Source organism: Cytobacillus sp. GQ23 (genome assembly GCF_059758675.1).
Map to the genome: position 1 here is coordinate 1 of NZ_JCAXER010000007.1, position 115343 is coordinate 115343.

The window sequence follows — 115343 nt, forward strand, 5'->3', positions numbered from 1 at the left end:
TACCCCAAAACATTTCCTCCCCGGCCAAACGGGTTTTTCCTTTCATATTGGCAAAAAATCATATATTATAGAATCTAGATGAAAATTTAGGATAAGTTTAATAAAATTTTACATACAAAAAAAGTTCATTTATATATAAAATGCGCTTGTAAGCGCATCATGCAGGAGGAGGTTTTCCGGTGGAGAAAACAGAATGGTATTTGGAGTATGAAATCCAAAAAAATCGTCCCGGCTTGCTTGGTGACATTTCTTCCCTGCTGGGTATGCTATCCATTAACATTGTCACGATTAATGGCGTGGATGAAGGCCGCAGAGGCTTGCTGATTTTGGCTAAAGACCATGAACAGATTGAACGCCTAAAGTCCATTCTTAATACGATGGACACAATTAAAGTGATTAAGCTTAGGGAGCCTAAGCTGAGGGACCGGCTTGCAGTGCGTCATGGAAGATATATTCAAAGGGATGCCGACGATAAGAAAACCTTTAGGTTTGTCAGGGACGAGCTTGGGCTCTTAGTGGATTTCATGGCTGAATTATTTAAGCAGGAAGGGCACAAGTTAATAGGGATCAGAGGAATGCCAAGGGTTGGAAAAACAGAATCCATAGTCGCTTCAAGTGTCTGTGCGAACAAACGCTGGCTATTTGTATCATCCACACTGCTGAAGCAGACGATACGAAATCAGCTGATCGAGGATGAATATAATGAAAATAATTTGTTCATAATAGACGGAATTGTCTCAACCCGGCGTGCCAACGAACGGCACTGGCAGCTGGTCAGGGAAATTATGCGCCTCCCAGCAGTTAAAGTAGTGGAGCATCCGGATATTTTTGTGCAAAACACTGAGTACTCTCTTAATGATTTTGATTATATTATTGAGCTTCGCCACGACCCTGAGGAAGAGATAACCTATGATGTGGTTGAGAAGAACAACATGTTCTCTGAATCAGATTTTGGAGGCTTTGATTTTTAGTAAGTTGGAAGGTGTTGTAAATTGACAGAATTAGGCAATCGATTAAAAGAAGCACGGCTGGCTAAAGATATGAGCCTTGACGATCTGCAAAAGGTTACAAAAATACAAAAGCGCTATCTGGTTGGAATTGAAGAGGGCGATTATAGCATGATGCCCGGAAAGTTTTATGTCAGGGCATTTATAAAACAGTATGCTGAAGCAGTTGGAATAGAGCCGGAAGAAATTTTCGAACAGTATAAAAATGATATTCCAGCACAGATGAATGATGATATTCCGGAAAAGCTTTCGCGTGTTCAATCCAGGAAGGATCTTTCGGGAAGGACTTCAAAATTGTTCGATATTCTACCAAAGATTCTTATTGGAGTTTTCATTGTTGGTCTCATTGCGGTCCTATACAATTTTCTGGGGGCGAAAGATCAGGCGGATAAGGAAGAGAAGCCCTCAGATCTGACTGATGAACAGACAGTTATTGAAGAGTCAGAAAACCTGGCAGAAAATAAAAAAGATGAATCAGCAGAAAAGAAAGAAGAATCTGCCGATAAAGATGCTAATGATGTTAATGAAAAGGACAAGGACCAAGAAACCGAGGAAGCTCCAAAGCAGGAGGTTGCTGTGGTTCAATCCAGCGGAAATGAAACGGTTTATGAATTGAAAAATGCTGATAAGTTTGAACTGGAGGTTTTGTCTACAGGAGAAACTTGGGTGAATATCAAGAACGGCAAAGGGGATTCCCTCTTTCAGGGAATGCTGACAGCGGATGGCACGAAAAGCCAGAAGGTTGACTTTTCAAAGGAAACCGAAGCTTCAATTGTAGTTGGAAATTCGACGCAGACAGAAATTTATGTAAACGGCGAAAAAATTGAGTATAAGGTGCCGCCTTCAAAATCCGTCAGGCAGGATATTACCATTAAGTACGCGCCGAAGACCGAATAGTCATCTTTAGATGACTATTTTCGCTTTTTATGTAAAAATTATCAGTAAAAGGATTGCAGTAAATGTGTTAGACTTTTTCTGCAAGAAGCCTCATTTATCGCAGTCTAACGGGCAGTAGGACCACCGCTTCAAGGCTCAGTGGAATCAAAGGGGTATTAAATGGGGGGCAAACTGCCCGTAAAGGCCCGAAAGAAGGACAAAGACTAAAACGCCACATCCCGTGGCAACGTCTTTGAGGCCCACTTCCTGAGGGCCTCAACTAACAATCAGTGGGAAATAAAGCCCCCACTGATCGAAGTTTCACTTTATTATACTTGGAGGTAAAACATGAATCTGCCAAATAAAATTACAGTGTCCCGTATCTTGCTTATACCAATATTTCTGCTCGTCATGCTAGTCCCTCTTTCATGGGGAAATGTAGAGTTATTAGGGGCTAAAATGCCCGTTACCCATCTGATTGGAGCACTAATTTTTATTATTGCTTCGGTTACCGATTGGGTAGACGGCTATTTTGCCCGCAAGTACAATCTGGTTACAAACCTGGGCAAGTTTCTTGATCCGCTTGCTGATAAGCTCCTCGTCTCAGCAGCATTAATTGTACTGGTTGATCTTGGTCTGGCTCCATCATGGATTGTCATTATTATAATCAGCCGGGAATTTGCTGTAACAGGTTTAAGGCTTGTTCTGGCGGGGGAAGGAGAAGTAGTCGCAGCGAATCAGCTTGGCAAAATTAAAACTTGGGCTCAAATTGTAGCCATTTCTGCACTGCTTTTACATAACATTGTTTTTGAAATGGTTTCAATCCGGTTTGACCTGATAGCCCTATGGATTGCGATGTTCTTTACAATCTGGTCCGGCTGGGACTATTTTGCTAAAAACAAGCAAGCCTTCATTAACTCAAAATAATTACTCTACCCAGGAAGGGGGCTTTTGAATGAATGCTGAAATTATTGCTGTCGGGTCTGAGCTATTACTTGGACAAATCGTTAATACAAATGCCCGCTTTCTTTCCCGGCAGCTTGCTGAACTGGGCATTAACGTTTTTTACCATACAGTGGTTGGAGATAACCCTGAGCGCCTGAAATCAGTGATCAAAATTGCCGAAGGCCGTTCAGAGCTGATCATCTTCACGGGCGGACTTGGACCGACAAAGGATGACTTAACGAAAGAAACGATCGCCCGCCATCTTGGCAAAGAGCTCATCATGGACGAACAGGCTCTTGAATCAATACAGCTTTATTTTAAACGCACCAACAGAGAGATGACGGAGAATAACAAAAAGCAGGCTCTTGTTCTTGAGGATTCACAGGTGCTTCCTAATGAGCATGGTATGGCACCTGGAATGATGATCGATAGTAGCCGGCATGTTTTTATGCTTCTTCCGGGGCCGCCAAATGAGATGGAGCCCATGTTCCTCAAACATGCTTTTCCAGCCCTGCAATCAAAACTCGGCACAGATGGCGTGATTGTTTCCCGGGTGCTTCATTTCTTCGGGATTGGAGAAGCCATGCTTGAAACGGAAATTGAAGATATTATTGATGCGCAGAGTAATCCAACCATTGCTCCGCTTGCTTCTGATGGTGAAGTTACTCTGAGGCTCACAGCAAAGCACAGGCAGCCTGACACGGCTATGATGCTGATTGATGAAGCGGAGTCTAAAATCCTTGATCGTGTCGGTGAATACTTCTATGGCTATGATGATACTTCCCTTATGTATGAGCTTACCAAGCTGATTAAGGAGAGCAGCATGACAATTTCCGCTGCGGAGAGCTTAACCGGCGGCATGTTCCAGGAGAAGTTTACATCTATTCCGGGTGCCGGCAGCCTTTTAAAGGGCGGTGTGGTCTGCTATACAAACGAAGTTAAGGCGAAAGTATTAAATGTCCGCAAAGAGACGATTGATAACGATGGGGTCGTCAGTGCACAGTGTGCAGCCGAGCTTGCAGAGAATGTCGCGAGTCTGACAAATGCCGATATTGGAATCAGCTTCACAGGTGTCGCCGGTCCGGATGAATTGGAAGGCAACCCGGTCGGGACCGTATATTTAGGCATCTGGATTAAAGGAAGGCCGGTTCAGACTGAAAAGCTGAACCTTGGAGGAACCCGTGCAGCCAATCGGGTTCGTACAGTAAAATACGGCTGCCATTTTCTTATTAAGGCATTAAAAGAAACTCAGAACGCCTGAAAATGCGTTCTGAGTTTTTAGTAGCCGGAATAATAGTCAGACTACTTGCTTAAATGCGATTTCATATACTGATTGACCCCTGAAAAACCTCACTTTTCCCGGCAGTCTTGATATTTTCGGGCAAAATAACCCGGCAAAAAAATCGAATGGATGTTCGATTTTTTGCTCGACAAATGCAATGAAAAGGTTTATAGTAGAGTTAGGTTTTGAGATGAGACAAAACGAATCTAATCAAAAGATAGATTCGTCTATATAAAAGGAGGAACTATTAGTGAGTGATCGTCAAGCAGCTCTTGAAATGGCGTTAAAACAAATAGAAAAGCAATTTGGTAAAGGTTCTATCATGAAGCTCGGGGAACAGAGTGACCGCAAAATTTCCACTGTACCAAGCGGGTCTCTTGCTCTTGATGCAGCTCTAGGGGTAGGCGGCTATCCAAGAGGACGTATTATTGAAGTCTATGGACCGGAGAGCTCCGGTAAAACAACAGTTGCCCTGCATGCTATTGCAGAAGTCCAGGCAAGCGGAGGTCAAGCTGCGTTTATCGATGCTGAACACGCTTTAGACCCTGTTTATGCACAAAAGCTTGGTGTAAATATTGACGAGCTTCTTCTTTCCCAGCCGGATACCGGAGAGCAGGCGCTTGAAATTGCAGAAGCCCTTGTTCGAAGCGGTGCTATTGATATTCTCGTAGTTGACTCTGTGGCAGCCCTTGTTCCCAAGGCTGAAATTGAAGGAGAAATGGGTGACTCCCATGTGGGTCTGCAGGCCCGCCTAATGTCACAGGCACTTCGTAAGCTATCAGGCGCAATCAATAAATCAAAGACAATCGCGATTTTCATTAACCAAATCCGTGAAAAAATCGGAATTATGTTTGGAAACCCTGAGACGACTCCTGGGGGGCGCGCATTGAAGTTCTATTCTTCCATCCGACTTGAAGTGCGCCGCGCAGAAACTCTTAAACAAGGCAATGAAATGGTTGGTAATAAAACAAAGATTAAAATTGTTAAAAATAAAGTCGCTCCTCCATTCCGAGTGGCGGAAGTTGACATCATGTACGGTGAAGGAATCTCCAAGGAAGGTGAAATCATCGATCTTGGCTCTGAGCTCGATATTGTCCAAAAGAGCGGATCATGGTACTCATTCAATGAGGAACGCCTGGGACAAGGCCGTGAAAACGCCAAAGTATTCCTAAAAGAAAACCCTGAAATCCGCCTGACTATCCAAAAACAAATCCGTGAACACTACGGGCTTGATGAAGAAAAAGTAGCCAGCGGTGACGAAGAGCAGGAAGAATTCGAGCTGATCGATTAATACAAAGGAAAAGCAAAGTCCTGAGCGGCTTTGCTTTTTTTAAAGGCTGTTTTTTCGCAAAGATTGCTGCTAAGTATTATATATAGTGAGTTGATTGCAGCGGGAGGTGCGAGATCCTCGAAAATACATTCGCATTTTCTTCGTGCGGCAGTATCCTCAAGGAAGCTTATTCAACGTCGGGACAGGTGAGACCCCGCAGACGCTTAGAGTCGGGGGAGCTTAGGCGCCCGCCTCGCGGAAAAGCTTGAGCATCCCTTCGCTGCAATCAACGGACAACATTGATAAACGACAAACAACAATTTATAAGAAAAGAGCCTTTTCAGAAGTGTTCAAACCAATCGAAATATTAAGAAAAGCCTTTAAGACAAACCCTTGACAATAAAATTCCACAGCTTTACAATTAAAAATGTATATTTTACATTTTATATGTAAAGAAATTCTTATTGAGTCAGACATTGTCTGGCTTTAGGCTCCATTGGCTTTTCATACGTTAATTAACTAGCCAGCCGTCAAATGGATGCCCAGTGCTTTTTTAAGATTGAAACGTTTAAAAGCCTTAGTGCTGTATATTGAATTGGACAATGTACATGCCAACACTTTAAAAAACGTAACACAAACAAGTTCATAGCAAGAGGAGGTGAAATGATGGATCTAGTAACAGCAATCATCTCCATTTTGCTTGGCCTAATCGTCGGTGCTTTTGTTGGCTATTTTGTTCGCAAATCAATTGCCGAAGCTAAAATTGCAGGAGCTAAAGATGCTGCTGAGCAGATTTTGGAAGACGCAAAGCGAGAAGCTGAGGCTACTAAGAAGGAAGCCCTGCTTGAAGCGAAAGATGGAATTCACAAACTCCGCACTGAAGCGGAAGGTGAAGTTCGTGATCGAAGAAATGAACTGCAAAAACAAGAAAATCGCTTAATGCAAAAAGAAGAGAACCTTGATCGCAAAGATGAAACGTTAGATAAACGTGAAGCGCTTTTAGAAAAGAGGGACGATTCTCTTAGCAAAAGACAACAGCATATTGAAGAGATGGAAAGCAAAGTGGAAGAGATGATTAAAGAGCAGCAAGCTGAGCTGGAACGCATCTCAGGCTTGACTCGTGAAGAGGCAAAATCCATCATTTTAGAGCGCACGGAGCAGGAAGTGGCTCACGATGTCGCCATTATGGTAAAAGAGAGCGAGACTAGAGCGAAAGAAGACGCGGATAAAAAAGCAAAGGAAATCCTGTCACTGGCTATCCAAAGATGTGCAGCTGATCATGTAGCAGAAACTACTGTATCAGTTGTCAACCTGCCAAATGATGAGATGAAAGGGCGCATTATTGGCCGCGAAGGCCGTAATATCCGTACTCTGGAAACTCTTACCGGAATTGATCTGATTATTGATGATACACCGGAAGCGGTTATTTTATCCGGCTTTGATCCAATTCGCCGGGAGACTGCACGCTTAGCTTTAGACAAATTGGTACAGGACGGTCGCATCCATCCAGCCCGAATTGAGGAAATGGTTGATAAGGCCCGCCGTGAAGTGGATGAACACATCCGTGAAATCGGTGAACAAACCACTTTCGAGGTTGGTGTTCACGGCCTGCATCCAGATTTAATCAAAATTCTTGGCCGATTAAAATTCCGTACAAGTTATGGCCAGAATGTTTTAAAGCACTCAATGGAAGTCGCTCAGCTTTCAGGACTGCTGGCTGCCGAATTGGGACAAGACGAAACGTTGGCCCGCCGGGCAGGATTGCTTCATGATATCGGTAAAGCAATCGACCATGAGGTGGAAGGAAGCCATGTTGAAATCGGTGTGGAACTTGCCACTAAGTATAAGGAGCACCCTGTTGTTATAAACAGTATCGCTTCCCATCATGGTGACACAGAGCCAACATCAATCATTGCCGTACTTGTCGCTGCAGCTGATGCATTATCAGCTGCAAGACCTGGAGCAAGAAGAGAAACGCTTGAGAATTATATTCGCCGTCTGGAAAAGCTGGAAGAGATCTCCGAGTCCTATGATGGTGTTGAAAAATCATTCGCCATTCAAGCTGGACGCGAAATCCGCATTATGGTGAAGCCCGAGCAAATTGATGATCTTGAAGCTCATCGTCTGGCAAGGGATATCCGTAAAAAGATTGAAGAGGAACTTGATTATCCAGGCCATATCAAGGTCACGGTTATCCGTGAAACGAGGGCCGTTGAATATGCTAAATAAAGCGATGCGCATGCATCGCTTTATTTCTTTTCCAAGCTGTGCTTTAAGTTAAGGGGGGCAATTGTGTTACACTAATAAAAAGGATTGGAAAAGCATACATATATCTTTAAAAACAGAAAGGGATAGGACATGAATATATTGTTTGTCGGAGATGTAGTGGGATCCCAGGGCCGGGATATGATCACTGAATATGTACCGAAGCTTAAAGAAAAATACCGGCCGCATATTACGATTATTAATGGGGAAAATGCAGCAGGAGGAAAGGGGATTACGGAAAAGATTTATCGGGGTTTTCTGGAGGCTGGTGCTCAGGCGGTAACTCTCGGGAATCACACGTGGGATAACCGGGAAATTTTTGAATTTATTGACCGGGCAAAATACATGGTTCGTCCGGCCAATTTTCCTTCTAATAATCCTGGCAAAGGCATGGTGTTCTTAAAGTTTAATACAGAGGAAGTAGCAGTTATCAGCCTTCAGGGCAGAACATTTATGAATACAAGTGACTGTCCTTTCCAAAAGGCGGATGAACTGATAAAAGAAGCCCGTGAAAGAACTCCATTCATTTTCGTTGATTTTCATGCAGAAGCAACAAGTGAAAAGCAGGCCATGGGATGGTACCTGGATGGAAAAGTATCAGCAGTCGTAGGTACGCATACCCATGTCCAGACAGCTGATAACCGCATTTTGCCTGGCGGGACTGCCTTTATGTCTGATGTGGGTATGACAGGTCCTTATGACGGTATTCTTGGTGTTGAAAAAGAAGCTGTAATCAAAAGGTTTCTCTCCGGACTCCCGGTTCGATTTGAAGTTCCGAAAGAAGGCAGGACTCAGTTAAGCGCAGCTGTTATTGAACTAAACCCTAAAACAGGGTTGGCTAAAAAAATTGACCGGATCTTAATAAATGATGACCATCCTTTTTACTCTTAATTAGATAAAAACTGCATCCGAATGAGCCGGATGCAGTTTTTTTTATTAGGAGAAACCAGACTTCAGCTCAGATTTTCCTTGAACAAGCAGAACTCAGGAAGAAAATCAGCCAGGAAACCATGCTTTTTTTGTCCAAGCCGGAATATGTGAATTCCAAGCTGAATATAGTAGCAATGGAATGATATATAGACCTGGTGCTGAATTCCATCAAAGCGGCTTGTTTATGACCGGAAAGAAATTGCCTGTCTAAAGGCAAATGGTCTCTCCAGAAGGCTAATCAGCGCTTTGAGCAATGCATACAGGAGGGGTAAAACGAGGAGGAGCTAGGAATGGAAATATTAAAAGTTTCAGCAAAATCTAATCCTAATTCTGTAGCTGGTGCGCTTGCCGGAGTTCTTCGCGAAAGAGGAAATGCGGAAATCCAGGCAATTGGTGCGGGTGCATTGAACCAGGCTGTTAAGGCAGTAGCGATCGCAAGAGGATTCGTAGCGCCTAGCGGAGTGGATTTAATTTGTATCCCTGCATTCACGGATATCCTGATTGACGGCGAAGAACGGACTGCCATTAAGCTGATTGTGGAGCCGCGTTAGTTCAGAAGCTTCAGAATGGGAAATCATCCTTTGTCATATGCAGAAGTCAGTAAAATATAGATCTAACAAAAAATAATAAAACCTGTTTGCATTATAGGCAAACAGGTTCTTTTTTTAATAGGCTGTTTTCGTTATGTTTGCTGCATTAAGGAACCCTGTCTTCGCCTGCTGGGTCTCACATTTCACTCTCCTCGCGCAGGACATTGATGAAGCTTCCTCGAAAAACTACCTCACGAAGAAAATACGTCTGCAATTTGGGGATGAAGTGCCCAAAGCGCAGAGCAACTCAGCAAATTCCAGTAAGTTATGAGGAGTGCCTGCAGGGGAGAATTCAAAAAAAGACAGCCTTTTTTTAGAAAGAGCTTCTTAAAAAGAGAATGATATGAAAAAAGGAGGAAGGACGCTTGAAAATATTTGATGCACATTGTGATGTTTTATATAAAATGTTTATGGATAGAAAGATTAACTTTCAAAATTCAGGCAGTCTACAGGTAAATATGGATGCGATGCAGGCATCCGCCTTAAAGGTCCAGTGCTTTGCCATATATGTGCCGGAATCTGTCCATCCGGAAATGAAGTTCAACGCAGCCTTATATATGACCAATTTGTTTTTCGAGAAAGTGCTTAAACCCAACCCGCAATTAAAGCTCATTAGAAATGCCCGGGACATCGGCATGCTGAAGGATGATGAGGCAGGGGCTATACTGACCTTGGAAGGCTGCGACGCGGTTGGCTGCGATATGCTGAAATTGAAGACTCTTCTCAGGCTGGGAGTATCTTCAGTGGGGTTAACCTGGAATTATGCAAACTGTGCGGCTGATGGAGTGCTTGAAGAAAGGGGGGCAGGCCTGTCTTCGTTTGGCAAAGGGGTGGTTTTTGAACTAAATGCCAGCAAAGCATGGTGCGATGTGTCCCATCTTTCGGAACGGGGCTTCTGGGATGTGATGGAATGGGCCGACTATCCTATTGCCACTCATTCGAACTGCTATTCGCTGTGCCCGCATCCCCGCAATTTAAAGAATGAACAGATTGAAGCCCTGATAGACAGGGACAGTGTGATGGGCATTACATTTGTGACTGAATTTTTATCAGGCAGACAAACAGCGACAATTACCGATATTCTCAGGCACCTGGAGCATGTATGCTCACTTGGGGGAGAGAATCACGTGGGGTTTGGTTCGGATTTTGATGGTACAGAAGGAAAAATTGCAGATTTGGAGGATGCAAGAAAATACGACAGCCTGATAAATGAACTAATAAAATATTATTCTGATATACAAGTTGAACAATTTTTATTTCACAATTTTTATAGCAGGTTTCCAAAGTGAAAATGGTAAAAAAACTATATATCAAGGGATATGAGGAACTTCAAAAATCAAAAATGAAAACATCTTTTTAGCATTTTTCGAAAAATAAAAAAATATTCATCTTTTATCCGATAAATGCCCGGAAAGGGTTGCTTTTTTAGACACATAGGTCTAGAATTGAAAGCGTTTAGTACCCATCCAGCTTCCAGAATATAGCCATAAAAGCATGTTGATTTAGGGGATTGACTGGACAAGTACTACGCTGATATTTAATAAACGTTTTTACATAATTTCTTAACGTATCTAAAGGGGTGTAAGACATGATCAATCAACTTTCATGGAAAGTTGGAGGACAGCAAGGGGAAGGTATTGAAAGTACTGGTGAGATTTTTTCCATTGCACTAAATCGTTTAGGGTACTACCTGTACGGTTACCGCCACTTTTCATCACGTATTAAAGGCGGGCACACGAACAATAAGATTCGCGTAAGCACGTCACAAATTCGTTCTATCTCAGATGATTTAGATATTCTGGTAGCTTTCGACCAGGAAACAATTGATTTAAATTACAAAGAACTTCACGATAAAGGGATCATGATTGCAGATGCGAAATTTGATCCTAAACAGCCAGAAGATACGAATGCAGCTTTGTATGCTGTGCCTTTTACAGAGATTGCTACAGAGCTTGGTACATCCCTGATGAAAAACATGGTTGCTGTTGGTGCAACATGTGCAGTTCTAAATTTAGATATTAAAGTATTTGAAGAAGTAGTTCAAGAGATTTTTGGACGAAAAGGACAGCAGGTTGTCGATAAGAACATGGAAGCCATTCAGGCAGGCTTTGATTTCATGAAAGAAAAGCTCAGTGATGATGTGGAATTAATGGAGCTTGAAAAAGCTGACGGGCTGAAGCGTTTATTTATGATTGGCAACGATGCAATCGCTCTTGGTGCGCTTGCAGGAGGCTGCCGTTTTATGGCTGCTTACCCAATTACACCTGCATCCGAAATCATGGAATACCTGATTAAAAAGCTTCCTGCGCTTGGCGGATCTGTTATCCAGACTGAAGATGAAATTGCCGCTGTTACAATGGCAATCGGTGCTAACTACGCAGGTGTCCGATCGCTTACAGCATCTGCCGGTCCCGGACTTTCACTTAAGATGGAAGCGATCGGCCTTTCAGGGATAACTGAAACACCTTTAGTTATCGTGGATACACAGCGTGGAGGACCTTCCACAGGACTTCCGACAAAACAGGAGCAGTCTGATTTAATGGCAATGATTTACGGAACTCATGGCGAAATTCCAAAAATCGTTCTTGCTCCTAGTACTGTCCAGGAAGCATTCTATGACACTGCTGAAGCATTCAACCTTGCAGAAGAATACCAGTGTCCGGTTATTGTACTGTCAGATTTGCAGCTATCTCTTGGAAAACAGACAGTGGAGCCGCTTGATTTCAGTAAAGTTGAAATCCGCCGCGGAAAGCTTGTTACAGAAGAACTTCCTGAAATTGAAAACAAAGGCTACTTTAAGCGCTTTGAGGTTACAGAAGATGGGGTTTCTCCACGTGTAATTCCTGGCATGAAGAACGGCATTCACCATGTAACAGGTGTTGAGCATGATGAAACTGGAAAACCTTCAGAATCAGCTGCAAACCGCAACGCGCAAATGGATAAGCGTTTCCGCAAGATTGAAAACATTAAATTCAATACACCTGTTCACCAAAATGCTCCGCATGAAGAAGCGGACCTGCTGATCGTTGGCTTCAACTCAACAAGAGGGGCAATTGAGGAAGCTATGAGCAGACTTGAACAGGATGGCATTAAAGTAAACCATGCACAAGTTCGCCTGATTCATCCTTTCCCAACTGATGAATTATTGCCGCTTGTAAAAACAGCTAAGAAAATTGCTGTAGTTGAAAACAATGCTACAGGACAATTAGCGAACATTATGAAGATGAACGTCGGACATGCTGAGAAAGTATATAAGCTGTTAAAGTACGACGGAAATCCATTCTTGCCGCATGAAATCCACACAAAATGCAAGGAGTTGTTCTAAATGGCCACATTTAAAGATTTTCGAAATAATGTAAAACCAAACTGGTGCCCGGGCTGTGGCGACTTTTCCGTGCAGGCTGCGATTCAGCGTGCGGCAGCAAATGTTGGTTTAGAGCCTGAGAATCTAGCTGTCGTATCAGGCATCGGTTGTTCCGGACGTATTTCCGGCTATATCAATTCATATGGTTTCCACGGCATTCATGGACGTTCACTTCCGATTGCCCAGGGTGTTAAAATGGCTAACCGTGATTTAACTGTTATTGCATCCGGCGGTGATGGAGATGGATTCGCGATTGGTATGGGCCATACGATCCATGCGATCCGCCGTAATGTGAACATTACTTATATCGTAATGGATAACCAAATCTATGGTTTAACAAAAGGACAGACTTCACCTCGTTCTGCGGCTGGCTTCAAAACGAAGTCCACTCCGCAAGGTTCAATTGAACAGGCTATTTCTCCAATGGAAATGGCATTAACAGCTGGTGCGACTTTCGTGGCGCAGAGCTTCTCAACGGATCTTAAAGATCTGACTGCGTTAATCGAAGCGGGAATCAAGCATGATGGCTTCTCCTTAATTAACGTGTTCAGCCCATGTGTTACATACAACAAAGTAAACACATATGACTGGTTTAAAGAAAACCTGACTAAGCTTAGCGATGTGGAAGGCTATGATCATTCAAGCCGTGAAATGGCTATGCAGACTCTAATGAAGCACAGTGGTCTTGTAACTGGCTTAATCTATCAGGACACAGAGCGAAAGTCTTATCAGGAGCTGCTTTCAGGTTACTCTGAAACTCCATTATCACAAGCGGACCTTAAGCTTGATCAAGCTCACTTTGATAAACTTGCAGCTGAATTTATGTAATAGACTTGAAGCCCGGGGCATCCGGGCTTCTTTTATATAATCTGTTACGGCTAAATGTGACCTTGGGGAAATTATTGTATAAACCGGGGAAATACAAGACGGATTTTGAAGAAACCTACCAGAAAAATAGTGAAAAATTTAAAATTATCCGGGAAAAATATCTGCATACTGGGGAATGGCCTAAGCGAGAGAGTCTATAGGAGATTGTAAATGTATGTGACAGTTGTCACATACAAAATATTAAAGTTAGTCTAGTATAATTGATAGTGCAGGATTAGAAATGTCTCTGATCGTACATACAAGTAATAGCTGCAGATAAGTGCCGGAGTACGGTTTTCTATTGTTTTAACTATTAGAAAGCCTTATACTATAATAATGTGCACATATATTTTTGCACAACATGATCATAGCTAAAATGAGTTTAAATGATAGATGCTGCTCAGGAAAAAGAGAAAGGGGATAAATGATGAACGAAAAACAACGTTTAGAAAGCCAGCAAGTGCAAACAGCAAATCCTTCGGACAAAAAATCCGTAAAAGATTACAGCAAATACTTTGAAACTGTTTACACTGCACCTTCCTTAAAGGAAGCGAAAAAACGCGGTAAAGAAGAAGTAAAATATCATAAAGATTTTAACATTCCTGACGAATTTCACGGAATGGGAAATGGACGCAAATTCTATATCCGCACATACGGCTGCCAGATGAACGAGCATGATACCGAAGTAATGGCTGGCATTTTCCTTGGTCTTGGCTATGAGCCGACAGACTCAGTGGAAGATGCTAATGTTATTTTACTCAATACATGTGCCATCCGGGAAAATGCTGAGAATAAAGTGTTTGGAGAGCTTGGCCATCTTAAACACTTAAAAAAAGAAAAACCGGATCTTCTGATTGGAGTCTGCGGATGTATGTCACAGGAAGAATCGGTTGTTAACAAGATTCTTAAAACATATAACCAGGTAGATATGATTTTTGGAACACACAACATCCACCGTCTTCCTAATATTCTTCAAGAAGCCTATATGTCAAAGGAAATGGTTATTGAAGTATGGTCTAAAGAAGGTGACGTAATTGAAAACCTTCCAAAAGTGCGCCGCGGCAATATTAAAGCATGGGTTAATATTATGTACGGCTGTGATAAATTCTGCACTTACTGCATCGTTCCTTACACTCGCGGAAAAGAGCGGAGCAGACGTCCCGAGGACATCATTCAGGAAGTGCGGCAGTTAGCCGCACAGGGCTATCAGGAAATTACCCTTCTGGGGCAAAACGTAAACGCATATGGAAAAGATTTTGAGGATATGAAATATGGTCTTGGCGATTTAATGGATGAGATGCGCAAAATCGATATTCCGCGCGTACGCTTTACAACCAGTCACCCTCGCGACTTTGATGATCATCTGATTGAAGTGCTTGCCAAAGGCGGCAATCTGGTAGAGCACATTCATCTTCCGGTTCAATCCGGTTCTACGGATGTCCTGAAAATAATGGCACGTAAATATACGAGGGAACAATACTTGGAGCTGGTTCGCAAAATTAAAGCGGCTATTCCAGAGGCAACTTTTACAACTGACATCATTGTCGGCTATCCTAATGAGACGGAAGAGCAATTTGAAGAAACAATTTCCCTATACAGGGAGGTTGGCTTCGAAGCTGCTTATACATTCATTTATTCACCTCGTGAAGGTACACCTGCCGCCAAAATGGTGGATAACGTACCAATGGAAGTAAAGAAAGAGCGTCTTCAGCGCCTGAATGCAGTTGTGAATGAATTTTCGGCGGAGGCAATGAAAAAGTATAAAGGCCAGATTGTCGAAGTTCTTGTGGAAGGAGAAAGCAAGAACAACCCTGAAGTTCTTGCAGGATACACAAGAAAGAATAAGCTTGTAAACTTTAAAGGTCCAAAAACAGCGATTGGCAAAATTGTAAAAGTAAAAGTAACAGATGCAAAGACATGGTCCCTAAATGGAGAAATGGTTGTTGAAGAACTAGATGCGGTTGAGGTGAATCAGTAATGGCTAAATACACAAAGAGTGAGATTGTTGAACGTGCGAAGGATTTGGCACGCATGATTGCAGAAACTGAGGAAGTAGATTTCTTCAAACGTGCAGAAGCACAAATTAATGATAATGAAAAGGTTACTGCTACCATTACAGCCATCAAAGGTTTGCAAAAGCAGGCAGTCAATCTTCAGCATTATGGAAAAGCTGAAGCCTTAAAGAAAACGGAAGAAAAAATAGCCAAATTAGAACAGCAGCTGGACGAGATTCCTGTTGTACAGGAATTCAAGCAATCCCAGGTGGATGTCAATGAACTGCTTCAAATTGTGGCAAATACGATTTCCAACACAGTAACAGACGAAGTCATTACGGCTACAGGCGGAGATCTGCTGAGCGGCGAAACCGGATCAAAGATCAAGAACACCAGCTGTTCACATTAATTACACCAACCGAAACACCCTGCACCAGTTAGTGCAGGGTGTTTTTACGCTCTATATTTAAGGGAGGAATTGGTTTTGGCCATGGGTTGTGGGGGAGGCCATTTATTGGTTTCGCAATAGTTCTACTGCTTTTAAAAATTCTTTTCTATACTCCTGCTGTTCAATAAGCGCAGCATTTAACGTCGACAGCAAGGATTGATTGAGCATTTTCGTTCCTGAATCATCAGACTTTTTGTCCAAAAAGTTAAGAAGGAAAGTATATACAAGCAGCAATGTCGAGTAATTGTCCACATATGTCAGATTAATAGCCCGTCCGCCCTTTCCGCCGGCAGCATGGTTATTGATCGAGGGTATCCCGGCTTCTGCAGCCATATCAATAAACTCCTTTGGAATACCCAGCTGCTTAAGGACTTCCGGATCCAGATCGAGCTTTTGCATACTTTGACTTAGCATGGTACTCCCTCCCTTCTTTTTGGACATTTTAATACTCTGCATAGAAAATAATGCTTTATCTTTAATTAAGCTTTGTTGCTTTGCTGCTGAGTTGTGGTGTTAACAGAAATAGCTGTGGAGTCTCCTCCATTAGCAACATTATATTGAGCTGAAAGAATTGGAATGTTGATCAGTGCAGCGTTAACGGCAAATCCTCCACCAGAAATCGGCAATTGGCCGTTTAGGTTTGTTTGTGGAAGGTTTGCTTGTGCAGCGAAAGTAAAAGCTTCCGCTTCATTGCCGCTGTCTGCTCCATTTACAGCTCCTCCGCTTGGCAATACGCTATTGTCATTCTCGTTATTGTCATAGCATCTTGATAGCATAGTTTTCACCTCCTTCAATTGATTGAAGTGGCTTATCCAGATTATGAATCTTTCTTCATCATGTCGGAAAGATCTAAATCCAGAAGTTTTTTACCGTTTACAGATAGTTTTACCTGTTTATAATCCTCGGATGTTTCCACAACAGGCAGCAGATTTTTTAATGCAGGAATCATGTTCCCGATCCCGGAGGAATTTTTTGCGAAGAGTCCTTCTAAGTTTTTCAACGGCTTGAAAGCTTCCATTAGATCTCCTTTTAACTCTTCAGACTGAATTTTTTCTAATCCTTTTGTATAAAATCCGCCCAATGATTCAGTGAATTTGGCAACCATTTGTTCTGCATATTGTTTTGCCTCTTCCCCTGTCAGCTCTTTTCCATTGATAGAAACTTTATAGCTGGAGTTCTCCTTGTCTGCCATTCCTGTTCACCTCCTTATCGATAGTTTATTATATTGATTCATTAGCCAAGCTGTCTCCGCTGGTGTAATAGGACAAACGTGCATTTTTATATTAATTACCTAATTTTGAGTAAAGCCTTTTACTTAAGGAAGGCATCTATACTTATTTAATTCTCCCCCGGGATTTGTACTGATCGGAACATTCGCCCGCTTCCGGCATACTATAAATCATGCCAATACTTTTGCCTAACATTCATAAAAATTATCGCACACTAGTCTAATATCCCGCATAGGATGAATTGAAAATGAATGAGGAGGGTTCGCTCGCAATGGGAGATTACAGAGAGATTATAACGAAAGCGGTCGTTGCGAAAGGACGAAAATTCACACAGTCCAATCATACGATCTGCCCGTCACACCATCCGTCAAGCATACTTGGCTGCTGGATCATAAACCATACGTACGAGGCGAAAAAAGCTGGAAAAACAGTGGAAATCTGCGGCCATTATGACATTAACGTTTGGTACTCTTATAACAATAATACAAAAACCGAAGTTGTTACCGAACGGGTTGAGTATAAAGATGTCATTAAATTGAAGTACCGTGATCCGGACTGTTTGGATGACCATGATGTCATCGCCCGTGTTCTGCAGCAGCCGAGCTGCTGTGAAGCTGTTATTTCTCCAAACGGCAACAAAATCATCGTCACAGTGGAAAGGGAGTTCATGGTTGAGGTAATCGGCGAAACAAAAGTTTGTGTAGCTGTATACCCAGACAAGTGCGAATGTGATGATGACGATTGGGGACTTGATGTGGAAGATGAAGAGTTCGAGGATTTAAATCCTGACTTTCTGGTGGGAACTGAAGAAGAGTAATGACAAACTAGGAGGTTTTGCTTCCTAGTTTTTCTTTTGATAGTTCGGTGTTTTCGCAGGGGGCGGCTGGCTGCAGCGGGCCAACCCGGAAGACGCAGAGCCTCGAGGCTATTCAACGCCCGCCCTGCGGTTCGCTGAGCGGCCAGGAGGAGAAATCAGCCTGCAGCATTGCTGGGCCTGGTACAACAATTTATAGAAAGGGTTCTTATATTTTCGTACTATTAAAATCAAGCGAAATAACGACAGAAGCTTCCATCTTTAGTCTGAGCCTTTATAAAGAGCATTTCCTTAGAATGGAGCTATAAGATGTAAAGGGGAGAGGCTAAATGCAAATTTTTCAAGTGAATTTAAAATGCCATGATATTCACAGAATGAAAGATTTTTATACAAATGTTCTGGAGATGGAGCTGCTGACAGAAACTGAAAGTTATTTTACGATTATGGCGGGCACAACAAAACTGCTTTTTGAGAAAGGTGACTCGATTCCCATTTATCATGTATGCTTCCGGACAAATGCCGAATACTTTGATCACATGTTCCAGAAATTAGGAGCTGAAAGTGTACTGCTTCCAAACCAGAAAGGCGAATACAGTATGTTTTGGAAAGGCAAGCAGGCATATTTTGTCGATCCGGACGGGAATATTCTGGAGATGCTGGAGCGTCCTTTTGAGGGAACAAAAAAGGATTGGTTCCAATGGCATGACGTCGGAGAGGTTGGTTTTCCTGTTAAGGATGTCGCTGCAATGGAGCAGGAGTTAGATCAGTTCCTGAAAAATGAACAGATGGATTCCAGTGAGACGTTTGCCTTTTACGGGGACAGAAAAGGGGTTTTTGTCCTTGTGAAAGAGGGCCGGAATTGGTATCCAACTGAAAGGGCTGCCGTAATTTCTCCTATTAAAATATTTGCTTCAGGGCCAAGAGATGACAGATTTAAGCATAAGGATTATCCATACGAATTGATTGTGAGAAAAGAATGGGAAGGGGGCATCCCGGCAGTGCAGTTTCGTATTGCACGTCCGACAAATCAGCTTGATAAACTTATTGCCTTTTACGAAAAGGGACTGGGACTGAGAAGAGTCGGCGAGTTTTGGAATCATGAGGACTATGATGGGGTCATGATTGGTTTGCCTGACAGCCGGTATCATCTTGAATTTACACAATCCAAGGAAAAAATGGAGCTTCCGCAGCCGACAAAGGAGCATCTTTTAGTCTTTTATGTAGCAGATCGTTTTGAGCGTGATAAAATCGCCGAAAGGCTTGCTGCTTTAGGGTTTTTGGAAACAGAACCGGAAAATCCATATTGGGGCAGAGGAGGAATAACAATAGCAGATCCAGATGGATGGCCGATTGTATTGATGAATACCCCGGGTATATAAAGCTTCCGGCTCTTAAGGCTGTTTTTGCAAGGCTTGCTGCATTTTTCATAACTTAGTATAATTTCCTGCGAAAGGTGTGAGTCCTCTCAGGCCAAGCCGAGGAGGCTAGCTATTACTCTCCGCAGGTTCGCTGCGTGCCTGCAGCAAAAATCAACAGACTAAATTAAACAAGAAACAACAAACTTGGAAAAACGTAGAGCTATCGCTTTCCTGCATATGTTAAAATAGCAAAGTAATAAAATGAATGCAGAAAGGTTGAGAGTTTATGTTTAAAAAGGTTGCCTCTGATGTGCTGGGATTAAGCGATGTGGGGAGCGTTATCCAACCGGCTGACTATGACAAAGTTGATGCTGACGATTATGTCCTGCACGAAGATAATGAGAAAATTTACTTCCTAATAAAGTCCAAATCCGATGAGTACTGCTTTACGAATAAGGCGCTTATACATCTGGATGGCACAAGTGCTGTCAGTAAAAAACGAACTCTAAAGCGCTATAGCTACCGTGAATACAGCATTTCAAATGTGATGCTCGAAACAGCTGGTACAGTTGATTTAGATGTGGAAATCAAATTTGTGATCGGCTCTCAGGCATTCTCGATCGACGTACATAAAAAGCATATCGAAAAATTGAAAGATTTGTACAAAGCTCTGATCCGCATTTCCGAGATTTGCCGGGAGAATGAAGTTTCCATGGAATATGCTGAAAAAAGCCTAAATCTGGCATCAGGCACGATTGGACGTTCAGTATCCAATCAGGATGCCAATGTAGTGGACAATTTCCGTGTTTTAAACGAAACAGCCTTCAACTGGCTGATGAACAGCCGCAAGAAATACAATGTTAAAGACTTCGGCTATGTGTTTGAAAAATACATTAATAATTGAGAATCCTGGCAGCTCTCCATTGGGGAGCTGCTGTTTTTTAGGCTTAATAATCTATACGAATTAGCCAAGGCAAATATTGCACATCTGAGTCAGCTAATAATCTATGATATAATGATTAAGACGTTTTTTAGAGGAATCTTCTAAAAAAATGATAAAAATAATAGATTATGGATCGTTGGAGGAAGTTATGGCAGCAGCTTACACGCCTATGATACAGCAATATTTACGAGTAAAGGCAGAATATCAGGATGCCTTTTTATTTTTTCGCCTTGGCGACTTTTACGAAATGTTTTTTGATGATGCACTTAAAGCATCACAAGAGCTTGAAATCACATTAACCAGCCGCGAGGGAGGCACGGAAGAACGGATTCCCATGTGCGGAGTGCCATATCATTCTGCACCGGTTTATATTGAGCAATTAATTGAAAAAGGATACAAAGTTGCAATCTGCGAGCAAACGGAAGACCCAAGACAGGCAAAAGGGGTTGTGAAGCGGGAAGTCGTTCAGCTGATCACCCCTGGAACCATGATGGAAGGCAAAGGTCTTCAGGAAAAAGAAAACAACTACATTGCATCAATTTCTGCTTTTGAAGATGAAACCTTTGGATTTGCCACCAATGATTTAACTACAGGTGAGACGAAGGTAACGATGCTAAGCAGCGGTTTTGATGAAGTTTTGAATGAGCTGTCTATGTCAGGAGCTAAAGAGGTAGTCATCTCATCAGGCTTTGACGGGGAATGGCAGAGGAGAATGAAAGAACGCTCTGTTATGGCGATTTCATTTGAGGATGATTGCGGAGTGCGAGACTCATTTGAAGGACTTCTTGCTGATTTAAATCAGGACAAGCTAAGGAGAACATCATCCAGGCTGATTAATTACTTGTACCGCACGCAGAAAAGAAGTCTGGATCATCTGCAAAAAGTGGCAACTTATCAAGTAAATCAATACATGAAAATCGATTATTTTTCGAAAAAGAATCTGGAGCTCACAGAGACCATCCGCAGCAAAGGCAAGAAGGGCTCGCTATTGTGGCTTCTTGATGAAACAAAGACGGCCATGGGAGGGCGTCTATTAAAGCAATGGATCGACAGGCCGCTTATCGATGAACAGGAAATCAAGCGTCGCCATTCATTGGTTGAAACGCTGATAGGTTCTTTCTTTGAACGCGAAGAAATCCGGGAAAAGCTGAAGGAAGTTTATGATCTGGAACGGCTTGCAGGACGAGTTGCTTTTGGAAATGTGAATGCCCGTGACCTGGTGCAGCTTAAGAAGTCGCTTCAGCAGATACCCATTTTAAAAGAAATGGTTTCAAAGCTTCCAAATGATGAAGCATTAAGGCTAGCTGAGCGCCTGGATGCCTGTGAGGAAGTAACAGATACATTGGAAAGTGCCATAATGGAAAATCCGCCGCTGTCTTTGAAGGATGGAAACATTATTCAGGACGGCTATCATGAAGAGCTGGATAAATATCGTGATGCCAGCCGCAACGGCAAGACCTGGATTGCCCTGCTTGAGAAGCAGGAACGTGAAAAAACAGGCATTAAATCTTTGAAAATCGGTTTTAATCGTGTGTTTGGCTATTATATCGAAGTAACCCGAGCCAATCTGCACCTTCTTCAGGAAGGGCAATATGAGCGCAAGCAGACCCTTACGAATGCGGAACGATTTATTACACCGGAATTGAAGGAAAAAGAGGCACTCATACTGGAAGCACAGGAGAAGTGTGTGGAGCTTGAGTATGAATTATTTACTAATGTCCGCGAATACGTAAAAGAATATATACCCAGATTGCAAAAGCTGGCGAAAACGGTTAGTGAGCTGGATGTTCTTCAATGCTTCGCCGCTGTCAGCGAACAGAGACATTATACAAAACCAAGCTTTTCAAATGAAAGACGGGTTTATATTAAAGACGGCCGTCATCCAGTCGTTGAAAAGGTGCTGAACGCACAGGAATATGTGCCAAACGATTGTCATATGGATGCGGACAGGGAAATGCTGCTGATTACAGGACCGAATATGTCCGGTAAAAGTACGTATATGCGTCAAATTGCACTTACAGCAATTTTAGCCCAAATCGGATGCTATGTGCCCGCTGATGAAGCAGTGCTTCCTATTTTCGACCAGGTATTTACGAGAATTGGAGCTGCTGATGACCTTATTTCGGGGCAGAGTACCTTCATGGTAGAGATGCTCGAAGCGAGAAATGCAATTGTGAATGCCACTCAGAATAGCTTAATTTTATTTGATGAAATCGGGCGGGGAACATCCACTTATGATGGAATGGCATTGGCACAGGCAATCATTGAATATATACACAACCGGATTGGTGCGAAAACTTTGTTTTCCACTCACTACCATGAATTAACCGTGCTTGAAGAAGAACTCCAAAAAGTGAAAAATATCCATGTCAGCGCAGTCGAGCAAAATGGCCGGGTCGTGTTCCTTCATAAAATTAAGGAAGGAGCAGCAGATAAAAGTTATGGTATCCATGTGGCCCAGCTTGCAGAGCTGCCGAATGAACTGATTGTAAGGGCAAATGAAATTTTAACAGGGCTGGAATCAAACGACACTCATCCCGTGAAAAAAGAGGTTACTGCTGCAGAAAATATTGCAGAGCCACAAGCCCAATTATCCTTCTTTGAGGATTCTGAAGATCTAAAGAAACCTGTAACAAGCTCTAAAGAAAAGAAGTTCCTTGATAAAGTCAGAGCGCTGGATATCTTGGATATGACGCCAATGCAGGCATTAAATACATTATATGAGCTGCATAAGAAACTTAAGAATTAATAAATAGGGGGTGACGAGATGGGGAAAATCATTCAGCTTGATGATTCTCTTTCAAATAAGATTGCTGCCGGCGAGGTGGTGGAGCGGCCTGCATCAGTGGTAAAGGAACTGATGGAGAACTCAATTGATGCCGGAAGCACGATTATTGAAATTGAAGTGGAAGAAGCAGGGCTGGCTAAAATTCGTATTATTGATAATGGTGATGGCATTGAGGAAGATGATGTTCTGAGTGCCTTTCATCGCCATGCTACCAGCAAAATAAAAGACGAAAATGACCTTTTCCGCATCCGCACGCTCGGGTTCCGCGGCGAGGCATTGCCCAGTATTGCGTCGGTTTCCAGAATTGAGATGAAAACTTCCACAGGCGATGCCGGCACACGCGTAGTCATTGAAGGCGGAAAAGTGGACGTGATGGAAAAGGCACCCGGCAGAAAAGGGACAGACCTCACTGTAACAGATTTATTTTTCAATACACCGGCTCGGCTCAAGTATATGAAAACGATTCACACAGAGCTTGGCAATATTACAGATGTGGTTAACAGGCTGGCGCTTGCCCATCCGGAGGTGGCCATCCGCCTGATCCACAATGAGCGGAAGCTTCTGCAGACGAACGGAAACGGGGATGTCCGGCAGGTCCTGGCAGCTATTTATGGGATTAATATCGTGAAAAAGATGGTGCGGATTGAAGCAAGCTCACTGGATTTTAAGATCAGCGGGTATGCGGCACTGCCGGAGATTACAAGAGCGTCAAGAAACTACATTTCTACCATGATTAACGGCCGCTTTATCAAAAATTACTCATTGGCCAAAGCCATTCAAGATGGATATCATACCTTGCTGCCAATTGGACGCTACCCGATTGTCCTGCTGAATATAGAAATGGATCCGCTCCTTGTCGATGTTAACGTCCATCCTTCGAAAATGGAGGTACGCTTAAGCAAGGAGCATGAATTAAATGATTTGGTATCTGGTGCTTTAAAAAATGCATTTAAGAAAGAGGAACTGATTCCTTCCGGATTTACACAGCCGAAGAGCCTAAAGCCCAAATCGGAACAGACTGCTCTAGAACTGGATCATTTGCCGGAGCAGCAGGAAAATAAGCCTTCCTCCTTTGTCCGGGAAACGAGGGAGGAGGTTGTCCGGCAATATCCGATAGATGCAGTTCCCCAATTTAAACAAAGCCATTATGCTGAGCCGTCAGGAGAAGAAACAGCTGAAAAGCAGGGTGCTCCTTCTATTGGTTTAAGCAATTCAGCTGAAAAATCATCTGATGAAGATCAGCATTTATTCCAGCCGGAAGAGCCAAGAGCTGCCGGGCTGGGTCAATTTTTTGCAGAGACGCCCACAATTGAGGAGCCATCGCGGGTGCCCCCGCTTTATCCAATCGGACAAATGCATGGAACGTATATTTTTGCACAGAATGACCGGGGCCTTTATATCATTGACCAGCATGCTGCACAGGAGCGGATTAAGTACGAGTATTTCAGGGAGAAGGTCGGACAGGTTGAAAGCGAATTGCAAGAGATGCTCCTTCCGCTGACATTTGAATACTCAACTGATGATTATATAAAAATAGATGAATACAAAAGTGAACTTGAAAAAGTGGGAGTGTTTTTAGAGCCGTTCGGACATAACAGTTTTATCGTACGCTCCCACCCGCAATGGCTGCCTAAAGGCGAAGAACAGGAAATCATCGAGGATATGATTGAACAGCTCTTAGCTATGAAGAGAGTAGATATTAAAAAGCTGCGAGAGGAAGCTGCCATTATGATGAGCTGTAAGGCTTCCATTAAGGCGAATCATCATCTGCGCAATGATGAAATTCAGGCGCTGCTTGATGAATTGAGAAGGTCCTCTGATCCGTTCACATGCCCGCATGGACGGCCAATCATCATTCATTACTCTATTTATGAGATGGAGAAAATGTTTAAGAGGGTAATGTAGAAAATAGACGCTGAACCAGATTGGTTCGGCGTCTATTTAGTTATAAACGATAATTATATTATGTAAACTAGATGTCTTCAATCGCATAATTATTATCTTAAAAACCTGAATATCTCCGATTAAATTCGTTTTTACGTATAAATATCAAATTGCCGCTCTTAACTAATAAAAGAAAAGCATCCACTTTACAAAGTAGATGCTTTTTTACTGCTTATCTTACTGCCGTATGCAGCTTATCAATAAATTTAAGGGCTTTTCCTGTTCCAACTGCTACTGATTCAAGCGGGCTTGGGGCAAGGTGAACAGGCACCACAATTTCATGTGAAAGCCATTCCTGCATGCCATTTAAAAGGGCACCGCCTCCAGAAAGGATTACACCGCGGTCTACGATGTCTCCGCTAAGTTCAGCCGGGCTGTCCTCTAGGGTTGCACGGATTGCTTCGAGAATATGAAGCAATGATTCTTTAATAGCATCGCGGATTTCATAGGATGACAATGTAATAGTCTTAGGCAGGCCGGTAACGAGGTCGCGGCCGCGCACTTCCATTGTCAGTTCTTCATGATCAATCAGAGCGTAGCCGATTTCCATTTTAATATGCTCGGCTGTTCTTTCTCCTATAAGTACATTGTACTCTTTACGGACATATTGAATAATGTCATCGTCAAGTCTGTCTCCGCCAATCCGGATTGAATTGCAGGCAACAACACCGCCAAATGAAATGATTGCCACTTCAGTTGAACCCCCGCCAATATCAACAACCACGTTGGCAACAGGCTCATCAACAGGCATGCCTGAACCAATTGCTGCTGCTACAGGCTCTTCAATCAAATGGACTTTCTTCGCTCCAGCATTGCGTACAGCATCTTGGATGGCTCTTCTTTCAACACTGGTTGAACCAGATGGCGTACATACAACGACATTTGGCTTTCTGATGGCAAATCCAACTGATTTCGATGCTTTTCGCATAACCTGGCGAAGCATTTCAGTTGTTGTGTCATAGTCGGCAATAACCCCGTCTTTTAGCGGACGGATGGCAACGATGCGGCCTGGTGTTTTTCCGATCATCTCTTTTGCTTCTTTACCAACAGCTAACACTTTTTTCGTTTCTGTATCAATTGCTACTACTGAAGGTTCATTGAGGATAATGCCTTTTGTTTTGCTGTATACAAGAATATTAGCAGTTCCTAAGTCTATTCCAATTTCAGATGTATTTAACATGAATTCTTCACCTATTTTCAAATTTATATTGTCACAATATAACCTTCTAATAAATTAACATGATTTTGGGGGTTAGCCTTTATTTGTTATGGAATCGTTAATAAAATGTAATTTTATAAGAAAATTTTAGGAAAATTGTCGAATAGGAAAGAGAAAACTTGTTTATAATGCATAAATGTTCTGTTTTTATGAAAAGAATGGTAAGATGATACCTGAAAAATTTTCCTGCTATATGGTAGGATTAAATTAAGATGGCAGTAAAGGCAGTGAACAGATGAGTGAAAAAGAAAAGCTTGCGGTGCTGATTGGCCCTACAGCTGTTGGTAAAACAAAAATGAGCATTCTTCTGGCAAAAAGATTTAATGCGGAAGTCATTAGCGGAGATTCAATGCAGATATATAAAAGCATGGATATCGGCACGGCCAAAATTAAAGAAGAAGAAATGGCCGGGATTCCGCATCATCTCATCGATATCAAAAATCCTGAAGATCCATTTTCGGCAGCCGAATTTCAGGAACTGGTCCGAAGCAAAATCACAGAGATTACTTCTCGCGGCAAACTTCCAATGATTGTTGGGGGGACGGGATTGTATATTCAATCTGTTATTTATGATTACCAATTTTCTGATGCGCCTTCAAATGAGGAATTTAGGAAAACATTGGAGAAGCGCGCCGAAAGGGAAGGGAACACAGAACTTTATAAGGAGCTTTTGGACATAGACCCTGAAAGCGCGGAAAAAATTCACCCCAATAACATTCGCAGAGTGATCAGGGCGCTGGAAATTTACCATTGCACAGGAAAAAAGATGTCCCAGTATCAGGAGCAACAGGATCCGGCTCTTCTTTATGATGCGGCGCTGATTGGGTTAACGATGAATCGGGAAACTTTATATGACCGCATTAACCAGAGAGTCGAGATCATGATGCAGGAAGGCTTGCTGGAAGAGGTGAGAGCCCTGTATGATCAGGACTTAAAAGATTGCCAGTCCATACAGGCCATCGGGTATAAAGAGCTGTATGAATACTTTAATGGGCATGTCTCACTGGAGGATGCGGTTGAAAATCTTAAGCAAAATTCAAGAAGATATGCAAAAAGGCAGCTAACATGGTTTCGAAACAAGATGAATGTGGAATGGTTTGATATGTCCGATACAGCCGACCCTCATGAGTTTGAAAAAAAATTCGCTGAAATTTCTGCTCATATTGAAGGAAAGCTGAAAATAAAATCGAATACATAATGATAGAGATAAAAGAGGAGGATTATAATGAAATCAGCAATCAATATTCAAGACCAGGTACTCAATCAGCTTCGCAAGGATAATATTAATTGTACTGTATTTTTGTTGAATGGATTCCAGATTAGAGGCCAAATTAAAGGCTTTGATAATTTTACAGTATTATTCGAATCAGAAGGGAAACAGCAGCTTGTTTATAAGCATGCCATTTCTACCTTCGTTCCACAGCGCAATGTTCAGCTGGATATGGAAAACCAGCAATAATATAACTGCAAGAAAAGCCCGCTTCGACTGAAGCGGGCTATTTTCTTATGCAAAGACAAATATTTTTAATGAAATGGATGATGGCTGAATACATATAGATATGAGAATTTATGCGGATATGAGGGGAAGACAATTGGCGGGCTTGTTCCCCATGTACTGGCTGTAAATGCCTGTTCTCCGCATACTCCAAAAGCGGAGAAAAACCCGTTATTTCTCGGGAAACCGCATGAACTGACACTCCTGCATTGATTCTTGTTGAAAAGGGCGGGACTTTGTCGCATTTTAGCCTAATTACCGTATACTCGGGGATCATATAGGCTTTTGTCACAACAAATACTTCTGTGCGTATACTGTGCTAAGAATGTGAGGTGATAGCTTTTGGACCAGCCGATTCGCTTGAAAAATAACGGACAGATCAGCATCGTTCTCAATTCACAAAAGCGTAAAACATACACAAAAGAGCTTCCCGAATCCCAAGCGGCTCCAAAAGTCATTCCGGCTGAGCATACAGCTCTCAAAGAAATTGAAGAAGAACTTGGCGCTCTTGTGGGAATGGAAGAAATGAAGAAAATGATCAAGGAGATTTATGCCTGGATTTATGTGAATAAGAAGCGGGAAGAGGCCGGCCTCAAAGCTGGAAAGCAAGCATTGCATATGATGTTCAAAGGGAATCCCGGTACAGGTAAAACAACTGTTGCCCGTTTAATAGGCAAGCTTTTTCAAAAAATGAATGTGCTGTCAAAAGGACATTTGATTGAAGCGGAGCGGGCCGACCTTGTCGGTGAATACATTGGACATACAGCCCAAAAAACAAGGGATCTGGTTAAAAAAGCGATAGGCGGAATTCTGTTTATCGACGAAGCATACTCGTTAGGCAGAGGGGGAGAGAAAGATTTTGGAAAGGAAGCCATTGACACTCTCGTCAAGCATATGGAGGATCGGCAGCATGAATTTATACTGATTCTTGCAGGCTATTCCAGAGAAATGAATCATTTCCTGACCTTGAACCCGGGGCTTCATTCCCGTTTTCCCCTTGTTATTGACTTCCCTGATTACTCGATAGAGCAGCTGATGGAAATTGGTCAGAGGATGCTAAAGGAAAGGGAGTATACTTTAAGTCACGAATCCGAAAAGAAGCTGAGGGAGCACTTGCACTTTGTAAAAAACAATTTAAGCCCAAACAGCTTTTCGAACGGGCGTTATATCAGAAACATCCTTGAAAAATCTATCAGGGCACAGGCCATGCGCCTGTTACTGCAAAATAGCTATGACAAACATGATTTAATGACCATCAGGAGCAATGATTTGGTGTTTCAAGAAACCGATTAAGGGGATATTGTAATTAAAAGGCAGTGTCAAGACACATTGGCATTGTTTTTTACTGGAGGAGGAATGTAAAATGAATGAAATTACGGTTTATACTACGAATACTTGTCCGTACTGTACGATGGTTAAGAATTTCCTGGATCAGCAGGGGCTGGAGTATAAAGAGGTTAATGTCCAAAATGACCAGAGGGAGGCACAAAAACTGGTTGAAACCACCGGACAAATGGGAGTGCCTCAAGTTTATGTGAATGGAAAATGGGTCATTGGCTTTGATCCTAACACGATTATGGCGAATGTAAAGCAATAATAAGTGGCCTGCTCAGGATTGAGCAGGTCTTTTTAATTAAGAGATAGCCTTCTTCAATATGAAAAGCACCGGCTTACGCCGATGCCTTTGTCCCCAGTCTCTTAACGGGCAGCTTCCAATTATATGTGTAAGATAAAACCCGCAAAGCGGTAATGATAATAAACAAAGTATAAAGTTCAAACGGCTCTGAAGCGATGTCGAGTCCTACTGCGAAACCGCAAAGGATTGCCCAGACAGCATAAATTTCAGATCGCAATACCAGCGGTTTTCTTCTTGCAAGAAGATCGCGGACTATTCCCCCGCCGCTTCCGGTCAATACAGCTGCTACAATAACAGCGCTTAAAGGATGATTCATTTCCGTTGCGTAAAGGGCTCCTTGGATGGCAAACGCGGATAACCCGATTGCGTCAGTGAAATTGCCCCATTTTTGCCAGTGTTTGAGCAGGTTGTTAGGGAACAGCATTACTGCTGTGATGGATAGAAGGGCAATTTGGAAAAATAACCCCTGTTCCCAAAGGGCGGAGACAGGAACGCCTATTAGCAGGTTTCGGATGGCCCCGCCGCCAAAAGCAGTAACAATCCCGAGTATATAAACGCCCAGAATGTCATATTCTTCTTCCATGGCTACAATTGCACCGCTGACAGCAAAGGCAATAGTGCCAATCATACTTAAAACTTCCCATGTCATATGCCATTTCTCCTCATGATGCAAATCTCTAAATCTATTTTTGTCCAAATTAATTACAAACGTCAATTCTTTCCAAACAATATGATTTTAACATGGAAAAGAAGAATTACAACCTTTTTTTGCATTTTAATTGAAAGGTTCAAAGCCTTTGGCTAGCGGAGAAAATTAGTATTTGACCATGTTTTTTGATATGATCAATTAAAATAAGAATTTGAAAGAGGGATGCTGGTTGGAAAATAAGCCAGATTATGAAAAAGTCATTCTTGTCGGCTGTCATACTGAAGAAGATGATCAGCGGTTTGAATATTCAATGGAAGAATTGGAATCCTTAACCGAGACTGCCAATGGTAAAGTTTTAGCTATGGTTACGCAAAAAAGGGACCGGGTTCATCCATCTACATATATAGGAAAAGGAAAAGTGGAGGAACTGGCTGCTCTTCAGGAAGAAATGGAAGCAGATCTTATCATTTTTAACGATGAGCTTTCACCAAGCCAGGTTAGAAACCTATCTGCAGAGCTGGATGCACGGATCATTGACCGGACACAGCTGATATTAGATATTTTTGCTCAGAGGGCGCGCTCTAAAGAAGGGAAACTGCAGGTTGAATTAGCCCAATTGCAGTATTTGCTGCCCCGCCTTTCAGGTCAGGGTATCCAGCTTTCAAGACTTGGAGGGGGAATTGGAACAAGGGGACCGGGTGAGACCAAGCTGGAATCAGACCGCCGGCATATCCGCCGCCGTATTGATGATATTAAGACCCAGCTTTCCGTTATCGTGCAGCACCGGGATAGATACCGTGAACGGAGAAAGAAAAACAAAGCATTCCAAATTGCACTTGTCGGCTATACAAACGCTGGGAAGTCCACAATTTTCAACAGGTTGTCTGAAGCTGACTCTTATGAAGAGAATCAACTGTTTGCCACACTTGACCCAATGACCCGCAAGCTGATTTTGCCAAGCGGGTTCATTACACTTGTGACTGATACAGTCGGATTTATTCAGGATTTGCCGACTACATTGATTGCGGCTTTCCGGTCCACCCTGGAAGAAGTAAAGGAAGCAGATCTCCTTCTCCATGTAGTCGATATGTCCAATCCGGATTATTACCAGCATGAGCAGACAGTCAATAAACTAATAGAAGATTTGGAAAACGATAAAATACCGCAGCTGACGGTATATAATAAGAGAGATCTTAGGCATCCTGATTTTGTCCCGACCGCCAGGACAGAAACGATTCAGATCAGCGCTTTTGAAGAAAATGACCGAAATGAGCTGAAAAGGAAAATTGAGCAGATAATCCTGGGGATGATGAAGCCTTACCATGTTGAAGTGCCGTCGACAGAAGGAAAACTGCTGTCACAGCTTAAGAATGAAACCATCCTGAGGGAATTAACTTTTAATGAAGACAAAGAACTCTATATATGCAAGGGTTATTATCTCGAAGACCATCAAATTTCAGGGCCTTTAACGAAATATACTGTATAGTTAGGAGAACAACATGTTTCAACAGTTATCACAAGGAGAAAAGCTGCAGCCGATAGTAAAAGAAGTGGAGCAGCAAATTTCAGGGGTATTTAAGAACATTGAAGAGCGGATTGATGAGAACCAATTCCGGGTATTGAAGAGCTTTCAAAATTTCAAAGTCAGCGATTCTCATTTTATGCCATCAACCGGCTACGGTTATGATGACATCGGCAGGGATACATTGGAAAACATATATGCAGAAGTATTCGGCGGTGAGGCCGGATTAGTGCGCCCTCAGATTATATCAGGCACCCATGCCATTTCCATTGCACTCTTTGGCGTATTGCGGCCGGGTGATGAATTGCTGTACATAACAGGCAAGCCGTATGACACACTTGAAGAAATCGTGGGAATTCGGGGAACAGGCAACGGCTCGCTGAAAGAGTTCGGGATTGGATACAATAGCATCCCGCTGAATGAAGATGGGGGCATAAATTATCCTGCAATTGAAAAAGCCATCAAGCCCAGCACGAAAATGATCGGCATTCAGCGCTCTAAAGGATACGCAACAAGACCATCTTTCACAATTGAACAAATTGAAGAAATGATTAAGTTTGTAAAGGAAATTAAGCCGGATGCGGTTATTTTTGTTGACAATTGTTATGGGGAGTTTGTAGAGGACAGAGAGCCGTGCCATGTTGGGGCAGATTTGATGGCCGGGTCGCTGATTAAGAATCCTGGCGGCGGCATTGCAAAGACTGGCGGATATATTGTCGGAAGGAAAAAATGGGTGGAAGCCTGCTCTTACAGGATGACTTCCCCGGGAATTGGTGCAGAAGCGGGTGCGTCCCTATATAGCCTTCAGGAAATGTATCAGGGTTTTTTTCTTGCTCCGCACGTTGTCGGCCAGGCACTGAAAGGGGCGGTTTTTACAGCAGCTCTGCTTGAAAAGCTTGGAATGAACTCCAATCCAAAATGGGACCGTAAAAGAACTGATTTAATCCAATCTGTCCAATTCGATGATAAAGAAAAAATGGTTGCCTTTTGCCAGGCGATTCAGTTTGCATCACCGGTTAATTCCCATGTAACAGCCTACCCTGCATACATGCCGGGATATGAAGATGATGTCATCATGGCAGCCGGCACTTTTATCCAGGGTGCAAGCATTGAGCTGACTGCAGACGGTCCGATCAGGCCTCCCTACGTAGCCTATGTACAGGGCGGTCTTACTTATTCGCATGTAAAAATGGCTGTATGCATTGCGCTAAACCAATTGCTGGAAAAGGGTTTAGTTCAAATAAATTAGGTAAATATAAGAGGGACAGCTGCTTAGTCAGTTGTCCCTTTCTTTTGCTTAACTGAGAATTATATGAAAATATGAAAGGCAAAAATTTTTTGAAAAAATCATGTCATAAAACCTAACATATGATTGACATATTTTCTTACATTACATATAATAAGATCAAGAAGTAATTGAAAAGGGGGAGAAATAGTTGACTGGAAGCGAGATTCGACGTTCCATGCCGCTTTTCCCAATTGGTACTGTCATGCAGCTGACTGACCTGACTGCCAGGCAGATTCGCTACTATGAAGAACACCAATTGATTTCTCCAGCAAGAACTGACGGAAATAGAAGGCTTTTTTCCTTAAATGACATCGATGTCCTTTTGGAAATCAAAGATTTAATAGATCAAGGCGTAAATATGGCCGGGATCAAGCAGCTATTTTTCGTTAAAGAACAGCAAGCTCTAACTGAAACGATGAATAAGCAATCTGAAAAAGCGAGGCGCGATCTTTCGGATGAAGAAATCCGGAAACTTCTTCGCAAGGAAATTGTGCAGGCAGGACGTTTTAATCGTTCTTCATCCCGTCAGGGCAACATGCACCGCTTTTTCCATTAAAAATTCCGTTTTTAAGCTCGTTGATAATGTCTTGGATCTCTTGCAAGCACCAACAGAGCAAAAAATAAATCACTTATGTAAATTTAAGGGAGGAACTACCAGTGGCCAAGTTTACTAAAGAAGATATTAAACGTATTGCAGAAGAGGAGAATGTGAAATTTGTCCGTTTACAGTTTACGGATATCCTTGGAACAATTAAGAACGTGGAAATTCCAATTAGCCAGCTTGAAAAAGCGCTTGATAACAAAATGATGTTTGATGGATCTTCAATTGAAGGATTCGTCCGCATTGAAGAATCAGACATGAATCTATATCCAGACCTTGATACTTGGGTAGTATTCCCTTGGACTGCGGAAAAAGGTAAAGTAGCACGTCTAATCTGTGATATCTATAATCCGGATGGCACTCCATTCCTTGGCGATCCGCGAAGCAACCTAAAACGCATCCTTAAAGAAATGGAAGACCTTGGATATACTGATTTTAACTTAGGACCTGAACCGGAGTTCTTCCTTTTTAAGCTTGACCAAGCAGGAGAACCAACTCTTGAATTGAATGACAATGGCGGATACTTCGACCTTGCTCCAACTGATCTTGGGGAAAACTGCCGCCGTGATATCGTACTTGAGCTGGAAGAAATGGGCTTTGAAATTGAAGCTTCCCACCATGAAGTTGCGCCTGGGCAGCACGAAATTGACTTCAAATATGCTGATGCTTTAACAGCTTGTGACCAAATTCAAACATTCAAGCTTGTTGTAAAAACAATTGCCCGCAAGCACGGTTTACATGCGACATTCATGCCGAAGCCTTTATTCGGTGTCAGCGGATCCGGAATGCACTGCAATGTTTCACTATTCAAGGATGGCAAAAATGCATTCTTCAATGAAACCGGTGACCTTCAGCTAAGTGATGATGCCCGCCACTTTATTGCTGGAATTGTGAATCATGCAACTGCATTTACAGCAGTGACCAACCCTATCGTTAACTCATACAAGCGTCTGGTTCCAGGCTATGAAGCACCTTGCTATGTTGCCTGGTCTGCTCAAAACCGTTCACCTCTCATCCGTATTCCTGCTTCCCGCGGAGTAAGTACACGTGTTGAGGTGCGCAGCGTTGACCCAGCAGCGAACCCATACCTTGCGATGGCCGTATTATTAAAAGCTGGCCTGGACGGTATCAAAAATAAAATGACTCCTCCAGCTCCAGTGGATCGCAATATCTATGTGATGACAAAAGAAGAGCGCGAGGAAGAGGGAATCAAGGATCTGCCGCCTACATTGGCTGCAGCTCTTGAAGAACTAAAGAGAGATGAAGTAATTGTTTCTGCTCTTGGAGACCACATTTTCGAACACTTCATTGAAGCGAAAGAAATCGAATGGGATATGTTCCGTACGCAAGTGCATCCATGGGAGCGCGAGCAGTACTTGAGCATGTATTAATACTATCAACCCCAACCCTTGATACCATTGGTATCGAGGGTTTTCTTATGTTCGGACATAGTAAAGCCTACGAAAAAGACGTGAAGTAATTGTTGATATTAACAGATATAAGGTTTATATTTAATGTGTAATCGTTTACATATAAAATGTAAAATTTTGGAAAAAGGTAATCATTCTCCAACACATCATCAAATTCCCGCTAAATCGAGGGAGCAGAAAAGGGGGCAGCTAGTTTGAAAAAAATCGGAATACTAAAGCTAGGGACGATTCCACAAATCGTTAATGTAGCAATTGATCAAGTAGTTCATAGGTTCGAAAGGCAAAACGATTATGTTGTAACCGGAATTCAAGAAGATGCCCAAAAAGAAGCTAATATAGAACACCTGAGTTTTAACGGACAGGAACAAGCGAAAAGGCTTTGTTCAATCTCAAATTCTGCTTGGAAGAGGCACGGGGCCAGCATGGTAAACAATCTAGATATTTTGTTTGTATTTTATAATGAAAAGGAGTTAGCAGAATTCAATTTCGAGTTGCTGACAAAGAAATCTGTTTGCCGTGTACTTTTGATTCCCATAAACCTGTTTGATTCCCAGGAATCAAATCTTTATCAGTTAGGGTTTGATTCTGCTATAAATGAAGTAGTAAAAAGCATATATAAGGTCAAAGACACAGCCGGTTCCTTACTATTATCAAAAAAAAGGTTATTCCTTATTGAGATTCCTGGAGAAAAAGCTGGAGTATTTATAAAAGCTGCAGCAAAAGCGCTTGAATGTGAATATTTGGCCGATGAAAAAAAACGAATTCCACCGGATTACAAGGAACATAGCCGAGAAATATGAAGATGGATATAACTATGCGCTTTTGTTATTTAATGGGACAATTAAAGAAGAAAACATAAAGAATCATATATATGCAGAATTAAACGTAGATTTCCGTTCTGTTATGATTGAAGAAGGACAATGCATCGGGGGGAATCCGACTGTTATTGATCGGGTGTATGCAATTGAATTAGGGGAAAAAATGGCCAACTGGGCAGATTCTACAGGCCAACTTCATACTGTTCGTTTGGAAAAGATCGAACAAATTAAATTCGGACTCGCTCATTAGAATGCTCTTTAACAAGTTTACATATATTTATAGATTTTTTGCAAAAAGCAATTCTCCTAGAAAATAAATTGGAAGTGAGTTAGGTTGAATAATGCAACAATCAAGGATATCGCAAAAGAATTAAATATTTCGACGGCAACTGTATCCAGGGTACTAAATAATAGTGGTTATGCAAGCGATGAGGTTAAGAAAAAAGTACTGGAAACGGCCAAAAGATTAAATTATCGGCCTAATGCCATTGCAAGGAGCTTAAAGAAACATCAAACGAATACGATTGGCATTATTGTTCCTGATATTTCCAACCCCTTTTTTATGAAAGTATCCAGAGGGATTGAGGACATTGTTCATAAAAATGGCTATCATTTAATTTTTGCAAGTGCGGATGAAAATCCTAAAAAAGAAAGAGAAATGCTGCAAGTTTTATATGAAAAAAGGGTGGATGCCCTAGTACTTGCTACGTCTGGTGAAAATGAGGACTATATAAAAAAAATAAAAAGTGCGGGGATTCCCATTATCCTGGTAGATAGAAAAATAAATAACGAAACATTAGGCTTAGATTATGTGGTTGAAGATAACATTCAGGGGGCATATGAGTTAACCAGATATATAATTAAGCATGGACACACTCGAATTGGAGTCGTAAATGGTTCCTTAACCGTTAGTACAGGCTGGGAACGTTTTGAAGGATGTAAAATGGCTTTGAAGGAAAATGGGATTGATTTAAATTCAGCATATACTTTTAATGGAGATTTTACCAAAGAGGGGGGATTCAAGGCTGCGGATTATTTTTTGAATTTGCCAGAAGTACCCACTTCCATCCTTTCATTTAATAATACGATGACTTTTGGGATTCTGCTCAGGCTATCTCAAAATGGGATGTCCAATTATAAAAATCTGATTATCGCATCGTATGGTGAAAATGAAGCAGATCAATTAATCAAAATACCCAAGATTATTAGCATCAAACAATCACCATATGAAATGGGGCTACGAACGGGAGAAATATTGCTGAAAAGATTGCTCAACAATGTTGAAGCCCCAATTTTTGAGACGATCACCCCAGCTCTAAACAGCCCTGTCTAAAAAGGAAGCGAATTTTTCGCTTCCAGTCATCATGAAAAATTCAAAAAATTATAAAAATAGTATTGCATTTATTTGATTTTTTTTATAAACTCTATGTAAACGATTACACAGTTCTGTATATTTTTTTACATTAATGTTTTACCGGTAAAGTAATTTTTGATGATTACAGATGGTCTTATTGATTAGCTGAGGTAATTTTTATTTGTTAAATGTGTAAACGATTACACCTAATTTCCAGATGAAAAATTAATTTTTTAGCAATGTGTAAACGTTTACATATTGTAATGCAAGTGTTTTTAGAAAATAGCTTCAAGGGAAAGGGGTTAGTTTATGAATATATTGGAGCAAATTAAAAGGGTTATAGAAACAGAGGCTTCATCTATTTCAGCATTATCTGATCAAATAGGTCTGAATTTTGAAGAGGCAATAAATTTACTTAGCAGCTGTGAAGGAAAGGTGATTGTCAGCGGGGTGGGCAAATCCGGCCATATCGGCAAAAAGATTGCTGCTTCACTGGCTAGTACCGGAACACCGGCATTCTTTGTGCATAGTACAGAAGGGCTCCACGGTGACTTAGGAATGATTCAGCAAAAAGATGTTGTCATTTTAATTTCTAATAGCGGTGAAACTTCTGAAGTAATTAGTCTTATTCCTTCATTAATGAAGATTGGCTGCAGAACAATTGCGATTACATCCAAGCCTGGATCATCACTTGCACAATTCTGTGATGTTTCCCTAACCTACCAATACGCAGGCGAAGCTGATCATCTTGGATTAGCTCCGACTACAAGCTCTACTATTACATTAGTGATTGGTGATGCACTAGCTGTAGCATTATCAATGTCTAAAAGCTTTAAAAAGGAAGATTTTCATTTGTACCATCCTGGCGGCAGCTTAGGGAAGAAATTATCGAATAAATAACCTTAAAGGATGTAGATTGTATGGGGATTTTAGTGATTGGAAGTTTTATGATGGATTTAGTCGTAAGGACCGGCCGTTTTCCGCAAAATGGTGAAACTGTAATTGGTTCAAACTTTTCGAAATTTCCAGGTGGAAAAGGAGCCAATCAAGCTGTCGCAGCAGCAAGACTTGGAGCGGATGTTACCATGGCCGGGAAAGTGGGATCAGATCCATTTGGTGATGAATTTATTGTAACTTTAAAAAATGAAGGAATTAATACGGAAAACATCTTATGTGATTCTAAATATCCTACAGGAGTCGGTTCCATAACCCTGGAGGAAAGCGGAAACAATCGAATTGTTGTCGTTCCAGGAGCAAATTTACATTATGACTTACAAGAATTGAATCGTATAAAAGGACTTATTCAAAATGCTGAGCTATTAATAGTCCAGCTTGAAATGGACCTCAGCATGATTGAGCAAGCTGTTGCTTATGCCTCTGGGGTGCAAGTGCCTGTTATTCTCAATCCAGCCCCGGCCCAAAAACTAAGCGAGAGATTACTTGAAAAAGTAACTTATTTGACTCCGAATGAAACAGAGGTTGAAATTCTTACCGGCATTAAGATCTTGACTTTGGAAGATGCAGAGATTGCCGGGAAGGTTCTTTTGGATAAGGGTGTTCAAAACGTAGTGATTACACTTGCAGAAAAAGGGTCGTTAATTGTCAATAAAAATGACATTATTCATATTCCCAGCTATAAAGTTCAGCCCGTAGATACGGTTGCGGCAGGAGATGCATTTAATGGTGCGCTTGCAGTAGGGATTGTCAATAAGAAACCATTGCAGGAGGCGGTTGAATTCGCCAATGCTGTCGGTGCATTAGCTGTAACAAGAGAAGGTGCCATCCCATCTCTGCCAAATAAAGCTGAGGTCGAGAATTTTCTGATCCATCAAAATGGTAATCAGTGATTCATAAAGTCAATTAATTTAGCAGAAAGTGTTTAAGCAATTCTATGGAAAGGGGGAGGTCTTTACATAAAAAAATCATGTGTAATCGTTTTCAAAATATCTGTTAAAATACTAGTACAGAGGGGGCCAATTATATGAAATTCTGGAAGCCGTTATTGATTTTCAGTCTTGTGTTATTACTAGTTTTTCAAGCAGGATGCAGTACACAACCTTCTTCCGGAGATGGAAAATCCGATGGTGCGGTAACACTGGAATTTTGGGATTTTCACACAGAGGCTGAAAAGAAATTTTTTGAAGATCTAGTTAAAGAGTACAATGACTCACATAAAGAAAAAGTAAAAATTAAGTACACTGCCTTTAACCAGAGTGATTATACAACAACAAAGTTACCTGTAGCGTTTGCAAACGAAGAGGGGCCAGACATTTTCATGGTAAGCCCTGGAGACTTTACGAAGTATGCACAATCAGGAATTATGGCTGATTTAAATCCATATTTTCCGGATGGAGCAAAGGAAGATTTCCTTCCAGCTGCCATTGATGCAGTAACCTATGACAATAAAGTACTTGCATTGCCATATGAACTAGAATTACTTGGACTCTATTACAATAAAAAAATGCTGGCAGATGCAGGTGTACAAGTACCGAAAACGTGGGATGAATTACAAGCTGCAGCTAAAAAGTTAACAACCGATAAAGTTGCTGGCCTTGTACTGCCAACAGATAAAGGTCCTTACCTTAACTTCATTTGGTATCCTTTTTTATGGCAGCAGGGCGGTAATGTTTTAAATGAAGAGGGAATAAAATCTACTTTTAATTCACCTGAAACAGCAAAAGCATTGGACTATTGGGGATCTTTCTTCCAAGATGGTTCTGCACCGTCCAAATTACAATATGGTCCATGGGATGCTGCTAATATAGGGACAGGTTCAGCAGCTATGACTATTGCTGGCACATGGGCGGTTCCTGTATTGGAAAAGGAGTATAAAGATATAGAATTCGGTCTTGCGCCAATTCCAACTCCAGAAGGCGGAAAACCGGCAACGGCTGCAGGTGGCTGGAAAATGGCCGTAAATTCAAAAAGTGAGAATGTAGATGAAGCGGCTAAATTTATTATGTGGTGTTTTGCTGAAGATAAGTCCCGTCCGTTAAAATGGGCAACTGAAATTAAATTTGCATATCCACCTCGTCAATCCGTAGTTGAAGAGGGACAGCAAATTTATAATAAGGGGTTGCGTAAAGTTTTTACAGAAGAAATCTATGATTCTGCTATTCCAGAACCCCGTTATGGACCTGAAGTAGTAGATGCAGTGGGAGAAGCCATGCAGAAGGTCATGTTTGGAAATGCAAAAGGCAAGGATGCGGCTAAAGAGGCAGACAAGAAAATTGAAGAAGCACTGAAAAAATAATAATGGGAAGTTCGGAGGGCTTTCATAAAGCTTTCCGGACTTCTTATCCTAAACCTCGATTTTGCCGAGGAGGCATGAACATGAAATTGAAAGGCTTAACAAACAGGAGAAAAGAAGCATTAACAGCATATGGTTTTTTATTGCCCAATCTTCTAGGGCTGACTGTATTTATTTTTGTGCCAATGGTATATGCATTTTATGTAAGTCTGCATGAGTGGAATGCGCTAAGTCCAAAGGTGTTTATAGGATTTGAAAATTACGAAAAGTTAGCTTCGGACAAAGATTGGTGGAAGTCTGTTTACAGGACTCTTATTTTTACCATAATTTATGTTCCGTTATTGGTTGGCTTATCACTGTTTTTCGCAGTCATGATGAATACTATTAAGCGAAAATATGAAGGATTGGCAAGGACAATGTTTTTACTTCCATTCGCGATCACATCTGTCATATCTGCTGTTATCTGGATGTTCTTATATGATCCTCGCAGTGGATTCATTAACCAGCTTCTTGATCTTTTAGGGATTCCAAATCAGCAATTTTTGGGATCAACAAGCCAAGCAATGGTGTCCGTTATCGTGGTAATCCTGTGGATAAATCTCGGATATAATATGATGATTTTCCTTGCATCAATTAAGGAGATTCCAAATGATTACTATGAGGCTGCCCAGATTGATGGAGCTACGGGATGGAAGGCATTTAAGAGCATTACGCTGCCATTATTGAAACCTACCACGATATTTATACTTATAGTTACAACAATTGGATCCTTTCAGGTATTTGACCAAATCATGGTTATGACAAAGGGAGGGCCGGCAAATTCAACGATGGTTAGTGTGCTATATATTTATAAGCAAGCCTTTGAATTTTTAAATATGGGTTACGCTTCTGCATTGGCTGTTGTATTGTTCTTAATTATTTTCGTGCTTTCACTTGCTCAGTTAAGGGTCTATACCGATAAAGATTAGGAGGTGCAAATGGTCATGGGAAAAAATAAATGGCTTGTAACGATCTTTATAATTGCGTGCGGTATCTTAATCGTATTGCCAATTTTCCTCCTGGTTATTAGTTCGTTTAAAGCGCCACAAGATGTTTTTAAACCAAATATCAACATATTCGCTTTTACTATGGACAATTTTAAAGCTGTTCTGGAAACAAATATTCTAAGGGCCATCTGGAACTCATTAATTGTCTCAACAGCTGTTACTATCATTGCCTTGCTTTTTCATTCAATGAGCGGTTATGCGCTATCACGATTGAACTTTCCAGGTAAAAACCTTGTATTTGGATGGATGATTAGTACCTTAATGGTTCCGTTTACCGTCATTATGATTCCGCTTTATATGGTGACAAAGAATTTAGGTATGGCAAATTCTTATCTAGGATTAATTGTACCGATGATTTTTAATGCATATGGAATATTCTTATTTAAACAATTTTATCGTGATTTTCCAAAAGAATTAGAAGAAGCTGCCTATATGGAGGGGTTATCTATTGCGGGGACATTCTTCAGGATAGTCCTTCCACTATCAAAACCAATGATGATTCCGCTGACAATAGGATTCTTTACAGCAAACTGGAACAATTACTTATGGCCGCTGATTATTAATCAAAAGGAAGAGCTGTGGGTAGTACAGGTTGCTTTAGCTAATATAGTCGGAGGCGGTTACGAAACATCCTGGAGTATTGTACTGGCTGCTGCCTTATTGTGTGCAATACCAACCTTTATAGTATTCTTTTCAATGCAAAGATATTTGGTTGACGGGATTAAAATGTCCGGCGGAAAACTATAAGTCCATCTCATAAAAAGTACTAACAATGAATAGTGAAAAGGGGTATAAGTATGACATTCTTAGGCTCATCTTTAAGAGATCTATATAGAGTAAGAGACAGTAAAAGGAAACGGGCATCAAGCTATGATACAACGGGTGGCAACAGAGATTTTATTCGGATTTTTCCAGGAGATGTTCAAACGATTTGCGAACTTGAAGGATCAGGATGCATTACCCATATTTGGATGACCATGGCTCCTTTGGATGATTCTATTGAGGAATATCTTCATCGCAAAGTAGTGATCAGAATGTATTGGGATGGAGAAGAAAATCCGAGTGTACAAGCACCAATCGGTGATTTTTTCGGGATGGGGCATGGTATTACAAAGAACTATTCTTCTGAACCTCTGCAAATGAGTCCGGAAGATGGAAGAGCCCTGAATTGCTTTTTCCCGATGCCTTTTGGAAAAAAAGCAAAAATTGAAATCGAAAGCAATGCCAATGATCCGATTAAATTCTATTATTATGTAGATTATGAGCAATATGATAAAGAGATTGATAGTCCGCTCCGTTTCCATGCCCTATGGAAAAGGGAGTTAACCGATGGGATTGATGACAGCATTTCCAACGCCTTATACAGCTTTGGGGGCAAGAATACGACCGGGGACGGAAACTATGTGATTTTGGATGCCGTAGGGAAAGGCCATTATGTCGGATGTAACTTAAATATCCATAACCTTCGCTTTACACATGAATGGAACTGGTATGGCGAGGGGGACGATATGATTTTTATCGATGGAGAACCATGGCCTCCGTCCCTGCACGGAACAGGAATGGAAGACTACTTTAATACAGCCTGGTGTCCACAGCAGGAGGTCTGTGCGCCATACCATGGCATCATTCTTGGCGGCGGCCCGAACTGGTCTGGGAAAGTTTCGGCGTACCGTTATCATATCCAGGACCCCGTTATGTTCGACAAATCGATTAAAGTAACGATCGAGCACGGCCATAATAATAACCGCAGCGATGATTACTCCAGTACGGCATATTGGTACCAAACGGAGCCGCATCAGGCTGTTCAGCCAATTCTGCCAGTCAAAGAGCGTTTGCCATTACCAGACACGCTCCCGCAAAAGCCGGAAGACTTAAAAACGTGCTTTGATTATTAATAACTGACAATAGATTCTTTAAATGATCCCGAAAATAACGATTGAGGATTATTTAGAGAATCATTTTTTATGTCATTGCATGTATCTGTGAGTGGATTAAGAAGATTCCCGCCAGCATTTTTATTGGCGGGAATCTCGTGATCCATTATTTATAGTATACTTCTAACTCTCCAATCGATGTAAAGGCTGCTGTGCCTCCTGGAGCACCTATAATTCGTACACCATCTCCCCAAGTTTTATCAAAGGTAAAGGTGTAGGTTTGGTTTTTGCCGGCATCTTTGCTGTTTGGGTAAGCAGGTGCACCTTGCAGGTTGTTGACATCTACCCATTTGAAATTTTGGCGTACCTGAACTTTAATATCATTAAACCACCCGCCATCATTAAACATATTACCTGTAGTATATACAACTTTGTTCATGTTATAGGCTTGTGACCATGTATAGCCCCACCAGTCTTCCTGTTTTCTTTCCCCGTTCCAATCGTCTTCTGATTGATTTTTATTGCCGTCATTTAAATACCTTAGATTCGAATTATGTGCACTGTATTTGGAGACAGGTGTAACATTGCTGGAGTTAGCCGGAAGTGCTAAGTTATTATCGCTGCTTTCATTTGCTGGTTCAGTTGCTTTATAAGGAGTAGCTTTAAGTTTTCTAAAGGATAAACTGTATTTTTGTACTCCTCCCATAAAGGTATTGGAATTCAGCCACATTTCTGTACCATCATCACTGATATATTTTGACGGCATTACAACCCCATATCCTCCGTGGTGATGATTAAACCAAGGATAGACACCAAAGTCTTTTGATAAAAATTTCTTCCATGGTCCATAAGGGGTAGGAGATTCATAGAATTCAAAAGTGAATTCTGTCCATGAAGTATAAATGTATCGGTTTAATGGTTTGTTATATACAACACTTCCCTGTGATAGAACGGTGGAATTGTCAGGGTTGGTTGCATGAAGGGTGTTACTGTATACTCTTCTTTCGTCCTGCAGCACTGGCTTTCTCTGCTTAATATTTTTTTTCCATTTAGGATTTCCGTTTAAATCCCCTGCATAAAATTCCCAGGCGGAGCGATCCTGAATTTTTGTTTTAGGAACCCTGGCAAGGTAAAGATTGGTGGGATCTTCAACAGTGTCAATGAATGAATCTCGCCAATTATAATCTAATCCGTACGCATAAACATACCCATCCGAATTGTTCTCGCTATCTTTTCCATAGTCCAAAAACATGATGGTAGTGAAAACATAGTCATCAAACATTGGTTTTTCTTTATCCCAAGTCCATGTTTTTCCCTTATCAGCCGATTTTAGGATTGTTGCAGAAGGTGCATCATTGAATGCCCGCCAGCCTCCGCCCTTGTTCAGATCCTGAACAGCAAGATATAAATTTCCATCTACAGAAATCATGCCTGTCGGCTTGCGATTGTATTCATATGGGTCATTCCAGACAGTTCCTACCTGATCGCCGCTTGAAAGTCTTTTGCCGGTAATATTTTTGGTTGAAGGGTGTCCTGCTGTAATTTGGTTCACCACAATATCTGACCATGGAGCATTTAGGTCAAATCCCTTTCCATCACCATTGGCTGTATACAGCATATCGTCATCCGACCAGGCGGCCGGCCATAAATCCCCATCACTCGGAGTGTTATAAGAAGAGTTCTCTTCGATGGATACGGTTGAAAAAAAAGTACTCTCTTCAGGTGTTACAATGGTATCCTTTTGATCTTTTTTCTTTGCATTTGGAACAGATTTAACATTATTTTGATTCACTTTTCCGTAGCTTTGCCCGACTTTCCCTTCATCTTTCGCAATGGCACCCAGCGGAGAAAAATTGAGGAAAGAAGTACCTAATAGAACTGCACTAGTAAGTATTATAGATGCGCCTTTCAATTTAGTTTTCAACCAATCCACTCCTTTTTTTATATGACTGCGTTGGTTTTACCGGTAAAGTAGATTAACAAAAAATAAATAACGATTACTTTAACGGTAAAGTAACAATTTTAGTTTACCATAAATATATGTTATGCTCAATTAAATTCTGAATTTTTAAAAAACATAAGTGGTATTAACTTCAAATAAAATTGTCAAGCATTGCTAGATATAATACAATTATTCTTAAATGGCATCAATGGTCGGAGGGGAGTTCCATCAAGAAGCGTGTAAAATTAGAAGATATTGCAAAAATTGCTGGTGTGTCAAAAATGACCGTTTCCTTAGCCCTTAGAGGTGATAAATCGATCAGTGCCAGCACGGCTAATAAAATTAAAGATATAGCTGCTGAATTGGGATATATACCCAATCGTATGGCTCAGGGGCTAAATAGCGGCCGTTCACATATTATCGGCCTTCTAATAGGCGGTTATTTACATGATGATTACCAAAATCAGTTTCTTAAAGGGGCGATTCCCTATGCAATGGAAAGGGGCTATACAATCTCCATTGGCCCTGCAGAATGTGATAGCAAGGTAGAGAAGTCTCTTATTGAAAAATACAGGCATATGATGGTAGATGGATTTCTTGCTTTTCATTGCAATGAAGTGGAGACGTATAAACGCCTGCAAAAATCAAACATTCCATTTGTATTATATACAAAGTATTTCAAGGAATTAGAGGCTGATCATGTGGTTTGTGATGACCTTGCCGGCGGCTATAAAATGACCAAGCACTTAATTGAACTGGGGCATAAGAAAATTGCATTTGTATTCGATAAGCATTTAGAGTCGTCCTCAGAAGTTGTGAATAGAATGCAAGGTTATAAAAATGCTTTAAAAGAAAATGGATTGCCTATTGAAGAGCATTTATTCGTTCCTTTTAATTTAGCGAACTATAATCATACGGATTCCAAAACAGTTATGGCTGAGAATCCGCAGCTATTAGAGTGCTTAAAACAAACCAATCGTCCGACAGCATTATTTGTCTGTAATGATATTACGGCATCCTTTGTCTATGTGATTGTCAAAAAATTAGGTCTTTCTATCCCGCATGATATTTCCATAAGCGGCTATGAAGGTGTTTACTTAGGGTCCATAATAGATCCGCCGCTTACCACGATTTCTACTCCCATTATTGAAATGGGGAGAAAGGCATGTGAAATATTAATTGATAAGATTGAAGGGAAAGTTCCATTATCTGAGAGAAAGAAAATTCAGCTAGAACCAAGTTTGTTAGTAAGAGAATCGACAATGGCCAGATAAATAGCCTTCAACATTATTGAGTACCTTACAGTTGACCGAGCTTGCTGTGCTCTTCATTCAAGAAAACGTGACTTTTTTGAATGAAGAGTCTAAGCTTTTTTCATATTGTTATCCATACAAAAATGACTTTGAAAGTTAGGGAACTTAAGATTCCGCAAGTGAGCACATAAAAAACCCCGCTCAGCGATGAACGAGGTTTTTCTAGAAATATCGTCTGCATCTCTCTATTCTTTATGTCTTATTTTTAAGAAATCGAGACATGTCAGCAGTGCATCTCCTCCAAATCCTGCAATCACTGCCAGGAGAACTACCTTTAAGGCAGAGTCAGGATCTGAAGAAACGACCAAAAAAACAGCCGCTAAAGCCCCCATGATTACCTCTTCAAAGACCCCCAGATAGATGAATTTTTTTGTCCTTCTGGGTTTAACCATTTTGCCTTCTTTCCGAATATGTCCAACGACACCAACCAGCCCACCAATCAACAAAGCGAAGGTAATGTTCAAAAACATTTTTTCTTCACACTCCTAAAGTCGAGATTTTTTGAAAAGCGACCTTAGGTTGATTCTCGGTGTATTACCATTATATAGAAAATGAATATAAAATAATATGCATAAAAATACCGAATTTTCTGAATGATAAATTAGTCATACATGACTGTAACCTTATGCTAAAAGAAAAGTATCAGTTACTTTCGTACCGTTTTGCTGATAGTACCAGGTAATAGGAACTGATATCCTTCTTGAAATTGGAAAAAAACAAAAAGCAGGCTGAGGTGCCTGCTTTTTAACAATCTATCAATGCATATGACGGTATACGCCTATCACTTTCCCAAGAATAGAAACATTGCGGAGAATAATCGGTTCCATTGTGGAGTTTTCTGGCTGTAGACGAATAAAGTCTTTTTCTTTAAAGAATCTCTTAACAGTTGCTTCGTCTTCCTCTGTCATGGCAACTACGATATCTCCATTATTGGCAGTGCTCTGCTGTTTTACGATTACATAGTCTCCATCAAGGATCCCTGCTTCAATCATACTTTCTCCCATGATTTCAAGCATGAATACATGCTCGTCAGCAGGTGCCATTCTTTCCGGAAGCGGAAAATATTCTTCAACATTTTCAATTGCCGTTATCGGCTGCCCTGCGGTTACTTTACCAACGATCGGAACATTGACTGCACTGATCTTGGGGATATTTGAAGCTTCGTCCATATCTAAAATCTCAATGGCGCGCGGTTTAGTAGGGTCTCTGCGGATCAGCCCTTTGCTTTCAAGCCTGGCGAGATGACCGTGAACAGTTGAGCTTGAAGCCAGGCCGACTGCTTCCCCAATTTCCCTTACAGAAGGAGGATATCCTCTCAACTTAACTTCTTCTTTAATAAACTCCAATATATCTTGCTGCCTTTTTGATAGTTTCACCATCTTTACGCACCTCGTATGTGTTTTTGTTGTCTCAATTATAGCATCAATTACCATATGATACAAACATAAGTTCGAATTTTTATTGACACAAAACAAACGTTCGGTCTATAATAAAAACATCAAATGCGAACATATATTCTCTTGAGGGTGGTTAATTATGCTGAACAAATTGTGGAAATCATATTCTTATGCTATTATTCTCTTCGTTTTGAGCTTGGCGGCATCGCTTATAATGCTCATACAGATAGAAGCACCTGATACGGAAAAGTTTGTGAAAGTCACTGTTGCAGAAGGGGATTCATTATGGAAGATTGCTGAAAATTTTTCTGCCGAGCATTCAATGTCAACAGATCAATTTATTAATTGGGTTGAACAAAATAATGGGATAGCGGCAGGAAGGATTTTTCCGGGTGATGAAATTGTCATTCCAGTAAAAGCTCTGGATGACCAGCCATATAAAGAGCTTGCCAGCTCAGACCTTAACGAATAAGGAGAAGTTATGAAAGCAATTATTTACTGCAGAGTTAGTACAACAAAGGAAACTCAGGAAACGTCCCTTTCTAGGCAGGAAGAAGAGCTTTTGAACCTGGCGGGAAAAAATGGCTTTGAAGTAGTCAAGGTCATCCGCGAACAGGCAAGCGGATACGATCTTGAAAGGGACGGTATATTGGAGCTTTTAGACTTAATTAAAAACAAGGAGATAAAGGTGGTCCTCATCCAGGATGAAACCAGGCTGGGGAGGGGGAATGCCAAAATTGCGATCCTCCATTGTATTTTAAAAGAAGAAGTCCAGTTATACAGCATCTCGAATAATGGCAAACTGGAGCTTTCAGAATCAGATTCGATGGTCCTGAGCATAGTAGGAATGGTAGAGGAGTATCAGAGAAAGCTGCATAACATCAAAATTAGACGCGGCATGCAGCGGGCTGTTGATAAAGGGTACAGGCCCGAGAAAAACCTAAGTAATCAGGGAGCAAGTGGCGGCAGGGAAAGAATAGAGGTGCCGATAGAGGAAATTATCCGGCTGAGGAAAAACGAGTTAACATTTGCCGAGATTGCTGCGACATTAAGGGGATTCGGCTATAATATTTCCAAAGCAACTGTCCACAGAAGGTATAAAGAATATATTGATTCACTTTCAGAGTAGAGCACTTTTCTTGTCAAAAGTGCTCATTTTTAGTATGATGGCATTTGAGTTTCAGTATTGTTCCATAACTGAAGCTGCTGTATAATAAAAACTTCCATCAGATTATTCAAAGGTAAACTTTTGATATAAAGGAGTTTTAATAAATGCTGCCTAAACAAAAACTTGCCCGAATTAATGAATTGGCAAAGAAGGCCAAGGAATCCGGACTGACTGAAGCAGAAGCGAAAGAACAGACCTCGCTGCGCAAAGAGTATTTGGAGACTTTCCGCTCAGGCATGTTAAACACGCTGAAAGGCGTTACAATCGTTGATCCGAAAGGGAATGATGTAACACCGAAAAAGCTGAAGGAATTCCAAAATAAAAATCGCCTTCACTAATAATATAATTGCAAGGGATACACTGTGCTGTATTCCTTCTTTTAATAGAGGAGATGGTATTACTGCCTGTCTCCGCTTTTTTTACATATGCCGGGTGTTTTTGTGTCAATATAGTAACAAACCGGCTTTTTGTCCTTTACCTAACCCTATTGGTTGTGAAAATAAGGGACACCCGATAATATTATAAGAGTGAAGAATTTCTACTCGAAAGGATGTATTGAATGTTTAATCACACAGATGAACTATCCATCAGTTCCATTCGTACTTTATCAATTGACGCCATTGAAAAGGCAAATTCCGGCCATCCGGGCATGCCAATGGGAGCTGCTCCAATGGCTTATACTCTTTGGACGCGCTTTATGAACCACAATCCAAAAAATCCGGACTGGTTCAACCGTGATCGTTTTGTCCTTTCTGCAGGACATGGCTCTATGCTTTTATACAGCCTTCTTCATCTTTCCGGCTATGATGTATCCATGGATGATATTAAAGAGTTCAGACAGTGGGGAAGCAAGACTCCCGGTCACCCTGAATACGGCCATACTCCTGGTGTTGACGCAACTACAGGCCCATTAGGACAAGGTATTGCTATGGCTGTCGGTATGGCAATGGCTGAACGCCACCTTGCTGCTACATACAATAAAGACAACTTCAATGTTGTTGATCATTATACATACAGCATTTGCGGTGACGGAGATCTTATGGAAGGCGTTTCGGCTGAAGCTGCTTCCCTTGCTGGACACTTGAAGCTTGGCAGGCTGGTTGTTCTTTATGATTCCAATGATATCTCACTTGATGGAGACCTTGATAAATCTTTCTCTGAAAGTGTTGAACAGCGCTTTAAATCATACGGATGGCAGTATATCCGCGTAGAAGACGGAAATGACCTCCACGAAATAGCAAAAGCTATTGAAGAAGCAAAGCAGGACGAAAACCGTCCGACAATGATTGAAGTAAAAACAGTCATTGGCTACGGTTCTCCAAACAAATCAGGAAAATCTGATGTTCACGGCGCTCCTCTTGGTGCTGATGAATTGAAATTAACTAAAGAAGCTTACAAATGGACATTTGAAGAAGACTTCCATGTTCCACAGGAAGTATATGATCACTTTAATATGCAAGTTGTTGAAAACGGTGCGAAAAAGCAGCAGGAATGGGAAGACCTTTTTGCTCAATACAAAGAATCACATCCTGAGTTAGGAAAACAGCTGGAGCAGGCAATTAATGGTGAGCTTACTGAAGGCTGGGATAAAGACATCCCTGTTTATGAAGAAGGTAAGAGCCTTGCCAGCCGCGCTTCTTCCGGAGAAGTGCTAAATGCTATCGCTCAGAACCTGCCTTCTTTCTTCGGCGGATCTGCTGACCTTGCAGGATCAAATAAAACAATGATTAAAGGAACTGGTGACTTTACGGCTGAATCATTTGATGGCCGCAACATCTGGTTCGGAGTACGTGAATTTGCTATGGGAGCTGCCTTAAATGGAATGGCGCTTCACGGCGGATTAAAGGTATTCGGCGGAACATTCTTCGTGTTCTCTGATTACCTTCGCCCGGCAATTCGTCTGGCTGCTCTTATGAACCTGCCTGTAACATATGTATTTACCCATGACAGTATCGCTGTCGGTGAAGACGGCCCTACGCATGAGCCTGTAGAACAGCTTGCCGCATTGCGTGCAATGCCAAACCTTTCTGTTGTCCGTCCTGCTGATGGCAATGAAACAGCAGCAGCCTGGAAAACAGCAATTGAATCAACAAATAAGCCAACTGCATTAGTATTGACTCGTCAAAACCTGCCTACATTAAAAGGGACGGATTCAGCGGCATACGAAGGTGTTCAAAAAGGCGGATACGTTGTATCACCAGCTTCTAACAGCAATGCGGATGTATTATTGCTTGCTGCAGGATCTGAAGTCAGCCTCGCAGTTGAAGCTCAAAAAGTGCTTGAAGGCGAAGGCATCCATGCATCTGTAATAAGTATGCCTGCCTGGGATCGTTTTGAAGCTCAATCAAAAGAGTACAAAGAAAGCGTAATTCCTAAGACAGTCAAGAAACGTCTTGCCATTGAAATGGGATCTTCACTTGGCTGGCATCGTTATGCTGGAGACGAAGGCGATGTTCTTGCCATCGATACGTTCGGCGCGTCTGCACCAGGAGAAAGAATTATGGAAGAATACGGATTTACAGTAGATAACGTTGTAGCACGCGTGAAAGCATTGCTGCAGGGATAATAATAACAGTGAAGGGAGAGCTGATAGGCTCTCCTTTTTTTGATTGGATTTGATGAGTAGGCATGAAGAGAGAAACAAGAATTAGCCGCCATATAGGCTCAGAAGCCACCAGAAAGAGAAAAAGCCGCAGCTAAACAGTGAATATTCAAGCCGTCATTAAAATCAAGATTACAAGCAGTCAAATCTGGGAATATGCCATAGTGAATAGATTTTTGTAAAGAGCAAATCGGCAGATTTCAACCACCATGAATCCTCATAATCCACTGAACTCTTCGCTTTCGACAAAATTAGTGATAGTTTTTAACATCTTCAGACACATTCTTTAAAAGCGTTTACTTATAATTGAAAGAAATGGATTGTCCCGGAAGGAGGGGCCAGATGAGAGCTTATCAATTGTATTTAATAGAAGATGAATTTGCGTCCCATTATTTTGGCAGAGAGCGGATGTTTTTTCAGTTGTTTGAAGAGTATGAGCGTTCGTCAGGTGAAATGAAGTCGATTCTATCGAAGCAAATTGATTTTGTGACTAAGCCAATCCCGGGTTTGAAAGTGCATCAATATATCCATCAGCAGCTGCAGAGAAAAAAGGACTTTATCATAGAAAAAAGTGCATACTATATAGAGATGAGCAAAAGAAGCAGGGCGAAGCTTGAAGTATTTGAACGAAGCCTGGTATTAGAAGCGGCGGGCAGCTATGAGGCTGAGACAGTTTTTTTCGAGGTGCTGCGAAAAAGCGAGTCTTCCTTTTTGGCTGTTGACCTCCAGCATAAGCGCTATGGGTGGCTAAAACCGATTAAAGAAAGAAAATTCGTCTAAAATAAGAGAAAAACTGAAGCAAATATTGTATAATAACCTTTGGTCTAGTACACTGTATGATAGACAACATGAAGGAGGAAGTTAGTATGGGTATGTACATTCTAGTTGGTGTACTGGCGCTTCTTGCCGGTGTAGCACTAGGATTTTTCATTGCTCGAAAATATATGATGAGCTACCTTGAGAAAAATCCGCCAATTAATGAACAAATGCTTAAAATGATGATGATGCAAATGGGCATGAAGCCATCTCAAAAGAAGATCAACCAAATGATGAATGCCATGAACAAGCAGACTGGCAAGTAATCAGGGACAAGCGGCCCATTGGAAGCCATTTTTCTGTTATACTAACAGGAAGGTGGTTTTTTTATTTATAAATGAAACCTTCCTTTCAAGCAGACCGTATATAATACTATGACAAATCATGAAAGGAACGAGCAATTTTGAAGAAAGTAATCTTAATAGGGCTCCTTACCATTTCCATGTTATTAAGCGGCTGTTCCGTTCTGGGAGAAGTTAATAACTCCATTGGCTATGTTAATGAGGCGACTGAGCATATTAATACATTAAGCAACTTTGCCGAAGAGGCCCCGCAGCTGATTCAGGAAGCGGCAGCAGACCCGGCAGCAAAGCAGGAACTTGAAGACAGGTTGATGACTCTAAAGCAGGAAGTTGAAGAATTTATCGCCATTCAGGATATACCGAAGCTTGCAGAAGATGTTCATCAGGAGCTTGTGACCCAGAATGAAACGCTTTTGGCAGAGATCAATAAAATTATGGAAAATGGCAACCTTGCGCTGGATCAGCTGGAAAATTCAGAGCTGTTCTCAACAATTAATAAAGCAACAAGCCTGATAAATCGAATAGAAGCATTAGGGCAATAAAGCATCCATCCGGGTGCTTTTTTTTGTTGCGGGAAAAATCTTCCTTATTTTCTTAATATTTGATAAACTATTTAAGCTATGATGGATTTCGGAGGATGAATGGGGTATGAAGGTTTTTTTTGATTTAATGTGGTTTTTTAAACAGGAGAAAAAGGCTTATATAAACGGGATTATCCTGCTGCTTTTTGTGGCAATGCTTCAGCTGGTCCCTCCAAAGGTAGTGGGGATTGTTGTCGACTTGATTAAAAATGGCAAGCTGACTGCGCAAGCATTAATTATGTGGGTTGTAATTCTGATTGTGGTTGCCCTCATGATGTATGTGCTCCGCTATTATTGGCGCATTATGATTTTCGGTTCAGCCGTTAAGCTGTCCAAACTTCTGCGCAACAGGCTTTACAAGCATTTTACCAGTATGTCGCAGGCCTTTTATCAGAAAAAGCGGGTAGGGGATTTGATGGCGCATGCGACCAATGACCTGCAGGCTATCCAGCAGACGGCAGGGGCTGGAGTGCTAACTTTTGTCGACTCCCTTGCGACAGGCGGCTTCGTTATTATTGCAATGGCAGCAACAATCAGCTGGAAGCTGACACTGATCTGTCTGATACCGATGCCTCTTATGGCACTTTTGACAAGCTGGTATGGAACACTTCTTCATAAACGGTTTCACAAAGCTCAAGAGGCTTTTTCTTCACTGAATGACAAAACTCAGGAAAGTGTTTCAGGAATTAAGGTGATTAAAACATTCGGCCAGGAAAAAGAAGATATAGAAGATTTCCGCAGACAGTCTGAAGATGTAGTACAAAAGAACATTGCTGTTGCTAAGGTTGACTCTTTGTTTGATCCAACGATCAGCATTATTGTAGGGATCTCTTTCTTCTTGTCTATTGCATTTGGGTCAAGGTATGTTATTGCAGGAGAACTGACAATCGGACAGCTGGTTTCATTTACAACTTACTTGGGTCTCCTGATTTGGCCAATGCTTGCCTTTGGCTGGCTGTTTAACATCGTCGAAAGAGGCCGCGCATCATATGATCGAGTCTCTTCACTTCTTGCAGAAGAAATCGAAATTAAGGATGATGAATCAGGCATCAATGAAGTTCCATGCGGTAACATTGAGTACAACGTCGAGGAGTTCGCTTATCCGGGTGAACAGGATCGGCTGCTTAAGGATATTCATTTTAGATTGGAAAGAGGAGAGACGCTCGGCATTGCAGGTAAAACGGGTGCGGGAAAAACCACAATTCTAAAGCTTTTGTTTCGGGAATTTGAAGGCTATAAAGGAGAGATATTTTTTGCAGGACATCCTATCAGCCGCTATAAACTCGGTAAGCTGAGAGAGGCTGTTGGCTATGTCCCGCAGGAGCACTTCCTGTTCTCGGCCACTGTTGCTGAAAATATAGCTTTCACAAAGCCGGATGCAAACCCTGAAGATATTTATGCGGCAGCCAAACTGGCCAATATCCATGATGATATTCTCGAATTTACAGAAGGTTATCAGACTGTTGTCGGTGAAAGAGGGGTCTCTCTTTCCGGAGGGCAAAAGCAGCGAATTTCCATCGCAAGGGCACTATTGATGAATCCGGAAGTATTGATTTTAGATGACTCCCTTTCTGCTGTTGATGCCAAAACAGAGGAAGCAATTCTCAGTTCCTTGCGGGCTGAACGGTCTGGCAAGACAACAATTATTACAGCTCACCGGCTGAGCGCCATTCAGCATGCGAATCTCATATTGGTGATGGATGAAGGGGAAATTGTTCAGAGGGGAACACATGATGAACTAATGGCTGAAGAAGGCTGGTATAAGAATATGTATCTTCGCCAGCAGCTGGAAGAGCTAGTGGAGCATGGGGGATAAGACTATGGAAAAGACACCGATTATGAAGGGGAAAGAGCAGCGGAAGGTTCTTTTCCGGCTGCTTTCCTATACAAAACCGCATAAAAAAACAATCACACTTGCCTTCAGTCTTCTTCTTTTAACAACGATTGGAGACCTACTGGGGCCGATACTTGTTAAAATATTTATTGATGATTATTTAACACCGGGAAACCTGGTTTTTGAGCCGCTATTTGCCCTTGGTGCAGCCTATATGGGCATTCAGATCATGAATGTGCTGGTATCCTATTTTCAGCTGCTCAAATTTCAGGAAATCGCGCTGAAAATCATTCAGCAGCTTCGAGTGGATGTCTTTTCAAAAGTACAGTCACTGGGCTTAAAGTACTTTGATAAAACGCCAGCGGGAAGTATTGTTTCTCGCGTTACCAATGACACAGAGGCAATTAAAGATATGTTTGTCAGTGTACTGGTTACCTTCATTCAGGGTGCCTTCCTGCTGACAGGTATCTTTGTGGCGATGTTTATCCTGAATGTAAAGCTTGCCCTGTTTTGTCTCGTAATTCTCCCAATTCTTTTTCTGATCATCCGGACTTACCGTAAATACAGTTCGGTATTCTATAAGGACTTAAGAGAAAGGCTGAGTGAGCTGAATGCAAAACTGAGCGAATCACTGCAGGGAATGTCGATTATCCAGGTATTCAGGCAGGAAAAAAGACTGCGGAAGGAATTTGGTGATATAAATGAGGAGCATTATAAAGCCGGGATGCGCAATATCAAAATGGATGGGCTCCTGTTAAGGCCGGCTATTGACCTGGTTTATGTTCTGGCACTTGTCATTGTATTAAGCTTTTTTGGGATTTCTTCTTTTTACAATCCGATCGAAATCGGTGTGCTGTATGCATTTGTCAGCTATTTGGACCGCTTCTTTGAGCCTGTGAATCAAATTATGATGAGGCTTTCCATGTATCAGCAGGCCATCATTGCCGCTTCAAGAGCATTTGCTCTGCTGGATGAAAAAGAGGCTGCCCCAGCACAGGCGGAAAGCAAGTCAGCTGAGATTCAGGAAGGAGAGATTGAGTTCAGGAATATCAGCTTCTCCTATGACGGTAAACGAGATGTATTGAAAAACATTTCATTTACAGCCAAACCGGGTGAAACCGTTGCTCTAGTTGGTCATACCGGAAGCGGCAAAAGCTCCATCATTAACTTAATGATGCGATTCTATGAATTTGAACGCGGCGATATACTTATTGACGGAAAAAGCATTAAGTCCTACCCTGCAGAAGAACTGCGTACAAAAATGGGGCTTGTTCTACAGGATCCTTTCCTTTTTTACGGGACGATAGAGGATAATATCAGACTGCATAATGAAAGAATGACAAATGCTGAAATTGAAGCTGCTGCCCAGTTTGTTCAGGCTCATATATTCATAAACAAGCTGGAAGACGGATATGATCATCCGGTGGTGGAGCGGGGATCGACGTTTTCAAGCGGGCAAAGACAGCTTATTGCATTTGCAAGAACGATTGCTGCCAATCCTAAGATTCTTGTGCTGGATGAAGCAACAGCTAATATTGATACTGAAACAGAAGAAGCCATTCAGACAGCACTGGAAAAAATGAGAAAGGGCCGCACAACAATTGCAATTGCTCATCGATTGTCTACCATACAGGATGCTGAACAGATTCTCGTTCTTCATCAGGGGGAAATAGTAGAAAGAGGAACGCACCAGGAATTGCTGGCTAAGCGGGGATTGTATCATAAAATGTATCTGCTGCAGAATGGAAACGCTGAAAAAGTGGAGGATGCAGCAGGTTAATGGAGTTAACAAAAAACAGCCTGCAATTACTGCATGGCTGTTTCTTAATGTGTCTGCACTTTTTTAATGAAGCTTCGGTTATATTCATTTAATAGGGCATCCAATTCCTGACTGTATCGGATTGCTGCGGCAGAGCTTAAGCCGCTTTTCATGGCCACTTGAATTAACTCTGTTCTTTTTTGTTCGATCAATGTAAGCAGTTCCTGTTTACACATGGCCAATAGTTCCTCTCTGATCAATTCTTATATGTAGGCTATACTCTCCCAATTTGAAACCATGTCAAAAGCTGAAAGATAATAACAGAATTTGTTAAGTTCTATACTAGTATATCGAATTATGGTAATAAATTCAAAAGAAACTTGTTTTAAAATTTGGTAACATTTACATTAAAAATACATGTTTTAGGTTGAAAATTAAAATGCATTAATTTAGCAAAAGTTGATGAAACAAAATGTTCACATACTATCCATTATCTTTTCTATATAAGATTTGTTAGAATAAAATTGGATTGAATGAGTATCAGGAGTTGTGACTATGACAGATTTGAATGTTTTTATTGCACTAGGTGCAGGGTTTTTAAGTTTTGTTTCGCCTTGCTGCCTGCCATTATATCCGGCTTTTTTATCGTATATCACCGGAATGTCTGTAGGGGAGATTAAAGAAGAAAATGCGATGCTGCAGAGAAGGAGTATGCTTCATACATTATTCTTCCTGATCGGATTTTCAGCCATTTTTATCGCAATTGGGTTTGGAACAACCTTGCTTGGTCAATTCTTTCAGCAATACCAGGATTTAATCCGGCAAATTGGCGCTATCTTTGTATTTATTTTTGGATTATTAATTGTCGGTATTATAAGGCCAGAATTTCTTATGAAAGAAAGGCGGTTTGAGTTTAAGAACCGTCCATCAGGCCTTCTCGGATCTGTTCTGATTGGAATGGCATTCGCAGCAGGCTGGACTCCATGTACAGGTCCGATATTGGGGGCTGTGTGGTCATTAGCAGTTACAAATCCTAATTCTGCAATCGTTTATATGATCGCCTATATTCTTGGTTTTGCTATACCATTCTTTGTTCTTTCTTTCTTCATCGGAAAAATGCAATGGATCAGGCGAAACAGCGCCAAGATAATGAAAATCGGCGGTTTATTGATGATGATTATGGGTGTAGTTTTATTCTTTAACTGGATGACAAAAATTATTATTTTCCTTTCACCATTGTTTGGCGGATTTACTGGTTTCTAAAAAGCAGGGGCACATTCTATTTAGGAATGTGCCCTTTTCCTATTTATAAGGAAGAAAGGGCTATGACAAGCGGTCGAAATTTGTCATAGTCTTTCAATTGAAATTTATCTGATAGTTCGATATATTGAAATATGTGTTCTTTGGGAGTTGATTAATGTATCTCTCTAAAGGATCATTCCCTTTTGCAGATGTTTAATGAAATTTATTATGGGTAATTTTTACTATATATGTAGTATAATAGAGATATAGCTTCCAATGCACTACAAGGAGGAAACAGCGGTGGCGAGAATTTTAATAATAGATGATGCGAAATTTATGAGAGTTACCCTGAGCACGATTCTAAAAAAAGCCGGTCATGAAATAGTTGGAGAAGGGGAAGACGGGAAGGAAGCCGTGGATCTTTTCGAAAATTTGAACCCGGATCTGGTGATGATGGATATCACGATGCCTGAAATGAGCGGTCTTGAGGCTGTCCGGGAAATTAAGAGGGAAAACCCTAATGCAAAGGTCATCATGTGTTCAGCCATGGGACAGCAAAAGGTAGTGGTTGAATCCATTGAAGCCGGCGCGAAAGATTTTATCATAAAACCATTTGATGAAGGCCGTGTATTAGAAGCGGTTAATCGGGTATTAAGTTAAAAGCTGACTCAGGGTACCCTGGACATGCGGATGTGTCCGGGTATCAGCTGGAGTGGCTTTTTTAATGCACTTTTATTGTTCTGAGTACCTAAATCAAGCCTATTAAGATATAATATGGGTAGTAATCAAATGAGATAGAGGATGAAATCGAATGGACTTTGTACTAATTTCATCAATCGGTGCCGTTTTTATGGCGATCTTCGCGATGTTCATCCGCATGAAGGCTGCAAAAAAACCGGCTTCCGGCAAGAAAATTATCTTGCCGCCGATTTTTATGAGCACAGGTGCTCTTATGTTTACCGTTCCTTATTTTCGCGTTACACCAATGGAGATCCTGGAAGCAGCCACAGTCGGAGTGCTGTTTTCCATCCTTTTAATAAAGACATCTTCCTTTGAAATCAGGGACAGCGAAATTTATCTGAAGCGATCTAAAGCGTTTGCTTTTATATTAATAGGATTGCTTGTAATCCGCATTATTGGAAAAATAGTTCTAAGCTCCACTATCGACTATGGCCAGCTGAGCGGCATGTTCTGGATTCTAGCATTTTCAATGATTGTACCGTGGAGAGTTGCGATGTATATGAATTATCGGAAGCTCCATCAGGAACTGAATGGAACGAGGAATCCAAAAACAACTTAATAAATGAAGGCCGCCGGATATTGCTTTTGGCGGTTTTTAATTGTTATTTAATGGATCCCATTTTGGGCTCCCAGAATAATAAAAAAACCATTCCGGTAATCCGAAATGGTTTAAAATAAATGTTCATAAGGAGACATGCTTATCTGTTTTTCTGTCAATTTCTTGCGCAGGAATTTATGGTCCCGTTTTGGCGTGGCTAAAATATAGCCTCGAATCAGGAGATCCTGATCAATTCGATCTGCTTTTTCTTTTATAGCAAGCTCACCAATTTTACCGGCAATCTTCATTCTTGCTACATCCCTGAACAGCTCAGGCACCGGACTTACGAGATCTTCCAGCAGATCTTTTTCCCTTTGCTGCCATAAATGCCGTGTTTCATTGACATAATGCTCTTCCCAATCCAAATCTGATTTGCCATCTTCTTTCGGCATGCGCTTTAAAAATTTGCGGAACATGAAAAAGCCGCCAATCGCAAAGAACGAAATCAGAATAACAACCCAGAACAATATAAAATACATAAACCAGCCTTCTAGCATTTCCTTCACCTACACACATAATTTCCTGTTCTTATTATAAGCCTTGTCCCGCGAAACGACAAGAAAGGAGGCATAAGTCTTGAAAGCAGCACTATTTGCCCTTATAATAGTAAGAGTCTTTCTTTATGGGGCTGATTGGGGTGCTGGTGCCCTCCACGGTCTTCAAAACCGCTTGTGACCTGCGTGCCAGGTTAGCTGGGTTCGATTCCCAGGCAGTCCCGCCAACCTTTTTAGTTATCATCGATTTGACCAGTTTTTTTGATCTGAAAGGTGATTTTCCAATAAATTCACACTAGGATTCTTCTGAAAATTACATAATATACGGCAACTTTTTCAATATATCCGAAGCGTTAAATCCACCAATCTATTAAAGAAAGGTGGATTTTTTTATGGCTATTTTAACAAAGACAAAATGAAAAGATGCAAGGGGAAGTACAGCAGTGGTAGGTGAAAAGTCAGTTGAACACAAATTCTCGTTATATGAAATGTTTGAACTGTTCATGAATTAAATGGAATCTGAAGGGGGAGCAGCACCTGCTTTATACTGTTAATGCGAATACTACCTGGACATTTCAGCCGGAGACATAACAAATGATGAAGTGACCTTGAAATTGCTATTGGTACATTTAATTTATGCTTTAGGAATTTTAAGAAAGAAGTTTTCTTTTAAAATAAAATCAAATTTAGATATAAATTGTTCTGGAATAATAATTAGTTGAACAATTAAAAAATTCAGAAAATATTATTGACACAAATATAACAATTAGCTATTATTGGAAGCGGATAACTTAATTATAAAACTGAGTTTTACATTATAAAACAAATATCCTCTTGAAAGAAAAAATCCCGAGTATTTACCGTAAAAAAAGAGAACGTAGTTTTATAATATAAAACTTTTACTTCAACTAATTGATAGCTGTTAGAAAATAGTGGTGGAAACAGCAATTGAATTCTCTCTCTTTTGTAAAGATCCAGTGTGCTGAACTCGAGAGAGGCAATATGGTGGCTTATTTAATAGAAAGAAGGATGTCATGTAGGACTTGCTGCAAGGTTGGACACGACAGGGGAAAATACTCTCATAGCTCAAAAACACAATTCAGTGCTTGAGAACACAAAAGAGTAAAACACCTGTCACATTTTGAAACCACCATATAGGCAGCTTCAAAGATTTACAGCTTTTGCAGGTAGATGTTAGAAACAACTGGCGAAAGTCAGAGAAATAAAGGTTTTAGATCAAAATTCACTTATTATTTTGTCACAGCGTAAACCAGAAGGGGGGAACACATGTACTGATATGTGAGAGTTTGCTTGAGTACTCTAATTTAGATGGCCGCATGGTGTATTTGGTATGTGTAATTAACCATAGTATTCGTATGAAATGGAACTATCAAAATAAATGATTGTATCTATTAGTGAAGTACCATTAAAAAACCAAATTATCAAAAAGAGTAGATCAAAGTTATGAGAGGAATGATTTTTTTGAAAAAAGCTAGAAACCTACTGACATATTTATTAGCGCTGGTTTTTACCTTGAGTTCTTTTCCCGGTATCTCATTGCCGGTCATCAATGCTTCAGCAGCAGAGGGTGTCAATGGGAAGGCTTCTGACACTGAGGTTGTGTCGCTAAAAGAAGTCTATAAGGACCATTTTCTAATCGGAAATACTGTTAGCCCTTCCGATTTAACCGATGCAGCGAAGTATGATTTTATGAAGTTCCACTATAACGTGCTGACGCCCGAAAACGCTACGAAGCCGGACTCCATATGGTCCAGCCCAACCAGCGAACCGTCGTTCACATCAGCCGACAACATGTTAACTAAAGTTAAAGCCGACGGATTCTATACGATTGGACATGCGCTGGCGTGGCATAATCAGTCAGCTGGCTGGCCGCCGAGTGGTCAGAATTATACCGAGGCAAGGGCAAGCTTGCAAAGATATATTTCTACAATCGCCGGGCACTATAGTAAGGGTCCTTATAAGCTCGATGCCTGGGACGTGGTAAATGAAGCAATGAGGGATAATCCGGAAAATCCGACCGACTGGCGGAACGCACTTCGCTCCGGAATTAATCCAACGGAACGGCCGTCCAGATGGTTTGAAGCTTATGCTAACGGCGGAAACGGGTGGGATTATATCTATGATGCCTTCTTGTTTGCGCGTGAGGCTGCCCCGGACGCAGTTCTGTATTACAATGACTTTAACGACGAGGAACTTGCCAACAAAGCAATTGCAATTGCCTCTATGGTCAACGAGCTCAACGAAAGATACGCGAATGAACACCCTGAGGCAAAAGGCAGGAAACTGATCGAGGGCATCGGGATACAGGGGCACTACAACCTTCGACTCAATGTCGATAATTTAGAGGAAGTTTTAAAGATATATAGTGAAACCGGGTGTGAGATCAGCATAACCGAACTCGATGTACAATTCAATGGCACTTCAGCCCAAGTCCCCCCTACCGAGGCGCAATTGAAGAAGCAGGCGGAATTGTACGCCAAGCTGTTCATGCTATATAAGAAGTACTCCGATAATATAGAACGCGTTACATTCTGGGGCGTGGCTGATAATAACAGCTGGCGCAGGACGGGTTACCCGCTGCCATTCGACTCCAATCGTGCACCAAAAGAAGCATATTGGGCCATAATAAATCCGGAGGCCTATCTCGGGCTCGATGAATTATCGCCTAAGCTCACATCGTTTAACTTCGGCGGCGATAATTTCAATGTCGCGGGCAAGACCGAATTTGATGTTAACGTGCCAAAGGACGTATCAAACATCGACTTCTCAGCTGCGAACGTCGGACACGAATATCCCGACGATGATGTTGACGTAAGCGTTACACTCAACCCGGCAAGCGGCGCGGTGAGCGCAGGGAAACCAGCAGTGGCGACGGTGAAAATCGCCAGGAAGGAATCCCCGAATAGATCGACTACGTATACGGTAAACTTCGGGCATATGACCGCCGAATGGGAAAAAGACCAAAACTATAAGGATACGGGCTACCGCTCATCCGTCAATATACGCTTCAGCGACGGTGAAACCGAATTTAAACTGTTTCAGGAGTTTTATAATCTAGACGACGGTAAACTGGCAATGCTCAACAGTAAGGAATTCCAGCCATTTCCAAAACATACAGGTGGTAAGCTCACTATAAATACAGAAAAAAGTATAGACGATGATCAATTGAAAACATTGAAGTTAAAGAAATCTATGTGGGATCAGAACTGGGCTCCGATTAATCCCGCACTTGTTACAGACTTCAATGTTCCGGAAAATTTCTGGAGATTGGCTAAAACTATTGCATCCGGTAAGACTTATATCGTTGTCTCCGCCAGCTCAGGTTTGGCGCTAACCAATAGGAACGTTGCATCCGTCGAGCCGTCCAACAAACGAGGACTTGCGGGTACACCTGTCACCATAGATGACGACATTATTACAGCGCCTGAGGTGATCCAGGACAATACGAGATTAATTTTTAATGAGCAAACCAGCCCCGATCCGGGACCATACACAAAGGAGAACGGATACACCGGATACACAATGTTAAGTCTGGTTCATGGCGGCCTTGTCGCTCCCTCTATTATGTATCGGGATTCGAGCAGCGACGATACGGCTGCTTTACGCACAGACTCAACTATTGCAGATAGTGCATTAGATCGAGCGGTATGGTTTAACACGGGTATAGATCCCGTTACAGGGGAGACAACGATATTTTCACATACTGGTTCCAGCGGTCACACTTATGCGCTGCACGGAAATGAATCCGGTTTCATCACCCAAAGAGTCGATTCAATGGAGGACGATGCAGCCCATCGTGTTAAGCTATATGAGTACGTGTCCGACTATTCATACGAAGATATAACGAGTCTTGGCACAGAAGTTAGCCTCTCCCCGTTGGAGCGTATCGTGAGTGAGCGGGACACCAATATCCCCGTCACGGCGGATGTCCCAGACGGTTCCAAAGCGGTGTTGAAAAAGGACGGCGTTTCATTGGCTGCCGCGACATTTGCAAACGGCAAAGCAATGATCAGTGTTAAAGGCAGCGATGTTGATGCCGTCGCGAATTATGCCGTCGTATTGTATGATGGTTCCGAGATAATTGGCGCGGTAATTCTCCCGGTAGTCACTGGCGTAAGCGCAACGCCGTCGGCAACGGTAGAGAGACTCAAAGGTAATCAAAACAGACTGACAGTTACCGTAACGGAAGTTTACTCCGATGATTCGACGGAGGCTTTTACTGAAGAGATACTAATCAAAAATAACGCGGCAGACGTTTATAAGGTGGGACCATATAAGGTTTATGTTGACACCAAGGGCAACAACAAAATTAATAAATGCTATATTGTGAACGAGTAGCCCAAGAAATTGGACAGCAAACAAGCAGCCTATTGAAAGTTCACAATAAAATTGATTTCCTTTTATTGAGCAAAAAAAGTGGTGTTAAATAATCAAGCCAGAAGTTTATATTAATAAAAAAATAAAAGTAGTCCTAGTGGCTGCTTTTATTTTTTTTGGGTTCTTTCCGGCACGTTCTTATATGAATATCTTAAATATGCTGCAATCCTGACCGGAGGGAATATCTTACTTTTTTGGTAATGATTTATTCGCAAACGTGGGGAATAGTATTGGACGTCTGCTGGTGAAGAATTTACTGGTTATTGCAAGAAGCATTTTTAAATAATAGTTCGTTTAACACCTGAAAATTTCATGTAAATAGGGAATAATAGTTCGAGCGACAACCCTATTACACTGAATGGGCACCTATTTAAAACAACAGACTTAACTTCTACTTGGTGCTTATAAAACTTTAACCGATCCTATATAGGAAGAAAATATACTTTCCCTAACATCAAACCGCTTGTGAATTGCGAGCAAAGTCAGCTGGGTTGGATTCCGTGGCGGTCACGCCAAATATACATATTAGTGCTGCACAGTGAGATGCTGTACGGTTTTTTGTGTCATCTGTATACTCTCATTAGGTGCTAAAGCATATTAAATTAATTGTTTCCGTATTCTACTCAGTTATTAGGCTTCGGCTATGATAGACTTAAGATTGTTAACAGGGTACTGTTGTATTTAGAGCAGTGTATAAATAGGAGGAAGTAAGTTGATGGATAATAATGATATTTTAATTCGATTGAGATATGCCTTAGAAATCAAAAATAGTGAAATGGCAGAGATCTTTAAGCTGGGGGGAGAGGATGTGTCCGTACCAGAGGTAGTAAGGATCCTCAAGAAGTCTGATGATGAAGAAGAAAGTGACAGCCAATTAACATTGACAAATAGGATGTTAAATTCATTTTTGAATGGCTTTATCATCTATAAAAGAGGGAAACAGGAGCCTAAACCCGGTCAAGCTAATTCGCCGGACCCATCCATTGAAAATTATAATAACATAAACAATATCCTGTTAAAGAAAGTCAAAATCGCCTTGTCCCTAACAACAGAGGACATGTTAGATATATTCAAAAAAGCTGGATTAAACGTGTCAAAAGGAGAACTCGGAGCTTTTTTAAGAAAAGAAGGACATAAAAACTATAAAGTTTGCTTAGGCAATTTTGCGAGAAACTTCTTAAAAGGTCTAACGATAAAGTATAGAGGTTAGTTGAGGCAAGGCAGCAAGTGAATTTATAGCTAACCTGAAATAAGTGAACCCGTCAGAGAATTTGGTGTCTGACCCCCGTCTGTGTTTTGTGAGAATGCTTATGGGGCCAGGCACCTTTTTCATGTTATTAATTGCAAGATAGAATACTTGGTAAAACTTCCAAAATATAATACAAAAAAATTAGTTATTATCCTATGTGATAAGACATATATATTAGACAGGTTATTGTCAAAGGGTAGAGACGCGGAGATTCCCTGTGATCAATAAATTGCATGACACTTCTTTGTGATGCAGGTTATTGTTCATGGGTTTTTTTATGAAAAAATAAGGGGGAAGTGGCATGAAGGGTAAGTTTTTATCATTCGTTTTAGTTTTACTGGTTGTCCTTGCCGGATGCAGCAGTGACGCTGGAGTGGAAGAAAAGACTGAGATTGATTTCTGGTTCCCGGTTGCGGTTGGCGGGGATGTAGCGAACATTGTTGATGGTATTGTAGAAGACTTTGAGAAAGAGAATCCCAACATTAAGGTTAATGCGAAGTATGGAGGCAGTTATGCTGAAACGATGACACAGGTAATGGCGTCAGCGCAGGGAGGAAATCCGCCTGAACTTGCTGTTTTATTCTCAATCGATTTATTCACTTTACTTGAGAACGACCTGATTGAGGAACTGACCCCTTTGTTTGAGGATGATTACTTAAATGATTTCTACGATGGGTTTATGGCGAATTCATCTATAAGCGATAAGGTATACAGCCTGCCTTTTCAGCGCAGCACGATCGTCCTATACTACAACAAGGACGCCTTCAAAGAGGCTGGGCTGGATCCGGAAGCTCCACCTGAAAATTGGGATCAGCTGGTGGAATACGGGAAGAAGCTTACCAAAAATGACGGCAAGGACCAGTGGGGTCTGGAAATCCCGAGCACTGGGTACCAGTACTGGATGTTCCAGGCATTAGCACTTCAGACGGAAGACAACATCATGTCTGAGGATGGAAAAGAAGTATATTTCGACGCACCATACGCAAAAGAAGCGATGGACTTCTGGCTTTCTCTTGGAAAGGAGCATAGGGTCATGCCGGAGGGTGTTATTGAATGGGCGACAGTTCCTTCTGACTTCCTGAGCGGAAAAACCGCGATGATGTACCATACAACAGGTAATCTGACCAATGTCAAAAACAATGCGGACTTTGATTTCGGTGTATCATTCCTGCCTGCGAATAATCAATATGGTTCACCTACCGGTGGAGGGAACATCTACTTGTTCAAGGATCTTCCAAAAGCAAATAAGGAAGCGGCCATTAAGTTCATGAAGTTTCTTACTGAACCTGAGCGTGTCGCCCAGTGGTCTATTGATACGGGTTATGTAGCTACCAGAGAATCTGCTTATGAAACAGACTTGCTTAAAAAATATATAAAGGAATTCCCGGCAGCCCTGGTTGCCCGCGAACAATTGGAATATGCCGACAGTGAATTGGCGACTTACCAAAATGGTGAGGTGCAGAAAATCTTTAATGATCATATTCAATCGATATTGACTGGCCAAAGCCCGGTTGAAGAAGGATTGAAAAAAGCACAGGAGAAAGCTGAAGATGTACTGAAGCCTTTTCAGTAATTGAGCTGCAGCGTTGGACTGAATAGAGGGGTGCTCAAGTGAAAGTGTGCGGACTTGGGCTCTCTTTATTCACAAGAAAGGTGGGTTAGTTCTGATGACAATGAAGAGAAGAAAATTCGGTACCGGAACGAGGCGCAATCTGTTCGCCTACGGATTACTGTTTCCTTCATTCATCTTTTTAACAATGTTTACGTTTTATCCAACCCTTAAGTCAATTCAATTAAGCTTTTACAGTGGTCCAATGACCCGGCTGCAGTTTTCCGGATTGGATCAGTATAAGGAAGTATTTGGTGATGAGATATTCAGAAAGGTTATTCTGAATAACATTCTCTTCATGCTGGGTACTGTGCCAACGAGCTTGTTTCTGGCGATGTATCTTGCCATTTGGCTGAATAAAAAAATGGCTGGAAGCTCCCTGTTGAGGACATCATTTTTCTACCCGACGATCATTCCGCTCATTGCGGTAGCGAATATATGGCTTTTCGTTTATACCCCCCAGTATGGGCTGCTCGATAACTTCCTCCACTTGTTCGGTGCAGGGGACACGAACTGGCTCGGAAATCCGAGTACGGTCATGATCGCAATGATTGTCATGATCATTTGGAAAGACGCCGGTTTTTATATGATTTTTTATTTAGCTGGTTTGCAAAATTTACCGAGAGATGTTTATGAAGCGGCTGAGATTGAAGGGGCAAAGCCATTCCAGATGTTCCGCCATATTACGTTTCCGCTCCTGATGCCGACAACGCTGTTCGTAATGATCGTGGCAATTACAAACTCATTCAAAAACGTTGACCACTTGTACATTATGACTAAGGGGGGACCTGATAATGCCAGCAATCTGCTGCTCTATCATATCTATGAAGCGGCATTTACAAATTGGGATCTTGGAAAAGCGGCCGTTCTGACTGTGGTTTTGATTGTCATTATGCTGGGGATCACGGCATTCAACTATTTATATCTTGACCGGAAAATCCATTACTGAGAGGGGGGGAGAATTCAATTGAAAAAATTGAATTATGGCATCATTATTGTTCTTGGGATTATTTCGTTTATCCCGCTGCTTTGGGTTATCATCACTTCCTTCTCTCCGGGTAATCAAGTGATTAATGGAGGATTTCCGTTCTGGGTTTCAAACCCAACGGTTGAAAACTATGTGAAAGCGTGGGAGACGGCACCATTTGTCCAATATTACATTAATACATTCGTTATCGTTTTTGGCGTGCTGATTGTCCAGCTGTTCACGATTACACTAGCAGCTTTTGCTTTTGCCCGGGTGAACTTCAAAGGGAAAAATGTACTGTTTATCCTGTTCTTGCTTCAGCTGATGATTCAGCCTGAAATTCTGTTGTTCCCAAATTACCAGGTTATTAGCCAGCTTGGACTCGTCAATACGAAGCTGGCTGTCATGATGCCGTATTGGGCTTCCGCTTTCGGAGTATTTTTGCTCCGCCAGACATTCAAGCAGGTTCCGTATGATCTGGATGAAGCATCGAGAATAGACGGCTGTAAATGGTACCAAACGCTGTGGCATGTATACATTCCATCTGCGAAACCGACATATATTGCCTTTGCACTCGTCTCCGTCAGTCACCATTGGAGCAACTTCATGTGGCCGCTGATTATCACAGATTCTGTGGAGTCTCGACCGTTGACCGTTGGACTTGCCTTATTTGCGCAATCGTATGAAACGGGAGCGCAATGGGGAATGGTTGCTGCAGGTACAGTAATGGTCATCATGCCTTTAGTCATTGCTTTCTTCATTTTCCAAAAACAGTTTGTTTCAAGTTTTATGCATTCAGGTATCAAATAGGGCGGTGGTTGGATGGATATTCATTTTCTGGGAACGGGAAGTGCCTATCCCGGTACTGAACGGGATCATACCTCAATTTGTTTTTCGAATAAAGGTTATCATGTTCTGGTTGATGTCAGTGGGAACCCTTGCAGGAAACTGAAGCAGTTGGATGTGGATTTAGGGGAGCTCGATGCAGTGGTGCTCACCCATTTTCATATCGACCATATATATGGGCTGCCTTCCTTGCTATGGGGGATGTGGCTGGAAGGAAGGAAAAAGCCTTTGAGGATTTTCTGCGATTACCGTAATGAGAAAAAGCTTCGCGAATGGCTGGCAGCAATGGAGGCTGACAAGTGGCCAATTTCGTTTTCCATCAAGGTGGAAATATTTAATGGTGATCAGGAAGAGCAGCTGTTATCAGGCGGTGAGATGTCATTCACCTGTTTTAAAGCGCTTCATTCTGTTCCGGCTGTGGGACTTGAGGTGCAATGCGCAGGCCGAGTAGTCGTGTATTCATGTGATACAGAAATCAATGCACGAATCGGACAATATGGCCATATAGATATGTTAATTCATGAAGCGACATCCGCTCGTACTCTAACCGGCAACCACAGCAGCCTCCGTGAAGTTGCAGAAAAATATGCTCTGGATAATATCAAAGAAATTGTGTTAGTTCACTTATCTGATAACGAACCATATGAAGAAGAGGTAACAAGGCTTGGCATCCCGAAGATTGTCATTGGAGAAGACCTGATGACGAAATCACTATAAGTGAATAGAAACAAGGATAGAGATGAGGAGATTCCTTGGGTATGGCGGCATCCAATTATGTAATTGGAGAAATGGTCATGCTCAGGGAATTTTTTATCGCAGTTTGTGCAAGAATCAACCCTGATCGAAGTTTCACTTTATTGGATGGAGGAGACCAATGAGAAACTTGAAAGGATATATTTTTGACTTGGATGGCACCGTATATCTTGGGAAGCAATTGATTGAAGGAGCAGAGACGGTTATCAACTCCCTTCTGAATGAGGGAAAGAAGGTGCTGTTCCTTACAAATAAGACGATTGAATCGCGTCAGCGTTATGTGGAAAAGCTTCGCGGCTTCAAGATCAATGCAAGCCTTGAGAACATTTTGAATCCGACGCTTACTCTGATTGACTATTTGCGGGAACACCATCCTGATGCCGCGCTGTATGTGATTGGAGAGCAGCCAATCAAAGATGAACTGGCTCTTGCCGGCTTCGAGGAAGCGCTGGCACCGGCAGAGGTTGACGTTGTTATCCTGTCATGGGATCGGAATTTTCACTATGATCATTTAAATTTTGCCTTTCAAGCGGTAAAGCTAGGAGCAAAGATGATAGCCACCAATCCTGACAGAACCTGTCCCATGGAGGCCGGCGAAGTTCCGGATTGTGCCGGAATGATTGGTGCTGTGGAAGCGGTTTGTGGTAAGTCGATTGATGTACAGATTGGAAAGCCATCCATCCTTACAATTGAAGCAGCATTGAAAATACTGCATCTTAAGCCGGATGATTGTATTATGGTCGGTGATCGTCTTGAAACGGATATCCGGATGGGGAACGAAGCTGGAATGAAAACAGCACTTGTTCTTAGCGGGATTACTGCCGCGGAGGACTTGGAGGCTTCTCCGTGGAAGCCAGATTATGTATTATCTTCAGTTTGTGGATTGCTATCAGTAAAATGACAAACAAACAAGCAGAAGTATAACATTCAGCAGCATCGTATCGGTGGGGGAATATACAAATAGCCAACATCTTAGCAGACCAATTTGCTTAAAATTGGTCTTTTTTTTTTATTACTGATAATAGGGCGTTCAGCTTGGTAATTTTGATATTAATTTGAATCATATATTTGCGTTGTTGATTTTATAGGCAGGTTCATTAAGGGGAAATTAGTAAACAGCTTAGTGAGAACTTAGAACGAATTTGATGATCACAGTTAGATTTTAGATGGCCAACACTATTTAACTTTTATTTTTATCCTATTGAAAAATAATTGAATCTAGGTGTTATATTATTAGTAATAAAAAATTGTGATAAAACGATATGGATGTTCAGAATAGATAATATTGTATTTAGGTTCCATACAAGATCAAGGAGGAGAGTTTTATAAACGCACAACAAAATAATCACACATATAATAAACGGGCAATTTCATTAGATTTAGCTAGAGGATTCATGCTTTTGTTGATTGTACTTGCTCATGCGCCATTATACTTATACGCTTCCGATCCGGGGATTATGAGTCGCCCTAAGAGCATTACTTTTATAGACTCATTGATAAATACTTTCGGAGAATTGTTTATAGATAACCGTGCACGGCCGCTGTTTGCTGTTTTATTTGGATATGGGTTAGTTTTGAGCTTTGAAAAACAGCTTTCACGAGGCAGTACGATAAAAGCCGCGATTAAAATCATTAGACGGAGATGTTATTATTTAATCGTATTCGGAATTATTTTAGCTGTATTTATTGGGGGACAAGACATATTGATGGCTTATGGTGTAGCCGGTCTGCTGGTAAGCTGGCTGCTGCCGCGTGATAACAGGGTTTTAATTAAAGCTGCGGCCATCATTTGTATCGTTATACTGTTTTATTTACCATTTGTATGGGGTTCATTTTTGAATGAAATGGGCAGGTATGGGTTTGGAAGTGATTTTTCGAGGGATGACCATTATATTCAGTTACTAACTGAGGCAATTGTTTCGTTCCCTATTGTTCCTATCTTCATTCATTTTCTTTTCCCCATTATCCCTTCAGTACTCTTAGGGATTTGGAGTGGGAGGAAACGTCTTTTAACAGATCCTCATGCGCACCATAAGAGATTAAAAATAATTGCTGTAATAGGAATTACAATATCAATAATTGGCGCTGTTCCTTTAGTGATGATTGGTGAAGTATGGAAACCTGGCTATTTTGCAGCCGGAATCATTTGGGGTATTCACATTATAACTGGTATGGCTGCTGGAATCGGATATGCCGCATTATTTGGAGTAATTGGGAACCATATTAAAAAGTCTGATTGGATCACAAATTCAATAGTTGCATTAGGACAGCGTTCGCTTACATTTTATGTCTTGAATGAAGCCATGTTAGTCATCCTATTGTCGCCCGCAGCCTTGGATTTAGGCGGAACATTAACCAGCAGCGGAGTTACAGCGGCTGCTATTTTCCTATGGATAGCTGCTGTCATAATTGCATCTATTTTAGCAAAATACAATAGGAAAGGACCACTTGAACATCTAATGCGCCGGTTAGTTTATAAGTAATAAAAGCCAGGTTGCCTTTTTCAAGTTCAATATGGAATGAAATTATTTAAAATAAAATGCTATGCAGCAGTATACAACAATTAAAGCTTGAGGGTGAATTTAATCCTCAAGCTTTTTGCTTTATATTTTATTTGTATTTCTTCACTTTATTAGTTTTTCTATGACCACAAAGTTACTAACATACTGCTCATTTTTTTGTTATTCAATCCCTTTATCTTCTTTCATCAATTTCTTCATATCAATTCTGAGCATCCGGTCCATCGGGTAGGTGGTCGTATATCGGTATTTATCTGCTCCAGATTCAAATACGACGTAGAGTTCTTTTTGTACTTCTACTATTCCTTCTGGCATTGGAATGGCTTCGATACTCTGGCGCGGTTTTGCAGTGTGTCCATCAAGGAACCAAAGGGGCACTTCTTTTCCTTCAACAGCGACATAGGAATGAGGGTCTTCTTTTAACGGGTACTCATACCGATAAAGCACACTATCATTTGCTCTTCCGTAGGATGTACTTAGTATAATTCCATTCCTTGCAGCTTTTTGTATAATGGCACCTTGGACTTTTCCAGTCGTTGAAAGGACGTAATCGGGCAAAGCATGGTCAAGTGAACCATTCCAATGTTCTTCTGAAAGCATGTCGTTGCTTCGCTCCAAATCGAAGCCGATCATCCAGGCATAATGCATCTCACCATCTCTGTTTTCAATATGGTGGGATGGATCAGTCGGATAGGCGCTTGCCTCATAAAATTCACCGACCCAGAGAATACCTTCATCATAAACTGTGTAAGCTGCTTCGACCGGTAATGGTATTTGTCTTGTGAACTGGATTTCTCCATTATTTTCGGCTTTTGCCAGGTCACTTAATTTGAAGCTGAACAAGTAATTCTCTGATGCGACCCAGCCATGATCGCGACTAACCGTAACGCCTCCTGCGTGACCGGTATAAGGGGTGCCGTCAGTATTATAAAGGACAACTGATTTCACCAGCTTGCCTGACGTGCGATCTGTTACGGTAATGGTACCCGGCCGAATGCCATCATCGACATAGCTTATGGTCAGCAGCCAATCTTTTTTCTTATAATAGGATAACCCTTGAGGGACGAGACCTTCCGCTAGTCCAGCAATCACTGGTCCGTCAGAACTAATATCCCATAGACCTTGATAGGCTGGGTCCTTTAGATGTTTCCAGCGTTCAAGCTGCGTAATGATTTGGTGTTCAGGGGTGACTTGTACTGGCTCCGATTTTTCCGATATATTCCCAGATGTATCCTCTGCGCTAACTTGTAATGTGTAGGTTTGGCTGCCAATTAACAGATAAAGCTGAAAATCTGTACTTGATGCATCAACAGAATATTCGAGCTGTCCATCTTTGTAAATGTGATAACGAAATAGGTCTGATTCATTTGAAGTGCCCCAGCTCAATGCAGCATTTCCGTTGCCAGCAGTCGCCGACAGATTGGCAGGTGGATTCGGAGCTTCCTGATCTGATACTGGACGGGCTGGAGCCTGACCTTCTGCCAGCCATCCCGGAGTAGGGTTTTGGTTGATCCCTAACTTTTTCATTGTCCTTGTATTGTTCTCAGGATAAGTATACGTGACCGTTTTCTTTACTAACACATCGTCCTTTGAATAAACGACTTTGACAACTTCACTGCCATTAGGATCATATACAGTTAGTGTGCTGCCGCCATTGACCAGGCCGCTGATATTACTTAGGGTGATGGTATCTTCCTCTTTTAAATACTTGCTTTTATAGGAATAGAAATAGTTATAGTTGAAAGCTTCCAGTGAGATCGGGCTGATTGCTGCGGTTTTTGTCCAGACCACCACAGTTTCCCAAGGCATTAAAATATATGATTCCTGTATTTTTTCATTCCAATTGTGGGAGGCGAACCGGTAATCTTTCAGGTCTATTTTATTCGGGCTATTGTTATAAAGCTCAAAGTATTCAAATGCATCATTACCCCCGTAGTTATCTGTATTAGGAATCAATTCCGTGATCAGCAGACCGGGTGCGCCTGCCTCTTCTGCCTTGGCTTCCTGTGCTGGCATTAGTGCCATTCCAATTCCTATTACAAGCATAAGAACAGATACCCATTTGAATTGAATTTTCAACATAAATCCTCCTTTTTAAAAGGTTTTTTATGAAAAATGAAAAGAACCCATGACAACAGAGTGTACGATGCCGTACACACAGTTGCACAGGGTTCTCCTCATCTCTACCCGCTATTTTTAATATTTAATTAATCATACAATGGGGGATTGGGGGCGGCAATGTGCATTTAGTATGATTTTTAAGTTTATTCTGAATTATCTGATCGATAATCGGTAGAGAAGCATTTGGACTATAAAACCATTACAAAGAAATGCAACGTATTGGAAGAGAGCGAGATTATTAGTTTACCTTTTCCAAGGTATAAGAAATAAGAAAGGCAGAAAGTAAAAAGAGTTAGAGATCCAAATTCCATAGCTTTGGATTGCCGGAGGAAATGGCGAGTGCACCGGCTCCTAATCCATTCAAAATGTCCTCCTTATTACTGATCAGGCCACCAGCGATGATTGGCAGTGCAGTCATTGTCGTCAGTTTATCAATGACAGATGGCATGAGGCCAGGCAGGACTTCAATTGCATCCGGCTTACAGTTATGCGCGATATCGATTCCTTTGACCAGTGCATTGCGATCGATAAGAAAAAGGCGCTGGATTGTCATTAGGCCTTCTTCTTTAGCATATTTAACCAGGTTGCTCTTTGTTGTAATAATGCCGGCTGGCTTCCAGATTTCTGCTATGTATTTAATAGCGCTCTTCGTGTTGGACAGTCCATCGATAAAATCAATGTGGATGAATGCAGTTTTGCCGGCTTGCTTTAGTTTTTTCAGGTAACCGTTCATAGTAATCAAATTTCCAGTAAGGATGAAAACCATGTTGGCTTTTGAATGAATGGCCTTTTCCAGGTCTCCTTCTTCCTTTATTGAAGCAATCACTTGGGATTGTACAATGTCTATTATGTTTTGTTTCATCTACTATTCCCCTTTTTTAATGTCTGATTATTCTATACCTTATCTTGTGTTTGAACAAATTAAGCATTTGTAATTCTGCTATCACTTTTGAAGGAACCAGGTTAATAGGTCTCTATATTTTATTCAAGAGAATAGACAATAATGATTGGAACGCTGTATTTACGAATTGAGTTTGATATAGAAAAGCTTGTTTTCTGCATCCTCCGCTATTCAGCATTTCCCATATAATTGAACAACACTTTCAGCCATTTCCTTCACACTCTTCATAAGCGAAACAGGTTTTATAATCCTCATTTGATCCCCGAACCCAAGTATATACCCGCATGCTTCCTGCTCAGAAGGAAAGCAGAGGCTAGCAGGAATCCACCCATTTTCCGCAGGAGAATCCGTATGAAGGACTTGAACAAATCGACCAGTAAAATTAATCCGCTCCATAATGGCTGGTGCAATCTCCACTTCAACCTCAAATTTAGGCAGGCTGCTAATGAATGTCTGCTTCGATTCCTGCCAATAGGCACCGAGATCAAAGTGATCCGGCCTGGTGAAAAACTGATTAATCACTACGGCATCAACAATTCTTGAAACACGGTACGTCTTTATCTTGGCATCAGAAACAGCTGCAAGATACCAGGTGTTCCCTTTGGCGACCAGTCCCAGCGGCTCAACTATTCTTTTGCTTGTCTGTTTGTCTGCTTTTTCGTATTGAATCTGAAGCTTTTTCTCCTCCCATACCGCCTGCTGAAGTACTCCAAAAGATTTCATTTCCCGTGGTGTCTGCCTCCATGTGCCGGTATCGAAATGAATCCGGTTGGAAATATCCTTCACATCCTCTTTCAGTGGAGCTGGAATGGCCGCCAGGAGTTTCTGGCGTGCTTCTTTCCAATCATTGCTGATGCCAAGGTCAGCAAGGTGCTCGATGGAAGGGGAGAGAAGAAGTGTTTTGATTTCAGCGGCTTTTAACCCGGTAAGATTTGTTCTGTAATTCTCAAGAAGTTTCCAGCCTCCGAATTTTCCCCGTTCAGCCAGGACTGGGATGCCAGCACCGCTTAAGGCTTCCATATCCCGGTGAATGGTCCGCTCTGTTACCTCCAATTCTTTTGCCAATTCCCTCGTGGTCATTCGTTCGTTATTTTGAAGCATTAAAACGATGGCAATGAGTCTGTCTGCGCGCAATCTATTCACTCCTGGTAAAATAGTTTTAAATATGACAATGGATGTCAACATTAATGATTATAGTATAGATATAACACAAAAGGGGGCAGATCAAAATGAGATCATTAAATGGGAAGGTGGCGCTGGTAGCCGGCGGAACACGGGGAGCTGGCCGCGGCATTGCCATGGAGCTTGGTGCTGCAGGTGCAACCGTTTATATTACAGGCCGTACTACGCGCAATAAGATGTCGGAATATGGACGCAAAGAGACAATAGAGGAAACTGCTGAATTGGTCAATGAGCTGGGCGGAACTGGAATAGCTGTCCAGGTGGATCATCTTATGGCAGATCAGATACAGTCTTTAATTGAAAAAATTGAGAGAGAACATGGCAGGCTGGATATCCTCGTTAATGATATATGGGGAAGCGAAAATTTGATTGAATGGGACATTCCTGTGTGGGAGCATTCACTGGAAAAAGGGATGAGAATGCTTCGTTTGGCGATTGATACGCATATTAACACAAGTCATTATGCCCTTCCGCTTCTGATCAAAAACAAAGGGGGATTAGTGGTTGAAGTAACAGACGGAACAGAAGAGTATAATCACGATCGCTACCGGGTGTCTATGTTTTATGACTTGGCCAAAAGCTCAGTTATCCGTATGGCCAAAGCATTGGCCCATGAACTTTCGCCTTATGATTGCACGTCGGTTGCTGTTTCACCCGGATGGATGCGTTCAGAAATTATGCTTGAGGTGTTTGGGGTCAGAGAAGAGAATTGGAAGGATGCCACCCAAAAGGAGCCTCATTTTGTGATATCTGAAACACCAAGGTTTATAGGGCGGGCAATTAGTGCCATTGCAAAAGATCCTGATAAAAAACGGTTGACCGGCAGATCCTTCTCAAGCGGTGAGCTGGCGAAAATGTATCATTTTTATGATTTGGATGGTTCTCAGCCGGAGGCTTTCAGGTACCTGGCTGAGGTCCAGGAGGCGGGAAAGCCGGCCAATGCTGAGGGATATAGATAGCTTTTCATTGGAAAACACCTTTGCAGACCTGTAAAGGTGTTTTAGATATGTCTAAGGGAATATCATTACATCCAAATTTTGGTGAATTTTATCCCTCTAATTGGTATAATAAAACCAGGTATAAAAAAATAATTAGGCTCAGGTTAGAGGGGAGAATGACCTTGATCATCCCAGCAAAAAACAACCCCGTTTTACCAGTAACGAAAAGAGTAAAAGACATAGAATCCATCGTTAACTGGTTTGAAAAGCATCAGCGATCCTTTTATGCACTTGGCTGGTCCTATCTTGGAAAACAGGCCAAAATAGAGGAACTTTTTTATAGGTCCATTTTACAGGTGCAAAAGGAGCTGCGGAAATTTACAAGCAATACTTCTTTTGAGATATCGGTTTTATCCATTTTTATGCAAGTCTGCCGGGAGCTTTCTATTGATAATAGTTTAACCGCTTCAGAGGAAACTATTTTTCATGTCCTCCAACAGTTAAAAGAACCGGAAAGAGCAGTGCTGGTCTTAACCTATATTAAAGGAATTTCTATGGAAGAAACAGCGCAGCTTCTCCACGTGCCGCCCCAACAGATAAAGGAGCTTATATTTTCCGGATTACAATTACTCAGAAAAGGATTGGGGAATGGAGTGGCCTATCAGGGCTGTCATGAGTACCAAAAGCATTACGTGGATTACCTGGAAAGAAAACTGGAACGGCCGCAGAAAATTGATTTTGAAAAGCATATTTATCATTGCCAGGACTGCCAGGATGATTTAGCATCTTTGCAGGAAACGATCCTGAAGTTCTCAGAAACCATTGATTCATTTAGCGTGTCGGCAGGTTTTATGGAAAACGTAAAGGAACGGATTTTATATAGGGAAAACCTCCTGAATCAGAAGAAGAAAAAACGTAAAAGAATGGGACTCATTTCAGCTGGTGTTGTCGCGATTTTCTTGTGTACAGGCTTTTTCACCGGAGCTTTTTCAAAGATCTATTACTCATTGACGGAAGAAAATGTGGAGCTGCGCGTTTTTCTTCAGGAGGGTCTGGGTGAAAGGCTTGGACTCGAAGCGGAAAGCGATGGAGTAATTATACGGATTAAGAGTGTGATTGCTGATGAAATTCAAACTCTAATTTTTTATGAGATAGAAGATACCAAAGATAACGGCCAATATATGATAAATATAGACGATGGGGTTATTATCGAGGATGAAATGAAAATAATGGTGGCAAATACCTATCCAAGGTACTATCCGCCAGATATGGAGTCAAATCTTAATCAACAGGAAAAGACTATTTATCATGGGAAACTGAGTCTAAGGCCACTTGAAGAAGAGACAGGTACTATAAAACTTAAAATCAACAAAGTGATGAAACTAAAACGTCATTCCCCTGATGCCTTTTTCGATATGGAGCCGGAAAAAGGGGAATGGAACTTTGAAATTCCGTTCACAAAAAATCCCTCTATCAAATATACATTGAATGAAGTAGTTGATATAGAGGGAGCAGAAGTTTTGATTGATAGACTAATTCTTGCTCCAACAGCGACTATACTGGAATATGGTCTCAAAAATGAGGTGACGGAGAAGAAGCGGATCGACATGATTAATTTTAAAAATTTGGAAATTAATAACGGCATAGCGGAAGCTGACATGTATGGAAACTCCTATGTGCATGCACAGAATGATTTACGTTGGAGCAAGTTCCAAGCACATTTTGAACCTCTTTTTGAAAAAGGAACCGATAGGGTTAAAGTGCGCTTCGAGAGTGTTTATTTGTCAGTAGAAGACCATAAAAGGATTGCACTTGATGCGGCCAAGGAATATCCTAAAACCTTTGAATATGCAGGCAGCATTATTTCTATTGATAAGGTGGAAAGCGGGCAGCCTGCTACGGTTGTTTTCAGCAATCATGAAGTTAAGAATCGGGTGTATGAATCACTTAATTTCAATATAATCACTGATGAAGGTAAAGAATCCTCAATGGAGATGGACCATGAAGGAGTTGTTATGGATAAAAACGGAAAAGAATCTGATATGAAAAAGATTACGACGAAACTATACAATGAAATGGAGCAGCCCCGCCACTTCTTTACTGTGCAAAGCACAAAGATACATGGGAAAAATGTAACTCCTAAATCATTGGAGATATACGGTTATAGCACGACAAAATATTTAGATGATGAAATAGAGCTAAAAACTGAGCTGATTGAAATAGATGAAGCAGGTACCTGAATGGTGCCTGCTTCTTTTTCATTAAATCATCGACTCTACCAGTTCATTCCTGATTTTCGTAATATGCCATTCCATTAATTCTTTTGCTCTATCACCATCTCCAGAGGCAATAGCAAGATAAATTTCTTTATGTTCTGCCATTGTATCCTCGTAACGGGCCGGATCCTTAAAGCGATGGTTCTGTGTAGCTCGAATAGTATCTTCCATATGTCCCTTGAGAGTATGGATCAATTTAATGAAAATGGAATTATGGGTGGCTTCCGCAATTCCGATGTGAAAATCAAGATCGGCCTTTAACCCTAATTCCGGGTCTTGTTTGGACAGGGCCATATGATTTAAAGCTATTCGCAGCTTCTCCAAGTCTGCAGAAGTGGCTCTTTTGGCAGCAAGGAAGGAGGATTCGACCTCCAAGGCACGCCTGAGCTCAAGCATTTCATAAACTAAAGGATTTTCTGCTTTGACAGCTGTGATGATGTCTTCTTTGCTGGATTGGATGCCGGAGACTTTAATATAGCTTCCGCCCCCTTGGCGGATATCGATGAGCCCATTTAGTTCCAGAGTTCTAAGGGCCTCCCTGATGGTTGTCCGGCTGACATTAAATTTACATGCCAATTCTCTTTCTGAAGGCAGCCGTTCACCCGGTTTAACATTGCCCCCCAAATAGCATTCTATCAATTTATCTGCTAAAACCAGATAGGTCTTTTTTTTCTCCGCCATTCCCGTACCCTCATTTCAAAATAGGTCCCTTTTACTTTCCTAAATGTAACAGACATGAAATCTATTAATCAATGCCTTAAAAATAATTAAATAAATAATTGAATTTTTCTGATAAGTTAGTATAATTGACTTAACTTGTTGGACCAATTATAGCATTGGTTTGACCAAATTTTCAGCAGAAGAAAGAAGGAGTATAGGATGGAAACAGCTAGTATGAGCCTCATGCATGCTTTGAAAGAGGTGCTTTCTGATCAGCAGGTAACAGAAAATCAGACAGTAAGAGAATTGCATGGCAGGGATGAATCATACCATAAAGAGAGTCTTCCCGATCTTGTGGTTTTTCCGGAAACAGCCCAGCAGGTCAGTGAAGTGGTAAAGCTGGCAAGAGAATATAAAGTTCCCATCGTTCCTTTTGGGCTGGGATCCAGTCTTGAGGGGCATGTGATACCGTACGAACATGGAATTACGATTGACTTTTCATTGATGAATAAAATCCTCGAAGTGCGTGAAAAAGATTTTCTTGTCCGTGTACAGCCTGGCGTCACCCGCACACAGCTTAACAAAGAATTGAAAAAATATGGGCTGTTTTTCTCTGTGGATCCGGGAGCGGATGCCACACTTGGCGGAATGGCAGCAACCAATGCGAGTGGAACTACATCGGTTAAATATGGGGTCATGCGTGATCAGGTGCGTGATCTGGAAGTAGTTTTGGCTGATGGATCGATCATACATACAGGCAATTTAGCAGCTAAATCCTCCTCAGGATACCATCTGAATGGGTTTTTCGTTGGATCTGAGGGGACGCTTGGATGCTTTACAGAATTGACATTACGAGTATATGGAATTCCAGAGCATGTGATGGCAGCGAGAGCTTCTTTTCCTTCACTGAATGATGCGGTTGAAGCCGTAGTTTCCATTTTACAGGCAGGGGTTCCGATTGCGAGGGTGGAGCTTGTCGATGAGCCATCCATGAAGCAGGTGAACCTGTTCAGTGAAACCAATTATAACGAACGTCCGACACTCTTTTTGGAGTTTCACGGCAATGAAGCTGGTTTGATGCAGGATGTTGCATTCACCAGAGAAATTGTCGAAGACCATCACTGTCTCGATATTGAAATTGAAACCGATAATGCAGCAAGAAACCGCTTGTGGGAGGCCCGGCATAACCTTGCTTATGCATATATCCATGGCCATCCCGGGAAGAAAATGATGGTAACTGATGTATGCCTGCCGATTTCAGAACTTTCTGGCGCTATCAGCCATGCCAGGGAAGCGGTCGAAGCACTTGGGCTTCCTGGAGGAATCGTCGGGCATGTGGGGGATGGAAACTACCATACACTCCTGATGATTGATATGGGTAACCCTGATGAGGTGGAAAAGGCAGAAAAGTTCAATGAACAAATCGTCCTCTATGCTCTTGAGCGGGGCGGCACCTGCACGGGTGAGCATGGTGTAGGGGTTGGCAAGCAGAAATATCAGCAAAAAGAACATGGTCAGGCGCTGATGGTTATGGAAAAAATTAAACGCGCCCTGGATCCGGATAACCTCTTTAATCCAAATAAAATCTTGAAGACAAAAGAAGGAGCGTGATGATATGAAGGTTTTAGAAGCAATCAGTACTATTGCCGGTAAATATTTTGCCGTGTGGGTTATCTTAACATCGGTTATTGCTTTTATGTTTCCAGACCCGTTTTTAGGGCTGGGAGGCTATATCACCATCCTTCTCGGTGTTGTCATGTTTGGAATGGGACTCACATTAAAGGCAGTCGATTTTAAAATTATTTTTACGAAACCTCTGCCGGTGGTAATTGGAGTATGTGCCCAATTCATCATCATGCCGCTGGTCGCTTTCGTCATTGCAAAACTTTTGAACTTGCCGGCAGAATTGGCAGCAGGCCTGGTATTGCTCGGATGTGTACCAGGGGGAACTGCCTCTAACGTTATGGTGTATCTGGCTAAGGGCAATGTTCCCTTGTCCATAGCCATGACTTCCGTATCAACTTTACTCGCGCCAATCATGACACCGCTGCTTCTCCTCCTGCTTGCGGGCCAGTGGATGCCGGTTGATGCAGTGGCCATGTTTATGTCTATTGTCCAGGTCATTATTGTACCAATTGTTTTGGGATTGGCAATTAAGAAATTCTTCCCCGTGGCAGTGGAAAAAAGCTTAACAGTTTTACCGTTAATTTCAGTGGCAGCTATTATTACCATCGTGGCTGCAGTCGTCTCAGGTAATTCGGCAACTATTGCTGCATCAGGACTTCTGATTTTTACAGCTGTCATGCTGCACAATGGTTTTGGACTCATGATTGGCTACTTGGCAGGAAAAGCGCTTGGACAGGGTGAAGTAAACCGGAGAGCGATTGCCATTGAAGTTGGCATGCAGAACTCAGGGCTTGGTGTTGCACTTGCGACTGCACACTTTGGTCCCCTGGCGGCGCTTCCAAGCGTACTGGCAGCTGCCTGGCACAACATTTCAGGACCGATTCTTGCGACTTATTGGTCTAAAAAACCTGTTGGTGAAAGTGAAGTTGAAACGCCAGTTAAGCCAGCTGAAGTGAAACTGTAGATATGAATTTAGGTGTCCGCTCTTTTAGATTGAGAGGGCGGGCATTATTTTGAGCCATCGAAAATTGGCTAAAAATTTTACTAGCTATTGACAACGTTTACATATAATACTAGAATTGTGACATGACAAGTTAACTATGGTGGAGAAACGGAGAACCCATGCTTTTTTACACTTCCATTCCCGGAAGTGTTATTAAAGTGTGGGTTTTGTTTTTTTTAGCAGTTAATAATGTTGTCGAATAGATCTATGGGGGGAAATAAATGTTCAAAATGTTTAAGCCTGCTCCTCCAATTGAGAGATTGCCTGAAGAACAAATTGATTCTGAGTATAAGAAACTTAGATTTCAAGTCTTTCTGGGAATTTTCATTGGTTATGCAGCGTATTACTTGATTCGGAAGAACTTCTCGCTGGCTATGCCGTACTTTATTGAAGAAGGATTCTCCAAAACTGAACTTGGTTTTGCACTATCAGCTATTTCGATTTCCTATGGCATCAGTAAATTCGTCATGGGGACCTTTTCAGATCGGAGTAATCCAAGAGTGTTCTTGCCTGCAGGGTTAATTCTTTCTGCAATTATTTCTTTATTAATGGGGTTTGTACCTTTCTTTACTTCGTCTGTTTCCATCATGTTTATTATGCTTTTCTTAAATGGATGGTTCCAGGGAATGGGCTGGCCGCCATCTGGCCGTGTTCTGGTACACTGGTTCAGCATCAATGAAAGAGGAAACAAAACAGCCATTTGGAATGTAGCTCATAACGTCGGCGGCGGTCTAATGGCACCTCTGGCTGTGGCGGGTGCAGCATTGTTCGCTGGCATAGCCGGTACCTCTTCTTCAGGCTATGAAGGTGTATTCATTTTACCGGCACTCGTAGCTATTGTTATTGCATTCATGGCCTACTTCCTCATTCGTGATACTCCCCAATCGGCTGGGCTGCCATCCATTGAAGAATATCGCAATGATTATCCAAGCAGAAGCAAGAAAACCTTTGAGACTGAATTAACAACAAAAGAAATTCTTTTCAAGTATGTATTAAATAATAAATGGGTTTGGGCAATTGCTATTGCTAATATTTTCGTTTATTTCGTCCGTTATGGTGTACTGGACTGGGCACCAACATATTTGAGCGAGGAGAAAGGCTTCGATATGAGCAAATCCAGTGTAGCCTATTTTTTATATGAGTGGGCAGGTATACCAGGAACACTATTATGCGGATGGATCTCAGATAAGTTTTTCAAAGGGCGCCGAGGTCCTGCAGGATTTGTATTTATGCTGGGAGTATTAATCGCAGTCCTTGTTTACTGGTTTAACCCTGCAGGTAATCCAACGATAGACATGATTTGTCTGATTGCGATCGGTTTCCTTATTTATGGACCGGTAATGTTAATTGGCCTTCAGGCACTTGATTTTGTTCCTAAAAAGGCTGCCGGAACTGCCGCAGGATTAACTGGATTGTTTGGTTACCTCGGAGGTACTGTAACTGCTAATGCGTTAATGGGTGTCATCGTAGATGCATCCGGATGGGATGCAGGATTTATGCTGTTAACCGCATCTTGTGTACTTGCAGCCCTCATTTTTGCAGTAACATGGAATGTAAGGGGACAAGAAGTAGTTAAAAATCAGCATTAAGACTTAGAAAACTGCTCAAATTATTGGGCAGTTTTTTTTTCATACTAATGAGAAACGTATTGACTAACAGAAAAAAATGGAATATATTTTAATTAACAATTAACAAAATGTTAATTAATAAGAGGTGAACCAATTTGAAGAATAAGTTTATTACCCCTGACGGTTATACAAGTGATATTGCGGTTTTTACCATCACATCTGAACAAGTTGGAGAGTATAAACCTCCAAAAAAAGAGCTGAAAATCATGCTGATTAAAAGAAGTGAACTGGACCATGAAGGAAATCCAAATATGGAAGCAGGTAAGTGGGCGCTTCCAGGAGGATTTGTCCGGCCAGGAGAGACAGCTTTTCAGACAGCAGAGCGAAGATTAGCGGAGGAAACCGGAGTGGAAGGGTTGAAAATAAAGCATTTTGGTGTTTATGATTCTCCTGGCCGGGATCAGCGGGGATGGATTATCTCTAATGCGCACTATGTTATCACTAATGAAGCGGCTTTAGCCAGCCGGAAAAAGACTTATGATGCATCTGAGATTGAGTTATTTTCACTTGAAGACGCAGTTAAACTTGATTTTGCTTTTGATCATCAGACCATTATCGATGATGCAGTCTGGTTTATTAAAAAAGATATGGCACTGACAACACTGGCTAAGCATTTTCTTCCAAAAGAATTCGTGCTTTCTGAACTCCAGGGCGTCTTATTGACGGTATTGGATGACTCAACGATCTCGACTGATGCTGCCTTTTTCAGAAAAGCACCGACACTTCCATTTATTGAAGCTGTAATGGAAAACGGAAAGCCTAAGAAATCAAACCGCTATTCAAAAACGCCGGCTCAGCTTTATCGATTCAATGACTTTCAGCCGATTGTGTCAGTATATCGAAACAAGCTGCAAGGGTGAAAATGCAAATATTTAAGGGAGAGATACACATGGGGATTTTTAAAAACTGGACGCGATTTGAAATTATATGGCTGATCACGTTTACACTGGTTAACATTTATCTATTCTTTGCCTGGTCTGATTCACTTCTTGGCCTGGTTTCATCTATAAGCGGCATGTTATGTGTGGTGCTGGTGGCAAAAGGTAAGATTGCAAACTATTACTTTGGTATTGTTCAAACCTTAACTTATGCTTATATTGCTTACGGATATGGTCTTTATGGTGAAGCCATGCTTAATGCCCTGTTTTATTTTCCAATACAATTTATTGGGATGTATCTATGGAGGCAGCATAAAACAAATCGCGGTGTTAAAGGGGAAGATGTGCAGGTTAAAAGCCTGACTAAAACAGGATGGTTCTATACATTAGTATCCATTTTCATTCTTACAATTGGGTATGGGTTTTTCCTTAAATATTTAGAGGGGAAATTTGTCTGGACGGATTCAGCTACTAACGTTCTTTCTATAACTGCGCAGATCTTAATGCTGAAGAGATTTGCGGAGCAATGGCTCCTCTGGATTTCCGTTAATGTTTTATCCATTATCCTGTGGACGAGTGCCCTTATCTCACAGGGGGGCAATGACTTCTCGATGTTAGTCATGTGGACTGCTTTCCTGGTCAACAGCATTTATGGATATATCAACTGGCGGAAATTATATGTGAAACAGAATAAGGAGGAGGTCTAAATGACAGTCGGATTTATTGGAGGCAAGTTTCTCCCGCTTCATCTTGGCCATGTTTATGCCATCGTTCAGGCTTCCTCCACCGTGGATAAACTGTATGTTGTGCTGTCTCATAGCGAATTGCGTGACAGACAATTATGCCAGCATTCTAAAATGCCTTATATCCCGTCTCATATCCGCTTGCGCTGGCTCAGTCAATTAACTAAAGATATGCCGCATGTGAAGGTCATATCCATTAAAGACAATCAGGGGGATGAGGATTACAACTGGGCAGAAGGTGCAGTAGAGATAAAAAAGGCAATTGGAAAGCGAATTGATTATGTATTTAGTTCAGAGTATGAATATAACGAGATCTTTACTAAACTTTATCCTGAAGCGAAACACGAATTGATTGATCCAAGCCGGAGACAGGTGAATATATCGGCAACAGCGATCCGCAATGAAGGAGTCTTTCATCATTGGGAATACATTCCGGACTTTGTTAAACCATATTTCGTTAAGAAGGTTGTAGTAGTGGGAACCGAGAGCTGCGGGAAATCTACCCTGACGAGAAATCTTGCTAAAATCTACAACACTTCTTTTGTGGAGGAATATGGCAGAACGGTTTGCGAAGAATTAGGCGGCTGCGATGGAATTATGGTGAAGGAGGATTACCACAAAATTGCATATGGCCATAAGCTTAGTGAAATTAAGGCGATTGAAAAAGCGAACAGAGTTGTTTTTATCGACACAGAGGCAATCGTGACTCAGTTTTACTCCAGCCTATACAACAATGAGCATCAAACAGTGCTGGATGAAATAGCGAACCTGCAGGATTATGACCTATGGCTATATCTTGAACCTGATGTGAAATGGGTGGATGATGGACTTCGTGTTCATGGAGAGAATGAAGTAAGGCTCCAAAACAACGATGCTCTAAAAACACTGCTGAACAACCATAAGATTAATTACAAAACCCTCAAAGGAGATTATAAGGAGCGGCTTCAGGGTGCAATAGGGCATATAGAAGAGCTGCTAAAACTTTGAATAAGTGATTGACAAAAACAATAATATTATTTATCCTTTTAAAAAACCAAATGAAATGCTTTCATTCGTATAACTCCAATAATATGGTTTGGAGGTCTCTACCAGGAACCTATAATTCCTGATTACGAAGAAGATACATGTGCTGTATTTTCTTCGTAATCAGGAATTTTTTTTTTGTAAAAAATCTAGGAGGTCAAGCTATGAATTTTACTAATATGCCTAAAATTGAACTTCACTGCCATTTGGACGGAAGTGTAAGACCTGAAACCATCATAGATATCGCGGAAAGAGATGGCATCAGCCTGCCTTCTTTTGATAAAGAAAAAATCAAAGGAGAACTAATTGCCCCGTTGGATTGCGAATCTTTGGATGAATATCTAAAAAGATTCTCCATTCCTAACTTGGTCATGCAGTCAAAGGAAAATTTAAAAAGAATTTCCTTTGAGCTTTTTGAAGATGCAGCAAATGAAAATGTGAAGTACATGGAGGTGCGCTTTGCCCCTTTACTTCATACGCGGAAGGGATTATCCGTAGAAAAAATCATCCAAAGTGTGATTGAAGGGATAAGAGAAGCTGAAGAAGTATTTGATATTAAAGGAAATATTATTTTATCATGCATGAGAACGATGAGGGCAGAAAGTGCATTTGAGGTCGTTGAAAAGGGAAGGGGATTCCTGGGAAAAGGGGTTGTCGCAATAGATTTGTGTGCTTCCGAGGAGGAAGGCTTCTGCGGGAAATTCATTGAACCGATCGCGCTGGCCAGAGAATATGGATACAAAGTCACCATTCATGCCGGTGAAACGGGAATCGGTAAAAATGTGCTGGAGGCCGTTGAATGGCTGGGAGCTGAACGAATCGGACACGGTGTATTTATTAAAGACTGTGAAGAGGCTTACAAGCTTGTAAAGGAAAAACAAGTTGTGCTTGAAATGTGCCCAACCAGCAATGTTCAAACGAAAGCGGTAAACCAATTTAGCGAACACCCAATTTCCGACTTCCATCGGGATGGAATAAAAGTAACAGTTAATACGGATAACAGAACAGTATCGGATACAACGATGGCAAAGGAGTGTGCAATAGTTTCAAAGACATTCGCTATGAGTGATCAGGATTATAAGCACATATACACAAATAGCGTGGAAGCTTCGTTTGCGGATGAAGAGACAAAGCAAAAGCTGATTGGATATGTAATGGATATCTAATAAAGAAGGTGTCTGCCCTTAGCAAAAATTATTACGTTTGGGGGCAGACACCTTAGTAAAGGATAGAAGAAGTTATTTTTCAGATGCAAATAACTTTAGATCTTCACCATCCAAAATAATGGTTCCTTCATAGTTCATGCCGATCTTTTCAAGCAGTGCTGAGGAAGAATGATTGTCTAAGGTTGTGATAGCCAATATCCGTTCCAGATCATGCTGGTTATGGCCATATTTTAATACAGCAGAAGCTGACTCAAACCCGTAGCCTTGCGTTTGATATCTGGATAAAAAAGCAAATCCAATATCTACATTGTCCAGAGTATCCCGTTTTATCAATCCGCACATTCCAATGGGAGTGTTTCCTTCCTTCCGTTCAACTATAAAGAGGCCAAAGCCCGCCTGAGAGTACATTTTCATGGGTCCGGTCACAATATAATTCTTTGCATCTTCAAGGGTACGTACACCTTTATCGCCAATATAACGAATCCATGAAGGTTCGTTTAAAAGTTCGAGAATGAATGCTGCATCATCCGGTGTTAACCAGCGAAGAATCAATCGATCAGTTTCAAGTACTTTCAACTATTTTAACACCTCGATCCTCTTAGGCTGTAACCATAAGTTTAAAATCATATTTTTTCAAATGCTATAACAAATATATAAGTTAAGTTATTATATGGGCAAATTTTTAATTCCATTTTTTGGATTGGTAATTCTCCCATTGATTCACTAATGAGTTATCCCTGTAAACCTGTTAGCCTTGTAAGTGGCCTGTTTTTGCCTAAAAACTACAAACAGGAGGTTTACAAAATGAAAAATTTAGTAACATTTGTTGCTGCCATTTCCCTCATTATGGGTTCATATAGCATGTTTCCTGCAGATCATTTCGATGCTGAGACAGTGGATCAGAAAGCTCCAGAGACACTGACATATAAAAAAGTTGAAGTTGACGCGAAGGAGTCATCATCAACGGATCATCGATTCATTAAAGAGGAAGAAAAGAAGCTGCTTGCACGTCTTGTACAAGCTGAAGCAGAAGGGGAGCCGTTTGAAGGAAAAGTTGCTGTTGCTGACGTGGTTCTGAACCGTGTCGAGCATGAACAATTCCCGGATTCGGTCAAGGAAGTTATTTATCAGAAGAATGCTTTTGAACCAGTTCAAAATGGTTCCATCAATGAACCTGCAAGCAATGAAGCAGTTCAGGCCGTTGAGAAAGCACTCATTGATAAGGAGCAAAACGATGAGCTTCTTTATTTTTATAACCCTGACACGGCTACAAGCCAGTGGATTTTTTCTCGAGAAGTAGTAAAAAAAATAGGCAACCATGCATTTGCTATATAAAGGCGCGTTCAGCATAAAAAGCTGCGCGCTTTTTTTGTTGCAGAAAAATGAAATTGGAGAAAGAATAAAAAAGAAAGATGGCCAAAATTATTAAAGGAATAATTCCAATTAGGGAGAGGGTTGAAATGGAGATCATCGTAAAGAAATTATCTGAAACAGAAGTAGCGTATATCAGGCGTACAGAAAGTTATTTTGAGCCGCAGTATCATTGAGGAAGATTGATTAGCTGGGCAAGCACCAATGGGTTATTTCCCCTGGCGGAATCTTTCATAGGTATTTCACTGGATAACCCTGAGCTGGTGGAGAGCAATAATTGCCGCCATGATGCGTGTATTACAATCCCTGAAGGATTTGATAAAAAGGGGGATAAGCAAATAATGTTTAAAAAGCCTGCTGCCGGGGATGATGCAATTTATCCATTCTATGATGCACCTGATAAATTACGGTATGCCTATCAGTATATGTTTAGAGAATGGCTCCCAATTAGCGAATATGACCCTGATTACGATAGACATAACCTTGAAATTAATCTGAATAATCCTGCTGAAGATACAGAAGGGAAATGCAGAGTTGTTCTATATGTACCGGTGCGAAAAAAGATTATCGGATGAAGTTACCGTTTATCCGATAAAACCCAAAAAATGCCGCGTCAAAGCTCGAGAATGATACCTCTTACCCATAAAATCAGTAATAAACGGCATCAAAGGACTGGTTAGGTACCGTTTATCCAATAAAACCAGACATAAGCAGCGTCAAAGCTTGTAGTTGATACTTCTTATCCAATGGAAGCAGTAATAAACGGCGTCAAAGCTCGTGAAGATACCTCATATCCAATAAAACCAGTAATAATCGACATACAAGCTAATGATAGAAACACCTTATCCACTGCCAAGCAGGCCAAACTGCTGTCAAAATTCCGCATTCAATTGAAGTGCGTTAAAACTGATCAGTGTTACTGCATTTCCGCGTTTCCCTACTGCCCTATATATGCGGGAGTAATTTTTGCTAAACTCCCTCCCATTTTCTTCTCGCTTAAATCCATTACATCCATTCCACAACTAGTTTATAATAAAAATGATGTCTGCATGAGATAATTTCAGTCTCTAAGACACAAAGATGTGTAAGAAGGTGAACAAAATCAACATCATTGAAACAAGGGTGAGAAGTTTTATTGATGATATTCAGCACCCGAAGCAAAAGAAGAAGTTAAATATAAACGATTTAGAATTTCAGCTGCGAAAATTACTGGATGACTATTATGAACTGGATGGTTATTCCCTTTTTTATGAAGCCATTCTATCATTGCAGGATGAAGGGCAGCTGACTCCTATACATAATAATCAATACAACGGGAAAACACCGGCGTTGTCTTTATATTACTGGGTTAATGTGAAATCTCAAGCTGACAAATGGGACCGGCTCGAGATGATGAAGCTGAGTGATCTGTTCGATTTCTCATTTTATGAAAGGCACCCGGAGTGGCAGACGAAAGAGGAATGGGGCCGTATTCATTGTTTATATGGTTTTCTCCAAACGAGCGGTGAACGGGAAACAGTTTCACTTGAAGAGAGAAGCCTGGAGCTGTTCGGCCACGAAAAATTTCTGCTGGATGGGATCAGTTTTCCTGATGGAAAGGGCTTTTTAGCAAGAATTGGCATATCTGAAGAGCAGCTCAAGGTGGTTAAATACGGGGAACCTTTTGTTTTTTGGATGAAGCAGGGAAAAGAGATCAAAGATATTCAGAGAGTGCTGATTGTCGAGAATCTATCATTCTTTCATACTTCAATTCAATTATTGGAAAGGGATCTGCTTGATTATGAGCCTGAACTTATCATATATGGAGAAGGAACTAAAATAGAACGCAGCTTTTCGTTTTTCTTTAAAATTTTCCCTGTTAAATCGTATCTATTCTACTATGCAGGAGATCTTGATGCGGCAGGGTACGGGATCATGACCAGGCTGATAGAAAAATATCCTGATAGCTGCATTCAGCCTGCATTAAAGATTTATCGTAAAATGCTGGAATGTCTTGATCAAAGAAATGAACAGAGATCAGGACAGTCTCAATATTTTAAATACCGTGATGCCTTCTTCAAGTGGTTTACGGAAGAAGAAAAAGAACTCTTAATGCAATTGTGGCATGAAAATAAACGGATTCCTCAGGAAGTCCTGACAATTGAAACATGGAGGAGATGGATGTGAACGAATCATGGGAAGGATTCGCCCAGCGGATGCAGCGTTTGAATCCGCTGTTTGAGCTTGGGAGAGGAATGGAAGTCGGAGAACTGAAGCCTCATATCCAGACAATTCTGATGCAGGTGCTCCTCACCATTTTTTACCGCGAATTGAATGATGATGATCATCGGCGAAAATCGGATATCAAATATATGGTCGAAGATTCGATTAAACAAATGAAGCTTTTGGCTGATGAGAAGCAGATTGAACGAATTACAAGCGGGCTTCTGTATCAGGGAAAAGAAGAATACAGCAGGCCGTTTGAAGCCCTTTATTACGATGAAATCAGGCAGTCATGGGAGACACAGGTATTCCGCTATGTGACAATGGATGAATTATATACAAACCTGGAAATGGGCGGATCAATCGTTTATAAGCTTACTGATATCTCACAGGAAATGATTTTCATGAGCAGGGAAATGGCAGAAGAATTCTCGATCACCATTGAACAGCTTTACAGTATGCAGCTGATTAAAAACGGCAATTTTCGCAAAGCTACCCGAAACCTCGATCACCTCATTTCACGGGTCAACCGCTTAATGTCAAGAGAATTCTCCTTTCAAAAAGAAATGATTAATAATCCCAAAATCTTATTGATGGAAGAAGAAATGCAAAGGGCTGATAACCGTGCGGAAATTGAAAAGCAGTTCGAAGAAGAGAAGAATCACTTCCGCACCATCAGCAGCATGATCGAAAAAACGAAACGAAGAAATGAGGAAAATGATCTCATACAAAAAGAGTTGATCTTACTCCAGGAAAAGATCGGCCATACAAGGCAATTGCATGACCGTTTCGCCAAGCTTGTGATTCAGAATATCTCCTATGAAATAAAATTAAAAGCGGAAAACCCCTCACTGTTTTGGGAAACGAGCCTCGTTTCGTTTCGTGAGCATATTTATGAAAATTGGTTCATGAAGGAGGGGGGATCTTCCTTTAATCGTGTTGAACAGGTACTGGGTCCTTTATTTTCACCAAAGAATGAATTTATCTTACCTTTGGATTGGATTTGGGGCGAACAGGAATTTGATGAAAAACAGCAGACAGAGGCGATAGAGGAAGAAACGGAAGAGGAAAGTATTACACGGCAGCGCGTTACCAACTGGGATTCTGTTATCAAGGCCTGGAGCTATGTATTTCAATATTTGCAGTCATATGGAGAGTTTTCGCTGGCTGACTTAACGACATTGCCGCTAGAGGTACAGGATTTCTGGTTTGAGGAATCGGAAACGATTGATTTATGGATGATGTTTGATAAAAAGCCGCTGAAGGTACAGGTGCTGCACCGGAGGGAAGAGTCTCTGAGCGATGAGCGGGAAATTCTTCTGTATAAACTGATGCAGGAGTATCCGCAATTCCAGGTGTTTGAAGGATTGAAACTTTATACCGAGTTTGATCATCGGGCAGAGCCTTTCCTTTGGTATCAAATGAAAATCACTCCGTTTAAAATTTGTGTTCAGGAGGAGAAGTAATGAGTGCAGAAAGTATTAAGACTGCATCAGCAGTTTATTTTACGCTATTAAAAGACAAGGTCATTGATGAAAGCAGCGAGCACTTTCAGGCGTATTTCGATCCTGATGTAAGACAGACGGTGCTTTTAATGGCAGACGAATCAGGGACCTTTATCATTGAATCACCTAAACGGATTCAGCTCGTTGTCCAGCCGACCGGCTCTGTTTTTGCAACGAATTTTACACATATGAAGGACAGGCATAAGCAGGTTGAAACAAAAAAACATTTTCACCTGATGAGTGTTGTTATTATGGCATTCCTTGCAGCCATCGACCGCAATCAGGCGGCCAAGATCCGCACCAAGCGCGAAGGAATCAGCTTCTATACATTGGAGCGGCAAGTCAATGATGTCATTGTGAATTGGGATAGCCTGCTTAAAGTAAAACCGGATTTCGGAGAAGACGAAAAAATTGATATGAAAGACGTTGTGACCACATGGAAATACATGGAGGTCGACACAGATGATTACGGATTTAAGAAAGCCAATCGCAGAACGAGGATCGGTTTGATTACAAGTGCCATGCGTCTGTTGGAAACAGAAGGGCTCATTGTCATCCTGGATCGGGAGGATATACCGAAGGCCATTCCAAAGCAGGAGTTATTTGAGCGGATTGAATATCTGTATCATGACTATGACCGTTATGAAATGTTCAAGGAATTAATGAAAACCGAGGAGGATCAGCATGCCGAAAATACATCGAATTAGAATTGCCGGCCTGAAATATGATGGCATGCAAAAGCAGTATAAGGACACCACATTTAACTTTCATAATGGGGAAACCTCCACAAATGGCCTCATATCGATGATGAATGGCGGCGGGAAAGGTGTTTTCCTGCAGACTATATTTCAGATCCTTAAGCCGGGTACCGCTTGGGGAAAGCAGAATAACCGATATTATCAGCAATTCTTTTTTAATAATAAAGAGCAGTTCCTGCCTTATACCTTTCATGTTCTGGTTCAATGGGAGCTCGACGGTGCAGACCGCAGGCATTTGGTGACGGGCGGTATGTTTTCAGCAGAACAGCGGATTTCCATGAATGAAGAAGGCGGAGAAAGCAAACCGCTTGAACAGGAAGCGAAAATCGTCCCTGATATTACCTTTTATACAAGAGAGTTTGAAAGAAAAGAAGAAGCATCACTTGATCATATTCCGCTCTATGAAGATGGAGAGCTGGCTGAAACAGAAGGACTGAAGGATTATTTAAAATGGAATGGGTACGATGTTTACCGGGACACTAAGAAACACTACCGTATTCTTGATACATATGGGATTAACCGAAAAGACTGGGATATTATGAAGGATATTAATAAGGATGAAGGCGGGGTTGGAAAATTCTTTGAAGGGGCTGAAGATGATCATTCCCTTTTCCAAAAGCGGATCATACCGACAGTAAGTCAGGTACTGCACCGGACGGAGCATCAGAAGAACGATCTGGTTGAGATTTTTAAAAGCCAGGCAAGCATTGCGAAAGACCTCCCTGTTTTGCTGAAGAGAGAGCAGGCACATAAAGAGTTTCTGGAAGATATCCTTCCATTTGAAGAGAGTCTTGAAAAGGGTGTCGGGCATAGGGAAATTGTGGAGGACAGCATTAAAGCTGGAAGACAGCTGCTTGGCGCGTTAGAGCACTTGAAGAAAACAGAAGAAGAAACACTCATAGAGCTTGATAAGGAAATTGAAAAATTAACAGGCCGGCAAGTGGATCTGCGTTTTCAGAAAGATAATCTTGAATATGCTAAAGCACACCGGGAAGTGCTGACTTGGGAGAAGAACTTAGCGGAAGAGCAGAAGAAGCATTTAGTTCTGAAGGAAGTTGTTAAGGAAAAGCAGGAGAGAAAAGAGGAGCTGGCTTTTCAGCTGTTATTGAAAGAATGGCATGAAGGGGATCAAAGCATCAGTGCGCTTTCCCAGCAGATTGCAAAGCTTGAGCAAAACAGCGGCCTGGAGCAAGTGAATCATAGAATGGATGAGATCAAAAAAGAAGCGGCACAGCAGTGGGAAAAAGCCTCCGCTGCCATTGGGGAAGCCGTTCAGCATTATACAGGTTATCAGAAATATTTAAAGAAAAAAGCAAACGACCTGTCTAAGCAGGATAAACAAAAGACCCAGGAGATTGCCAAGCTTCGTACGGAAATTGATTTTCTTTATACCCAAATCCATGAATTTGAATCAAAAGAAGAACAGCTCATCAAGGAATTCGGTGACCGCATTACCTATGATTTAACGGGTTTAATAGAAAATCTGCATAAACAGAAAGAAACCAAAGAAGCGGCACTCGATGATATTCAGGCAAAAGAGCTTAGATCAAATGAAAAGCAGAATCAGCTTGCTTCTTCCCATGGCACACTCGCGCAATCCATCCAGTTTTCTGAAGAAAAATGTGAAGAGTTGAAAAGGAAAAAGGAAGACCAGCAGCAGAAAGAAACAAAGCTGTACAATCGGCTGCAGGGCGTTCTGCAAGGTGTTACAGCTCCATTCACAAATGCCCTTTTATCAAAATACTCCTTGGAAGTGGAAGAGCTTCTCGTGCAAAATCGCGGGCAAGCGGAAGAATTAAAGAAAGCACTCTGGGAAACGCAGCTGGATTATGCCTTGAATGATGAGCATTTCTGGATTGCAAATAATGATGTGAAGGAACTGAAGGAATGGATTGATGAAAAGACCGGTATTGACGTATTTTACGGATCCCAATTTCTCCAAACCTTAAAGCCGGATGAAATGGCAAGCCACATGCTTGCTTATCCACTACTGCCATACGGCTTAGTGGTCAGCAGGACTCAATGGGAAAAAATCAATAAGCAGGTTTTTAGCGGAAGGATGTTTAAAAGTCCGGTCCCGATTTTTATGCGTGAAGAAATGGCTGGCGAGAATCAGCAGAATGCCTTTGTGATGATCACTGGGACAGAGAAGGAGCTGCTGGCGGATAAAAATCAATTCACAAACTGGACAATTCAGATTGCGAAACAAATTGAAGAAAAGAAAGAAACTCTTGCAGAGCTGGAAAAAACAGAAACAGCTCTGCGCCGTATTATGAAAGAAATAGACCGGTTCCTTGCAAGCGACCTTGCTGTTGATCTCGAAAAAGCACAGCTTCAGGAAAAGGAAGCCCTGCTTTCGAGAAAAACAGAGCTGCAGGCTATCATTGTGCAGGAGGAAAAAGAAAAAGAACTGCAGCTGGGACTTAGAGAACAGCTGGACAAGACGAAGAAAAAGATTGATAAGCTTTCTAAAGAGGCAGAATCCTTAGCGGAATTTAACCGTGAAAAGTCGGTGCAACAGGAAAATAAACGGGTAAAGCAGGAAAAAGAGAAGCAGAAGGAAGCATTTGAGAAGCTGCAGAATGAGCTGGGGAACGAGCTTCAGTCCATTGCAGACCTTCAGGAAAAGTGGAGCCAGACCTATCTGGAATGGAAGCTGTCAGCCGAGCAGGATATTAAGAAGATCAGCTTCTTTATTGAAGGTGCTTCTTTCCCAGCCGCTGAAAAAGCTGAAGCTTCCGATGAGGTTCCGCGATTATCACCTTATATTTTAGAAGAAATCAATGGCAGTATGGAAGAGCTTAAACAGCTTCAAAAATCCAAAGAAGAACAAGCGAGTGAACTGCTCGCGATTCAGGCGACAAGGGTATCAGAACAAAAGCTGCAATTGAAGCTGGAGAAAAAACTTCATGCTCTTAATGAAGAGTGGAAGGATGCGCCTGTACCGGATGAACCAATAAGTATTTTAGAAAAAATGGTTCAGACAGCTGCAAAGGAAACAAAGGCAGCAGAAAAAGAAGAACGTGAACAGGAAAAGACCGTAACCATTGCGGAAACTTCCTTAAAGCATGGAAGAGACCAGCGAAAAAAATCCGCTAAAAAAGTGGCCAAGCATGATCAGCAGCCTGAAGAATGGGAAGACCTTGATTTGGAAGTCAAGACGGTTGAAATCACTGACCAGACCAAACAGACAAATGCAGAGTTAAAGAAAACGGAAGAGCGTAAAAAAGAGACAGAACAAAACATAACTGAGTTTGAAAACAATCAATTGCATTTGTCCGTCATACTTAAAGAGGAAGCGGCCGCATTTACAGATGAGGATATAGAGAAATTAAAGACTCAGGGAAAACAAAGCATCTTATTCTGGAGTGAAAAACATCAGGCTATTCAGGATGAAGGGCAGGAAAAGCATGCAAAGATTGAACAATCACTAAGGAATTTAAAGCTTGCTATTGAAGGAAAGGATTGGGAAATCCGCTTTAAAAATGAAGTCTTAATCACGCTTGATCATATGGATACAAGGCATTATGCGCATATTCAAAGTGTCGTCCTGAACATGAAGCGCTTTTCACAGAGCGGCCTGGAGCAGCTGGAGCGCGACAAAGAACGGGCGGAAAAGGCGCAAAACTTCTGGGCAAGCCGGGCAAGCATGAAGGTAATGAGCATTTCAGAGGCTATTCGTTCAATGATTGCAAAAATGAAGCTAAAGAATGAACGGGGTTCATTCCCGCTTGTCCAGCTCAAAGAAGACATTCTGCCTAAAAAAGCGGAAGATGTTGAACCTTTACTGAAACAGCATTTTGTTTCGGCGATAAACAAAATTACGAAGCGCTTTGAGATGATTGATGACAATAATCAGCTGCTGGATCAGGAAATCAAACAGCTCATCAGTGATGAGCAGATTTTATTTATCTCGCTAAGGAATCGTTATCCTGAGCTGCTGGTATATAATATGCGTACTGACAATGCCTTCATGTACGGGAAACCGCAGCGTGAGCATTATTCTACCTGGCAGACAATCAACCAGGGTTCAAAGACTAAATCAGATGGCAGCGGCGGCCAAAAGCTTTCCGCCCGTATGGTCATGATGATGATGCTTCTTTCAGTTAAAAGTGAAACGGATCAAAGCTGGGTTCCGCTGGTCTGTGATAATCCGTTCGGACAAGCAGCTTCTGCCCATGTGCTTGATCCAATTTTCGCAGTAGCCGATAAGCTGAAGTTCCAATTCATTGTCGTTACTCCTCCTGAATTGGTGAAGACAGAGATCAGCCAAAGGTTTGACTCGTACTATAAATTGGATTTTATCCGCGAAAAAGGAAAAGAGATTGTTTCGGATACGATTGTTCCAGCATTCCGTATTTATCAGGGGGAGGAAGCTGTTCAATAAGTGACGTTTCGATGAAAATTAAATAAGATATTTTAATGCTATAAACTAGAAAAATCGCTCTGAGTTTTAAATTCATGAGCGATTTTTTATGATTGTCCAACCCTCAGGGTTCGTCCAACTAATGAAGGAGGGATAAAGATATTTCTTAAATTTCCTTTTTTTGACATGATTTCAATCAGAATTTAAATGTTCTTTACTCCATCATTTTCCCTAAGGGACCAAAAATGTAATGCAGAAGAGAGATCGGTCCAGGCAGGTCTTCCAGATTAAAAAAAGACAACAGGACGGAAATAGACAGGATTGCAGCAAAAGTGATTTTGTCAGTCTTCGAGTACTTTTTGAGCTGCTTCCACTCAAAAATAACAATTAACCATATCAAAACCTGCACGATAACAATAGTTGTCCAATCCCATTGCATTATTCCTTCACCTCATCTCTCGGAAGTGCAGCAGGAGGGCCGATATATCCAGGCCGTCTTACTTTGGCTTTGACATTGATTTTTACCTCAAGCTCCGGGAACTTTTCATCCCAATTCTCTTTTACCTTTTTCCATTCGTTCGGGTATTTTTGATGGAATCTCCTCCCAAACCCGATGACATCTGCCCTGTATTCCTGCTGGAGCTTTTCAATTGTTTGAGCAATTCTTTCTTTTAAGGCTGCTTCAAAATCTTTCTTAACTTTCTTTATCACTGCTTCATTCATGAGGTTGAGATGAGTTTCATTTTGAACAATATCTCCCTCAAGCCGAATGTATAGATTCATGATCCAGCGTCCATCTTTGATTTCGGGGCTGAATTTAGTGTTGCCCAGTGTCGGAGTCATGGTAAGTTTTCCGTTTGCCCCTTCAGGTTTAACAGATATGGTGCTTCTTTTTATCTCGTCTTTTAACCATAGCAAGCCTCGGCTTTCCTTTAAATCCAGGGTTCCTGCCATTTTATCTTTTTTGAATATAGCGGCACCAGTAATTACAGGTATCGTTTCATTTGGCTTTCTGGAGCTTTCTGTCTGCTCTAATTTTTTTATATAAGGCATGGACACACTTTCAGATTCTTCCATGAAGCCTATATCTACATCCCTTAGCGTAGTTTGTGTTCCATCTTCATCCTGAGATAATTTTTTTAGGGCATCTCCAGAGTACCTCTCTAAAGGAGGAATCAAAGTCAGCATTTCCTTGGCTTCGGCTTCACTTACAAATAATAAAGAATTGCCCCTTGGACTTGGATGCCGGGCTAAATAATCTATATCTTCCCGTATTCCTTTTTGAGCAAGCCCTTTTCCAAAGATAAATATTTTACATTGGCCCCAAAACAACCTTCTCGGCACATTTATTTGCAGCAGTGATATGGCATTAGCCAGATTATCCCCTACTCCTTCCCGAACGAAAGTTGAACCTGAGCTGGGATCTTCTCCCGTTTCTCCGCTTGAAATGGCACGGGGGATGAACAACTGTACAGAAACTCTTGTTTTCCCATCTTCCAGTCTGTCAATTGCAGCTGCCGTAATGATGGCCAGTTCATTCATTTCCACTCGATCTGAGCAGCCGCTGAGAATTGCAGCGCAGAAACAAATGGTGATCAGCAGGCTTTTCTTCAACCGCTCTCCCTCCATTTCCTTTGTGCCATGGCAATAAACAGCAGAAATAGCGGGAGTACAGTTTGAACGATGACAAAATAAAAAGGCTGAATCCTTGTAGAAAATTCGACCACTGACAGGATATTAGGAATATCCCAATAACTTAAAAAAATCAGAAGCAGTGCCAATGGAAATACAATTGGCCGATAATCTGAAAGCTTTAATAATTGTGCAAGACCCAAGCTGATAGCATATAAAAAAACAGAGACCTTCACAAAGCTTCCTAGTACCCACGAAGCTGTAATGATAACTTCAAAGTTCTCGAAAAAACCAAATACACTGATGGCACGGACGATTGAATATACAGGATAAAATTGGTTAACAGATGAAACCCCTAAAAAAGTAAGAACAAAAAAATTAACATATAAGAGGAGCAGCACAATATACAAAGCTGATTTCATCCCCGACCTTAATCCCTTTTTTGAATCACTGATAAAAGGAAAGATAAAGGCAAGAAGAAACAACTCACTGAACCATGAGCTATGCACCAAACTCCCTTTCATAACAGGGAGCAATCCATTCTCTAAAACTGGCCTCATATAGCTAAGATCAATTTCCTTAAGCAATAAGAGCAGTGATAAAGAAGTAACCATGAATAAAGTTGTGCAAATTACTGCAGATCTGGCCATTACTTCAATCCCGCCACGAACCGCCAAAGCACTGACAAAAACGATAGTAATGGAAAAAATGACGGAAGGCGTCTGCAGCATCACGTTGCCGGTAATGAAATCTGAATACTGTCTGATGACAATGCCTGTAGTATGCAAGTAAAAGGAAACAAGAAAGAAATTAAAGAGTTTACCAAGTGCTTTTCCAAGTATTTGCTCACTGTATTCGATAGGGGTCATCCTTGGAAATAATTGATGAAGCTTCCATGCAATGAATACCGTGATAAAACCGATTATAGAACCTGCTATAGGCGTCATCCACATGTCATGCCCGGCTAACCTTCCCGATATGGATGGAATCGAAAGCACACCTGTGGCAATGATAGCCGGGACAATTAAAAATTCCATTTGCAGGGCCGATATTTTTCCCTTTTCCAGCATGTCCATCTCACCGCCATTTTGACTTATTTACCTGCCGCTATTTTCAGGACCTGGTTTTAAGCTGGACCCTTGTTTAGTTTTGTTGTATTTTCCTGTGGAATGAGCGCGCTGATTCATTTTCCATAAAGGCGAACGAAAGAGTGTGTCCTTTACCGCATTTTTTTGCAGTGTTGATACAGGAGTCAGGTATGGTAAACCGAATGATCTTAGCTCTGATAAATGGATGACGAGCAGGATTAGTGCAAGCATTACACCTATTAATCCTAAAGCGCCGCCAAGGAGTATGATGGGAAACCTCAGTAATCGAATGGCAAGTCCCATTGAATAACGGGGGATCATGAAAGATGCAATACCCGTAATACTCACTACAATAATCATAGGTGCAGAAACAATCCCCGCTTGAACAGCTGCCTGACCAATTACAAGGGCACCCACAATACTAACAGCTGAACCTACTTGTTTTGGAAGGCGTATCCCGGCCTCTCTCAGTCCTTCAAAAGCAACTTCCATTAGAAGGACTTCCACAATGGCAGGGAAGGGGACACTTTCTCTGGAGGACGCAATGCTAAGCATCAGGTCCATGGGAATCATTTCCTGGTGAAATGTTGTTATGGCAACATATATGGCAGGAAGGAATAGGGATACAGCTAAGAAAAGAAACCGAAGAGACCGGATGAAGGTACCAATCCAAAACCTTTCATAATAGTCCTCCTGTGATTGAAACAAACTGAAGAAACTCACGGGAGCAATTAAAGTAAAAGGTGTCCCTTCAATCATTAATACTGCTCTTCCTTCAAGTAAATTTGCACATACCACATCCGGACGTTCCGTGTACAATAACTGGGGAAAAGGAGAATACGGGCTATCTTCAATGAATTGTTCGATATAGCCGCTTTCCAGTACTCCGTCAACAGTAATGCGATTAAGACGGCTTTCTATTTCCTGTATCAGAGTTTTATCCGCTATTTCTTCAATATATGAGATAACTACCTTCGTCTTCGTATATTTGCCTACATGCAGAGTCTTCATTTTCAGTCCCGGGTCTTTAATGATCCGGCGCAGTAAAGATGTATTGACACCGAGTGATTCAGTAAAGCCTTCCCTCGAACCCCGAATGGAGGTCTCAGCCTGCGGTTCTTCTATCGAACGCTTTTCAAATTTGGCTAATCCCAGTGAAAGAGCTTCATCATACCCATCAAAAAGCACTATTGGGTTCCCGATGCTTATTGAGTCGATACAGTCAGCGGTTGTTGCCAATCTTTTAATACTTGAAATCGGCAATCGGTTTTTCACAGTATGAAGGAAGTCGTTTTCGATATTCATGTTTTGATGCAGTAAGGTTCCAAGGACCAGCTCGTCAAGCTTTTGGGTATCACTTAATCCATCTATATAAATTATGGCTGCGTCAATTTTATTTAAGGCAAAATAACGGAAAATCACATCTGAACTCTCTCCATAAAGTGAGGAGAAAAATTGTATATTGTCTTCCAGCTTTTTTGATAAGAGGATGTCCTGTGATGTCAACTCGGGCTTAATCTGTTTTTTTACTCTTTTTTTTGAAGGACTCCTTTTAAATCGAAACACCACAATTTCCTCCTCAGGCAATATGTATATCCTTAAATTTCCTTAGAATTGAAATAAATATACAGGAAGGCAGAATCATGCGTTTCTTACATGGCAATAAACCACCAAAGTCTTGCCATCTTGCTAAAAATATGCAATACTTGATTGAAAATAAATTAATATACATACAAATTCTTATCCAGAGAGGTGGAGGGACTGGCCCTGCGAAGCCTCAGCAACCCCTGATTATGTCAGGAAGGTGCTAATTCCAACAGAGTTGACGCTCTGGGAGATAAGAGGTCGATTTGATAAGTTAAGGCCTCTTATAAAGGGGCCTTTTTTGGTGCTCTTTTATGCTCCCGTGCTAAGTGTTTAATATAGTACGAAGAAAGCGGAGGAATGACAAATGGAAAACAGCGTTATACAGGTACCGGAAGCATATTCGAGTATATTACAGGAATCTGCTGTGATGGGCTTCGGGCAATCATGTGATAAAAAAACAGGATTTTTACTAAAGGGGCTGGCTGCCTCCAAACCGGGTGGAAGCTTTTTGGAGCTGGGGACAGGTACGGGAGCTTCTGCTTCATGGATAATGGATGGGATGGATGAAAGCAGTAAGCTTACGACCGTTGATATAGATTTGAACGTGCAATCCATTGCGAAAAAATACCTCGGAAAGGACGCCAGAATCACATTTTGCTGTGAAGACGGAGCAGCTTTTATTCGAAATCTATCTGAGCGATTCGATTTTATTTTTGCAGATACGTGGCCCGGAAAATTCGAGCTCCTGGACAAAACCCTGGACCATTTGAATGTTGGCGGTTTTTATGTGATTCATGATGTGTTTCCGCAGCAGAAATTGCCTGAAGAATTTAGAATCAAAGCTACTAAACTTCTCAAAACTCTGCAGGACAGACCAGATCTCGACATTACCGAATTGGATTGGTCTACCGGACTGATACTCGCAGTGAAGACTGCAGTTTGACAGAAGAGATATGAGGAGGGGATCCCATGAGTAGCATTATAAATTCGTTTGGAACTGTGCTGCATGAAGAAGAAAACATTATTGAATGCTTAACCTGTTCATTAGTATCGCATTACTGTTTAGCCCCGCTGCCCGGATTGCTGGCGGCAACAAATAAAAGGCTGCTATTTTATGGATTATCTGCATCTGAATCAACAAAGGAATTAGTTGAAGAATTTGCATATATCGATATAACTTCCATTAAAGAAAAGAGGGGAATAACGGGCAAGCATATTCATATGTACTATAACGATGATTTTTTTAAATTCCAGCAAATCGAGGGGATGAATATGTTTGATTTTATGGCAGCGGTTAAGGAAAAGCTCTGCACGATTACAGATCCGGCAAAAGAGCGATATCCCGTAAGATAAGCGCCCTTTTAGCGGATAGATGTTAAACATTTAAATAATTTTTCCAGGTATTAACCATTAATTGGACCCCCTTCTCAATTTCGTCCATTGAGGGTGCCCCATAGCCAAGCATCACATGGTTGGCGGGTTTGTGAAGCTGGTACATAGGCGAAACAGCATCAATTTCAACTCCCGCCGACTTTGCCAGTTCAATTGCTTTAGGTTCATTTAATCCTTCTGGTAATATCACGATAATGTGCAAACCTGCTGTATCACCAATTATGTCAAAATGCTCTCCTAAATGCTTTGACAGGCTTTCGATTAAACAGTTCCTCTTGGCCCGATATAACGTTCTCATTTTTGCTATATGAGATGTATAAAGTCCTTCTTCCATAAATTTTGCAGCAGCCCGCTGGTCGATTCTTGAAACATTAGACTTTTGATTAGCATTAAATTCTTCATATCCCTGCTGCAGTGATGCCGGCATAATCAGATAGCTGATCCGAAGTGCAGGGAGCAAAGTTTTTGAAAAGGTGCCAAAGTAAAGAACGCGTCCGCTGGAATCCAGATGGGCCAATGACGAAATCGGTGTCCCTTTATAGCGGAATTCAGAATCATAGTCATCCTCAAGAATGTAAGCGTCCTGTTTCAGTGCCCAATTTAACAGTTCAGTCCTTCTGGCAATAGACATAATTGTACCAGTAGGGTATTGGTGGGCCGGTGTTGTATATAATAGTTTTACCGGCTTATCAGGTACACAGCATCCTTCATCGTTCACAGGAATAGGATGATATTCCAGCTGCAATTGCTCAAAAACGGATCTTGCCCTAATGAAACCCGGATCTTCTATTCCGACGGCTTTTCTCTTGAAAAACAAACAGACATTCAGTAACTGCTGTTGAAATCCGCTGAATAGATAAACCTGTTCCGGCTTGCAGGCCAATCCTCTGGCTTGCTGCAGGTATTGTGCAATCTGCACCCGCAAAGAATAGTCACCCTGCCACGGAGCATTGGCGGCATTGGATTTATTAAGCTCTTTTCGATAAAGTCTGTTCCAGTGTTTATAGGGAAAGGCAGAGGCATCAATCTGCCCGTTTTTAAAATTTATTGAAGACTCACCATGTACTTCTTTTTCCAATTCTACTGATCCATGCTCATTATAGTGCCATTCATCCTTAATTTCCGAAACAAAATATCCTCTTCGTTCCACTGTATAACAGTACCCTTCACTCTGGAGCTGTTCATAAGCCGTTTGAACAGTCACGATGCTTACGCTTAACTGCTCGGCGAGTTGCCGCTTTGAAGGAAGCTTGGCATGAGCAGGCAGCTTTTTATCAAAAGTCGCCCTTCGGATTTGTTCATAAATTTGCTTATATTTTGCTTTATGATTCGAAAGAAGAATTTGAAGCTCCATTAAATCATTCCCTGGTATTATATTAAAATTCATATTTGGTTATTTTTATCATACCAGAAATCGATTTTAATAGATGCAGGGAGAGTGATAATATGAAAAAATTAGAAAACAGTTTAGTGCAGTTAATTCCGATAAATCTCGAGCATGTAGAGGGACTTTATAAAGCTGCCCAGGATAAAAGAATATGGGAGCATATGTCGGTTGATTTAACTGACAAAAGCCGGGTTATTCAGTATGTTGAAGATGCAATCCAAAAACGGGAGAGAGGAACTGATTTTGCGTTTGCAATTGTTGATAAAAAATTAGGAGAAATTATCGGTGCTACCTGGTTTCTAGATATATCATCCCAGCATAAACGGCTTGAAATCGGGTCCACATGGGTGAATCCTGCTTATTGGAGCTCAAATATTAATACTAACTGTAAATATTTATTATTAACATATTGTTTTGAAGAACTTGCCCTTAATCGTGTACAAATTAAAACCGGGCATGAAAACCTCCGTTCACAAAAAGCGATCGAAAGAATCGGTGCTGTTAAGGAAGGCATTCTTCGAAATCATATGATAAGAAAAGAAGGAGCAATCCGTCATACGGTTCTTTATAGTGTCATAAGGGAAGAGTGGGGCAAAGTAAAACGGCATTTTGAAGAACACTTGCTTTATTAAAAGCAGTTTGAATAGATGGAGCATCTCAGCCAAGAGGTATATAATCGATAGTAAAAGCGACTAGAAAGGTGTGGGTAGAAGTGAAAGCCGCTTCTTTTTTTCCTGACAACATCAAATCAGCACTTCAGAATACTCCTCCCGGGGAGTGGATTCCTGAGATTCCGGATGAGTGTATACGCCTTCATTGCGGCTATCCGGCTCCTGCCCTGATCCCTTATGAAGAGATGAAGGCAGCTGTAAACGGTTTATTAGAGAAAGAACATGATTTGCCGCTCCATTATATTGGAAGCCCCAATATTTTAAAGCTGAAGGAACAGATTTTACAGAGGTTGATAAGACGGGGGATATCTGTTTCGGAAGAAGAGCTTTTGATTACTTCGGGGGCCTGTCAGGCAATCGATTTAATTTCCCGTGTTCTTCTTGATGAAGAATCCGTTGTGGCAATAGAATCTCCAACATATATGGAGGCTTTAGAAATTTTACAAAATTACACTAAACATATCATTAGTGTTCCTGTTGATAAACACGGACTTCAAACAGATATATTGGAAGAGATTTTAGAGGAAAGAAAACAAAAAGGGCTTGCTATCCCGAAGTTTCTTTATACAATTCCCACCTATCAAAATCCAACAGGCACGACGATGAATGAAGAACGCCGGCAGCATATATTGGAGCTTGCCAATAAATTTAATTTCCTTATAGTTGAAGATGATGCTTATGGAGAATTATCATTTAATAAAAATCTCCCCACACTAAAAGCAATGGATCCAAGCAATCGAGTTCTGCATGTCGGTTCGTTATCCAAGGTAGTGGCACCGGGCATGCGTATCGGATGGATAACGGGTGTCAGTGAAATTATCCAAGCCTGTGACTGGTTTAAAAAAGATTTGAACCATCCGTTTGCTCAAGCGGCGATGGCTGTTTATTTAGCAGATACTGATTTTAATAATAAATTAGTAACCTTGAGAGACACATACCGGTCAAAATGCAATGTTATGATCTCCGCACTCAAACAGCATTTCCCTGAATCAGCTTCCTGGTATGTGCCCGAAGGGGGATACTTCGTATGGATGAAAATTCCCGGTGCCGATACATCGGACCTGCTGACAGATGCTCTGGCAGAAGGGGTGTCTTTTATTCCTGGCAAGTACTTTTTCATTGATCAGGCAGCCGGAACGGAATTTCTGCGCCTTTCCTTCAGTTATGCGGATGAGAAGGAAATAACTGAGGGGATTCGCAGGCTGGGAAAAGCTGCAGCGGCCTATCTTTAAATGCATATAACCTATCTCTATGGAACATTTTTATAATAAAAAGGATTAAAGGAAGTAAAGCCTTATTACCTGGTATTGTTAGCCAGTGATAAGGCTTTTAATGTGCTGACGGGCAGTGATCTTGATGAAACAGCCTGTTATCAATTTTATTGATCTTTAGGTGGAAATACAGAAGTTTGGTGAAAAGAAATTACAGGGGAAATGAAATATTTATAGAAAGTAATCAGTGATGTATATTAATTTCTTTATCCTAAGGAGTGATTTTCAATGCGTTTTCGGAAAGCAATTGAAGAAGATTTGGAAGCTGTAGTACGATTGCTTGCTGATGATGAATTAGGAGCAAAACGTGAGGAGTATAATGAGCCTTTGCCGGATTGTTATTATGACGCATTTAGGGCAATGGAAGCACAGTCAGGCAATCAGATTATTTTGGCGATAGACGGTCAGGAAGTGATTGGCTGCCTTCAGTTAACAATTATTCCTGGGATAGCCCGGCAAGGGATGAAACGGGCACAAATTGAAGGGGTGCGCATCGATAAACGCTGCCGTGGTAAAGGTGTGGGGGAAGCCTTGTTTAAAGAAGCGATTGCCATAGCGAAGTCTGAGGAGTGTGGTCTTGTTCAATTGACGACTGACAAGGAGCGGGGAGATGCACATCGTTTTTATAATAAGCTGGGGTTTATGGCGAGTCATGAAGGGATGAAACTAATCTTTTAATCCAGGAAATGCAAGTCGAAGAAATGCTGAATAATTCACCAACACCCTCTCCCATCTAAACCATCTATACAATTTTTATTGACCTTTTATGAACGGCTGGAAATAGCAGGGCGCCCCACCATAAAGTAGTGGATTTTAACTTAATATTAGGCTATGTTACTCAAAAAGCAAATACCTTTACTGCAGTGATTCAAGAATCTGAAGACTATTTCATGTGAAAGCAGCCGGTTTCAAGCTGAGAAGAAAATGAAAAGGAGCTTTGTGAATACGTAAGTAATATACTGTTTTTTTGATTTCAAATTTAAATACTTCCATTTTAAAAAATAAATTTAATGTTCCTCAGAAAAATAAATAATGACTCAACCGTCTTTTCAGAAAGGTTGAGTCATTTATTTTTGTGCTAAGGATTACTCCTTTAGTAACAAATTAAGGATTGGAGGTCTCTTGGGTAATAGGTCAACATTTCAATACCATCTTCTGTCACAAGAGCCGTATCAGAGTGTCTAAATCCACCTAAGCCCTTCACATATATTCCAGGCTCAACGGTAACAACCATGCCTGGTTCAAGTAATGTGTGATCACCCAAGTCGAAAAACGGTGCTTCATGCCCTAGTATTCCGATGTTGTGGCCGGTATGGTGTCTCGTTAATTCTGTTAAGTTGTTTTCTTTGAAATATGCTTGAACATCTTTTTCAACATCAGAGTACGTTCTTCCAGGTTTGATGGCTTTATATGCAACTTCTTGAGCTTCATACATATGATGAAAATATTTTTCCTGCTCTTTAGAATATTCTTCGACGAACATGACTCGTTCTAATTCACTTGTATATCCAAAAACACTGGATGCAGCTCCCGTTACCAGAGTGTCCCCTTTTTTTAATACGATATTTTGTGTTACGGCATGGGGAAAGGCGGATTCTGGACCGACTTGACCGCGAAAAACAGCGTAGGGTGTTTGACCATGTGGTTTATAATCGGGCCCAAGCGTATCAATCATGGCTTTTGTTGCTTCATTCGAAGCCATACTAGTAATTTCAATTTCACTTAAACCACTTCTCGTATACTTTTGGAGCAAGCGGTGCACTAGGTTTCCCCAGCGACAGGATTCTTTAATTAATTCAATTTCATTTGGACTCTTAATAAATCTCATTTCTTCAATTACACCATGTAATGAAACAAATTGCTTCGAGTCGATTAACTGATCTATAGCCGGACCGCGATAGCCCATTGGGGAGCCATACCCTAAAGAATCATATCCAATCGATTTATTCTCAAATCCATATTCTAATAAGATTTCTTTGAAATATTCCATCGGGTGCTTAATACCCGGATATTCAGGATATGAATGTACAAAATCCACGACACTATATTCTTCCGCATGTTCATGCTCTAATGCAGGAACAAATAAGTGAACTTTATCTTGCGGATCAATCAGCAATCCAATAGGTCTCTCGGTAGGATGAAAATGAAATCCAGTTAAGTAAAAGATATCTGTTACAGAGAAAAGAACGGAAGCATCACATTCCTTTCCTTTGTAAATGCTTATAAACTTTTCTTGTCTTTCTTTAAATTCGTATTTAGGAATAGATAATAGCATTTGTTTTTTCCCCCTTGTTATTGGAATATAGATGGCAACTTGCGGTATGACCTGTAGCTATTTCTGTGAGTGAAGGTTCAATAGATTTACACATTTCCATGGCAAATGGGCATCTTGTGTGGAACGTGCATCCAGAAGGTGGATTAGCAGGGTTAGGAACATCTCCTTTCAATACGATTCGTTCTTTCGCTTCTCTAGGGTGAGATACAGGGATAGCTGAGATTAATGCCTGAGTATAAGGGTGCTTGGGATTTGAAAACAATTCTTCTGTGTCGGCTAATTCTACAATTCTCCCAAGATACATAACAGCAACTCGGTCAGTCATGTGTTTAACTACGCTTAAATCATGGGAAATAAATAAGTATGTCAAACCAAAATCTTTTTGTAGCTCGAGCATTAGATTAATAACTTGTGATTGAACTGATACATCAAGAGCAGAAACGGGTTCGTCTGCAATAATAAAGTCTGGGTTTAATATAACAGTCCTAGCTATACCGATCCGCTGCCTTTGTCCACCAGAAAACTCATTAGGGTGCCGATCCAGATGTGTTTTAGAGAGGCCGACGATTTCTAGAATCTCGATAATTTTCTCCAAACGTTCGTCAGGATGAAATTTTTTATGGACCCGGAGCGGTTCCATCAAGATTTGTTTAATGGTCATCTGAGGATTAAGAGACGCATACGGATCCTGAAAGACCATTTGCATCTCTTTCCGTAATGAGCGCATTTTTTCAGTCGGTAATGATAGAAGGTCTTGCCCCTTGTATCGGATTTCACCTGAAGTTGCTCCAGCTAACCTTAATAGGGTTCTTCCAGTTGTCGATTTTCCGCAACCAGATTCTCCAACTAGGGCAAAAGTTTCTCCTTTATTAATAGAAAAGCTAATATCGTCTACAGCCTTTACTACTAGCTTCGGTTTAAAGAGACCTTGTGATATTTCATAATATTTTTTAAGATTCTTAACTTCTAGTAAGGGCTTTTCCGTCAATGAATTTTCACCTGCCGATTGGACTCTTGGAGCCAACATTTACTTAAATGCTCTCCCATTGAAAAAGTAGGTGGGGCGCTCACAGTGCATTTATCAAATGCATATGGACATCGATTGGCGAATGTGCAGCCTTCTCCAATTTCATCAGGCCTAGGTACTTGACCGTTAATGGAATAGAGTTTGCTTTTTCTCGAATTATTCGTAGGTAGTGAATGGATTAGTCCTTTAGTATATGGATGTAGGGGATTGTCAAATAGTTCATGGATCTCTGCCACTTCAACTATCTCCCCAGCATACATGACCACAACACGATCGCACATTTCTGCTACCACACCCAAATCATGTGTGATAAAAAGAAGACTCATATCTTTTTCAGCTTTAATTTGCTTCATCAATTCTAAGATTTGTGCTTGAATGGTTACATCTAAAGCAGTAGTAGGTTCATCGCAAATGAGGAGTTTTGGATCGCATAAAAGGGCTAATGAAATCATTACGCGTTGCCTCATACCACCTGATAATTGATGAGGATATTCGTTAATTATCTGTTCCGCTCTTGGAATGCCCACTAGCTTTAACATATTGATGATGGCTTCTTTTCTTTCTTTTTTTGGGATTTTTTTGTGCTGTTTTAGTGGCTCACTTAATTGTTCACCTATTGTAAAAACAGGATTGAGAGAGGTCATTGGTTCCTGGAATATCATAGATATTTCATTCCCGCGAAGTTTTCTGTATTGGTGATTATCCAGAGTAGTTACATCTATATTATTAAAATAGATACTCCCAGAAACAATCTTGCTTTTTTTCTCTGGCAAAAGTCCCATTATGGCTAAAGAAGTAACACTTTTTCCACTACCAGATTCACCAACAACCCCAAGAGTTTCACTTTTTTTTAAGGTGAAATTTACCCCTCGAATAGGTTGAACGGTACCTTCTCCAGTATTAAATTGGAAACCAAGATTTTTGATTTCAAGAAGTACTTCAGTCATTTTTTTCACCTCCTATTATTCGCCTTTTAGTTCTGGATCGAGTGTATCCCTTAACCAGTCACCGAATAAATTAACCCCAAGTGTAGTGAGGATAATCGCAATACCCGGGAATGTGATTAACCACCAAGAACTGAAAATATAGTCCTTTCCTTCATTAAGCATATTGCCCCATGCAGGAGTGGGCGGTTGAACCCCGAACCCTAAGAAACTTACGGATGCTTCTGCGATAATGTATGTGCCCATTTGTAAAGAGATTAAAATAATGATGGGTGTAAAGATATTAGGGAAGATATGTCTAACTAATATCTCGAATTTCGGCACACCAGTTGCGATTGCTGCTGTAATAAATTCCTTTTCTCTCAAAGCCAGCACTTCACTACGGATAACTCTGGCAAAAATAACCCATCCCGCTAAAGCAAGAGATATGATAATGTTTGTAAGACCTGCTCCAAGTATTGCGCTAATCACGAGTACTAATAAGATAAAAGGGAAACTTAATTGAACATCCACAATTCGCATTAGAACTATATCAATCCAGCCCCTAAAGAATCCTGCAATCACACCGATGATGGTGCCAATGACCCCGGCTAATAAAGCTGTGGCTAACCCGATGATTAAGGATACCTTTGTACCTGCAATGATTCTGGAAAGTATATCTCTCCCTAATTGATCGGTTCCTAATATGTGACCGTCTGTAAATGGAGGTAAAAGACGATCTCGTAATGGAGCATCCATAGGATCAAAAGGGACAATCCATTGCCCAAATAGACTGAGAACTACTAAAAAGATAATGATGCAAAAACCGAGCAACCCAGCCCAGCTTTTTGACATTTTTCGGAAAAAATCCTTGAATTTAGATTTCTTTTTAAATTTCATATCAATTGATTTATTAGTGGTTGTAATTGTACTGGTTTCCACAGCTTCACCTACTTCACTCTAATTTGGGGGTTCACATATGCATATAAAATATCTGTAATAAAGTTGATGACTGCATAAATGATGGCAATAATAAATACGCCGGCCAATACAATTGGGAAATCTCGATTCATTAAGGACTGGTGTAATAGTCTTCCAACACCAGGCCAAGAAAAAACAGCTTCCGTAATAACAGCGCCGCCTAATAAAACACCGAGATCAAGCGCGATTAATGTGAGGATCGGAATCAGAGAATTTTTTAAGGCGTATTTCATAATTAGCGTGGATGTTGGTGTTCCAGCTGCTTTGGTTGTTCGGATATAGTCTTTATTTAATACATCTAGCATGGCCGATCGAGTAAAGCGGACAAAACGCGATACGCTATACAATGCTAGTGTAATAACTGGAAGCACCATGTGATTAACAGAGCCGCCTCCACTCGATGGAAATAATTTTAGTTGAGCAGCAAAAATAAAAATTAATATTAAACCAAACCAAAAACTTGGGATAGCCTGACCGATAACCGTAATCCCTACACTTACTTTATCAAAGAGGGTGTTACGTTTATATGCAGATAGAACACCAAGTGGAATAGCGATGATGATTGATAATAACAATGCTGAGAAGGCTAATTGAAAAGTTGCTGGCATTCTTTCTAAAACTAGTCCGAGAGCATCGTCGCCACTTCTTAATGATTCTCCAAAATCACCTTGAATGGCGCCTTTCATGAAGTCTGTATATTGAACATATAGTGGGCGGTTAAATCCTAATAACTCACGATATTCCTCAATTTGTTCCCTTGGCGCATCAGGCGGAAGGAATAGTGTAGTCGGATCTCCCGAAAGACGAATTAAAAAGAAGACTGCCGTTAGAGCAAGAAATACAACGATGACTACTTGTATTAATCTTTTAATTATAAAATCTAACATAGTAGAACCCCGCCTTATCCCTTGGAATAAAAGAAGAGAGAAGGGGATCCTCTCTTCTTAGAACTATTAATTTAGTTCCATGACATCTCAAACACGTTCATTTTCTCATCAACACGAGGTGAGAAATTTAAAGAAGATTTAACAGCGTAAAGGTCTGCTTGTTGCCATAATGGAACCCAAGCAGCTTGATCTACTAACTGCTGTTGAAGCTCAGCGTATCCAGCATAACGAGCTTCTTGATCAAACAATTGGTTTGTTTCCTTAATCTTTTTCTCAATATCTTCCTGGTAAAAACTACTGTATGGCGCTTCTAAAGTGAACAAGTTTTCAATTGTTGACTGGGCATCGAAAGCTGGCCCCCATCCAAGAATGTACATATCTCCCGTTTCTCTTTTTTGAATCTTCTCCAAGTGCTGTCCCCATTCATTCACCCTTACTTCTACATTGATTCCAATACTTTGTAATTGTGAAGCAATGGCTTGAGCAATATGGGAGTCCATCGGATAACGACCACTTGGTGTATCCAATGTTAATTTTAATTCTTCTGGACTATAGCCAGCTTCTTTGATTAACTTTACGGCTAAATCTGGGTCATAATCGTATTCTTTAGTTTCAGCATGATCAGCATTCAATTGGGACAGCGGTCCTGTAATTCTCGTACCATACCCACTTAATACAGTTTCTAGAAGTTCATTTGCATTGATCGCGTGGTTAATCGCTTGTCTGACTTTGACATCTTTTAATGGACCATCGACAAGGTTGGATAATGCTAAGTAATTGATACGTGAAGAAGAAATTTGTTTTACTTCGTTACTTTCAAATTGTTTAACTGAGTCGACAGGAATGTTTTTAAATAAATGTATTTCTCCGCTCATAAAAGCAGACATTCTTGCGCTAAATTCCGGAATAATTCGGAACTCAACTTCCTCAATCTTAGGTTCTCCTTGCCAATAATCTTCAAAAGCTTTTAATTTCAAATGGTTATCTCTTGACCATTCAACAAACGTATACGCCCCTGTACCAACCGGTTCGCTTGAAGCTTTCTCTATACCCACTTCTTCAACATAGCCAGGTTCCATTATGAGCAAATCTTCTGCAATTCGTTGAATTAAGCTTGGAAAAGGCACGGATGTATGGATCTCCACTTCGTAATCTGAAAGTACAACGACCTCCTTAACATTAGCCCATCTTGAACGGTAGAATGACCCATTACTTTCATCTAGGATGTAATCGATACTAAATTTTACTGCATTTGCATTAAAATCTGCTCCGTTATGGAACTTAATTCCTTCTTTTAACTTTAAGTACCATGTTTTTTCGTCTATATTTTTCCATTTCTCTGCAAGAACAGGGACAAATTCAGCTGTTTGAGGATCTCGATCAATCAGTGGATCATAAATATTTCGAATTAGCGTATCGGTGGTGTAGTTGACATCGTGGTTTGCTAGAAGTGTGGTAGCGTCTGCTTCAAAACCGATGACAAGGGGACCCTGACTATTAGCATCTGATCTAGAATCTTGTGAACTACTGGAATTACTATCCACATTAGTACCTTGTGTACATGCTGCCAATAACATCGTAATGATTAAAAGAAATGTAATCAGGACCTTATTAATCCTCATCAAATCTTCCTCCCTTATTGACTGATA

At 41.2% G+C, this 115343-nt stretch carries 102 protein-coding genes, 1 tRNA gene, 2 pseudogenes and 2 riboswitches (1 of these 107 running past the window's edge); of the genes and pseudogenes, 78 read left to right on the top strand and 27 right to left on the bottom strand.

The window, feature by feature from the left end; all coding sequences use genetic code 11:
- The first annotated feature begins 179 nt into the window (after window positions 1-179).
- The 13 genes from AC6CHU_RS07390 (at window position 180) to AC6CHU_RS07450 (ending at window position 15799) form a co-directional block, all read left to right on the top strand.
- Window positions 180-971 carry a YmfK family protein gene (locus AC6CHU_RS07390; RefSeq protein WP_159862727.1) on the top strand — a complete coding sequence of 264 codons (792 nt, stop codon included), beginning with the start codon at window positions 180-182 and terminating at the stop codon, window positions 969-971.
- A 21-nt stretch (window positions 972-992) separates the two neighbouring features.
- Window positions 993-1904 carry a helix-turn-helix domain-containing protein gene (locus tag AC6CHU_RS07395; protein WP_159862728.1) on the top strand — a complete coding sequence of 304 codons (912 nt, stop codon included), beginning with the start codon at window positions 993-995 and terminating at the stop codon, window positions 1902-1904.
- A 327-nt stretch (window positions 1905-2231) separates the two neighbouring features.
- The gene (gene pgsA, locus AC6CHU_RS07400; protein WP_159862729.1) at window positions 2232-2810 is read left to right on the top strand and encodes a CDP-diacylglycerol--glycerol-3-phosphate 3-phosphatidyltransferase; all 579 of its coding nucleotides are present in this window, start codon (window positions 2232-2234) and stop codon (window positions 2808-2810) included.
- 28 nt (window positions 2811-2838) lie between these two features.
- Window positions 2839-4089 carry a competence/damage-inducible protein A gene (locus AC6CHU_RS07405; protein ID WP_159862730.1) on the top strand — a complete coding sequence of 417 codons (1251 nt, stop codon included), beginning with the start codon at window positions 2839-2841 and terminating at the stop codon, window positions 4087-4089.
- A gap of 271 nt (window positions 4090-4360) precedes the next feature.
- The gene (gene recA, locus AC6CHU_RS07410; protein WP_159862731.1) at window positions 4361-5401 is read left to right on the top strand and encodes a recombinase RecA; all 1041 of its coding nucleotides are present in this window, start codon (window positions 4361-4363) and stop codon (window positions 5399-5401) included.
- A 642-nt stretch (window positions 5402-6043) separates the two neighbouring features.
- Window positions 6044-7609, top strand: a complete 1566-nt coding sequence (rny, locus tag AC6CHU_RS07415; protein ID WP_396398013.1) for a ribonuclease Y — start codon at window positions 6044-6046, stop codon at window positions 7607-7609.
- 129 nt (window positions 7610-7738) lie between these two features.
- A complete protein-coding gene (locus AC6CHU_RS07420) occupies window positions 7739-8536 on the top strand; it encodes a TIGR00282 family metallophosphoesterase (protein ID WP_159862732.1) in 798 nt (265 codons plus the stop codon).
- A 329-nt stretch (window positions 8537-8865) separates the two neighbouring features.
- Window positions 8866-9126: a stage V sporulation protein SpoVS gene (spoVS, locus tag AC6CHU_RS07425; RefSeq protein WP_009330666.1), complete on the top strand. Its 261-nt coding sequence runs from the start codon at window positions 8866-8868 to the stop codon at window positions 9124-9126.
- Between the two features lie 404 nt (window positions 9127-9530).
- Window positions 9531-10454 carry a dipeptidase gene (locus tag AC6CHU_RS07430; RefSeq protein WP_251282845.1) on the top strand — a complete coding sequence of 308 codons (924 nt, stop codon included), beginning with the start codon at window positions 9531-9533 and terminating at the stop codon, window positions 10452-10454.
- A gap of 299 nt (window positions 10455-10753) precedes the next feature.
- A complete protein-coding gene (locus tag AC6CHU_RS07435) occupies window positions 10754-12490 on the top strand; it encodes a 2-oxoacid:acceptor oxidoreductase subunit alpha (protein WP_159862734.1) in 1737 nt (578 codons plus the stop codon).
- Entirely contained in the window at window positions 12491-13357 is an 867-nt protein-coding gene (locus tag AC6CHU_RS07440; protein ID WP_159862735.1) for a 2-oxoacid:ferredoxin oxidoreductase subunit beta, read from the top strand.
- Between the two features lie 463 nt (window positions 13358-13820).
- Window positions 13821-15374: a tRNA (N6-isopentenyl adenosine(37)-C2)-methylthiotransferase MiaB gene (gene miaB, locus AC6CHU_RS07445; RefSeq protein ID WP_251282846.1), complete on the top strand. Its 1554-nt coding sequence runs from the start codon at window positions 13821-13823 to the stop codon at window positions 15372-15374.
- Window positions 15374-15799 carry a YlbF/YmcA family competence regulator gene (locus tag AC6CHU_RS07450; RefSeq protein WP_159862737.1) on the top strand — a complete coding sequence of 142 codons (426 nt, stop codon included), beginning with the start codon at window positions 15374-15376 and terminating at the stop codon, window positions 15797-15799. Before miaB ends, AC6CHU_RS07450 begins: the two co-directional genes overlap by 1 nt.
- A gap of 102 nt (window positions 15800-15901) precedes the next feature.
- On the opposite strand, the gene AC6CHU_RS07455 is transcribed toward AC6CHU_RS07450, so the two are convergent.
- The 3 genes from AC6CHU_RS07455 to AC6CHU_RS07465 all read right to left on the bottom strand — a co-directional run bounded on the left by AC6CHU_RS07455 (window position 15902) and on the right by AC6CHU_RS07465 (window position 17030).
- Window positions 15902-16252, bottom strand: coding sequence for a hypothetical protein (locus AC6CHU_RS07455; RefSeq protein ID WP_159862738.1), 351 nt, complete (start codon window positions 16250-16252; stop codon window positions 15902-15904).
- A 65-nt stretch (window positions 16253-16317) separates the two neighbouring features.
- Entirely contained in the window at window positions 16318-16614 is a 297-nt protein-coding gene (locus tag AC6CHU_RS07460) for a hypothetical protein (RefSeq protein WP_159862739.1), read from the bottom strand.
- 41 nt (window positions 16615-16655) lie between these two features.
- Complete coding sequence (locus tag AC6CHU_RS07465) at window positions 16656-17030, bottom strand: hypothetical protein (protein WP_159862740.1); 375 nt, start codon at window positions 17028-17030, stop codon at window positions 16656-16658.
- Between the two features lie 308 nt (window positions 17031-17338).
- Between AC6CHU_RS07465 and AC6CHU_RS07470 the strand changes: the two genes are divergently transcribed.
- From AC6CHU_RS07470 to mutL, 6 genes and pseudogenes are all read left to right on the top strand, one after another.
- Window positions 17339-17884 (top strand): outer spore coat protein CotE, encoded by a 546-nt coding sequence (locus AC6CHU_RS07470; RefSeq protein WP_159862760.1) that lies wholly within the window; start codon window positions 17339-17341, stop codon window positions 17882-17884.
- Window positions 17885-18210: 326 nt separating this feature from the next.
- Window positions 18211-18522: pseudogene (locus AC6CHU_RS07475) on the top strand (VOC family protein); the annotation flags it as partial.
- A gap of 348 nt (window positions 18523-18870) precedes the next feature.
- Window positions 18871-19260, top strand: a complete 390-nt coding sequence (locus AC6CHU_RS07480) for a VOC family protein (protein WP_498121141.1) — start codon at window positions 18871-18873, stop codon at window positions 19258-19260.
- A gap of 265 nt (window positions 19261-19525) precedes the next feature.
- Window positions 19526-20143, top strand: a complete 618-nt coding sequence (locus AC6CHU_RS07485) for a PH domain-containing protein (protein ID WP_498121033.1) — start codon at window positions 19526-19528, stop codon at window positions 20141-20143.
- 187 nt (window positions 20144-20330) lie between these two features.
- Entirely contained in the window at window positions 20331-22931 is a 2601-nt protein-coding gene (gene mutS / locus AC6CHU_RS07490) for a DNA mismatch repair protein MutS (RefSeq protein ID WP_159862743.1), read from the top strand.
- Window positions 22932-22949: 18 nt separating this feature from the next.
- Complete coding sequence (gene mutL, locus AC6CHU_RS07495; RefSeq protein WP_159862744.1) at window positions 22950-24875, top strand: DNA mismatch repair endonuclease MutL; 1926 nt, start codon at window positions 22950-22952, stop codon at window positions 24873-24875.
- Window positions 24876-25086: 211 nt separating this feature from the next.
- Here the strand turns inward: mutL and mreBH are convergent, their stop codons facing one another.
- The gene (gene mreBH / locus AC6CHU_RS07500) at window positions 25087-26094 is read right to left on the bottom strand and encodes a rod-share determining protein MreBH (protein ID WP_251282847.1); all 1008 of its coding nucleotides are present in this window, start codon (window positions 26092-26094) and stop codon (window positions 25087-25089) included.
- A 274-nt stretch (window positions 26095-26368) separates the two neighbouring features.
- Here mreBH and miaA point away from each other — a divergent pair, with 274 nt between their 5' ends.
- The 4 genes from miaA (at window position 26369) to AC6CHU_RS07520 (ending at window position 29225) form a co-directional block, all read left to right on the top strand.
- Entirely contained in the window at window positions 26369-27331 is a 963-nt protein-coding gene (miaA, locus tag AC6CHU_RS07505) for a tRNA (adenosine(37)-N6)-dimethylallyltransferase MiaA (RefSeq protein ID WP_159862746.1), read from the top strand.
- Between the two features lie 27 nt (window positions 27332-27358).
- Entirely contained in the window at window positions 27359-27592 is a 234-nt protein-coding gene (gene hfq / locus AC6CHU_RS07510; protein ID WP_009330585.1) for an RNA chaperone Hfq, read from the top strand.
- A 378-nt stretch (window positions 27593-27970) separates the two neighbouring features.
- Window positions 27971-28921, top strand: coding sequence for a stage V sporulation protein K (gene spoVK / locus AC6CHU_RS07515; RefSeq protein ID WP_159866983.1), 951 nt, complete (start codon window positions 27971-27973; stop codon window positions 28919-28921).
- A 70-nt stretch (window positions 28922-28991) separates the two neighbouring features.
- Window positions 28992-29225 (top strand): glutaredoxin family protein, encoded by a 234-nt coding sequence (locus AC6CHU_RS07520; RefSeq protein WP_159866986.1) that lies wholly within the window; start codon window positions 28992-28994, stop codon window positions 29223-29225.
- 73 nt (window positions 29226-29298) lie between these two features.
- On the opposite strand, the gene AC6CHU_RS07525 is transcribed toward AC6CHU_RS07520, so the two are convergent.
- Window positions 29299-29913 carry a trimeric intracellular cation channel family protein gene (locus AC6CHU_RS07525; RefSeq protein WP_159866989.1) on the bottom strand — a complete coding sequence of 205 codons (615 nt, stop codon included), beginning with the start codon at window positions 29911-29913 and terminating at the stop codon, window positions 29299-29301.
- 229 nt (window positions 29914-30142) lie between these two features.
- On the opposite strand from AC6CHU_RS07525, the gene hflX reads away from it, so the two are divergent.
- From hflX to AC6CHU_RS07590, 13 genes are all read left to right on the top strand, one after another.
- The gene (gene hflX, locus AC6CHU_RS07530) at window positions 30143-31399 is read left to right on the top strand and encodes a GTPase HflX (RefSeq protein WP_159866992.1); all 1257 of its coding nucleotides are present in this window, start codon (window positions 30143-30145) and stop codon (window positions 31397-31399) included.
- A 13-nt stretch (window positions 31400-31412) separates the two neighbouring features.
- A complete protein-coding gene (locus AC6CHU_RS07535) occupies window positions 31413-32684 on the top strand; it encodes a methionine gamma-lyase family protein (protein ID WP_159866995.1) in 1272 nt (423 codons plus the stop codon).
- A 187-nt stretch (window positions 32685-32871) separates the two neighbouring features.
- Complete coding sequence (locus AC6CHU_RS07540) at window positions 32872-33279, top strand: MerR family transcriptional regulator (protein WP_159866998.1); 408 nt, start codon at window positions 32872-32874, stop codon at window positions 33277-33279.
- A gap of 101 nt (window positions 33280-33380) precedes the next feature.
- Window positions 33381-34715, top strand: coding sequence for a type I glutamate--ammonia ligase (glnA, locus tag AC6CHU_RS07545; RefSeq protein ID WP_159867001.1), 1335 nt, complete (start codon window positions 33381-33383; stop codon window positions 34713-34715).
- 233 nt (window positions 34716-34948) lie between these two features.
- Window positions 34949-35554 carry a hypothetical protein gene (locus tag AC6CHU_RS07550; protein WP_159867004.1) on the top strand — a complete coding sequence of 202 codons (606 nt, stop codon included), beginning with the start codon at window positions 34949-34951 and terminating at the stop codon, window positions 35552-35554.
- Window positions 35502-35822: a hypothetical protein gene (locus AC6CHU_RS07555; protein WP_159867007.1), complete on the top strand. Its 321-nt coding sequence runs from the start codon at window positions 35502-35504 to the stop codon at window positions 35820-35822. Before AC6CHU_RS07550 ends, AC6CHU_RS07555 begins: the two co-directional genes overlap by 53 nt.
- A gap of 84 nt (window positions 35823-35906) precedes the next feature.
- Window positions 35907-36905: a LacI family DNA-binding transcriptional regulator gene (locus tag AC6CHU_RS07560; protein WP_159867010.1), complete on the top strand. Its 999-nt coding sequence runs from the start codon at window positions 35907-35909 to the stop codon at window positions 36903-36905.
- 330 nt (window positions 36906-37235) lie between these two features.
- Window positions 37236-37826 (top strand): KpsF/GutQ family sugar-phosphate isomerase, encoded by a 591-nt coding sequence (locus tag AC6CHU_RS07565; RefSeq protein ID WP_159867013.1) that lies wholly within the window; start codon window positions 37236-37238, stop codon window positions 37824-37826.
- A gap of 20 nt (window positions 37827-37846) precedes the next feature.
- Entirely contained in the window at window positions 37847-38773 is a 927-nt protein-coding gene (gene rbsK, locus AC6CHU_RS07570; protein WP_159867016.1) for a ribokinase, read from the top strand.
- Between the two features lie 155 nt (window positions 38774-38928).
- Window positions 38929-40179, top strand: coding sequence for an ABC transporter substrate-binding protein (locus AC6CHU_RS07575; RefSeq protein ID WP_498121042.1), 1251 nt, complete (start codon window positions 38929-38931; stop codon window positions 40177-40179).
- 80 nt (window positions 40180-40259) lie between these two features.
- The gene (locus AC6CHU_RS07580; RefSeq protein ID WP_159867022.1) at window positions 40260-41144 is read left to right on the top strand and encodes a carbohydrate ABC transporter permease; all 885 of its coding nucleotides are present in this window, start codon (window positions 40260-40262) and stop codon (window positions 41142-41144) included.
- Window positions 41145-41153: 9 nt separating this feature from the next.
- Window positions 41154-41969, top strand: coding sequence for a carbohydrate ABC transporter permease (locus tag AC6CHU_RS07585; RefSeq protein ID WP_201306561.1), 816 nt, complete (start codon window positions 41154-41156; stop codon window positions 41967-41969).
- A 50-nt stretch (window positions 41970-42019) separates the two neighbouring features.
- Window positions 42020-43117, top strand: a complete 1098-nt coding sequence (locus AC6CHU_RS07590; protein WP_159867025.1) for a glycoside hydrolase family 172 protein — start codon at window positions 42020-42022, stop codon at window positions 43115-43117.
- A 145-nt stretch (window positions 43118-43262) separates the two neighbouring features.
- Here AC6CHU_RS07590 and AC6CHU_RS07595 read toward each other — a convergent pair whose 3' ends face one another.
- Window positions 43263-45020 (bottom strand): glycoside hydrolase family 183 protein, encoded by a 1758-nt coding sequence (locus AC6CHU_RS07595; protein WP_159867028.1) that lies wholly within the window; start codon window positions 45018-45020, stop codon window positions 43263-43265.
- Between the two features lie 179 nt (window positions 45021-45199).
- Here AC6CHU_RS07595 and AC6CHU_RS07600 point away from each other — a divergent pair, with 179 nt between their 5' ends.
- Complete coding sequence (locus AC6CHU_RS07600) at window positions 45200-46312, top strand: LacI family DNA-binding transcriptional regulator (protein ID WP_251282849.1); 1113 nt, start codon at window positions 45200-45202, stop codon at window positions 46310-46312.
- A gap of 224 nt (window positions 46313-46536) precedes the next feature.
- On the opposite strand, the gene AC6CHU_RS07605 is transcribed toward AC6CHU_RS07600, so the two are convergent.
- Both AC6CHU_RS07605 and lexA read right to left on the bottom strand, forming a co-directional pair.
- Window positions 46537-46821: a DUF4257 domain-containing protein gene (locus tag AC6CHU_RS07605; RefSeq protein ID WP_009330566.1), complete on the bottom strand. Its 285-nt coding sequence runs from the start codon at window positions 46819-46821 to the stop codon at window positions 46537-46539.
- 285 nt (window positions 46822-47106) lie between these two features.
- Window positions 47107-47730 carry a transcriptional repressor LexA gene (gene lexA / locus AC6CHU_RS07610; RefSeq protein WP_159867031.1) on the bottom strand — a complete coding sequence of 208 codons (624 nt, stop codon included), beginning with the start codon at window positions 47728-47730 and terminating at the stop codon, window positions 47107-47109.
- 157 nt (window positions 47731-47887) lie between these two features.
- Here lexA and yneA point away from each other — a divergent pair, with 157 nt between their 5' ends.
- From yneA to AC6CHU_RS07655, 9 genes are all read left to right on the top strand, one after another.
- Window positions 47888-48220, top strand: a complete 333-nt coding sequence (gene yneA / locus AC6CHU_RS07615; protein ID WP_159867034.1) for a cell division suppressor protein YneA — start codon at window positions 47888-47890, stop codon at window positions 48218-48220.
- A 9-nt stretch (window positions 48221-48229) separates the two neighbouring features.
- Window positions 48230-48877 carry a YneB family resolvase-like protein gene (locus AC6CHU_RS07620; protein WP_159867037.1) on the top strand — a complete coding sequence of 216 codons (648 nt, stop codon included), beginning with the start codon at window positions 48230-48232 and terminating at the stop codon, window positions 48875-48877.
- A gap of 143 nt (window positions 48878-49020) precedes the next feature.
- Window positions 49021-49254 carry a DUF896 domain-containing protein gene (locus AC6CHU_RS07625; protein ID WP_009330562.1) on the top strand — a complete coding sequence of 78 codons (234 nt, stop codon included), beginning with the start codon at window positions 49021-49023 and terminating at the stop codon, window positions 49252-49254.
- Window positions 49255-49475: 221 nt separating this feature from the next.
- Window positions 49476-51482 (top strand): transketolase, encoded by a 2007-nt coding sequence (gene tkt, locus AC6CHU_RS07630; protein ID WP_159867040.1) that lies wholly within the window; start codon window positions 49476-49478, stop codon window positions 51480-51482.
- A 378-nt stretch (window positions 51483-51860) separates the two neighbouring features.
- Window positions 51861-52298: a sporulation inhibitor of replication protein SirA gene (sirA, locus tag AC6CHU_RS07635; protein ID WP_061792605.1), complete on the top strand. Its 438-nt coding sequence runs from the start codon at window positions 51861-51863 to the stop codon at window positions 52296-52298.
- Between the two features lie 86 nt (window positions 52299-52384).
- The gene (locus AC6CHU_RS07640; RefSeq protein ID WP_009330559.1) at window positions 52385-52600 is read left to right on the top strand and encodes a YneF family protein; all 216 of its coding nucleotides are present in this window, start codon (window positions 52385-52387) and stop codon (window positions 52598-52600) included.
- A 137-nt stretch (window positions 52601-52737) separates the two neighbouring features.
- The gene (locus AC6CHU_RS07645; protein ID WP_236566248.1) at window positions 52738-53178 is read left to right on the top strand and encodes a DUF6376 family protein; all 441 of its coding nucleotides are present in this window, start codon (window positions 52738-52740) and stop codon (window positions 53176-53178) included.
- A 106-nt stretch (window positions 53179-53284) separates the two neighbouring features.
- The gene (locus tag AC6CHU_RS07650) at window positions 53285-55033 is read left to right on the top strand and encodes an ABC transporter transmembrane domain-containing protein (RefSeq protein ID WP_498121050.1); all 1749 of its coding nucleotides are present in this window, start codon (window positions 53285-53287) and stop codon (window positions 55031-55033) included.
- A 4-nt stretch (window positions 55034-55037) separates the two neighbouring features.
- Entirely contained in the window at window positions 55038-56831 is a 1794-nt protein-coding gene (locus AC6CHU_RS07655; protein ID WP_498121052.1) for an ABC transporter ATP-binding protein, read from the top strand.
- Between the two features lie 44 nt (window positions 56832-56875).
- Here AC6CHU_RS07655 and AC6CHU_RS07660 read toward each other — a convergent pair whose 3' ends face one another.
- The gene (locus tag AC6CHU_RS07660; protein ID WP_048009069.1) at window positions 56876-57046 is read right to left on the bottom strand and encodes an aspartyl-phosphate phosphatase Spo0E family protein; all 171 of its coding nucleotides are present in this window, start codon (window positions 57044-57046) and stop codon (window positions 56876-56878) included.
- Window positions 57047-57365: 319 nt separating this feature from the next.
- On the opposite strand from AC6CHU_RS07660, the gene AC6CHU_RS07665 reads away from it, so the two are divergent.
- From AC6CHU_RS07665 to AC6CHU_RS07675, 3 genes are all read left to right on the top strand, one after another.
- Window positions 57366-58073: a cytochrome c biogenesis CcdA family protein gene (locus AC6CHU_RS07665; protein WP_159867049.1), complete on the top strand. Its 708-nt coding sequence runs from the start codon at window positions 57366-57368 to the stop codon at window positions 58071-58073.
- Between the two features lie 279 nt (window positions 58074-58352).
- Window positions 58353-58712 carry a response regulator gene (locus AC6CHU_RS07670; protein ID WP_159867052.1) on the top strand — a complete coding sequence of 120 codons (360 nt, stop codon included), beginning with the start codon at window positions 58353-58355 and terminating at the stop codon, window positions 58710-58712.
- 151 nt (window positions 58713-58863) lie between these two features.
- Entirely contained in the window at window positions 58864-59352 is a 489-nt protein-coding gene (locus tag AC6CHU_RS07675; protein ID WP_159867055.1) for a CcdC family protein, read from the top strand.
- A 110-nt stretch (window positions 59353-59462) separates the two neighbouring features.
- Here the strand turns inward: AC6CHU_RS07675 and AC6CHU_RS07680 are convergent, their stop codons facing one another.
- Window positions 59463-59888, bottom strand: a complete 426-nt coding sequence (locus AC6CHU_RS07680) for a DUF2621 domain-containing protein (protein ID WP_159867228.1) — start codon at window positions 59886-59888, stop codon at window positions 59463-59465.
- 127 nt (window positions 59889-60015) lie between these two features.
- On the opposite strand from AC6CHU_RS07680, the gene AC6CHU_RS07685 reads away from it, so the two are divergent.
- From AC6CHU_RS07685 to AC6CHU_RS07725, 9 genes are all read left to right on the top strand, one after another.
- A tRNA-Sec gene (locus AC6CHU_RS07685) sits at window positions 60016-60112 on the top strand.
- A gap of 1255 nt (window positions 60113-61367) precedes the next feature.
- Window positions 61368-64244: an endo-1,4-beta-xylanase gene (locus AC6CHU_RS07690; protein ID WP_251282852.1), complete on the top strand. Its 2877-nt coding sequence runs from the start codon at window positions 61368-61370 to the stop codon at window positions 64242-64244.
- Between the two features lie 754 nt (window positions 64245-64998).
- Complete coding sequence (locus tag AC6CHU_RS07695) at window positions 64999-65493, top strand: YehS family protein (protein WP_498121144.1); 495 nt, start codon at window positions 64999-65001, stop codon at window positions 65491-65493.
- Window positions 65494-65833: 340 nt separating this feature from the next.
- A complete protein-coding gene (locus AC6CHU_RS07700) occupies window positions 65834-67105 on the top strand; it encodes an ABC transporter substrate-binding protein (protein ID WP_159867061.1) in 1272 nt (423 codons plus the stop codon).
- 100 nt (window positions 67106-67205) lie between these two features.
- Window positions 67206-68090, top strand: coding sequence for a carbohydrate ABC transporter permease (locus tag AC6CHU_RS07705; RefSeq protein ID WP_159867234.1), 885 nt, complete (start codon window positions 67206-67208; stop codon window positions 68088-68090).
- An 18-nt stretch (window positions 68091-68108) separates the two neighbouring features.
- Complete coding sequence (locus tag AC6CHU_RS07710) at window positions 68109-68918, top strand: carbohydrate ABC transporter permease (protein ID WP_226619032.1); 810 nt, start codon at window positions 68109-68111, stop codon at window positions 68916-68918.
- A 12-nt stretch (window positions 68919-68930) separates the two neighbouring features.
- Window positions 68931-69671, top strand: coding sequence for an MBL fold metallo-hydrolase (locus tag AC6CHU_RS07715; protein ID WP_251282855.1), 741 nt, complete (start codon window positions 68931-68933; stop codon window positions 69669-69671).
- Window positions 69672-69828: 157 nt separating this feature from the next.
- Entirely contained in the window at window positions 69829-70608 is a 780-nt protein-coding gene (locus tag AC6CHU_RS07720; RefSeq protein WP_251282856.1) for an HAD-IIA family hydrolase, read from the top strand.
- Between the two features lie 424 nt (window positions 70609-71032).
- Entirely contained in the window at window positions 71033-72190 is a 1158-nt protein-coding gene (locus AC6CHU_RS07725; protein ID WP_396398065.1) for a DUF418 domain-containing protein, read from the top strand.
- 198 nt (window positions 72191-72388) lie between these two features.
- On the opposite strand, the gene AC6CHU_RS07730 is transcribed toward AC6CHU_RS07725, so the two are convergent.
- The 3 genes from AC6CHU_RS07730 to AC6CHU_RS07740 all read right to left on the bottom strand — a co-directional run bounded on the left by AC6CHU_RS07730 (window position 72389) and on the right by AC6CHU_RS07740 (window position 76382).
- The gene (locus AC6CHU_RS07730) at window positions 72389-74305 is read right to left on the bottom strand and encodes a lamin tail domain-containing protein (protein ID WP_498121058.1); all 1917 of its coding nucleotides are present in this window, start codon (window positions 74303-74305) and stop codon (window positions 72389-72391) included.
- 334 nt (window positions 74306-74639) lie between these two features.
- A complete protein-coding gene (locus tag AC6CHU_RS07735; RefSeq protein ID WP_159867076.1) occupies window positions 74640-75209 on the bottom strand; it encodes a glycerol-3-phosphate responsive antiterminator in 570 nt (189 codons plus the stop codon).
- A 210-nt stretch (window positions 75210-75419) separates the two neighbouring features.
- Window positions 75420-76382 carry a helix-turn-helix transcriptional regulator gene (locus AC6CHU_RS07740; protein ID WP_159867079.1) on the bottom strand — a complete coding sequence of 321 codons (963 nt, stop codon included), beginning with the start codon at window positions 76380-76382 and terminating at the stop codon, window positions 75420-75422.
- Window positions 76383-76477: 95 nt separating this feature from the next.
- On the opposite strand from AC6CHU_RS07740, the gene AC6CHU_RS07745 reads away from it, so the two are divergent.
- Window positions 76478-77389, top strand: coding sequence for an SDR family oxidoreductase (locus tag AC6CHU_RS07745; RefSeq protein WP_498121061.1), 912 nt, complete (start codon window positions 76478-76480; stop codon window positions 77387-77389).
- Between the two features lie 161 nt (window positions 77390-77550).
- Window positions 77551-79608, top strand: a complete 2058-nt coding sequence (locus AC6CHU_RS07750; RefSeq protein WP_498121063.1) for a DUF4179 domain-containing protein — start codon at window positions 77551-77553, stop codon at window positions 79606-79608.
- 21 nt (window positions 79609-79629) lie between these two features.
- Here the strand turns inward: AC6CHU_RS07750 and AC6CHU_RS07755 are convergent, their stop codons facing one another.
- A complete protein-coding gene (locus AC6CHU_RS07755; protein ID WP_159867088.1) occupies window positions 79630-80325 on the bottom strand; it encodes a FadR/GntR family transcriptional regulator in 696 nt (231 codons plus the stop codon).
- A 198-nt stretch (window positions 80326-80523) separates the two neighbouring features.
- Here AC6CHU_RS07755 and AC6CHU_RS07760 point away from each other — a divergent pair, with 198 nt between their 5' ends.
- From AC6CHU_RS07760 to add, 7 genes are all read left to right on the top strand, one after another.
- Window positions 80524-81915: an FAD-binding oxidoreductase gene (locus AC6CHU_RS07760; protein WP_251282859.1), complete on the top strand. Its 1392-nt coding sequence runs from the start codon at window positions 80524-80526 to the stop codon at window positions 81913-81915.
- 4 nt (window positions 81916-81919) lie between these two features.
- Window positions 81920-82894 (top strand): bile acid:sodium symporter family protein, encoded by a 975-nt coding sequence (locus tag AC6CHU_RS07765; RefSeq protein ID WP_159867094.1) that lies wholly within the window; start codon window positions 81920-81922, stop codon window positions 82892-82894.
- Window positions 82895-83154: 260 nt separating this feature from the next.
- Window positions 83155-84522, top strand: a complete 1368-nt coding sequence (gene glpT, locus AC6CHU_RS07770; RefSeq protein ID WP_498121067.1) for a glycerol-3-phosphate transporter — start codon at window positions 83155-83157, stop codon at window positions 84520-84522.
- Window positions 84523-84656: 134 nt separating this feature from the next.
- Complete coding sequence (locus AC6CHU_RS07775) at window positions 84657-85421, top strand: NUDIX domain-containing protein (protein ID WP_251282861.1); 765 nt, start codon at window positions 84657-84659, stop codon at window positions 85419-85421.
- 29 nt (window positions 85422-85450) lie between these two features.
- Window positions 85451-86146 carry a nicotinamide riboside transporter PnuC gene (gene pnuC, locus AC6CHU_RS07780; RefSeq protein ID WP_251282862.1) on the top strand — a complete coding sequence of 232 codons (696 nt, stop codon included), beginning with the start codon at window positions 85451-85453 and terminating at the stop codon, window positions 86144-86146.
- Window positions 86147-87169, top strand: a complete 1023-nt coding sequence (gene nadR, locus AC6CHU_RS07785; protein ID WP_498121069.1) for a multifunctional transcriptional regulator/nicotinamide-nucleotide adenylyltransferase/ribosylnicotinamide kinase NadR — start codon at window positions 86147-86149, stop codon at window positions 87167-87169. It begins immediately after the preceding gene.
- Between the two features lie 45 nt (window positions 87170-87214).
- Window positions 87215-87314, top strand: a riboswitch (purine riboswitch).
- Between the two features lie 55 nt (window positions 87315-87369).
- The gene (gene add / locus AC6CHU_RS07790; RefSeq protein WP_251282864.1) at window positions 87370-88371 is read left to right on the top strand and encodes an adenosine deaminase; all 1002 of its coding nucleotides are present in this window, start codon (window positions 87370-87372) and stop codon (window positions 88369-88371) included.
- A 72-nt stretch (window positions 88372-88443) separates the two neighbouring features.
- Here add and AC6CHU_RS07795 read toward each other — a convergent pair whose 3' ends face one another.
- Entirely contained in the window at window positions 88444-88947 is a 504-nt protein-coding gene (locus tag AC6CHU_RS07795) for a GNAT family N-acetyltransferase (RefSeq protein ID WP_251282865.1), read from the bottom strand.
- A 228-nt stretch (window positions 88948-89175) separates the two neighbouring features.
- Here AC6CHU_RS07795 and AC6CHU_RS07800 point away from each other — a divergent pair, with 228 nt between their 5' ends.
- From AC6CHU_RS07800 to AC6CHU_RS07825, 6 genes and pseudogenes are all read left to right on the top strand, one after another.
- Window positions 89176-89706 carry a cell wall hydrolase gene (locus AC6CHU_RS07800; protein ID WP_251282866.1) on the top strand — a complete coding sequence of 177 codons (531 nt, stop codon included), beginning with the start codon at window positions 89176-89178 and terminating at the stop codon, window positions 89704-89706.
- A 125-nt stretch (window positions 89707-89831) separates the two neighbouring features.
- Window positions 89832-90317, top strand: a pseudogene (locus AC6CHU_RS07805) (AraC family transcriptional regulator).
- A gap of 517 nt (window positions 90318-90834) precedes the next feature.
- On the top strand, window positions 90835-91908 hold the full coding sequence (locus AC6CHU_RS07810) for a Wadjet anti-phage system protein JetD domain-containing protein (protein WP_251282867.1): 1074 nt from the start codon (window positions 90835-90837) through the stop codon (window positions 91906-91908).
- Entirely contained in the window at window positions 91899-93410 is a 1512-nt protein-coding gene (locus AC6CHU_RS07815; protein ID WP_236566252.1) for a hypothetical protein, read from the top strand. The genes AC6CHU_RS07810 and AC6CHU_RS07815 overlap by 10 nt, the downstream gene beginning before the upstream one ends.
- Window positions 93410-94156 carry a DUF6063 family protein gene (locus tag AC6CHU_RS07820; protein ID WP_498121072.1) on the top strand — a complete coding sequence of 249 codons (747 nt, stop codon included), beginning with the start codon at window positions 93410-93412 and terminating at the stop codon, window positions 94154-94156. The genes AC6CHU_RS07815 and AC6CHU_RS07820 overlap by 1 nt, the downstream gene beginning before the upstream one ends.
- On the top strand, window positions 94134-98594 hold the full coding sequence (locus AC6CHU_RS07825) for a coiled-coil domain-containing protein (RefSeq protein ID WP_498121073.1): 4461 nt from the start codon (window positions 94134-94136) through the stop codon (window positions 98592-98594). The genes AC6CHU_RS07820 and AC6CHU_RS07825 overlap by 23 nt, the downstream gene beginning before the upstream one ends.
- A 193-nt stretch (window positions 98595-98787) precedes the next feature.
- Here AC6CHU_RS07825 and AC6CHU_RS07830 read toward each other — a convergent pair whose 3' ends face one another.
- From AC6CHU_RS07830 to AC6CHU_RS07845, 4 genes are read right to left on the bottom strand one after another with little or no spacing between them, the layout of a single operon-like run.
- Window positions 98788-99012 carry a hypothetical protein gene (locus AC6CHU_RS07830; RefSeq protein WP_498121075.1) on the bottom strand — a complete coding sequence of 75 codons (225 nt, stop codon included), beginning with the start codon at window positions 99010-99012 and terminating at the stop codon, window positions 98788-98790.
- Window positions 99012-100187, bottom strand: coding sequence for a Ger(x)C family spore germination protein (locus AC6CHU_RS07835; protein ID WP_498121077.1), 1176 nt, complete (start codon window positions 100185-100187; stop codon window positions 99012-99014). The genes AC6CHU_RS07830 and AC6CHU_RS07835 overlap by 1 nt, the downstream gene beginning before the upstream one ends.
- Window positions 100184-101281 carry a GerAB/ArcD/ProY family transporter gene (locus AC6CHU_RS07840; RefSeq protein ID WP_498121079.1) on the bottom strand — a complete coding sequence of 366 codons (1098 nt, stop codon included), beginning with the start codon at window positions 101279-101281 and terminating at the stop codon, window positions 100184-100186. Before AC6CHU_RS07840 ends, AC6CHU_RS07835 begins: the two co-directional genes overlap by 4 nt.
- Window positions 101282-101302: 21 nt before the next feature.
- Window positions 101303-102859, bottom strand: coding sequence for a spore germination protein (locus AC6CHU_RS07845; RefSeq protein WP_498121081.1), 1557 nt, complete (start codon window positions 102857-102859; stop codon window positions 101303-101305).
- Window positions 102860-103030: 171 nt separating this feature from the next.
- Window positions 103031-103137, top strand: a riboswitch (SAM riboswitch).
- A gap of 107 nt (window positions 103138-103244) precedes the next feature.
- Here AC6CHU_RS07845 and AC6CHU_RS07850 point away from each other — a divergent pair.
- On the top strand, window positions 103245-103823 hold the full coding sequence (locus AC6CHU_RS07850; RefSeq protein WP_159867130.1) for an O-methyltransferase: 579 nt from the start codon (window positions 103245-103247) through the stop codon (window positions 103821-103823).
- A gap of 26 nt (window positions 103824-103849) precedes the next feature.
- Window positions 103850-104233, top strand: coding sequence for a PH domain-containing protein (locus AC6CHU_RS07855; protein WP_498121083.1), 384 nt, complete (start codon window positions 103850-103852; stop codon window positions 104231-104233).
- Window positions 104234-104255: 22 nt separating this feature from the next.
- On the opposite strand, the gene pdxR is transcribed toward AC6CHU_RS07855, so the two are convergent.
- A complete protein-coding gene (gene pdxR, locus AC6CHU_RS07860) occupies window positions 104256-105626 on the bottom strand; it encodes a MocR-like pyridoxine biosynthesis transcription factor PdxR (protein ID WP_498121085.1) in 1371 nt (456 codons plus the stop codon).
- 92 nt (window positions 105627-105718) lie between these two features.
- On the opposite strand from pdxR, the gene AC6CHU_RS07865 reads away from it, so the two are divergent.
- From AC6CHU_RS07865 to AC6CHU_RS07875, 3 genes are all read left to right on the top strand, one after another.
- Window positions 105719-106291, top strand: coding sequence for a GNAT family N-acetyltransferase (locus AC6CHU_RS07865; RefSeq protein WP_159867139.1), 573 nt, complete (start codon window positions 105719-105721; stop codon window positions 106289-106291).
- An 80-nt stretch (window positions 106292-106371) separates the two neighbouring features.
- Window positions 106372-107562, top strand: coding sequence for an aminotransferase-like domain-containing protein (locus AC6CHU_RS07870; RefSeq protein ID WP_159867142.1), 1191 nt, complete (start codon window positions 106372-106374; stop codon window positions 107560-107562).
- Window positions 107563-107829: 267 nt separating this feature from the next.
- On the top strand, window positions 107830-108279 hold the full coding sequence (locus AC6CHU_RS07875; RefSeq protein WP_159867145.1) for a GNAT family N-acetyltransferase: 450 nt from the start codon (window positions 107830-107832) through the stop codon (window positions 108277-108279).
- A gap of 415 nt (window positions 108280-108694) precedes the next feature.
- On the opposite strand, the gene AC6CHU_RS07880 is transcribed toward AC6CHU_RS07875, so the two are convergent.
- The 7 genes from AC6CHU_RS07880 to AC6CHU_RS07910 all read right to left on the bottom strand — a co-directional run.
- Complete coding sequence (locus AC6CHU_RS07880) at window positions 108695-109876, bottom strand: M24 family metallopeptidase (protein WP_498121090.1); 1182 nt, start codon at window positions 109874-109876, stop codon at window positions 108695-108697.
- The gene (locus tag AC6CHU_RS07885) at window positions 109857-110864 is read right to left on the bottom strand and encodes an ABC transporter ATP-binding protein (protein WP_236566253.1); all 1008 of its coding nucleotides are present in this window, start codon (window positions 110862-110864) and stop codon (window positions 109857-109859) included. The genes AC6CHU_RS07880 and AC6CHU_RS07885 overlap by 20 nt, the downstream gene beginning before the upstream one ends.
- On the bottom strand, window positions 110861-111850 hold the full coding sequence (locus AC6CHU_RS07890; RefSeq protein WP_498121092.1) for an ABC transporter ATP-binding protein: 990 nt from the start codon (window positions 111848-111850) through the stop codon (window positions 110861-110863). Before AC6CHU_RS07890 ends, AC6CHU_RS07885 begins: the two co-directional genes overlap by 4 nt.
- A 15-nt stretch (window positions 111851-111865) precedes the next feature.
- Window positions 111866-112726, bottom strand: a complete 861-nt coding sequence (locus AC6CHU_RS07895; protein ID WP_159867240.1) for an ABC transporter permease — start codon at window positions 112724-112726, stop codon at window positions 111866-111868.
- 50 nt (window positions 112727-112776) lie between these two features.
- A complete protein-coding gene (locus AC6CHU_RS07900) occupies window positions 112777-113694 on the bottom strand; it encodes an ABC transporter permease (RefSeq protein WP_159867156.1) in 918 nt (305 codons plus the stop codon).
- Between the two features lie 71 nt (window positions 113695-113765).
- Window positions 113766-115316 (bottom strand): ABC transporter substrate-binding protein, encoded by a 1551-nt coding sequence (locus AC6CHU_RS07905; protein WP_159867159.1) that lies wholly within the window; start codon window positions 115314-115316, stop codon window positions 113766-113768.
- Window positions 115306-115343, bottom strand: the 3' end of a protein-coding gene (locus tag AC6CHU_RS07910) for a MarR family winged helix-turn-helix transcriptional regulator (protein WP_159867162.1). 412 nt of this gene lie beyond the right edge of the window; 38 of the gene's 450 nt are visible here — the last part of the coding sequence; its start codon lies off the right edge, out of view; the stop codon is at window positions 115306-115308. Before AC6CHU_RS07910 ends, AC6CHU_RS07905 begins: the two co-directional genes overlap by 11 nt.

Coding starts and splice junctions, on each gene's coding strand:
- AC6CHU_RS07705 (WP_159867234.1), top strand. CDS start 67,206: ATGAAGAGAAGAAAATTCGGTACCGGAACGAGGCGCAATCTGTTCGCC.
- AC6CHU_RS07435 (WP_159862734.1), top strand. CDS start 10,754: ATGATCAATCAACTTTCATGGAAAGTTGGAGGACAGCAAGGGGAAGGT.
- AC6CHU_RS07420 (WP_159862732.1), top strand. CDS start 7,739: ATGAATATATTGTTTGTCGGAGATGTAGTGGGATCCCAGGGCCGGGAT.
- AC6CHU_RS07525 (WP_159866989.1), bottom strand. CDS start 29,913: ATGACATGGGAAGTTTTAAGTATGATTGGCACTATTGCCTTTGCTGTC.
- AC6CHU_RS07680 (WP_159867228.1), bottom strand. CDS start 59,888: ATGCTAGAAGGCTGGTTTATGTATTTTATATTGTTCTGGGTTGTTATT.
- AC6CHU_RS07625 (WP_009330562.1), top strand. CDS start 49,021: ATGCTGCCTAAACAAAAACTTGCCCGAATTAATGAATTGGCAAAGAAG.
- AC6CHU_RS07580 (WP_159867022.1), top strand. CDS start 40,260: ATGAAATTGAAAGGCTTAACAAACAGGAGAAAAGAAGCATTAACAGCA.
- AC6CHU_RS07880 (WP_498121090.1), bottom strand. CDS start 109,876: ATGCTATTATCTATTCCTAAATACGAATTTAAAGAAAGACAAGAAAAG.
- AC6CHU_RS07585 (WP_201306561.1), top strand. CDS start 41,154: ATGGTCATGGGAAAAAATAAATGGCTTGTAACGATCTTTATAATTGCG.
- AC6CHU_RS07440 (WP_159862735.1), top strand. CDS start 12,491: ATGGCCACATTTAAAGATTTTCGAAATAATGTAAAACCAAACTGGTGC.
- nadR (WP_498121069.1), top strand. CDS start 86,147: ATGACAGTCGGATTTATTGGAGGCAAGTTTCTCCCGCTTCATCTTGGC.
- AC6CHU_RS07535 (WP_159866995.1), top strand. CDS start 31,413: ATGTTTCAACAGTTATCACAAGGAGAAAAGCTGCAGCCGATAGTAAAA.
- AC6CHU_RS07405 (WP_159862730.1), top strand. CDS start 2,839: ATGAATGCTGAAATTATTGCTGTCGGGTCTGAGCTATTACTTGGACAA.
- AC6CHU_RS07850 (WP_159867130.1), top strand. CDS start 103,245: ATGGAAAACAGCGTTATACAGGTACCGGAAGCATATTCGAGTATATTA.
- sirA (WP_061792605.1), top strand. CDS start 51,861: ATGAGAGCTTATCAATTGTATTTAATAGAAGATGAATTTGCGTCCCAT.
- AC6CHU_RS07890 (WP_498121092.1), bottom strand. CDS start 111,850: ATGACTGAAGTACTTCTTGAAATCAAAAATCTTGGTTTCCAATTTAAT.
- AC6CHU_RS07650 (WP_498121050.1), top strand. CDS start 53,285: ATGAAGGTTTTTTTTGATTTAATGTGGTTTTTTAAACAGGAGAAAAAG.
- AC6CHU_RS07745 (WP_498121061.1), top strand. CDS start 76,478: ATGAGATCATTAAATGGGAAGGTGGCGCTGGTAGCCGGCGGAACACGG.
- AC6CHU_RS07640 (WP_009330559.1), top strand. CDS start 52,385: ATGGGTATGTACATTCTAGTTGGTGTACTGGCGCTTCTTGCCGGTGTA.
- yneA (WP_159867034.1), top strand. CDS start 47,888: ATGCTGAACAAATTGTGGAAATCATATTCTTATGCTATTATTCTCTTC.
- AC6CHU_RS07875 (WP_159867145.1), top strand. CDS start 107,830: ATGCGTTTTCGGAAAGCAATTGAAGAAGATTTGGAAGCTGTAGTACGA.
- AC6CHU_RS07715 (WP_251282855.1), top strand. CDS start 68,931: ATGGATATTCATTTTCTGGGAACGGGAAGTGCCTATCCCGGTACTGAA.
- AC6CHU_RS07865 (WP_159867139.1), top strand. CDS start 105,719: ATGAAAAAATTAGAAAACAGTTTAGTGCAGTTAATTCCGATAAATCTC.
- lexA (WP_159867031.1), bottom strand. CDS start 47,730: ATGGTGAAACTATCAAAAAGGCAGCAAGATATATTGGAGTTTATTAAA.
- AC6CHU_RS07800 (WP_251282866.1), top strand. CDS start 89,176: ATGAAAAATTTAGTAACATTTGTTGCTGCCATTTCCCTCATTATGGGT.
- AC6CHU_RS07700 (WP_159867061.1), top strand. CDS start 65,834: ATGAAGGGTAAGTTTTTATCATTCGTTTTAGTTTTACTGGTTGTCCTT.
- AC6CHU_RS07735 (WP_159867076.1), bottom strand. CDS start 75,209: ATGAAACAAAACATAATAGACATTGTACAATCCCAAGTGATTGCTTCA.
- AC6CHU_RS07520 (WP_159866986.1), top strand. CDS start 28,992: ATGAATGAAATTACGGTTTATACTACGAATACTTGTCCGTACTGTACG.
- AC6CHU_RS07825 (WP_498121073.1), top strand. CDS start 94,134: ATGCCGAAAATACATCGAATTAGAATTGCCGGCCTGAAATATGATGGC.
- AC6CHU_RS07465 (WP_159862740.1), bottom strand. CDS start 17,030: ATGGCAGACAAGGAGAACTCCAGCTATAAAGTTTCTATCAATGGAAAA.
- AC6CHU_RS07720 (WP_251282856.1), top strand. CDS start 69,829: ATGAGAAACTTGAAAGGATATATTTTTGACTTGGATGGCACCGTATAT.
- mutL (WP_159862744.1), top strand. CDS start 22,950: ATGGGGAAAATCATTCAGCTTGATGATTCTCTTTCAAATAAGATTGCT.
- glpT (WP_498121067.1), top strand. CDS start 83,155: ATGTTCAAAATGTTTAAGCCTGCTCCTCCAATTGAGAGATTGCCTGAA.
- mreBH (WP_251282847.1), bottom strand. CDS start 26,094: ATGTTAAATACATCTGAAATTGGAATAGACTTAGGAACTGCTAATATT.
- AC6CHU_RS07905 (WP_159867159.1), bottom strand. CDS start 115,316: ATGAGGATTAATAAGGTCCTGATTACATTTCTTTTAATCATTACGATG.
- AC6CHU_RS07695 (WP_498121144.1), top strand. CDS start 64,999: ATGGATAATAATGATATTTTAATTCGATTGAGATATGCCTTAGAAATC.
- AC6CHU_RS07840 (WP_498121079.1), bottom strand. CDS start 101,281: ATGGACATGCTGGAAAAGGGAAAAATATCGGCCCTGCAAATGGAATTT.
- AC6CHU_RS07460 (WP_159862739.1), bottom strand. CDS start 16,614: ATGCTATCAAGATGCTATGACAATAACGAGAATGACAATAGCGTATTG.
- hfq (WP_009330585.1), top strand. CDS start 27,359: ATGAAATCAGCAATCAATATTCAAGACCAGGTACTCAATCAGCTTCGC.
- rny (WP_396398013.1), top strand. CDS start 6,044: ATGATGGATCTAGTAACAGCAATCATCTCCATTTTGCTTGGCCTAATC.
- AC6CHU_RS07820 (WP_498121072.1), top strand. CDS start 93,410: ATGAGTGCAGAAAGTATTAAGACTGCATCAGCAGTTTATTTTACGCTA.
- spoVS (WP_009330666.1), top strand. CDS start 8,866: ATGGAAATATTAAAAGTTTCAGCAAAATCTAATCCTAATTCTGTAGCT.
- AC6CHU_RS07675 (WP_159867055.1), top strand. CDS start 58,864: ATGGACTTTGTACTAATTTCATCAATCGGTGCCGTTTTTATGGCGATC.
- AC6CHU_RS07895 (WP_159867240.1), bottom strand. CDS start 112,726: ATGAAATTTAAAAAGAAATCTAAATTCAAGGATTTTTTCCGAAAAATG.
- mutS (WP_159862743.1), top strand. CDS start 20,331: ATGGCAGCAGCTTACACGCCTATGATACAGCAATATTTACGAGTAAAG.
- AC6CHU_RS07855 (WP_498121083.1), top strand. CDS start 103,850: ATGAGTAGCATTATAAATTCGTTTGGAACTGTGCTGCATGAAGAAGAA.
- AC6CHU_RS07665 (WP_159867049.1), top strand. CDS start 57,366: ATGACAGATTTGAATGTTTTTATTGCACTAGGTGCAGGGTTTTTAAGT.
- AC6CHU_RS07760 (WP_251282859.1), top strand. CDS start 80,524: ATGGAAACAGCTAGTATGAGCCTCATGCATGCTTTGAAAGAGGTGCTT.
- AC6CHU_RS07605 (WP_009330566.1), bottom strand. CDS start 46,821: ATGTTTTTGAACATTACCTTCGCTTTGTTGATTGGTGGGCTGGTTGGT.
- AC6CHU_RS07485 (WP_498121033.1), top strand. CDS start 19,526: ATGTTTAAAAAGGTTGCCTCTGATGTGCTGGGATTAAGCGATGTGGGG.
- AC6CHU_RS07900 (WP_159867156.1), bottom strand. CDS start 113,694: ATGTTAGATTTTATAATTAAAAGATTAATACAAGTAGTCATCGTTGTA.
- AC6CHU_RS07470 (WP_159862760.1), top strand. CDS start 17,339: ATGGGAGATTACAGAGAGATTATAACGAAAGCGGTCGTTGCGAAAGGA.
- AC6CHU_RS07590 (WP_159867025.1), top strand. CDS start 42,020: ATGACATTCTTAGGCTCATCTTTAAGAGATCTATATAGAGTAAGAGAC.
- AC6CHU_RS07660 (WP_048009069.1), bottom strand. CDS start 57,046: ATGTGTAAACAGGAACTGCTTACATTGATCGAACAAAAAAGAACAGAG.
- AC6CHU_RS07755 (WP_159867088.1), bottom strand. CDS start 80,325: ATGGCGGAGAAAAAAAAGACCTATCTGGTTTTAGCAGATAAATTGATA.
- pdxR (WP_498121085.1), bottom strand. CDS start 105,626: ATGGAGCTTCAAATTCTTCTTTCGAATCATAAAGCAAAATATAAGCAA.
- AC6CHU_RS07765 (WP_159867094.1), top strand. CDS start 81,920: ATGAAGGTTTTAGAAGCAATCAGTACTATTGCCGGTAAATATTTTGCC.
- AC6CHU_RS07455 (WP_159862738.1), bottom strand. CDS start 16,252: ATGCTAAGTCAAAGTATGCAAAAGCTCGATCTGGATCCGGAAGTCCTT.
- rbsK (WP_159867016.1), top strand. CDS start 37,847: ATGGGGATTTTAGTGATTGGAAGTTTTATGATGGATTTAGTCGTAAGG.
- AC6CHU_RS07655 (WP_498121052.1), top strand. CDS start 55,038: ATGGAAAAGACACCGATTATGAAGGGGAAAGAGCAGCGGAAGGTTCTT.
- pnuC (WP_251282862.1), top strand. CDS start 85,451: ATGGGGATTTTTAAAAACTGGACGCGATTTGAAATTATATGGCTGATC.
- AC6CHU_RS07450 (WP_159862737.1), top strand. CDS start 15,374: ATGGCTAAATACACAAAGAGTGAGATTGTTGAACGTGCGAAGGATTTG.
- AC6CHU_RS07620 (WP_159867037.1), top strand. CDS start 48,230: ATGAAAGCAATTATTTACTGCAGAGTTAGTACAACAAAGGAAACTCAG.
- miaB (WP_251282846.1), top strand. CDS start 13,821: ATGATGAACGAAAAACAACGTTTAGAAAGCCAGCAAGTGCAAACAGCA.
- AC6CHU_RS07565 (WP_159867013.1), top strand. CDS start 37,236: ATGAATATATTGGAGCAAATTAAAAGGGTTATAGAAACAGAGGCTTCA.
- miaA (WP_159862746.1), top strand. CDS start 26,369: ATGAGTGAAAAAGAAAAGCTTGCGGTGCTGATTGGCCCTACAGCTGTT.
- tkt (WP_159867040.1), top strand. CDS start 49,476: ATGTTTAATCACACAGATGAACTATCCATCAGTTCCATTCGTACTTTA.
- AC6CHU_RS07555 (WP_159867007.1), top strand. CDS start 35,502: ATGAAAAAAAACGAATTCCACCGGATTACAAGGAACATAGCCGAGAAA.
- AC6CHU_RS07830 (WP_498121075.1), bottom strand. CDS start 99,012: ATGCAATGGGATTGGACAACTATTGTTATCGTGCAGGTTTTGATATGG.
- pgsA (WP_159862729.1), top strand. CDS start 2,232: ATGAATCTGCCAAATAAAATTACAGTGTCCCGTATCTTGCTTATACCA.
- AC6CHU_RS07815 (WP_236566252.1), top strand. CDS start 91,899: ATGGATGTGAACGAATCATGGGAAGGATTCGCCCAGCGGATGCAGCGT.
- add (WP_251282864.1), top strand. CDS start 87,370: ATGAATTTTACTAATATGCCTAAAATTGAACTTCACTGCCATTTGGAC.